This window comes from Pseudomonas flexibilis, assembly GCF_000806415.1.
In the GTDB taxonomy this organism is placed as follows: domain Bacteria; phylum Pseudomonadota; class Gammaproteobacteria; order Pseudomonadales; family Pseudomonadaceae; genus Serpens; species Serpens flexibilis.
The window spans coordinates 226,697-339,213 of the sequence record NZ_JTAK01000006.1 but is presented as its reverse complement, the minus strand read 5'-3'; the positions used below and the strand labels follow the sequence as shown (position 1 = coordinate 339,213).

At 66.2% G+C, this 112,517-nt stretch carries 107 protein-coding genes (2 of these 107 running past the window's edge); 43 read left to right on the top strand and 64 right to left on the bottom strand.

The window, feature by feature from the left end:
• The 4 genes in view from PT85_RS15805 to PT85_RS15790 are tightly spaced (at most 44 nt apart) and all read left to right on the top strand, a layout consistent with a single transcriptional unit that may run on beyond the window.
• Nucleotides 1-713, top strand: partial view of a sensor domain-containing diguanylate cyclase gene (locus PT85_RS15805; protein ID WP_027590987.1) — the 3' end only. 1,141 nt of this gene lie to the left of the window's left edge; only the last 713 of its 1,854 coding nucleotides appear in the window; the start codon falls outside the window, past its left edge; its stop codon occupies nt 711-713.
• A 44-nt stretch (nt 714-757) separates the two neighbouring features.
• Complete coding sequence (locus PT85_RS15800; RefSeq protein WP_027590986.1) at nt 758-1,831, top strand: HlyD family secretion protein; 1,074 nt, start codon at nt 758-760, stop codon at nt 1,829-1,831.
• Entirely contained in the window at nt 1,828-4,554 is a 2,727-nt protein-coding gene (rbbA, locus tag PT85_RS15795) for a ribosome-associated ATPase/putative transporter RbbA (protein WP_039560934.1), read from the top strand. The genes PT85_RS15800 and rbbA overlap by 4 nt, the downstream gene beginning before the upstream one ends.
• 1 nt (nt 4,555) lies before the next feature.
• A complete protein-coding gene (locus PT85_RS15790) occupies nt 4,556-5,677 on the top strand; it encodes an ABC-2 transporter permease (protein ID WP_027590984.1) in 1,122 nt (373 codons plus the stop codon).
• Between the two features lie 132 nt (nt 5,678-5,809).
• Here the strand turns inward: PT85_RS15790 and PT85_RS15785 are convergent, their stop codons facing one another.
• The 5 genes from PT85_RS15785 to trxA form a co-directional block, all read right to left on the bottom strand.
• Nucleotides 5,810-6,187: a flagellar basal body-associated FliL family protein gene (locus PT85_RS15785; RefSeq protein WP_234702719.1), complete on the bottom strand. Its 378-nt coding sequence runs from the start codon at nt 6,185-6,187 to the stop codon at nt 5,810-5,812.
• A gap of 252 nt (nt 6,188-6,439) precedes the next feature.
• Nucleotides 6,440-7,411 carry a CDP-6-deoxy-delta-3,4-glucoseen reductase gene (locus PT85_RS15780; RefSeq protein ID WP_027590982.1) on the bottom strand — a complete coding sequence of 324 codons (972 nt, stop codon included), beginning with the start codon at nt 7,409-7,411 and terminating at the stop codon, nt 6,440-6,442.
• A gap of 91 nt (nt 7,412-7,502) precedes the next feature.
• Nucleotides 7,503-8,969, bottom strand: a complete 1,467-nt coding sequence (ubiD, locus tag PT85_RS15775; protein ID WP_027590981.1) for a 4-hydroxy-3-polyprenylbenzoate decarboxylase — start codon at nt 8,967-8,969, stop codon at nt 7,503-7,505.
• 122 nt (nt 8,970-9,091) lie between these two features.
• Entirely contained in the window at nt 9,092-10,351 is a 1,260-nt protein-coding gene (gene rho, locus PT85_RS15770) for a transcription termination factor Rho (RefSeq protein ID WP_027590980.1), read from the bottom strand.
• Nucleotides 10,352-10,585: 234 nt separating this feature from the next.
• Nucleotides 10,586-10,912, bottom strand: a complete 327-nt coding sequence (trxA, locus tag PT85_RS15765) for a thioredoxin TrxA (RefSeq protein ID WP_027590979.1) — start codon at nt 10,910-10,912, stop codon at nt 10,586-10,588.
• A 339-nt stretch (nt 10,913-11,251) separates the two neighbouring features.
• Between trxA and ppx the strand changes: the two genes are divergently transcribed.
• Nucleotides 11,252-12,751, top strand: coding sequence for an exopolyphosphatase (gene ppx / locus PT85_RS15760; RefSeq protein ID WP_039607177.1), 1,500 nt, complete (start codon nt 11,252-11,254; stop codon nt 12,749-12,751).
• A gap of 27 nt (nt 12,752-12,778) precedes the next feature.
• Here the strand turns inward: ppx and PT85_RS15755 are convergent, their stop codons facing one another.
• From PT85_RS15755 to hemB, 3 genes are all read right to left on the bottom strand, one after another.
• On the bottom strand, nt 12,779-13,780 hold the full coding sequence (locus PT85_RS15755) for a TRAP transporter substrate-binding protein (protein WP_052237723.1): 1,002 nt from the start codon (nt 13,778-13,780) through the stop codon (nt 12,779-12,781).
• Nucleotides 13,781-14,015: 235 nt separating this feature from the next.
• On the bottom strand, nt 14,016-16,202 hold the full coding sequence (gene ppk1, locus PT85_RS15750; RefSeq protein ID WP_051587469.1) for a polyphosphate kinase 1: 2,187 nt from the start codon (nt 16,200-16,202) through the stop codon (nt 14,016-14,018).
• A 29-nt stretch (nt 16,203-16,231) separates the two neighbouring features.
• Nucleotides 16,232-17,248, bottom strand: coding sequence for a porphobilinogen synthase (hemB, locus tag PT85_RS15745; protein ID WP_039560099.1), 1,017 nt, complete (start codon nt 17,246-17,248; stop codon nt 16,232-16,234).
• A 293-nt stretch (nt 17,249-17,541) separates the two neighbouring features.
• Between hemB and elbB the strand changes: the two genes are divergently transcribed.
• From elbB to PT85_RS15730, 3 genes are all read left to right on the top strand, one after another.
• Nucleotides 17,542-18,201, top strand: a complete 660-nt coding sequence (elbB, locus tag PT85_RS15740) for an isoprenoid biosynthesis glyoxalase ElbB (protein ID WP_039607176.1) — start codon at nt 17,542-17,544, stop codon at nt 18,199-18,201.
• A 104-nt stretch (nt 18,202-18,305) separates the two neighbouring features.
• Nucleotides 18,306-18,767, top strand: a complete 462-nt coding sequence (locus PT85_RS15735) for a thioesterase family protein (RefSeq protein ID WP_027590973.1) — start codon at nt 18,306-18,308, stop codon at nt 18,765-18,767.
• A gap of 165 nt (nt 18,768-18,932) precedes the next feature.
• The gene (locus PT85_RS15730) at nt 18,933-19,514 is read left to right on the top strand and encodes an RBBP9/YdeN family alpha/beta hydrolase (protein WP_039607175.1); all 582 of its coding nucleotides are present in this window, start codon (nt 18,933-18,935) and stop codon (nt 19,512-19,514) included.
• A gap of 6 nt (nt 19,515-19,520) precedes the next feature.
• On the opposite strand, the gene PT85_RS15725 is transcribed toward PT85_RS15730, so the two are convergent.
• From PT85_RS15725 to PT85_RS15705, 5 genes are read right to left on the bottom strand one after another with little or no spacing between them, the layout of a single operon-like run.
• Nucleotides 19,521-19,973 carry a YaiI/YqxD family protein gene (locus tag PT85_RS15725; protein WP_027590971.1) on the bottom strand — a complete coding sequence of 151 codons (453 nt, stop codon included), beginning with the start codon at nt 19,971-19,973 and terminating at the stop codon, nt 19,521-19,523.
• Nucleotide 19,974: 1 nt separating this feature from the next.
• On the bottom strand, nt 19,975-20,607 hold the full coding sequence (locus PT85_RS15720; RefSeq protein ID WP_039560101.1) for a LysE family transporter: 633 nt from the start codon (nt 20,605-20,607) through the stop codon (nt 19,975-19,977).
• Between the two features lie 28 nt (nt 20,608-20,635).
• Complete coding sequence (locus PT85_RS15715; RefSeq protein WP_039607174.1) at nt 20,636-21,394, bottom strand: TerC family protein; 759 nt, start codon at nt 21,392-21,394, stop codon at nt 20,636-20,638.
• Nucleotides 21,395-21,400: 6 nt separating this feature from the next.
• Complete coding sequence (locus tag PT85_RS15710; protein ID WP_027590968.1) at nt 21,401-21,976, bottom strand: mechanosensitive ion channel family protein; 576 nt, start codon at nt 21,974-21,976, stop codon at nt 21,401-21,403.
• On the bottom strand, nt 21,973-23,880 hold the full coding sequence (locus PT85_RS15705) for an ATP-binding cassette domain-containing protein (RefSeq protein ID WP_039607173.1): 1,908 nt from the start codon (nt 23,878-23,880) through the stop codon (nt 21,973-21,975). Before PT85_RS15705 ends, PT85_RS15710 begins: the two co-directional genes overlap by 4 nt.
• A 47-nt stretch (nt 23,881-23,927) precedes the next feature.
• Here PT85_RS15705 and PT85_RS15700 point away from each other — a divergent pair, with 47 nt between their 5' ends.
• Entirely contained in the window at nt 23,928-24,386 is a 459-nt protein-coding gene (locus PT85_RS15700) for a TIGR02444 family protein (RefSeq protein WP_039607172.1), read from the top strand.
• Between the two features lie 3 nt (nt 24,387-24,389).
• On the opposite strand, the gene PT85_RS15695 is transcribed toward PT85_RS15700, so the two are convergent.
• The 9 genes from PT85_RS15695 to PT85_RS15655 form a co-directional block, all read right to left on the bottom strand.
• Complete coding sequence (locus tag PT85_RS15695) at nt 24,390-24,902, bottom strand: AlgP family protein (protein ID WP_039607233.1); 513 nt, start codon at nt 24,900-24,902, stop codon at nt 24,390-24,392.
• Nucleotides 24,903-25,010: 108 nt separating this feature from the next.
• Nucleotides 25,011-25,493: an Rsd/AlgQ family anti-sigma factor gene (locus tag PT85_RS15690; RefSeq protein ID WP_039607171.1), complete on the bottom strand. Its 483-nt coding sequence runs from the start codon at nt 25,491-25,493 to the stop codon at nt 25,011-25,013.
• A 195-nt stretch (nt 25,494-25,688) separates the two neighbouring features.
• Nucleotides 25,689-26,180, bottom strand: a complete 492-nt coding sequence (locus tag PT85_RS15685; protein WP_027589265.1) for a disulfide bond formation protein B — start codon at nt 26,178-26,180, stop codon at nt 25,689-25,691.
• A 55-nt stretch (nt 26,181-26,235) separates the two neighbouring features.
• Entirely contained in the window at nt 26,236-27,435 is a 1,200-nt protein-coding gene (locus PT85_RS15680) for a heme biosynthesis protein HemY (protein WP_039607170.1), read from the bottom strand.
• Nucleotides 27,432-28,490 (bottom strand): uroporphyrinogen-III C-methyltransferase, encoded by a 1,059-nt coding sequence (locus PT85_RS15675; RefSeq protein ID WP_082013088.1) that lies wholly within the window; start codon nt 28,488-28,490, stop codon nt 27,432-27,434. Before PT85_RS15675 ends, PT85_RS15680 begins: the two co-directional genes overlap by 4 nt.
• A gap of 72 nt (nt 28,491-28,562) precedes the next feature.
• Complete coding sequence (locus PT85_RS15670; protein ID WP_027589263.1) at nt 28,563-29,333, bottom strand: uroporphyrinogen-III synthase; 771 nt, start codon at nt 29,331-29,333, stop codon at nt 28,563-28,565.
• Nucleotides 29,330-30,268 (bottom strand): hydroxymethylbilane synthase, encoded by a 939-nt coding sequence (gene hemC / locus PT85_RS15665; protein ID WP_039607168.1) that lies wholly within the window; start codon nt 30,266-30,268, stop codon nt 29,330-29,332. Before hemC ends, PT85_RS15670 begins: the two co-directional genes overlap by 4 nt.
• A gap of 90 nt (nt 30,269-30,358) precedes the next feature.
• Nucleotides 30,359-31,102 (bottom strand): LytR/AlgR family response regulator transcription factor, encoded by a 744-nt coding sequence (locus PT85_RS15660; protein WP_039607167.1) that lies wholly within the window; start codon nt 31,100-31,102, stop codon nt 30,359-30,361.
• Nucleotides 31,099-32,160 (bottom strand): sensor histidine kinase, encoded by a 1,062-nt coding sequence (locus tag PT85_RS15655; protein WP_027589260.1) that lies wholly within the window; start codon nt 32,158-32,160, stop codon nt 31,099-31,101. Before PT85_RS15655 ends, PT85_RS15660 begins: the two co-directional genes overlap by 4 nt.
• A gap of 197 nt (nt 32,161-32,357) precedes the next feature.
• On the opposite strand from PT85_RS15655, the gene argH reads away from it, so the two are divergent.
• Together argH and PT85_RS15645 are read left to right on the top strand one after the other, a co-directional pair.
• A complete protein-coding gene (gene argH / locus PT85_RS15650; protein ID WP_039607166.1) occupies nt 32,358-33,752 on the top strand; it encodes an argininosuccinate lyase in 1,395 nt (464 codons plus the stop codon).
• Between the two features lie 39 nt (nt 33,753-33,791).
• Nucleotides 33,792-34,913 (top strand): NnrS family protein, encoded by a 1,122-nt coding sequence (locus tag PT85_RS15645; protein ID WP_039607165.1) that lies wholly within the window; start codon nt 33,792-33,794, stop codon nt 34,911-34,913.
• Nucleotides 34,914-35,068: 155 nt separating this feature from the next.
• Here PT85_RS15645 and PT85_RS15640 read toward each other — a convergent pair whose 3' ends face one another.
• From PT85_RS15640 to PT85_RS15610, 7 genes are all read right to left on the bottom strand, one after another.
• The gene (locus PT85_RS15640; protein ID WP_027589257.1) at nt 35,069-35,941 is read right to left on the bottom strand and encodes an ABC transporter permease subunit; all 873 of its coding nucleotides are present in this window, start codon (nt 35,939-35,941) and stop codon (nt 35,069-35,071) included.
• The gene (locus PT85_RS15635; RefSeq protein WP_162172912.1) at nt 35,938-36,819 is read right to left on the bottom strand and encodes an ABC transporter permease subunit; all 882 of its coding nucleotides are present in this window, start codon (nt 36,817-36,819) and stop codon (nt 35,938-35,940) included. Before PT85_RS15635 ends, PT85_RS15640 begins: the two co-directional genes overlap by 4 nt.
• A gap of 23 nt (nt 36,820-36,842) precedes the next feature.
• On the bottom strand, nt 36,843-37,994 hold the full coding sequence (locus tag PT85_RS15630) for an ABC transporter ATP-binding protein (protein WP_027589255.1): 1,152 nt from the start codon (nt 37,992-37,994) through the stop codon (nt 36,843-36,845).
• Between the two features lie 245 nt (nt 37,995-38,239).
• Nucleotides 38,240-39,337, bottom strand: coding sequence for a polyamine ABC transporter substrate-binding protein (locus PT85_RS15625; protein ID WP_051587319.1), 1,098 nt, complete (start codon nt 39,335-39,337; stop codon nt 38,240-38,242).
• A gap of 178 nt (nt 39,338-39,515) precedes the next feature.
• Nucleotides 39,516-40,613, bottom strand: a complete 1,098-nt coding sequence (locus PT85_RS15620; protein ID WP_027589253.1) for a polyamine ABC transporter substrate-binding protein — start codon at nt 40,611-40,613, stop codon at nt 39,516-39,518.
• Nucleotides 40,614-40,765: 152 nt separating this feature from the next.
• Nucleotides 40,766-42,124 carry an aspartate aminotransferase family protein gene (locus tag PT85_RS15615; RefSeq protein ID WP_037008451.1) on the bottom strand — a complete coding sequence of 453 codons (1,359 nt, stop codon included), beginning with the start codon at nt 42,122-42,124 and terminating at the stop codon, nt 40,766-40,768.
• 44 nt (nt 42,125-42,168) lie between these two features.
• On the bottom strand, nt 42,169-43,527 hold the full coding sequence (locus PT85_RS15610; protein WP_027589251.1) for a glutamine synthetase family protein: 1,359 nt from the start codon (nt 43,525-43,527) through the stop codon (nt 42,169-42,171).
• Nucleotides 43,528-44,022: 495 nt separating this feature from the next.
• Between PT85_RS15610 and PT85_RS15605 the strand changes: the two genes are divergently transcribed.
• The 4 genes from PT85_RS15605 to aguA all read left to right on the top strand — a co-directional run bounded on the left by PT85_RS15605 (nt 44,023) and on the right by aguA (nt 48,311).
• Complete coding sequence (locus PT85_RS15605) at nt 44,023-45,399, top strand: glutamine synthetase family protein (RefSeq protein WP_027589250.1); 1,377 nt, start codon at nt 44,023-44,025, stop codon at nt 45,397-45,399.
• 130 nt (nt 45,400-45,529) lie between these two features.
• The gene (locus PT85_RS15600) at nt 45,530-46,171 is read left to right on the top strand and encodes a TetR/AcrR family transcriptional regulator (protein WP_027589249.1); all 642 of its coding nucleotides are present in this window, start codon (nt 45,530-45,532) and stop codon (nt 46,169-46,171) included.
• Nucleotides 46,172-46,324: 153 nt separating this feature from the next.
• Nucleotides 46,325-47,203, top strand: a complete 879-nt coding sequence (gene aguB / locus PT85_RS15595; protein ID WP_027589248.1) for an N-carbamoylputrescine amidase — start codon at nt 46,325-46,327, stop codon at nt 47,201-47,203.
• 1 nt (nt 47,204) lies between these two features.
• Nucleotides 47,205-48,311, top strand: a complete 1,107-nt coding sequence (aguA, locus tag PT85_RS15590; RefSeq protein WP_039607164.1) for an agmatine deiminase — start codon at nt 47,205-47,207, stop codon at nt 48,309-48,311.
• A gap of 95 nt (nt 48,312-48,406) precedes the next feature.
• Here aguA and PT85_RS15585 read toward each other — a convergent pair whose 3' ends face one another.
• The 10 genes from PT85_RS15585 to PT85_RS15540 all read right to left on the bottom strand — a co-directional run bounded on the left by PT85_RS15585 (nt 48,407) and on the right by PT85_RS15540 (nt 57,588).
• The gene (locus tag PT85_RS15585) at nt 48,407-48,820 is read right to left on the bottom strand and encodes an SMI1/KNR4 family protein (RefSeq protein WP_027589246.1); all 414 of its coding nucleotides are present in this window, start codon (nt 48,818-48,820) and stop codon (nt 48,407-48,409) included.
• Between the two features lie 100 nt (nt 48,821-48,920).
• Nucleotides 48,921-49,802 carry a Tim44 domain-containing protein gene (locus PT85_RS15580; RefSeq protein ID WP_039607163.1) on the bottom strand — a complete coding sequence of 294 codons (882 nt, stop codon included), beginning with the start codon at nt 49,800-49,802 and terminating at the stop codon, nt 48,921-48,923.
• Nucleotides 49,803-49,896: 94 nt separating this feature from the next.
• Nucleotides 49,897-50,466 (bottom strand): TetR/AcrR family transcriptional regulator, encoded by a 570-nt coding sequence (locus tag PT85_RS15575; protein WP_027589667.1) that lies wholly within the window; start codon nt 50,464-50,466, stop codon nt 49,897-49,899.
• A 190-nt stretch (nt 50,467-50,656) separates the two neighbouring features.
• Complete coding sequence (fliJ, locus tag PT85_RS15570) at nt 50,657-51,082, bottom strand: flagellar export protein FliJ (RefSeq protein WP_027589666.1); 426 nt, start codon at nt 51,080-51,082, stop codon at nt 50,657-50,659.
• Nucleotides 51,079-52,410, bottom strand: a complete 1,332-nt coding sequence (gene fliI / locus PT85_RS15565; RefSeq protein WP_037008587.1) for a flagellar protein export ATPase FliI — start codon at nt 52,408-52,410, stop codon at nt 51,079-51,081. The genes fliJ and fliI overlap by 4 nt, the downstream gene beginning before the upstream one ends.
• Nucleotides 52,411-52,416: 6 nt before the next feature.
• Nucleotides 52,417-53,121, bottom strand: a complete 705-nt coding sequence (gene fliH / locus PT85_RS15560; protein WP_027589664.1) for a flagellar assembly protein FliH — start codon at nt 53,119-53,121, stop codon at nt 52,417-52,419.
• Nucleotides 53,122-53,132: 11 nt separating this feature from the next.
• Nucleotides 53,133-54,188, bottom strand: a complete 1,056-nt coding sequence (locus tag PT85_RS15555; protein ID WP_027589663.1) for a FliG C-terminal domain-containing protein — start codon at nt 54,186-54,188, stop codon at nt 53,133-53,135.
• A complete protein-coding gene (gene fliF / locus PT85_RS15550) occupies nt 54,185-55,840 on the bottom strand; it encodes a flagellar basal-body MS-ring/collar protein FliF (protein ID WP_027589662.1) in 1,656 nt (551 codons plus the stop codon). Before fliF ends, PT85_RS15555 begins: the two co-directional genes overlap by 4 nt.
• 19 nt (nt 55,841-55,859) lie before the next feature.
• Nucleotides 55,860-56,192 (bottom strand): flagellar hook-basal body complex protein FliE, encoded by a 333-nt coding sequence (locus PT85_RS15545; RefSeq protein WP_027589661.1) that lies wholly within the window; start codon nt 56,190-56,192, stop codon nt 55,860-55,862.
• Between the two features lie 16 nt (nt 56,193-56,208).
• Nucleotides 56,209-57,588: a sigma-54 interaction domain-containing protein gene (locus PT85_RS15540; RefSeq protein WP_081798225.1), complete on the bottom strand. Its 1,380-nt coding sequence runs from the start codon at nt 57,586-57,588 to the stop codon at nt 56,209-56,211.
• A gap of 415 nt (nt 57,589-58,003) precedes the next feature.
• On the opposite strand from PT85_RS15540, the gene PT85_RS15535 reads away from it, so the two are divergent.
• Genes PT85_RS15535 through PT85_RS15500 form a run of 8 tightly spaced genes read left to right on the top strand, consistent with a single transcriptional unit; the run spans nt 58,004 to nt 66,151 of the window.
• Entirely contained in the window at nt 58,004-58,837 is an 834-nt protein-coding gene (locus tag PT85_RS15535) for a FliM/FliN family flagellar motor C-terminal domain-containing protein (RefSeq protein ID WP_027589660.1), read from the top strand.
• Nucleotides 58,834-59,214, top strand: a complete 381-nt coding sequence (gene fliN, locus PT85_RS15530) for a flagellar motor switch protein FliN (protein WP_039560117.1) — start codon at nt 58,834-58,836, stop codon at nt 59,212-59,214. Before PT85_RS15535 ends, fliN begins: the two co-directional genes overlap by 4 nt.
• Nucleotides 59,214-59,975 (top strand): flagellar type III secretion system pore protein FliP, encoded by a 762-nt coding sequence (gene fliP, locus PT85_RS15525; RefSeq protein WP_407681108.1) that lies wholly within the window; start codon nt 59,214-59,216, stop codon nt 59,973-59,975. Before fliN ends, fliP begins: the two co-directional genes overlap by 1 nt.
• Before the next feature lie 10 nt (nt 59,976-59,985).
• Nucleotides 59,986-60,258 carry a flagellar biosynthetic protein FliQ gene (locus PT85_RS15520; RefSeq protein WP_027589657.1) on the top strand — a complete coding sequence of 91 codons (273 nt, stop codon included), beginning with the start codon at nt 59,986-59,988 and terminating at the stop codon, nt 60,256-60,258.
• A gap of 3 nt (nt 60,259-60,261) precedes the next feature.
• On the top strand, nt 60,262-61,062 hold the full coding sequence (fliR, locus tag PT85_RS15515) for a flagellar biosynthetic protein FliR (protein WP_027589656.1): 801 nt from the start codon (nt 60,262-60,264) through the stop codon (nt 61,060-61,062).
• A complete protein-coding gene (gene flhB, locus PT85_RS15510) occupies nt 61,055-62,197 on the top strand; it encodes a flagellar biosynthesis protein FlhB (RefSeq protein WP_039607162.1) in 1,143 nt (380 codons plus the stop codon). Before fliR ends, flhB begins: the two co-directional genes overlap by 8 nt.
• A complete protein-coding gene (locus PT85_RS15505) occupies nt 62,194-64,290 on the top strand; it encodes a flagellar biosynthesis protein FlhA (RefSeq protein ID WP_039560120.1) in 2,097 nt (698 codons plus the stop codon). Before flhB ends, PT85_RS15505 begins: the two co-directional genes overlap by 4 nt.
• A gap of 49 nt (nt 64,291-64,339) precedes the next feature.
• Complete coding sequence (locus PT85_RS15500) at nt 64,340-66,151, top strand: hypothetical protein (RefSeq protein ID WP_039607161.1); 1,812 nt, start codon at nt 64,340-64,342, stop codon at nt 66,149-66,151.
• A gap of 20 nt (nt 66,152-66,171) precedes the next feature.
• Here the strand turns inward: PT85_RS15500 and PT85_RS15495 are convergent, their stop codons facing one another.
• Nucleotides 66,172-66,537 (bottom strand): PilZ domain-containing protein, encoded by a 366-nt coding sequence (locus tag PT85_RS15495; RefSeq protein ID WP_052237722.1) that lies wholly within the window; start codon nt 66,535-66,537, stop codon nt 66,172-66,174.
• Nucleotides 66,538-66,678: 141 nt separating this feature from the next.
• On the opposite strand from PT85_RS15495, the gene rep reads away from it, so the two are divergent.
• Nucleotides 66,679-68,688 (top strand): DNA helicase Rep, encoded by a 2,010-nt coding sequence (rep, locus tag PT85_RS15490; protein WP_027589652.1) that lies wholly within the window; start codon nt 66,679-66,681, stop codon nt 68,686-68,688.
• Entirely contained in the window at nt 68,685-69,311 is a 627-nt protein-coding gene (locus PT85_RS15485) for a class I SAM-dependent DNA methyltransferase (protein ID WP_039607160.1), read from the top strand. The genes rep and PT85_RS15485 overlap by 4 nt, the downstream gene beginning before the upstream one ends.
• Nucleotides 69,312-69,396: 85 nt before the next feature.
• Here PT85_RS15485 and PT85_RS15480 read toward each other — a convergent pair whose 3' ends face one another.
• The gene (locus PT85_RS15480) at nt 69,397-70,665 is read right to left on the bottom strand and encodes an MFS transporter (RefSeq protein ID WP_052237721.1); all 1,269 of its coding nucleotides are present in this window, start codon (nt 70,663-70,665) and stop codon (nt 69,397-69,399) included.
• A gap of 365 nt (nt 70,666-71,030) precedes the next feature.
• Here PT85_RS15480 and trhP point away from each other — a divergent pair, with 365 nt between their 5' ends.
• Nucleotides 71,031-72,389 carry a prephenate-dependent tRNA uridine(34) hydroxylase TrhP gene (gene trhP, locus PT85_RS15475; RefSeq protein ID WP_039560123.1) on the top strand — a complete coding sequence of 453 codons (1,359 nt, stop codon included), beginning with the start codon at nt 71,031-71,033 and terminating at the stop codon, nt 72,387-72,389.
• Between the two features lie 185 nt (nt 72,390-72,574).
• On the opposite strand, the gene rnk is transcribed toward trhP, so the two are convergent.
• Together rnk and cyaY are read right to left on the bottom strand one after the other, a co-directional pair.
• Entirely contained in the window at nt 72,575-72,982 is a 408-nt protein-coding gene (rnk, locus tag PT85_RS15470; RefSeq protein ID WP_027589649.1) for a nucleoside diphosphate kinase regulator, read from the bottom strand.
• 206 nt (nt 72,983-73,188) lie between these two features.
• A complete protein-coding gene (gene cyaY / locus PT85_RS15465; RefSeq protein WP_039607159.1) occupies nt 73,189-73,521 on the bottom strand; it encodes an iron donor protein CyaY in 333 nt (110 codons plus the stop codon).
• A gap of 132 nt (nt 73,522-73,653) precedes the next feature.
• Here cyaY and lptM point away from each other — a divergent pair, with 132 nt between their 5' ends.
• The 10 genes from lptM to PT85_RS15415 all read left to right on the top strand — a co-directional run bounded on the left by lptM (nt 73,654) and on the right by PT85_RS15415 (nt 82,282).
• Nucleotides 73,654-73,788 carry an LPS translocon maturation chaperone LptM gene (gene lptM, locus PT85_RS15460; RefSeq protein WP_027589647.1) on the top strand — a complete coding sequence of 45 codons (135 nt, stop codon included), beginning with the start codon at nt 73,654-73,656 and terminating at the stop codon, nt 73,786-73,788.
• A gap of 44 nt (nt 73,789-73,832) precedes the next feature.
• Nucleotides 73,833-75,080: a diaminopimelate decarboxylase gene (gene lysA, locus PT85_RS15455; RefSeq protein ID WP_039607158.1), complete on the top strand. Its 1,248-nt coding sequence runs from the start codon at nt 73,833-73,835 to the stop codon at nt 75,078-75,080.
• A gap of 9 nt (nt 75,081-75,089) precedes the next feature.
• The gene (dapF, locus tag PT85_RS15450; protein ID WP_039560125.1) at nt 75,090-75,920 is read left to right on the top strand and encodes a diaminopimelate epimerase; all 831 of its coding nucleotides are present in this window, start codon (nt 75,090-75,092) and stop codon (nt 75,918-75,920) included.
• Nucleotides 75,917-76,603: a DUF484 family protein gene (locus PT85_RS15445; protein WP_039560126.1), complete on the top strand. Its 687-nt coding sequence runs from the start codon at nt 75,917-75,919 to the stop codon at nt 76,601-76,603. Before dapF ends, PT85_RS15445 begins: the two co-directional genes overlap by 4 nt.
• A gap of 91 nt (nt 76,604-76,694) precedes the next feature.
• Complete coding sequence (gene xerC, locus PT85_RS15440; protein ID WP_039560127.1) at nt 76,695-77,594, top strand: tyrosine recombinase XerC; 900 nt, start codon at nt 76,695-76,697, stop codon at nt 77,592-77,594.
• Nucleotides 77,591-78,292 carry an HAD family hydrolase gene (locus PT85_RS15435; protein ID WP_039560128.1) on the top strand — a complete coding sequence of 234 codons (702 nt, stop codon included), beginning with the start codon at nt 77,591-77,593 and terminating at the stop codon, nt 78,290-78,292. The genes xerC and PT85_RS15435 overlap by 4 nt, the downstream gene beginning before the upstream one ends.
• A 196-nt stretch (nt 78,293-78,488) precedes the next feature.
• The gene (locus PT85_RS15430; protein ID WP_027589641.1) at nt 78,489-79,436 is read left to right on the top strand and encodes a response regulator; all 948 of its coding nucleotides are present in this window, start codon (nt 78,489-78,491) and stop codon (nt 79,434-79,436) included.
• Between the two features lie 183 nt (nt 79,437-79,619).
• On the top strand, nt 79,620-80,519 hold the full coding sequence (locus PT85_RS15425; protein ID WP_039607157.1) for a peptidoglycan DD-metalloendopeptidase family protein: 900 nt from the start codon (nt 79,620-79,622) through the stop codon (nt 80,517-80,519).
• Between the two features lie 182 nt (nt 80,520-80,701).
• On the top strand, nt 80,702-81,544 hold the full coding sequence (locus tag PT85_RS15420; protein ID WP_039560130.1) for a flagellin N-terminal helical domain-containing protein: 843 nt from the start codon (nt 80,702-80,704) through the stop codon (nt 81,542-81,544).
• Between the two features lie 231 nt (nt 81,545-81,775).
• A complete protein-coding gene (locus PT85_RS15415) occupies nt 81,776-82,282 on the top strand; it encodes a winged helix-turn-helix domain-containing protein (protein WP_052237720.1) in 507 nt (168 codons plus the stop codon).
• A gap of 213 nt (nt 82,283-82,495) precedes the next feature.
• Here PT85_RS15415 and PT85_RS15410 read toward each other — a convergent pair whose 3' ends face one another.
• From PT85_RS15410 to uvrD, 12 genes are all read right to left on the bottom strand, one after another.
• Nucleotides 82,496-83,392 carry an OmpA family protein gene (locus PT85_RS15410; RefSeq protein ID WP_039607156.1) on the bottom strand — a complete coding sequence of 299 codons (897 nt, stop codon included), beginning with the start codon at nt 83,390-83,392 and terminating at the stop codon, nt 82,496-82,498.
• Complete coding sequence (motA, locus tag PT85_RS15405; RefSeq protein WP_027589637.1) at nt 83,389-84,261, bottom strand: flagellar motor stator protein MotA; 873 nt, start codon at nt 84,259-84,261, stop codon at nt 83,389-83,391. The genes PT85_RS15410 and motA overlap by 4 nt, the downstream gene beginning before the upstream one ends.
• A 15-nt stretch (nt 84,262-84,276) precedes the next feature.
• Entirely contained in the window at nt 84,277-85,008 is a 732-nt protein-coding gene (locus tag PT85_RS15400) for a FliA/WhiG family RNA polymerase sigma factor (protein ID WP_039607155.1), read from the bottom strand.
• A 2-nt stretch (nt 85,009-85,010) separates the two neighbouring features.
• Entirely contained in the window at nt 85,011-85,481 is a 471-nt protein-coding gene (locus PT85_RS15395; RefSeq protein ID WP_039560133.1) for a flagellar basal body-associated FliL family protein, read from the bottom strand.
• Nucleotides 85,482-85,511: 30 nt separating this feature from the next.
• Entirely contained in the window at nt 85,512-86,615 is a 1,104-nt protein-coding gene (locus PT85_RS17845) for a flagellar hook-length control protein FliK (protein WP_082013086.1), read from the bottom strand.
• Nucleotides 86,594-86,902: a hypothetical protein gene (locus PT85_RS15385; RefSeq protein WP_027589634.1), complete on the bottom strand. Its 309-nt coding sequence runs from the start codon at nt 86,900-86,902 to the stop codon at nt 86,594-86,596. The genes PT85_RS17845 and PT85_RS15385 overlap by 22 nt, the downstream gene beginning before the upstream one ends.
• Entirely contained in the window at nt 86,886-87,275 is a 390-nt protein-coding gene (gene fliS, locus PT85_RS15380) for a flagellar export chaperone FliS (RefSeq protein ID WP_027589633.1), read from the bottom strand. The genes PT85_RS15385 and fliS overlap by 17 nt, the downstream gene beginning before the upstream one ends.
• 12 nt (nt 87,276-87,287) lie before the next feature.
• Nucleotides 87,288-88,661 (bottom strand): flagellar filament capping protein FliD, encoded by a 1,374-nt coding sequence (gene fliD, locus PT85_RS15375; RefSeq protein WP_039607154.1) that lies wholly within the window; start codon nt 88,659-88,661, stop codon nt 87,288-87,290.
• Between the two features lie 287 nt (nt 88,662-88,948).
• Nucleotides 88,949-89,392 (bottom strand): flagellar protein FlgN, encoded by a 444-nt coding sequence (gene flgN / locus PT85_RS15370; RefSeq protein WP_039607153.1) that lies wholly within the window; start codon nt 89,390-89,392, stop codon nt 88,949-88,951.
• The gene (gene flgM, locus PT85_RS15365; RefSeq protein WP_039560137.1) at nt 89,389-89,664 is read right to left on the bottom strand and encodes a flagellar biosynthesis anti-sigma factor FlgM; all 276 of its coding nucleotides are present in this window, start codon (nt 89,662-89,664) and stop codon (nt 89,389-89,391) included. Before flgM ends, flgN begins: the two co-directional genes overlap by 4 nt.
• Before the next feature lie 224 nt (nt 89,665-89,888).
• Entirely contained in the window at nt 89,889-90,986 is a 1,098-nt protein-coding gene (locus PT85_RS15360) for a TRAP transporter substrate-binding protein (protein WP_039560138.1), read from the bottom strand.
• Nucleotides 90,987-91,235: 249 nt separating this feature from the next.
• Nucleotides 91,236-93,416: a DNA helicase II gene (uvrD, locus tag PT85_RS15355; protein ID WP_039607152.1), complete on the bottom strand. Its 2,181-nt coding sequence runs from the start codon at nt 93,414-93,416 to the stop codon at nt 91,236-91,238.
• A 185-nt stretch (nt 93,417-93,601) separates the two neighbouring features.
• Here uvrD and PT85_RS15350 point away from each other — a divergent pair, with 185 nt between their 5' ends.
• Together PT85_RS15350 and PT85_RS15345 are read left to right on the top strand one after the other, a co-directional pair.
• Nucleotides 93,602-96,487 (top strand): putative bifunctional diguanylate cyclase/phosphodiesterase, encoded by a 2,886-nt coding sequence (locus PT85_RS15350; RefSeq protein ID WP_039607151.1) that lies wholly within the window; start codon nt 93,602-93,604, stop codon nt 96,485-96,487.
• An 82-nt stretch (nt 96,488-96,569) separates the two neighbouring features.
• Nucleotides 96,570-97,214: a hypothetical protein gene (locus PT85_RS15345; RefSeq protein ID WP_027590998.1), complete on the top strand. Its 645-nt coding sequence runs from the start codon at nt 96,570-96,572 to the stop codon at nt 97,212-97,214.
• Nucleotides 97,215-97,217: 3 nt separating this feature from the next.
• Here the strand turns inward: PT85_RS15345 and PT85_RS15340 are convergent, their stop codons facing one another.
• The 7 genes from PT85_RS15340 to PT85_RS15310 form a co-directional block, all read right to left on the bottom strand.
• Nucleotides 97,218-98,330: a cytochrome-c peroxidase gene (locus PT85_RS15340; RefSeq protein WP_039607150.1), complete on the bottom strand. Its 1,113-nt coding sequence runs from the start codon at nt 98,328-98,330 to the stop codon at nt 97,218-97,220.
• 76 nt (nt 98,331-98,406) lie between these two features.
• On the bottom strand, nt 98,407-101,226 hold the full coding sequence (locus PT85_RS15335; protein ID WP_175444382.1) for a TonB-dependent receptor plug domain-containing protein: 2,820 nt from the start codon (nt 101,224-101,226) through the stop codon (nt 98,407-98,409).
• A 256-nt stretch (nt 101,227-101,482) separates the two neighbouring features.
• Nucleotides 101,483-101,968, bottom strand: coding sequence for a sigma-70 family RNA polymerase sigma factor (locus PT85_RS15330; RefSeq protein WP_139182088.1), 486 nt, complete (start codon nt 101,966-101,968; stop codon nt 101,483-101,485).
• Nucleotides 101,969-102,003: 35 nt separating this feature from the next.
• Nucleotides 102,004-104,799 (bottom strand): class I adenylate cyclase, encoded by a 2,796-nt coding sequence (locus PT85_RS15325; RefSeq protein ID WP_065365797.1) that lies wholly within the window; start codon nt 104,797-104,799, stop codon nt 102,004-102,006.
• 61 nt (nt 104,800-104,860) lie between these two features.
• Nucleotides 104,861-105,103 (bottom strand): TIGR02647 family protein, encoded by a 243-nt coding sequence (locus PT85_RS15320; RefSeq protein WP_027591002.1) that lies wholly within the window; start codon nt 105,101-105,103, stop codon nt 104,861-104,863.
• A 28-nt stretch (nt 105,104-105,131) separates the two neighbouring features.
• The gene (locus PT85_RS15315) at nt 105,132-105,410 is read right to left on the bottom strand and encodes a hypothetical protein (RefSeq protein ID WP_027591003.1); all 279 of its coding nucleotides are present in this window, start codon (nt 105,408-105,410) and stop codon (nt 105,132-105,134) included.
• A 69-nt stretch (nt 105,411-105,479) separates the two neighbouring features.
• Nucleotides 105,480-106,043 (bottom strand): DUF6436 domain-containing protein, encoded by a 564-nt coding sequence (locus tag PT85_RS15310; protein ID WP_039607148.1) that lies wholly within the window; start codon nt 106,041-106,043, stop codon nt 105,480-105,482.
• Nucleotides 106,044-106,127: 84 nt separating this feature from the next.
• On the opposite strand from PT85_RS15310, the gene PT85_RS15305 reads away from it, so the two are divergent.
• Entirely contained in the window at nt 106,128-107,060 is a 933-nt protein-coding gene (locus tag PT85_RS15305; RefSeq protein WP_027591005.1) for a phospholipase BipL, read from the top strand.
• A gap of 7 nt (nt 107,061-107,067) precedes the next feature.
• Here PT85_RS15305 and PT85_RS15300 read toward each other — a convergent pair whose 3' ends face one another.
• Entirely contained in the window at nt 107,068-107,796 is a 729-nt protein-coding gene (locus PT85_RS15300) for a DUF2059 domain-containing protein (RefSeq protein WP_039607147.1), read from the bottom strand.
• A gap of 136 nt (nt 107,797-107,932) precedes the next feature.
• Here PT85_RS15300 and PT85_RS15295 point away from each other — a divergent pair, with 136 nt between their 5' ends.
• Both PT85_RS15295 and PT85_RS15290 read left to right on the top strand, forming a co-directional pair.
• The gene (locus tag PT85_RS15295) at nt 107,933-108,520 is read left to right on the top strand and encodes a 2OG-Fe(II) oxygenase (protein WP_234702716.1); all 588 of its coding nucleotides are present in this window, start codon (nt 107,933-107,935) and stop codon (nt 108,518-108,520) included.
• 5 nt (nt 108,521-108,525) lie between these two features.
• On the top strand, nt 108,526-109,017 hold the full coding sequence (locus PT85_RS15290; protein WP_039607146.1) for a DUF523 domain-containing protein: 492 nt from the start codon (nt 108,526-108,528) through the stop codon (nt 109,015-109,017).
• 153 nt (nt 109,018-109,170) lie between these two features.
• Here PT85_RS15290 and serA read toward each other — a convergent pair whose 3' ends face one another.
• On the bottom strand, nt 109,171-110,400 hold the full coding sequence (gene serA / locus PT85_RS15285) for a phosphoglycerate dehydrogenase (protein WP_027588761.1): 1,230 nt from the start codon (nt 110,398-110,400) through the stop codon (nt 109,171-109,173).
• 201 nt (nt 110,401-110,601) lie between these two features.
• On the opposite strand from serA, the gene PT85_RS15280 reads away from it, so the two are divergent.
• Nucleotides 110,602-111,993, top strand: coding sequence for an FAD-binding oxidoreductase (locus PT85_RS15280; protein WP_039607227.1), 1,392 nt, complete (start codon nt 110,602-110,604; stop codon nt 111,991-111,993).
• 33 nt (nt 111,994-112,026) lie between these two features.
• On the top strand, nt 112,027-112,517 hold the 5' portion of the coding sequence (locus PT85_RS15275; RefSeq protein WP_039562831.1) for a fumarylacetoacetate hydrolase family protein. It continues 175 nt past the right edge of the window; the window shows 491 of its 666 coding nt (coding positions 1-491); the start codon lies at nt 112,027-112,029; its stop codon lies off the right edge, out of view.

Sequence of the window (112,517 nt, the reverse complement as noted above, 5' to 3'; positions counted from 1 at the left end):
AGGGCTCGCCACGCCTGCTGCAGCGCGAGCTGCGCTGCCAGGACGGCACCCTGCAGCCGGCGGAGATCAGTACCCAGCTGGTGGAACGCGCGGGCCGTGAATTTCTTATCGGCGTGTCGCGCGACAACACCGAACGGTTGCGCATGGAGGCACGCCTGCAGCGGCTTTCCCAGCAGGACGGACTGACCGGCCTGCACAACCGGCGCTTCTTCGACCAGCAACTGCAGGCCGAATGGCGACGCCTGCGCCGGCTCGGCACGCCTCTGTCGCTGCTGCTGGTGGATATCGACCACTTCAAGCGCTACAACGACAGCCTCGGCCACCTGGCGGGGGACGACGCCCTGCGGCGCGTCGGTCGACTGCTGCACGAATGCCTGCAGCGCGAGGGAGACGTGGCCTGCCGCTACGGTGGCGAGGAGTTCGCCATCATCCTCGCCAACACCCGCCTGGAGGGTGCCGAGCACCTGGCCGCGCGCATCCACGAGCGCCTCGCGGAACTGGCCCTGCCGCATCCGGAGAGCCCACTCGGGCGCCTGACCCTGAGCATCGGTATCGCCACTTCCGACCTGGAATGCCAGGACAGTCCGCAACGCCTGATCGCCCACTGCGACCAGGCGCTGTACCGCGCCAAGCACGGCGGTCGCAACCGCAGCTGTGTCTGGTCGCGGCTTGATGGTCATCAACACTCCACGCCCCCGCTGTCGGCAGAATAAACTCCTTCCTTTGCAGCGGGCCTCCCTACGGTAAGGAGCGGATCATGACCAAGAGCACACGCTGGATCACCCGTGTGGGCATCCCCCTCGCCATCATCGCCGGCCTTGCCGGCCTGGCCTGGTACGAGCTTCGCCCCAGCGGCCTGGGTGACGGCTTCGCCTCGGGCAATGGCCGCATCGAGGCCACCGAGGTCGACGTCGCCACCAAACTCGGCGGCCGGGTAGCGGCCATCGATGTGGAGGAAGGCGACTTCGTGGACGCCGGCCAGGTGCTGGCGCGCATGGATACCCAGGTACTCGAAGCCCAGCTGGCCCAGGCGCGCGCCCAACTGCGCCAGGCCGAGAATGCCATCCACACCGCACGCGCCCAGGTGGCCCTGCGCGAAAGCGAGAAGAGCACCGCCGAGGCCGTGGTTCGCCAGCGCCAGGCAGAACTCGCCGCCGCACAGAAGCGCCACGCGCGCAGTCAGACACTGGTAAAGAGCAACGCCGTGCCGCGCCAGCAGCTGGACGACGATCTGGCCGCCCTGCAGAGCGCCCAGGCCGCGCTGGCTGCCTCGCGCTCCCAGGTCAGTTCCGCCGAGGCCGGCATCGCCGCCGCCCAGTCGCAGGTCATCGAGGCGCAATCCGCGGTGGAGGCGGCACAGGCCAGTGTCACCCGCCTGCAGGTGGACATCGACGACAGCCAGCTCAAGGCGCCGCGCGCCGGCCGGGTGCAGTACCGTATCAGCCAGCCGGGCGAGGTGCTCGGTGCCGGCGGCAAGCTGCTCAATCTGGTCGATCTGTCCGACGTCTACATGACCTTCTTCCTGCCCGAGCGCCAGGCCGGGCGCGTGGCGCTGGGCGCCGAGGCGCGTCTGGTGGTCGACGCGGCCCCCGAGTACGTGATTCCGGCGCGCATCACCTACGTGGCCAGCGTCGCCCAGTTCACGCCCAAGACCGTGGAGACCACCAGCGAGCGGGAGAAGATGATGTTTCGCGTCAAGGCGCGCATCGACCCCGACCTGCTGCGCAAGCACCTGGCCCACGTAAAGACCGGCGTGCCGGGCATGGCCTACCTGCGGCTTGATCCGGCGGCCGAGTGGCCGGCGCACCTGGCGATCAAGGTTCCGCAATGAGCGCCGCGGGCGAGCCGGTCGCGCGGCTCCAGGGGGTCGGCCTGCGCTACGGCAAGACCCGCGCGCTGGCCGACATCGACCTGGAGCTGCCCGCGCAGCGCATGGTCGGCCTGATCGGCCCGGACGGCGTCGGCAAGTCCAGCCTGCTGGCGCTGGTCGCCGGCGCCCGCAGGATCCAGGACGGCCGCGTCGCGGCGCTAGGCGGCGACATGGCCGATCCGCGCCACCGCCGGCGTGTCTGCCCGCACATCGCCTACATGCCCCAGGGGCTGGGCAAGAACCTTTATCCGACGCTCTCGGTGGTGGAGAACCTCGACTTCTTCGGCCGCCTGTTCGGCCAGCGCCAGGCCGAGCGCGAACGACGCATCGACGAGCTGCTGCGCAGCACCGGCCTATCAGCGTTCCGTGAACGCCCGGCCGGCAAGCTCTCCGGTGGCATGAAGCAGAAGCTCGGCCTGTGCTGCGCGCTGATCCACGACCCGGACCTGCTGATCCTCGACGAGCCGACCACCGGTGTCGATCCACTGTCGCGCAACCAGTTCTGGGAGCTGATCGCGCGCATCCGCGCCGAACGCCCGCAGATGAGCGTGCTGGTGGCCACCGCCTACATGGAGGAGGCCGAACGCTTCGACTGGCTGGTGGCCATGGATGCCGGCCGGGTGCTGGCCGCCGGCACGCCCGCCGAGCTGCGCCAGCAGAGCGCGAGCAGCAGCCTGGAGGAAGCGTTCATCGCCCTGTTGCCGGAGGAAAAACGCCGGGAACACCGCCAGCTGGTGATTCCGCCACGCCCCTCTGGCGAGACGGACATTGCCATCGAGGCACACGGCCTGACCATGCGTTTCGGCGACTTCGTGGCGGTTCGCGACGTAAACCTGCGCATCCCCCGCGGCGAAATCTTTGGCTTCCTCGGCTCGAACGGCTGCGGCAAGTCCACCACCATGAAAATGCTCACCGGCCTGCTGCCGGCCAGCGAGGGGGAGGCCTTCCTGTTCGGCCAGCCGGTCGATCCCCACGACCTGCAGACCCGACGACGGGTCGGCTACATGTCGCAGGCCTTTTCGCTGTACCGCGAGCTGACCGTCGAGCAGAACCTCGACCTGCATGCCCGGCTGTTCCAGATGCCCGAAGAACGCATCGCGCCACGCATCGCTGAACTGGCCGAGCGCTTCGACCTGCGCCCGGTGATGGACCAGCTGCCCGAGCGCCTGCCGCTCGGCCTGCGCCAGCGCCTGTCGCTGGCCGTGGCGGTGATCCACGAGCCGGAGCTGCTGATCCTCGACGAGCCCACCTCGGGCGTCGATCCGGTGGCCCGCGACGGCTTCTGGCAGTTGATGATCGACCTGTCGCGGCGCGACGGCGTGACTATCTTCATCTCCACCCATTTCATGAACGAGGCGCAGCGCTGCGATCGCATCTCGCTGATGCACGCCGGCGTGGTGCTGGACAGCGGCACGCCGCAGGAGCTGATGGAACGGCGCGGGCTGCCCAGTCTGGAAGCCACCTTCATCGCCTACCTGGAGGAGGCGGCCGGCGCCGACACGCCCGCTCCGAAGACGCCCGCCACCTCGGTCGCCGCGCCGCTGGCCCGGCAGCCGCGCCAGCGCTTCAGCCTGCTGCGCCTGTTCAGCTACGCGCGCCGCGAGTCCCTGGAGCTGCGTCGCGACCCGATCCGCGGCAGCATGGCGCTGCTCGGCAGCCTGCTGCTGCTGTTCATCATCGGCTACGGCATCAGCCTGGATGTCGAGGACCTGTCGTTCGCGGTGCTCGACCACGACCAGACCACCACCAGCCAGGCCTACAGCCTGAACCTGTCCGGCTCGCGCTACTTCCTCGAGAAACCGCCCCTGCGCGATCACGCCGACCTCGACCGGCGCCTGCGCAGCGGCGAGATCAGCCTGGCGGTGGAAATCCCCCCCGGCTTCGGCCGTGAGCTCAAGCGCGGCGCCAGTCCGGCCATCGCCGCCTGGGTGGACGGGGCCATGCCGACCCGCGCCGACACCATCAAGGGCTACGTGCAGGGCATCCATAACGACTACCTGCAGAATCTGGCCCGCGCGGCCGGCCAGTCCACCGCGCTGCCAGCCTCGCTGGAGGTCCGCTACCGCTACAACCCGGACGTGGAAAGCCTCAAGGCCATGGTGCCGGCGGTGATTCCGCTGCTGCTGATGCTCATCCCGGCCATGCTCACCGCCCTGGGCGTGGTGCGCGAAAAGGAGCTGGGCTCGATCATCAACCTGTACGTCACGCCGGTGACCCGCCTGGAATTCCTGCTCGGCAAGCAGTTGCCGTACCTGGCACTCGGCCTGCTGAATTTCGTCCTGCTGGTCGTGGCGGCAATCATCCTGTTCGATGTACCGCTCAAGGGCAGCCCGCTGACCCTGCTGCTTGGCGCCGTGCTCTACCTGGGCTGCGCCACCGCGCTGGGGCTGCTGATGTCCACCTTCACCCGCAGCCAGATTGCCGCGGTGTTCGGCACCGCCATCGCCACGCTGATCCCCGCCATCCAGTTCTCCGGGCTGATCTACCCGGTTTCCTCGCTGGAAGGCTTCGGGGCCGTGGTCGGCCAGCTGTATCCCACCTCGCATTTCCTGGTCATCAGCCGCGGGGTGTTCTCCAAGGCGCTGGGCTTCGGCGACCTGGGTAGCTACCTGCTGCCGCTGGCCATCACGATTCCCGTCCTGCTGGCGCTGTGCACCAGCCTGTTGAAGAAGCAGGAGGCCTGAGATGCGTCGCAGCAACGTGCTGAACCTGGGCATCAAGGAGCTGCGCAGCCTGTATCGCGACGTGGCGCTGCTGTTGCTGATCGCCTGGGCCTTCACCCTGGGGGTCTACACCGCCGCCAGCAGCATGCCGGAAAGCCTGCACCATGCCAGCCTGGCAGTGGTCGACGAGGACCGCTCACCGCTGTCGATGCGCATCATCAACGCCTTCCAGCCGCCGTTCTTCCTGCCGCCGCAGTTGATCGACCTCAACCAGATGGACCGTGGCATGGATGCCGGCGACTACACCTTCACCCTGAACATCCCGCCGAACTTCCAGCGCGACCTGCTGGCCGGACGCCAGCCGACGGCGCAGCTGAATGTGGACGCCACCCAGGTGAGCCAGGCATTCACCGGCGCCGGCTACATCCAGAGCATCGCCGCCAGCGAGATTGCCGAGTTCCTGCAGCGCCACCGGGGCGGCAGCAACCAGGCCGTGGAGCTGGAGATGCGCGTGGCCTTCAACCCCAACCTGACCCGTTCCTGGTTCGGCTCGGTGATGGAAGTGATCAACCAGATCACCATGCTGTCGATCATCCTCACCGGGGCGGCACTGATCCGCGAACGCGAACACGGCACCGTCGAGCACCTGCTGGTGATGCCGGTGACGCCGCTGGAGATCATGCTCGGCAAGGTCTGGTCGATGGGCCTGGTGGTACTCGGCGCGACCGCGCTGTCTCTGGTGGTGGTGGTGCAGGGCTGGCTGCAGGTGCCTATCGAGGGTTCGCTGTGGCTGTTCCTGTTCGGCGCCGCTCTGCACCTGTTCGCCACCACCTCGATGGGCATCTTCTTCGGTACGGTGGCGCGCTCGATGCCGCAGCTCGGCCTGCTGATCATCCTGGTGCTGATGCCGCTGCAGATTCTCTCCGGCGGCACCACGCCACGCGAAAGCATGCCGGAGGTGGTGCAGTACATCATGCTGGTGGCGCCGACCACCCACTTCGTCAGCCTGGCCCAGGCAATCCTCTACCGCGGCGCCGGGCTGGCCATCGTCTGGCCGCAGCTGCTGGCCATCCTGGGCATCGGTGCGCTGTTCTTCTTCGGCGCGCTAGCGCGCTTTCGCAAGACGCTGGCGCAGATGGCCTGACGCTGGAAGCTGCGGGCGCGGACTTGTCCGCGAGCTTTTCCGACGGCCAGCCAGACTGCAAGCCTTACCAGGGAGCTCGCGAATGAATTCGCTCCCACAGGGAGGGATTTCAGCCTGTCACCACCGTGCAAATTAGGGCTGGGCGATCAGGTTGGTGAACAGCAGGTCCTCGACCAGCGGGTAGCCTTCTTCGTACTCGATGACGGCGCGGATGCGTTCCAGCGCCTTCTGGCGCAGCTGCTCCTTGGCTTCCAGGCTGTCCATGCCGCCCGTGGGCACGGCGGCGAACAGCATGATCAGCTCGTTACGGATCAGAGCCTGGTGGTGCTCCAGGCGCGCCTGCGCAAAGGTGCCGGTGACCCGCAGGGCCACGTCGGCCTTGTAGAAGCGCGGGCGCGGGCCATCCCCGTAGTTGCCGACCAGCGACGGGCGCAGCTCGACATACAGAACCTTGCTGGGATCGTATTCCTTGGCAGCCTGCACCGGAGCGGCAAACAGACCCAGCAGCATCAGCGCGGCGATAAGCGATTTCACAAGCAAACTCCTCTGGCGTTGACGGCTTGCCTAGCTATTAGCGTGCCAGCTCGTGGCGCGTGGCATTCCGCGAGGCTTCGCCGGGCTGGCCCGGCGGCGGCGGCTGCCCGCGTCAATTTTCGGACGGCGTCCAGGACTCCGCAGGGTGGGTCGCCTTATCGACCCACCCTGCGGGCCGCCAGGCGCGCCGCGCCGGCGCGATGGCGGACAAGAAAAGCGTTACGGCCCTCAGGCCGGACGCGGCGCATAGGCGAAGACATCAGCATGCATCTGCTGCGGCGCCATGCCGGCCTCCACCAGCGCATCCAGGGTGGCGTAGACCATCGCCGGCGAGCCGCTGGCATAGACGTGCAGTCCGGACAGGCTGGGGAAGTCCGCCCGCACGGCCTCGTGCAACAGCCCGCAGCGCCCTTCCCAGCCGCACAGGTCGCTGACCACCCGGTGCAAGATCAGGTTGGGCGTGCGCTGCCACTCGTCCCACTGCGGCAGCGCATAGAAGTCCTCGGGACTGCGCACCCCCCAATAGAGGTGCAGCGGATGGGCAAAGCCGGAGGCACGGCAGTGCTCGATCAGGCCGCACATCTGCGCCAGGCCGGTGCCAGCGGCGATCAGCAGCAGCGGACCCTCCGGCAGGCGTTCCAGGCAGGCATCGCCGAACGGCAGCTGGACCCGTGCTACCCCGCTGCGTTCGATGAACGCCAGCAGCGCACGCGGCTGCTCGTCGCGCGCCAGGATGTGCAGTTCCAGCTCGCGGCCCTGGTGCGGCGCGGACGCCAGCGAATAGGCCGACCAATCGCCATCCTCGCGCTGCAGCATCACATACTGCCCGGCGTGGTAGCGTGGCGGCTTGCCAGCCGGCGCGCGCAGGCGCAGGCGGTACACGTCGCCACCCAGCGGCTCGCAGGCGATCAGCTGGCAACTCATCTCGCGCACCGGCAGGGTGCCCGGCGCCAGCAGCAGCGGCCACAGCAGTTCGCAGTCCGCCAGCGGCACCGCCACACAGGGCAGGACCTCGCCGGCGGTCAGCTCGGCGTCGCGCTGGCGCACCCGGCCGCGCAGCAGCGTGGCGGCGCAGATGTGGCAATTGCCGTTGCGGCAGCTCTGAGGGCATTCCAGGCCCAGGCGCCGGGCGGCATCCAGGATGCACTCGCCAGGCTGAACCTCCAGCACCACACCGGAGGGTTGGACAGTCACGTTCAAGGCAGTTTCTCGCAGGGAAATACGACCGGGGCCACGGACGTTGCCGGCCGCGACACCGATTCAGGTTGTGCTATGGCGGCTCTGCGTCCGCTCAGTCGATGCCCAGACTCGCCCAGAGTTCGTCGACGCGCCGCACGACAGCCTCATCGCGGGTGATGACGCGGCCCCATTCTCGACTGGTCTCGCCCGGCCACTTGTGGGTGGCATCCAGGCCCATCTTCGAGCCCAGGCCAGAAATCGGCGAGGCAAAGTCCAGGTAGTCGATGGGTGTGTTATCGATCATCACCGTGTCGCGCTTGGGGTCCATGCGCGTGGTGATGGCCCAGATCACATCGTTCCAGTCGCGGGCGTTGATGTCGTCGTCGGTGACGATGACGAACTTGGTGTACATGAACTGGCGCAGGAAACTCCACACGCCGAGCATCACCCGCTTGGCATGCCCCGGGTACTGCTTCTTCATGGTCACCACCGCCATGCGGTAGGAGCAGCCTTCCGGCGGCAGGTAGAAGTCGGTTATCTCCGGGAACTGCTTCTGCAGGATCGGCACGAACACTTCGTTGAGCGCCACGCCGAGGATCGCCGGCTCGTCCGGCGGACGACCGGTATAGGTGCTGTGGTAGATCGGATCCTTGCGGTGGGTGATGCGCTCGACGGTAAACACCGGGAAGCGATCCACCTCGTTGTAGTAGCCGGTGTGATCGCCATAGGGGCCTTCGTCGGCCATCTCTCCCGGGTAGATATGCCCTTCGAGGATGATCTCGGCGCCGGCCGGCACCTGCAGCTCGCTGCCCAGGCACTTGACCAGCTCGGTGCGCGAACCGCGCAGCAGGCCGGCGAAGGCGTATTCGGAGAGAGTATCCGGCACCGGTGTCACCGCGCCGAGAATGGTCGCCGGGTCGGCGCCCAGCGCCACGGCCACCGGGTACGGGCGATCCGGATACTTCTCGCACCACTCGCGGTAATCCAGCGCGCCGCCGCGATGGCTCAGCCAGCGCATGATCACCTTGTTGCGGCCGATCACCTGCTGGCGGTAGATACCGAGGTTCTGGCGTTCCTTGTTCGGCCCCTTGGTGATGGTCAGGCCCCAGGTGATCAGCGGCGCGGCATCGCCCGGCCAGCAGTGCTGGATGGGCAGGCGGGACAGGTCGACGTCGTCACCTTCCAGGATCACTTCCTGGCAGGCGGCGTCCTTGCGCACCTTGGGCGCCATGCTGATGACCTTCTTGAGCAGCGGCAGTTTGCCCAGCGCGTCCTTGAAACCCTTCGGCGGCTCGGGCTCCTTGAGGTAGGCGAGCAGCTTGCCGATCTCGCGCAGTTCCGACACCGCCTCGGCGCCCATGCCCAGCGCCACGCGACCGGGAGTGCCGAACAGGTTGCCAAGCACCGGCATGTCGAAGCCGGCGGGCTTTTCGAACAGCAGCGCCGGGCCACCCTTGCGCAGGGTGCGGTCGCAGATCTCGGTCATTTCCAGAACGGGCGACACCGGCGTCTGAATGCGTTTCAGCTCGCCGCGCTGTTCCAGGGCAGTGATGAAGTCGCGCAGATCGCGATACTGCATGCTTGGGCCTCGCTGGGGGCGGGTCGGGGGCCGCAGTGTACCGTTGGCCGCCGTGTTACAAAACCGCTGAAAAAGCAAAAGGCCGGGACAAGCCCGGCCTTTTGGCTACCTGGACCGAACGCTTACTTGCGCTTCATGGACATGAAGAATTCGTCGTTGGTCTTGGTGTCTTTCAGCTTGTCGAGCAGGAACTCGATGGCGGCGATCTCGTCCATCGGGTGCAGCAGCTTGCGCAGGATCCAGATGCGCTGCAGCTCGTCATCGGCGGTCAGCAGCTCCTCGCGGCGGGTACCGGAGCGGTTGATGTTGATCGCCGGGAACACGCGCTTCTCGGCGATGCGGCGCTCCAGCTGCAGCTCCAGGTTGCCGGTGCCCTTGAACTCTTCGTAGATGACTTCATCCATCTTCGAGCCGGTTTCCACCAGGGCGGTGGCCAGGATGGTCAGGCTGCCGCCTTCCTCGATGTTACGGGCGGCGCCGAAGAAGCGCTTGGGCTTCTCCAGGGCATGGGCGTCGACACCACCGGTCAGCACCTTGCCGGAGCTGGGGATCACGGTGTTGTAGGCGCGCGCCAGGCGGGTGATGGAGTCGAGCAGGATGACCACATCCTTCTTGTGCTCGACCAGGCGCTTGGCCTTCTCGATGACCATTTCGGCAACCTGCACGTGGCGGGTCGGCGGTTCGTCGAAGGTGGAGGCGACCACTTCGCCGCGCACGGTGCGCTGCATCTCGGTCACTTCTTCCGGGCGCTCGTCGATCAGCAGGACGATCAGGTAGCACTCGGGATTGTTGCGGGTGATGTTGGCCGCGATGTTCTGCAGCATGATGGTCTTGCCCGCCTTGGGCGGGGCGACGATCAGACCGCGCTGACCCTTGCCGATCGGGGCGCAGAGGTCGATGACGCGGCCGGTGAGATCCTCGGTGGAACCGTTGCCGGCTTCCATCTTCAGGCGCTGGTTGGGGAACAGCGGGGTGAGGTTCTCGAACAGGATCTTGTTCTTGGCGTTTTCCGGGCGGTCGAAGTTGATCGAATCGACCTTGAGCAGCGCGAAGTAGCGCTCGCCTTCCTTGGGAGGACGGATCTTGCCGACGATGGTGTCGCCCGTGCGCAGGTTGAAGCGACGGATCTGGCTGGGCGAGACATAGATGTCGTCGGGGCCGGCCAGGTAGGACGAGTCGGCCGAGCGCAGGAAGCCGAAGCCGTCCTGGAGGATTTCCAGCACGCCGTCACCGGAGATTTCCTCGCCACTTTTGGCGTGTTTCTTCAGCAGCGCGAAGATCACGTCCTGCTTGCGCGAACGGGCCATGTTCTCGATGCCCATCTGTTCGGCCATGTCGAGCAGTTCGGCGATCGGCTTTTGCTTGAGTTCGGTCAGATTCATAGGAATGACGAAGTTGTATGCGGTAGGGATGGGACAAGCATCGAGCTTGTGAGCCGCGTCGGAGAAGGCGACCAGAAATCGCGTGCAGATACGAATGCTAAATGCGTCGACGACGGCTTGCGGGGAGCTGCGAAAGAAACAGCGGTGCCGAATCTACCATCGGCCAAGGACAGGCGTCCAGCCCGTAAAGCAAAAAGCCCCGCCGAACGGCGGGGCTTTTTCATCACGCGTCGCTTACAGGTTGGCGTCCAGGAAGGCAGCCAGCTGCGACTTGGACAGGGCGCCCACCTTGGTGGCCTCGACGTTGCCGTTCTTGAACAGCATCAGCGTCGGGATACCGCGCACGCCGTACTTCGGCGGGGTTTCCTGGTTGTCGTCGATGTTCAGCTTGCAGACCTTCAGCTTGCCCTGGTAGGTCTGGGCGATCTCGTCCAGAACCGGCGCGATCATCTTGCACGGACCGCACCACTCGGCCCAGTAGTCAACCAGCACAGGGCCGTCCGCCTGGAGCACGTCCTGCTCGAAGCTGGCATCGCTGACGTTGGTGATGAACTCACTCATGGAAGTCTCCGTGATCGGACAAGGCAAAAGTGGGCCGTATGATAGCCTTCCCCGGCCACATCTGGAAGGCGACGGCGATTGACTCTGACTATGGGGCATGGCGGCCTCGCCAATCTCTGCGCACGGGACGAACGCCCCACACCCCCGCGACCGGATGCCGCAGGCACGCCAGGCGGCCACCGGCCCGCCGAATCGGCGTGCCGCAACGCGGAGCCCTCTCGCAACCCGTCGCCGTGGCCGGCGCGCTCAACGGGCCGCGGCGGCCATCGCCAACACTCGATGTTGGCTCTGCCATGATCACATGGCAGGATTGCCCGGCTTTTTTCCGAGACTACCGTTATGTCCAACGTCCAAGAGCAGTTCCCCCTGATCGCCGCCATCGATCTGGGGTCGAACAGCTTCCATATGGTGCTGGCCCGTGTCGACCAGGGCGAAATCCGCATCCTCGAGCGCCTGGGCGAAAAGGTCCAGCTGGCCGCCGGCCTCGATGAACGCCGCCACCTCACCGAGGAAGCCATGCAGCGCGGCCTCGACTGCCTGGCCCGTTTCGCCCAGCTGATCCATGGCCTGCCGCAGGGCGCGGTGCGCATCGTCGGCACCAATGCCCTGCGCGTGGCGCGCAACCGCAACCTGTTCATCCGGCGCGCCGAAGCGCTGCTCGGACACCCCGTGGAAGTGGTGGCCGGCATCGAAGAGGCGCGCCTGATCTACCTTGGCGTGTCGCACACCTTCCCCGACATGAACGGCAACCGCCTGGTCGCCGATATCGGTGGCGGCAGCACGGAATTCGTCATCGGCCAGCGCTTCGAGCCGCTGACCCAGGAAAGCCTGCAAATGGGCTGCGTCAGCTTTACCAAGCAGTTCTTCGCAGACGGCCGGATCAGCACGGCCCGTTACGCCGAGGCCTATACCGCCGCACGCCTTGAGCTGATGAGCATCGAAACCGGCCTGCGTCGGCACGGCTGGCAGGAAGCGGTGGGCGCCTCCGGCACCATCCGCGCCATCGGCCAGGTCATCCAGGCCGCACAACGCGGCAACGGCGAGGTGAATGCCGAAGGCCTGGACTGGCTCAAGCGGCGCCTGCTCAAGCTGGACAGCGTCGAGCAGATCGATTTCGAAGGGCTCAAGCCGGACCGCCGCCCCATCTTCCCGGCCGGCCTGGCCATTCTCGAAGCCATCTTCGACGCCCTGGGCCTGCAGCACATGACCCACTCCGAAGGCGCCTTGCGTGAAGGCGTGCTCTACGACCTGATCGGCCGCCACAGCCACGAGGATGTGCGCGAGCGCACCCTGTCGGCGCTCATGGAGCGCTACCACGTGGACCAGGAGCAGGCCGAGCGGGTGAAGACCAAGGCGCTATCAGCCCTGGAGCAGGTGGCGGGCGCCTGGAAGCTCGATCAGGACTGGCATCGCGAGCTGCTGGGCTGGGCGGCCCGGGTGCATGAGGTCGGCCTGGACATCGCTCATTACCACTACCACAAGCATGGCGCCTACCTGATCGAGCACTCGGACCTGGCCGGCTTCTCGCGGCAGGACCAGTTGCACCTGGCGCTGCTGGTGCGCGGTCACCGCCGCAACATTCCGCTGGACAAGTTCCAGGAAGCCGATGGCGACACCGATACCCTGGTGCGCCTGTGCATCCTGCTGCGCTTCGCCATCCTCTTCCACCACATCCGTGGCACCCAGGAAATGCCCCGGGTGCGCCTGGAGGCGGGCGAACGCCATCTGGACCTGCACTTCCCCGAGGGCTGGCTGGCCGCCAACCCGCTGACCCGCGCGGACTTCGCCCAAGAAGCCGACTGGCTCAAGCGCATCGAGTACCGCCTGAGCGTGCACTGAAGCCGAGCCGGGGCCTGCCCCGGCCGCTCAGCGATTGCGGTTGACGGCCAGCGCGGCGCGGATCACATCGGCGCCGATCTCGTCCTCGTAGAGTTTCCAGACCGGCAGCATCGCCTCGCGCCAGGCCGCGCGCTGCTCCGCGCTCAGGGTGATCAGCTTGGTTTGGCCGCTGGCGACGATCCGCGCGCGGTCACGCGCGTTCAGCGCCTCGGCCTCGGCATTCACCACCTGGGTGACTTCCTCGACGATGCCGTCCAGTTCGACGCGGATCGCATAGGGCAAGCCGTTCCAGAACTGGGTGTTGGTGATCAGCATGTAGTGCAGCACGCCGTGGTTACTCTCCACGATGTGCGACTGCACGGTGTGCACCTTCTGGCTGACGATGTTCGACCAGGGGTTTTCCGCGCCTTGCACCTGGCCGCTTTCCAGAGCCTGGTACATGGCCCCGAAGGCCAGGCGCACCGGCTGCGCGCCCAGCGCCTCGAACTGGCTCTGCAGCACCGCCGAATTCTGGATTCGGAAGCTGACACCACGAGCATCGGCCGGCAGCAGCAGCGGACGGTCGGCCGACAGCTGCTTGAGTCCGTTGCTCCAGTAGGCCAGCCCGCTGATGCCATGCCCGACCATGGAACGCAGCAGTTCGCGACTCTTTTCGCGCCGACCGAAACGCTTCACCGCCTCGGCATCGTCGAAGAGGAACGGCAGGTCAAAGAGCTGCAGCTTCTTGGTGTAGCGATCGAACTTGGAGAGCGAGGGGGCCAGCAGCTCGACCTTGCCATCGAGCAGCGCCTGCATCTCGTCCCCGTCGCCGTACAGCGTGGAGTTGGGGTAGACCTCGACCTTCACCTTGCCCGGCAGGCGCTGTTCGGCGAGCTGCTTGAACAGCAACGCGCCCTTGCCTTTCGGGGTGTCGTCGGCGACCACGTGAGCGAAACGGATGAGGATGGGCTCGCCATCCTGGGCGCTGGCCGGCAGGGCCAGAAACAGCCCCAGCAGCAGGCAATGGAGCGGTGGAACGATACGGTGCATGGATAAAGGCACTTGTTCAGCGCAGCCGACAAAGACCTTCCCCTGTCCGCAGCCACGATGAATGAGGGGATCGACCCGCTCCACAGCTACCCTGCCCGAAGCCTTGCCGATCGCGACCGTTGCCCGCGGGATCGCCGCGCGCAACGGGGCGAGAGTGTTCGGCAACCGCCGCGATCAAACCATCGACCACATCACAAAATGCGGCAACGGTTTGACGTCATGGCTCCGGCGCCGATCAGAGCACGGGCAGCTGCGGGCTGGCCAGGCGCTCCAGCAGTTGGATCTGGCTGTTGCGCGGGTGGGCATTGCCGCTGGGTGTGTTGCGCACGTAGCGACCATCCGGCTGCAGGATCCAGCTGCCGGTGTTGTCCGCCAGGTAGGTTTCCAGCTCCTTCTTGACCCGCAGCTTGAGCTTCTTGCCTTCCACCGGGAAGCAGGTCTCCACGCGGCGGTCCAGGTTGCGCTCCATCCAGTCGGCACTGGCCAGGAACAGCTGCTCCTCGCCGCCGGCCAGGAAGTAGTACACCCGGCTGTGCTCCAGGAAGCGGCCGATGATCGAACGCACCTGGATGTTGTGCGACACCCCGGGAATGCCCGGGCGCAGGCAGCACATGCCACGCACGATCAGGTCGATCCTAACGCCGGCCTGGCTGGCCTTGTACAGCGCCTTGATCATCTTCGGATCGGTCAGCGAGTTGACCTTGATGATGATGTGCGCCGGCTTGCCCTCGCTGGCCGTCTGGGTCTCGCGGGCGATCAGGTCGAGGAGGGTCTTCTTCAAGGTGAAGGGCGCATGCAGCAGCTTCTTCATGCGCTGGGTCTTGCCCATGCCGATCAGCTGGCTGAACAGCTTGGAGACGTCCTCGCCGAGCGCCGCGTCGGCGGTCAACAGGCTGTAGTCGGTGTACAGGCGCGCGTTGCCGGCGTGGTAGTTGCCGGTGCCCAGGTGGGCGTAGCGCACCAGTTCGCCGTTCTCGCGGCGCATGATCAGCATCATCTTGGCGTGCGTCTTGAAGCCCACCACGCCGTAGATGACCACCGCGCCGGCCTGCTGCAGGCGACCGGCCAAGTGCAGATTGGACTCCTCGTCGAAGCGCGCGCGCAGCTCGATCACCGCGGTGACTTCCTTGCCGTTGCGCGCCGCTTCCACCAGCGCGTCGACGATCTCCGAGTTGGCACCGCTGCGGTACAGCGTCTGCTTGATGGCCAGCACATGGGGGTCCTTGGCCGCCTGGCGCAGCAGATCGACCACCGGCGTGAACGACTCGTAGGGGTGCAGCAGCAGGATGTCCTGCTTGGCCACCACGTTGAAGATGTTCTCGGCGTTCTGCAGCGCCTTGGGAATGCTCGGCGTGAACGGCGTGTACTGCAGCTCCGGATGGCCGTCCAGGCCGGTGATGCTGAACAGCCGGGTCAGGTTGACCGGTCCGTTGACCTTGTACAGCTCGCCCTCGCCCAGGTTGAACTGGCGCAGCAGGTAATTGGACAGATGTGCCGGGCAGTTGTCAGCCACTTCCAGGCGCACCGCGTCGCCGTAGCGGCGCGACAGCAGCTCACCGCGCAATGCACGGGCCAGGTCCTCGACGTCCTCGTCCAGCGCCAGATCGGCGTTGCGGGTCAGACGGAACTGGTAGCAGCCCTTGACGCTCATGCCGTGGAACAGGTCGTCGGCATGGGCGTGGATCATCGAGGACAGGAACACGAAGTTGTCGCCTGCGCCGCCAACCTCCTCGGGAATGCGGATCAGCCGCGGCAGCAGGCGCGGCGCGGGCAGGATGGCCAGGCCGGAGTCGCGGCCGAAGGCGTCCACGCCTTCCAGCTCGACGATGAAGTTGAGGCTCTTGTTGACCAGCAGCGGGAACGGATGGGTCGGGTCCAGGCCGATCGGCGTCATGATCGGCGCGATTTCCTCGCGGAAGTAGCGACGCACCCAGGCCTTGATCTTGGTGTTCCACTGCCGGCGGCGGATAAAGCGGATCTGCTGCTTGGCCAGCTCGGGCAGCAGCACGTCATGCAGGATCGAGTACTGGCGGGTGACCTGCTCGTGCACCACCTCGCCGATGCGCGCCAGCGCCTGGTGGGGCTGCAGGCCATCGGCACCGGCCTGCTCGCGGGCGAAGTTGACCTGCTTCTTCAGGCCGGCGACGCGGATCTCGAAGAACTCATCCAGGTTGCTGGAGAAGATCAGCAGGAACTTGAGACGCTCCAACAGCGGGTAGGACTCGTCCAGCGCCATGTCCAGCACGCGGATGTTGAACTGCAGCTGGGACAGCTCGCGGTGGATGTACAGGCTGGTGTCGTCCAGGTTGGTCACCGTCGCCACGGGCGGCTCGGGTGCTACCGGCAGCGCGTCGACCTGCGGCGCCTCGACCCCGTCAACACGCTCCGGGGTTGTACTGTCGATAGAAACGTCGGTGTTCATCTCGGTTCCCTGCTGATCGGCTGGGGGGCTTATTGCCCCTGTTGTTTCAACAATTGCGCGGCACGCACCGCGAAGTAGGTGAGGATGCCATCGGCCCCGGCACGCTTGAATCCGACCAAGGATTCGAGAATGACCGCCTCGCTCAGCCAGCCGTTCTGGATGGCTGCCATGTGCATGGCGTACTCGCCGCTGACCTGGTAGGCGAAGGTCGGCACCTTGAAGGTCTCCTTCACACGCCAGACGATGTCCAGGTAAGGCTGGCCGGGCTTCACCATCACCATGTCGGCACCCTCTGCAAGGTCGGCGGCCACTTCGTGCAGCGCCTCGTCACCGTTGGCCGGGTCCATCTGGTAGGTGTTCTTGCTGCCCTTGCCCAGGTTGGCGGCCGAACCCACCGCGTCGCGGAACGGGCCGTAGTAGGCGCTGGCGTACTTGGCTGAGTAGGCGAGGATGCGCACGTTGACGTGGCCGGCCACTTCCAGCGCTTCGCGGATGGCCTGGATGCGGCCGTCCATCATGTCCGACGGTGCCACCACCTGCGCACCGGCCTCGGCATGGGACAGCGCCTGGCGCACCAGGGCATCGACGGTCACGTCGTTCTGAACGTAGCCTTCTTCATCCAGGATGCCGTCCTGGCCGTGGGTGGTGAACGGGTCCAGCGCCACGTCGGTGATCACCCCCAGTTCCGGGAAGCGCGCGCGCAGGGCGCGGGTGGCGCGCTGCGCGATGCCGTCCGGGTTCCAGGCTTCGGCGGCGTCCAGGGACTTCTTCTCGGTCGGGGTGACCGGGAACAGCGCCAGCGCCGGAATGCCCAGCTCAACCCAGGTTTCGGCCTCCTTGAGCAGCAGGTCGATGGACAGGCGCTCCACGCCGGGCATGGAGGGCACTGCCTCACGACGGTTCTCGCCGTCGAGAACGAACACCGGCAGGATCAGATCGTCCACGCTCAGCCGATTCTCGCGCACCAGGCGACGGGAAAACTCGTCCTTGCGGTTGCGGCGCAGGCGGGTGGCGGGGAACAGGCGATCGGCGGGGGTGTAGCTCACGGCGGGTACTCCAGGCGCCCCATGGGCGCGTGTGTGAAGAGTTAGCGGCATCATCATGACCGTTTGATGACAGCCCGCACGGCGCCCACAGGCGGGCGCGACGAGCGGCCATTGTCGGCCAGCCGAGGCTCTGCGTCGAGCCATGCGCTGGCGACGTCCGGCATGCAACAGCGGCAACCGCCGGCACTCCAAGCAGGAACTCGCCCACCCGGCAATCACGCAGTAGGATGACGGCATCCGCCGCCTCTACGACACAGCGGTTGCACATCCAGGAACCGATACAGGAGAACAGCATGCACAAGAAAGTCGCCGTCATTCTTTCCGGCTGTGGTGTCTACGACGGAGCGGAAATCTACGAGAGCGTGCTCACGCTGTTGCGCCTGGACCAGCGTGGCGCCCAGGTCCAGTGCTTCGCGCCGAATGTCGAGCAGATGCACGTGATCGACCATTACCGGGGCGAAGAAATGAATGGCAAACGCAACGTACTGGTCGAGGCGGCGCGTATCGCGCGCGGCAACATCAAGGACCTGCGCGAAGCGCGGGTCGAGGACTTCGATGCGCTGATCCTGCCGGGCGGCTTCGGTGTGGCCAAGAACCTCAGCGATTTCGCGGTCAGCGGCGCTAACTGCAGCGTGCAACCCGACGTGCTGGCCTTCACCCAGGCCTTCGCGCAGGCGGGCAAGCCGATCGGCCTGATCTGCATCGCCCCCGCGCTGGCGGCGAAGATCTTCGGTGCCGGTGTGCAGTGCACCATCGGCAACGACGCCGACACCGCCGCAGCCATGGAAAAGATGGGCGCGCACCATCAGGAGTGCCCGGTGGAGGACATCGTGATCGATCGGCGCCACAAGTTGGTCACCACCCCGGCCTACATGCTGGCCAAGTCCATCAGCGAGGCCGCCACCGGCATCAACAAGCTGGTCGACGAGGTGCTGATCCTTGCCGAGGGCTGACCACAGGTCATAGCGGACAAACTGCCGGCTCGCTGCGCCAGCCCACTGGCCAGCGATGCCGCTTTCCGGCGAGCCTGCGCACTCCGCCTTCCGGAGCGCCGTCGATGCATCCATCCTCCAACGACGAGCTGTACGCGGCCATCGGCCAGTTCTTCACCCGCATCCCCTTCAACCAGCAGTTGGGCATCGAGATCGACAGCCTGTCCCGCCAGCAGGTGCTGATGCGCATGCCGATGCGCGCCGAGCTGGTTGGCAACTTCGTGCAGGGCATCCTGCATGGCGGCGCGATCGCCACGCTGCTGGACGTGGCCGGCGGGGCCATGGCGCTGATTGGCGCCTGCGAACGGCTGAACGAGCTGCCGGTGGCCGAACGCATGGCCCGGCTGGCGCGACTGGGCACCATCGACCTGCGCATCGACTACCTGCGCCCCGGACGCGGCATGTCCTTCATCGCCAGCGCGGTGCCACTGCGCGAGGGCAACAAGGTGGCAGTGGTGCGCAGCGAACTGCATAACCAGGACGGTGTGCTGATCGCGGTGGGCACCGGGACTTATCTGTGCGGGTAAGCCACCGCTTCACGGGCAGCGCGCCTCTCGGCGCGCACGGTGGCTCGGTAAAGCGCGAGCCACCCTACGAAGATCCTTAAAAGGCATAAGAAAATAATCTTTTATTCCTTCTTATCCGAAACAGAGCTCCCTACACTGGCGCCCGAAATCGTCAGGAGGCGCGCCATGTCCCTTTCCACTCCCCACTACCTGATCGTTCCCGGCTGGCAGGGGTCGCCGGCCGAGCATTGGCAGAGCCACTGGCAGCGCGTGCTGCCCAACAGCGCCCGGGTGGAACAGGATGACTGGATGCAGCCGCGTCAGGCTGCCTGGGTGCGCCGCCTGGAAGAGGCCATCGCGCGGGCGCCCGGCCCGGTGATCCTGATCGGCCACAGCCTGGGCTGTGTGACCATCGCCCACTGGGCAACCCAGGCATCACCTGCTCTGCTGGAGCGAGTCCGTGGCGCGCTGCTGGTGGCGCCGGCGGATGTGGAGCGCGCCGAATGCCCGCAGCCGCTGCGCAACTTTGCGCCGCTGCCGCGCCAGCCGCTGCCCTTCCCCAGCCTGCTGGTCGCCTCCGACAACGACCCGGCGGCCAGCGCCTCGAGTGCCCTGCAACTGGCCGCCGACTGGTACGCCGAGGCTACGCTGCTCAGCGGCGTCGGCCATATCAATGTGAAGTCGGGACACTGTCGCTGGGAACAGGGCTTCGCATGGCTGTACCGCCTGCAGCAACGGATCGACGAGCATGCCCGACGCTACGCCTGAGCCGACTCAGCCTCGGGACAGGCGCGTCACCAGGCGATCCAGCGCGTTGGCGAAGGCCTGGCGATCACGCTCGGCATAGGCCGCCTGACCACCGCCCATCTGCCCCTGATCGCGCAGATCGCTGAACAGGTTGCGCAGCGCCAGGCGCTCGCCCATGTTGCGCTCGTCGAACTCGCGGCCGCGCGGGTCGAGGGCGACGACGCCCTTCTTCACCAGCCGGTCGGCCAGCGGAATGTCGCTGCAGATCACCAGATCGCCCGGCTCGGCGTGTTCGACCAGGTAATCGTCGGCGGCATCCGGCCCGCTGGGCACCACGATCAGGCGTACGCAGGCAAAGGCCGGTTTGGTCTGCGCCTGGCCGGCCACCAGGCTGACCTGCAGGCTGCGCTTGAGGGCGAACTTCACCACCAGGTCCCGCGCCGGACGGGGGCAGGCGTCGGCGTCGATCCAGATGCGCATGTCAGGCCGGCGCCCGGCGCACGGTGGCCAGCAAGGCGGCGGCCGCCATGAACAGCGCGCCAAAGGTGCGGTTGAGCAGCCGCTGCTGGCGAGGCGAACGCAGCAGGCGCAGTACCCGGGCCGCCAGCCCGGTGTAGCCGGCCATCACCACCAGGTCCACGGCGATCATGGTGGCGGCGATGATCAGGTACTGGGATAGCAGCGGTTGACGCGGATCGAGGAACTGGGGAATCACCGCGAGGATGAAGACGATCGCCTTGGGGTTGCTGGCGTTGACCAGAAAGCCGCGCAGCACCAGGGTCAGCGGTCGGCCCAGCGGACGCGCCGTGTCGCTGGCGGCCAGCTCGCCCACCGGCGCGACCCACTGCTTCCAGCCCAGGTACAGCAGGTAGGCGACACCGAACCACTTGATTAGCCCGAAGGCCAGCTCCGAGGCCGCCAGCACCGCGCCGAGTCCTGCGGCAACGATGGCGATCTGCAGGGCCAGCGCCAGCTGCAGTCCGAGCACGTTCCAGTAGCCCCGCCAGAACCCGTAGCGCAGGCCGCAGGACATCGAGGCGATAGCGCCAGCACCGGGCGACAGACTGATCACCCAGCAGGCGGCGAAGAAGGCGAACCAGGTTTCCCAGGCCATGGCAGTGTCCCCGGCGGGTCAGGCGGACTCAGTCCGGCTGGCCCTTGTTGAGTTTCAGCGGATCACGCAGCTTGCGGCTCATGGCGCGGCGCATGCGGATGTTGAGCGCCTCGACGCCCAGCGAGAAGGCCATGGCGAAGTACACATAGCCCTTGGGTACGTGCACGTCAAAGGCCTCGGCCACCAACAGGGTGCCGACCACGATCAGGAACGACAGGGCAAGGATCTTCAGGGTCGGGTGCTTGTCGATGAACTCGCTGATGGTGCCGGCGGCCAGCATCATTACTATTACGGCGATGACGATGGCGGCGACCATCACCGGCACGTTCTCCACCAAGCCCACAGCGGTGATCACCGAGTCCAGGGAGAAGATGATGTCGATCACCGCGATCTGCAGAATGATGCTCATGAAGCCGGCCCTGGCGGCGCCGGCACCCTCATGGGATTCCTCTTCGCCCTCGACGCTGTGCCAGATCTCCAGGGTGCTCTTGAACAGCAGGAACAGGCCGCCGAAGAACAGGATCAGGTCTCGACCGGAAATGCCCTCACCCCAGACAGTGAACAGGTCGTTGGTCAGGCGCATCACCCAGGCAATCGACAGCAGCAGCAGGATGCGCGTACCCATGGCCAGCGCCAGGCCGAAGAAACGTGCCTTGGCCTGCTGGTGCCTGGGCAGGCGCGACACCAGGATGGATATGAAGATGATGTTGTCGATGCCCAGGACGATTTCCAGGGCGGTAAGAGTCAGGAAAGCTACCCAGATTTCCGGGGTGGTCAGCCATTCCATAGGGGATCAGATCTCGCGCTTGAGGGTAGAAAGTTCGGTGCCCCGCCAGCGGCGCACGACCTTCTGGAAGAACAGCGAATTGGGAATCTGCAGCAGGCAGCCCTGACTGCCCTCGCTGACATCCTCGAGGGTGGTGTAGAGCAGATTGATGTCCACCACTCGGCCCTTGACCCCGGGCTTGTCGGCGCTTTCCACCACTTCCAGCTGATCACCGATGCGAAACGGGCTGGCGGTGAAGATCAGCAGGGCGCAGAACAGGTTGGAGAGCACGCTCCAGGCGGCGAAGAAGGCCACCGCCGCCACGGCGGCGAAACCGGTCAGCGCGGTCCACAGCACGGTGGCCGACACGCCCAGGCGCTCCAGCACCATCAGCAGGGCGCTGCCCATGATCAGCCAGCTGAGCAGGCCGCGCAGCGGCATCAGCAATTCCATCGGCAGGCGGTAGCGCTCGCCGACGCGCACGATGAAGCGCCGCAGCAGGCGCTGCAGCGCCCAGGCGACGAACAGGATCAGGACAATCTGCAAGCCGGGCACCAGGATGCCGAACCACTCCTGAGCCCACAACGGCAACCATTCCTTCATTGACTGCTCTCCAGTTCCGCCTGCAGGGCCTCGAGGGTCTCCAGGCAGGCCAGCCAGGCTTCTTCCAGTTGCGCCTCGCGTGCCTTGAGGGTGCTTTGCTCGGCCAGTAGCTGCTTGAGCTCGTCCTTGCGGACTGCTTCATACACCTGCGGGTCGGCCAGTCGGGCTTCGATCGCCGCCAGTTTTTCCTGCACCTCGCCGAGCTGCCTTTCCAGCTTGTCGGCCTCGCGCTTGTGTGGCGCCAGCTGCTGGCGCAGGGCGGCGGCGGCCTGGCGCTGGGCGCGCTTGTCGGTACGCTCGCCGACCGGCTCGGCGCTGGCCGGCTGCTGGCGGGCGCGGAAATCCACCAGCCAGCGGGCGTAGTCGTCGAGATCGCCGTCGAACTCCTGGACACGGCCCTCGGCCACCAGCAGGAACTGGTCGGTGGTGCTCTTGAGCAGATGGCGGTCGTGGGAGACCACCAGCACGGCGCCTTCGAATTCCTGCAGGGCCATGGTCAGCGCCAGGCGCATTTCCAGGTCCAGGTGGTTGGTGGGTTCGTCGAGCAGCAGCAGGTTGGGGCGCTGCCAGGCAATCAGCGCCAGGGCCAGGCGGGCCTTTTCGCCTCCAGAGAAGTTGACCACCGGCTCGTCGCAACGGTCACCGCGGAAGTCGAAGCCGCCGAGGAAATCGCGCAGCGTCTGCTCGCGTTCGTCGCGGGCGATGCGCTGCAGGTGCAGCAGCGGGCTGGCCTTGGAGTCCAGGGCATCCAGCTGGTGCTGGGCGAAGTAGCCCACCGCCAGGTTCTCGCCACGCTGCAGGCGGCCGCCCAGCGGCTGCAGTTCGCCGGCCAGGGTCTTGATCAGCGTCGACTTGCCGGCGCCGTTGGGACCGAGCAGACCGATGCGCGCGCCCGGCACCAGCTGCAGCTTGACCTTGTCGAGCACCGCGCGCTCGCCGTAGCCAAGGCGTCCCTCGGCCAGGTCCAGCAGCGGGCTGGATACCTTCAATGCCTCGCGGAAGCTGAAATCGAACGGCGAATCCACATGCGCCGGGGCCAGTTCCTCCAGACGCTCCAGCGCCTTGAGACGACTCTGCGCCTGGCGGGCCTTGGATGCCTTGGCCTTGAAGCGGCGGATGAAGTCTTCCATGTGCGCGCGCTGCGCCTGCTGCTTGTCGTAGGCCTGCTGCTGCTGGGCCAGACGCTCGGCACGGGCGCGCTCGAAGGCGGAATAGCCGCCCCGGTACTGGGTGAGCTTCTGCTGTTCGACGTGGATGATCTGTTCCACCACTGCATCCAGAAAATCGCGGTCGTGGGAAATCAGCAGCAGGGTGCCCGGGTAGCTCTTCAGCCAGCCTTCCAGCCAGAGGATCGCATCGAGGTCCAGGTGGTTGGTGGGCTCGTCGAGCAGCAGCAGGTCGGACGGGCACATCAGCGCCTGCGCCAGGTTGAGGCGCATGCGCCAGCCACCGGAGAAGTCGCCGACCCGGCGCTCCATCTGCGCCGGCTCGAAGCCCAGGCCGGCCAGCAGCTTGCGCGCCCGGGCGTCGGCGCTGTAGCCGTCGGCGGTGTCCAGCTCGGTGTGCAGGCGTGCCTGGGCCGTTCCGTCGTGGGCCGCCTCGGCGGCGGCCAGTTCACGCTGGATGCGGCGCAGCTCGACGTCGCCGTCGAGCACGTAGTCCACCGCCAGGCGGTCGAGGTCGTCGATCTCCTGGCGCATATGGGCGATGCGCCAGCTGGCCGGGATATGACATTCGCCGCCATCGGCGCCCAGTTCGCCACGCAGCAGGGCGAACAGGCTGGACTTGCCGGCGCCATTGGCCCCGACCAGGCCGGCTTTCTGACCGGGATGCAGGGTGAGGTCGGCCTCGCTCAGCAGACGCTGCGGGCCACGCTGTAGGGTAAGCTTTTCGAGTCGAATCATAAGGCGGCGCAGTTTATCAGTTTCCTGCGTCGGCGAACGGGGGGCCGATGAGCAAAGCGCTGTGGGATTTTGCCGTGCAGCTGTATGCCCAGCCGGGCGTCGAGACGGCTTGCCTGCGTCTGCAGGACGAGCACGAGGAGGATGTCTGCCTGTTGCTGTGCGCCGTCTGGCTGGGCTGGCGCGGCGTGATCTGCACACCGGCGCGCTGTCAGCAGTTGCGCGAGGTCGCCGCCGACTGGCAGCACGAAGTGGTCGCCCCGCTGCGCGCCCTGCGCCGGCGCTGGAAGGTCGCGGCCAGCCAGGATGCCGGGCTGGCCGCGCTGCGCCAACGACTGGCCGAACTCGAACAGGATGCCGAACGCGAACTGTTGCGCCGCCTGGAAGCCTGCTGCGCCGAGTGGCCCACCCAGGCGTCGGGCGAGCCCCTGACATGGCTCACCCGCCTGGCCAGCCCGACCACCTGCGCGGCCGAGCTGACTCGTCTGGCGGTGGCCGCCGGGCGCTGACGCTTACTGAGGTGCCGCTGCCGCCTTGGGCTTGGCCGCGCGCGCCGGCGCTTTCTTCACGGGTGCCTTTTCTGCGGGCTTGACTGCCCGCGGCGCCTTGGCCTTGGGAGCCTCCTGACGCGCGGCGAGGGCCTGGGCAGCGTCCTCACCGGCCTTGCCGACCTGCTGGGCCATGCGCAGGCTGTCCTGGATGTCAGCCTTGAGCTGGACCAGGTAGTTGCGGGTGTCGCGATCGCTGGCCTTCAGCGCGTCCAGCAGCAGCTCGAGCTTCTCGATGCGCGCACGCGCCTTGGCCTGCGCTCCGGCCTTGCCCGCAGCAGCGGCCTTCTCCAGCGCCTGGCGGGCCGCTTCGAGCTTTTCCTGAGCCTTGGCGCGTTGCCGGTCAAGCTTCAGCAACAGCTTCTCGGCATCGGCCTGGGCCAGGATGCAGGCCTCCTCCAGGTGCGCGAGCAGACTCTGCGACAGTTCCTGCAGCAGGTGCAGGGGGGTTTGCACGGTGTTCTTCTTGGCGGCCATGACGCTCTCCTGGCGATGAATGCGCCCATACTAGCCGCCCGTCGGAGCCGGGCATAGGCGCTCACGCCGGCATTGCAGAACGGGTTGACCGGCAGCAATGAAACCCGGTCACTGATGGCCAGCGACTGCCTGTGCCTTCTGGCGATGCGCGTTGTGCAGCACCTCGATCAGGCAGTCCTCCAGCTCGAAGCGTTCGCAGAACAACCGACCGAGCTGCTGCAACTCGCCGGCCAACGCCGGATCACTGGCGCAGCGCCCGGCCGGACAGCGGTCGTTGAATGCCACGACTTGCGCGGTGATTGCTTCGATGCGGGGCTGGATCTGGCTGGCCACTTCCAGGCCACGCTGGTCGTTGAATTCGCGCGCCTCGATGAGCAGCTGCTCGTAGACGCCGAAGTGCCAGGCCGACACGTAATCGAGCATGATCTGGCACAGCCCCCTGAGCGCCTCGGCGCCCTGCGCTCCGGGCTCGACACCCTTGCCGAGACCAACGAGCTCGGTGACCAGATCCTGTCGTTCGCGCAACCAGCGATCGATCAGCTCATGAACCCCACCCCAGCGTTCCTGGGCATTTCGGCATCGTTCCAGCATGTCGACCTCGTATAACTCATGGCGGCATCAGGACGCGCACCGGCTTCGGTGCCCGTGTGCGGGCCACTGTAGGCTTGAGGACGATCGCCTTTCAAGGCGCGGGCGGGGAAATATTCATACGCGCGTTTTCCCGCCAGGCCGCGTGCGCCGTGGCTTGGCGGGTGCTTGACGCGAAAGGGAACGCGGGATAGCCGATCAACGGCGACGCAGCAGCAGATACAGGGAGAACAGGATCATGCCAATGAAGGCCAGCAGACTCCATTCGGGAATGCTGATGCCGAACAGGGTCCAGGTGACCTTGGCGCAATCGGCGCTGCCGTGCAGCATCAGGCTGATGACTTCCTGAAACGGCAGGGCTTCGAGCATGTAGTCGAGGCTGGGCAGGCAGGCCGGCAACTCATCGGCCGGCACCTGCTGCAGCCAGATCTGCCGCCCGGCCACCCCGGCTCCCGCGCCTGCCATCAGCAGCGCCAGCGCGGCATACACTCGCTGGCCGGTGCGCGCCGGCCCGTGTATGGCGGCGACCAGGCAGACCAGACCGAAACCGATGACTGCCAGACGCTGCAGGATACACAGCGGGCACGGCTCCAGGCCGACGCCATGTTCCAGATAAAGCGCCCCCAGCATGATCAGGACAGTGCCGAGGAAGGCGACGAGGAACAGCGTGCGGGAACTGACGTGGAGCATGGTGACACCGGTGGGCTGTGAGGGTCGCTACGGTAGAGGAACCCACCGGGGCTTTTCAAGCATGACGTGCGTCGGTGTCCAGCATTCCCAGCCCCTCCTGAAACAGCTGGTTGCTGCGCTCGCCCTCGCCCAGGCGCGCCAGCAATCGGGCCAGCTCGGCACAAGTCCTCGGATCGCGCTGCAGCGCCAGGCTGGCGTCGTAATAGTCCCGCGCCTTGCCCCACAGCTGATGGCGAATGCTGATTCGCGCCAGGGCGCGCAGCAGCACGGGATCGTCAGGGTGCTCCTTCAGCCACTGTTCGGCTTCCTGCAACTGCTGGCCGCTGTCCGCCCCGCGCAGACGGCCGTAGAGTTCCACCAGGGCCGGCTGGTACTGCCTGCGCAACGCCTTGCGCACCAGGGCCTCGGCCTCGGCCTCGGCGCCGGCACGGCCAAGCTGCTCGGCATACAGGCCCAGCAGGTGCGAATCGTGCTGCAGGCTGCTGCTGAGCAGCGGCCAGGTGTCACGCAGGGCCTGCGCCTCGCCACCGCGACCGACCTCACTCAGGCGCGCCGCCCAGGCCTCGCGCTCCAGTTCGCGCAACTCGGCTTCCTCGATCACCTTGTGTTTGCGCAGCTCCGGGAGCAGGCCGAGCAACGCGGCCGGCTTGGCCTGGCGGCGCTGCACAGCAAGCAATCGGCGCAGGGCTTCCGGCTGGTGCGGATGGCGCTCGAGCATGGCGGTCAGGGTTTCCTCGGCCCCTTCCAGGTTGCCGCGCTGCTCCTGCAGCTCGGCATGCGTCAGGGCGATGACCAGTTCCGCATGGGGCTGGCGGTTCAGGGCCTGCTCCAGCAGGGCGTCGCTTTCCTCGTAGTCACCCAGATGCTGCGCGGCCCGCGCGGCGGCCAGGTAATAGGGCAAGGGATGCGGGTCCTGTTCGGCAGCCAGGCGCAGGTGCTGCAGCGCCGGCCGCCAGCGGCCTTCGGCAAGCTCCAGCAGGCCGCGCTCACTGGCCTTGTGGCCGCGCCGCTGGCGGTGGCGCCGCGACCAGGGGTTGAGCAGCGCGCCCGAAACACCCAGCAGACGCAGCGCTCGGCGCGCCAGCCAGACCAGCAGCCACAACGCCAGCAGCAGGGCCAGGAACATCCACAGGCTGGATTCGTAGCGCATCCCTCGGTAGGCGATCAGCACGTAGCCGCTGCCCTGGGCGATGGCCAGGCCCAGCAGGCTGGCGCCGGCCACCAGCACGGCGAGCAGCAGCACGGCGCGGATCATGGCGCCTCCTCCGTCGCGGGCTGTTCCTCGCCGCGCGCCTGCTGGCGCTGACGCAGGTAGGCCTGCAGGCTCTGCAGGGCCGGTCGCAGGTCGGGCGTGTCGACGCTCACCGGCTGCTCGGCCAACTCGGCGAGGCGCTGACGCAGGCTGCGTGCGGCGGGGTTGGCGGTATCGAAATAACCGGTGAGCACGTCGCTGGCTTGCTGCAGCGCGGCGCCGTAGACCTGCGGCTGACCGTTCAGCGCGGCCCATTGCGCCTGCTCCAGGGCCAGGCTCAGGGCCAGGCGCACCTGCGCGAGGCTTTGCCCGGCCAACAGCGGCCGCAGTTCCTGCTCGGCGTTCAGCTCGATGCGCAGGTAGGGGGACAGTTTGCGCCAGATGTACTCCCAGACCCGCTCCTCGGACGCATGCTGCGGCGCTTCCCGGGCGGGCTGACTGAACTGCGGCGGCTGGTGCAGCAGACGCTCGCCCTGCTCGCGCAGGGCGGCCAGCTGCAGGAACAGTCCGCTGCGGTCCGGCTGCGGCAGGGCACGCAAGGCCTCCAGGGCCTTGATCATCTCGCCGCGCGCGGCGAAGCCCAGCGGATCGTCCTGCGCACGCAGGATGTCATCGGCGACCTGCACCAGGGCAATGGCGCTGGGCACATCCTGCAGGGCGGACAGGCGCAGGATGGCCAGGCGCAGCAGGTGCTCGGCCTCGGCCAGCCGCCAGTCCTCACGGCTGGCGCCGAGCAGGCGGGTGAGGCTCTGCGCCAGGTGCTGCTGATCGCCCTGCAGGGTCTGCAGCAGTTGGCGCTGTTCGGCCAGTTGCTCTTGGCTGGGCAACTGCTCAAGACGCTGGCGCACATCACTCTCGGTAGCCGCCAGCTGTTGTTCGCTTTCGGTACGGGCCGTCTGCCATTCCTGTTGCAGCTGGCGCTGCTCGGCCAGTTGCGCCTGCGCCTGGAGCTGCAGTTGCTGCCCCTGCCAGAAGCTCCAACCGCCCATTCCGGCAGCCGCCAGGGCGATCAGCAGGGCGGCGATCGCCAGCAGCAGGGCAGTACGGCCGGCAGCCATGCGGGGTTCGTTCTGCTCGGAGGGAGCCGGAAGAGCGGGGCTTTGCGCGTCGGTTTCGCTCACGTGTACGTCCTATCCATGTGGGGCCCGGTGGGCCTGCAATGCCTGAAGCAGCGCCGCGACACTGGCGCCACGGCAATCCACCACCTGCTCGGCGCCCGCGGCGCGGGCCAGCTCGGCAACTCGCGGGCTGGGCACGAACAAGGGTAGCCGAGCCAGTTCCGGCCAGGCCTCGCCGGCCAGCTGGCGCAAGTGTTCGAAGCCCTGGCCGCTGCTGATCACCAGGCCATTGAGCCGCTCAGCGGCGACGCGTCGGGACAGCTCGCCGCAAGCATAGTTGGGCAGGTGGCGCCGGTAGAGTGGCAAATAGTCCACCGCCACACCTTGGCCGCGCAGATGGTCGGCGAGCAATTCCCGGCCAGTATCACCGCGCATGATCAGCACCCGGGGGTTGGGCACCTTCAGGGCGTCGCTGAACGCTGGCAGTTCCAGCAGCGCCTCGCTGTCATCACCCCCCTCAGGCCAGCTGACGTCCAGGCCGTAGTCGGCCAGCAGCTGGCCGGTGGCCGCGCCCACGCTGAACCAGTGCTGGTTGATCGGTGGCTGCGGCCAGTAGCGATCGACGCGCTCAAGGCCCAGGCGTGCCGCCGGCTTGCTGACCACGATCACCGCACAGTAGCGGTCCAGCTCCAGCAGCAGGCTGCGCTGCTCGGGGGTTTCCGGCAGCGGCTGGATGTCCAGCAGGGGCAGGCAGCTGCCGTGAATGCCCTGCTCGGCCAGCTGCGCCGCCAGTGCGGCGCACTCCTCGGCGGGGCGCGTCAGCAGCAGGCGCCAGGCGCTCACGGATGGCCGGCCTCGCCGTAGACTTCGGCCAGGATGGCGGCAGCGCCCTGCTTCAGCAGGGCATCGGCCACCTGCACACCCAGCGCCTCGGCATCCTGGCGCGGTGCGCGGGCCTCGGCGCGCAGCAGACGGCCGCCGTCCGGCTGGCCGACCAGGCCGCGCAGCCACAGGTCGTTGCCTTCCAGCATGGCGTAGCAGGCGATCGGCACCTGGCAGCCGCCGTTCAGGTGCTTGTTGAGTGCACGCTCGGCAATGACCCGGTCGGCAGTATCGGCGTGGTGCAGCGGCGCCAGCAGCGCATGCACCTCACTGTCGGCGCTGCGGCATTCGATGCCCACCGCGCCCTGGCCACCGGCCGGCAGGCTGTCTTCGGCACTGATGAAGGAGCGGATGCGTTCCTGGAAGCCGAGGCGGATCAGGCCGGCGGCGGCCAGGATGATGGCGTCGTACTCGCCGGCGTCCAGCTTGGCCAGGCGGGTGTTCACGTTGCCGCGCAGGAACTGGATCTTCAGGTCCGGGCGGCGGGCCAGCAGTTGGGCCTGGCGGCGCAGGCTGGAAGTGCCGACGATGCTGCCGGCGGGCAGCGCATCCTGGGAGTCGAAGGTGTTGGAAACGAAGGCGTCGCGCGGGTCTTCGCGCTCGCAGATGCAGAACAGGCCCAGGCCCTCGGGAAACTCCATGGGCACGTCCTTCATGGAGTGCACGGCGATGTCCGCCTCGTTCTCCAGCAGGGCGGTTTCCAGTTCCTTGACGAACAGGCCCTTGCCGCCGATCTTGGCCAGCGGCGCGTCCAGCAGCTTGTCGCCGCGACTGACCATCGGAACCAGGCTGACCTGCAGGCCGGGATGCGCCTGCTCCAGGCGCGCCTTGACGTATTCGGCCTGCCACAGGGCCAGGGCACTCTTGCGGGTGGCAATGCGGATTTCGCGGGACATGGGCAATTCCAGAACGAGAACTGCCGGCATGATAACAGGCCGCGGCCGGAGGCTGGACCGGCGCGGATCAAGGAAAGCGCCCGGCCGGCCCTACAGGTTGCTCATCAGTTTGCGCACGCCGGCGACATGACGGCGGCTCACGGTCAGCGCCTGATCATCCAGGCCCTTGAGGTACAGCTGGAAATGCCCCAGCGGTGTGCGCTGCAGGCGCTCGATGCGTTCGCGGGACACCAGCGCATTGCGATGGATGCGCACGAAGCGGTCACCGAACTCGTCCTCCAGCGCCTTGAGCGGCTCGTCCAGCAGCACCTCGCCGCCGCTGTGGCGCAGCGTCACGTACTTGTGATCGGCGATGAAGTAGAGCACCTGTTCCAGCGGAATCAGCTCGATGCCCTTGCGCGTGCGGGCGCTGATATGGGTGCGGGGTTCACCTCCGCCGGCTTGCGGCCGGGTCAGGGCGGCCAGCTGCATGCGATTGGGGCGCTGCGCCTTGTGCAGCGCCTCGGCCAGGTCCTCGCGGCGCACGGGCTTGACGACATAGCCGACCGCGCTGACCTGGAAAGCCTCCAGGGCGAATTCGTCGTGGGCGGTACAGAAGATGACCGCAGGCGGCGCTTCCTTTTCGCACAGGCGGGCAGCGACCTGCAGGCCATCCAGGCCGGGCATGCGAATATCCAGCAGCACCACGTCGGGCTTGAGGCTGTCGATCAGGGCCAGGGCTTCCTCGCCATTGGCGGCCGCGGCATCCAGCGCGCGATAACCTTCGATTTCTCCGAGCAGGCGTTGCAGACGTTCACGGGCGAGCGGTTCGTCATCGACGATCAAGACGTTCATATGGCTCTGGCTTCCTGCGTGAGACTGAAACAAGGATAGCGTAGACAGGTAAAGTGCCGTCCGTTACGGCGCTCCACGCTCAGACTCGCGTCAGGACCAAAAAGTGCCGTCAGTCGGCCACGGATGTTCGCCAACCCCTGCTGGGTGCCGCGCGATGCCGGCACCTCCCGCTCCGCCAGCGGGTTGCTGACCTGCAGCTCGAAGCGCCCCGCGCGCCATTGCGCCTCGATGCGCACCAGGCCGCCCTCGATACGCGGGGCCACCCCATGGATCAGCGCGTTCTCCACCAATGGCTGCAGGGTCAGCGGCGGAATCGGCAGATCATCCGGCACCCCATCGACGCACCACTCCACCTGCAGGCGTTCGCCGAACCGGTAGTGCTCGATGGCCAGGTAACGACGCGTCAGCGTCACCTCCTCTCGCCAGTTGACCAGGCTGCCGGGGCTGGCCAGGCTGGCGCGGAACAGGTCGGCCAGGTCCAGCACCGCCTGTTCGGCCCTGGCCGGATCGCTCACCACCAGGCTGGCGATGCTGTTCAGGCTATTGAACAGGAAATGCGGACGAATGCGCGCCTGCAGGGCCTCGATGCGTGCCTGCAGCTCGGCGCGCTGTTGCAGGCGCCACTGGCTCTGCAGGTAGAAGTAGCGCAATAGCAGGGTGCTCATGATCAGGCTGATCAGCGCATGACGCAGGTAAAGCGCCGGCTCCCCGCTGGGCGGGCCGCCCAGCTCGTACTGCTCTGCAACCGCGGTGCAGGCCAGGGTCAGCAGCACCACCACCAGGCAGCACCCCAGACCGGCGATCAGCGGCCGGCAACGTGCCAGCCAGGGGCGCAGCCGACACAGCACGGCGGCCGAGAGCAGCACGATCCACTGCACGAACAGCGAGACCAGGGCCAGGCGCACCCAGTCAAAGCCGACGGTCATCGGTTCGGCCAGTACCAGCACCAGCACCAGCAGCTCGGCCAGCAACACGAGGGTGAGCAGCGCCTCCGGCTCGCAGAGCGCGGGCACGAAGAAATCGTCGAGCGGGGCAGGTTTCGGGGTTAACAGGCGCATGGCGCTCATGTTGCCCGGGCGCCGCGTTGGCACAGCGATCTGGCGCACCGAATCGAGGGACGCTCCGGGCGTTCCGTGACCGGCTCATCAGCCACCGGCGGCAGCGGCGCGCCGGCAGACCCTGCTATCATGCGCCATCCTTTGCGGGAGGCCGCCGGCGCGGCCCCCTGACCGTTGCGAACAGCCGAGAGCCTTCCATGAGTGTCGAGAAAACCAACCAGTCCTGGGGCGGCCGCTTCAGCGAGCCCGTCGATGCATTCGTCGCCCGTTTCACCGCCTCCGTCGACTTCGACAAGCGCCTGTACCGCCACGACATCATGGGCTCGATCGCCCACGCCACCATGCTGGAACAGGCCGGCGTGCTGACCGCGAGCGAGCGCGACGCGATCATCGACGGCCTGAAGCAGATCCAGGGCGAGATCGAGGCCGGCCAGTTCGACTGGCGCGTCGACCTGGAAGACGTGCACATGAACATCGAGGCACGCCTGACCGACCGTATCGGTATCACCGGCAAGAAGCTGCACACCGGCCGTTCGCGCAACGACCAGGTGGCCACCGACATCCGCCTGTGGCTGCGCGACGAGATCGACACCATCCTCGGCGAGATCACCCGCCTGCAGCAGGGCCTGCTGGAACAGGCCGAGCAGCACGCCGAGGTGATCATGCCCGGCTTCACCCACCTGCAGACCGCCCAGCCGGTGACCTTCGGCCACCACCTGCTGGCCTGGTTCGAGATGCTCAGCCGCGACTACGAGCGCCTGGTGGATTGCCGCACGCGCGTCAACCGCATGCCGCTGGGTTCGGCGGCGCTGGCCGGCACCACCTACCCGATCCAGCGCGAGATCACCTGCCAGCTGCTGGGCTTCGAGGCCATCGGCGGCAACTCGCTGGACGGCGTCTCCGATCGCGACTTCGCCATCGAATTCTGCGCCGCCGCCTCGCTGGCCATGATGCACCTGTCGCGCTTCTCCGAAGAGCTGGTGCTCTGGACCTCCGCCCAGTTCCAGTTCATCGAGCTGCCGGATCGCTTCTGCACCGGTTCGTCGATCATGCCGCAGAAGAAGAACCCGGACGTGCCCGAGCTGGTGCGCGGCAAGTCGGGCCGGGTGTTCGGTGCGCTGACCGGTCTGCTGACCCTGATGAAGGGCCAGCCGCTGGCCTACAACAAGGACAACCAGGAAGACAAGGAGCCGCTGTTCGACGCCGCCGATACCCTGCGCGACTCGCTGCGCGCCTTCGCCGACATGGTGCCGGCCATCAAGCCGCGCGTGGCGGTGATGCGCGAGGCGGCCCGCCGCGGCTTCTCCACCGCCACCGACCTGGCCGACTACCTGGTGCGCAAGGGCCTGCCGTTCCGCGATTGCCACGAGATCGTCGGCCATGCGGTGAAGTACGGCGTGCAGACCGGCAAGGACCTGGCCGAGATGAGCCTGGACGAGCTGCGCCAGTTCAGCGACCAGATCGGCGACGACGTGTTCGCCGTGCTGACCCTGGAAGGCTCGGTGAACGCCCGCAACCACATCGGCGGCACCGCGCCCGCGCAGGTGCGCGCCGCCGTGCAGCGCGGCCGCGAGCTGCTGGCCACACGCTGATCGGCCCCGGCGGACGGCGCCAAGCCGTCCGCCCCCACCATGACCGATCGCGCCGACCGCAAGCCCCGCCAGCCGTTCGCCAACGCCTGGTTCTTTGCCGTCGCCGCGCTGTATGCGGCCCTGATCCTGCCCTGGTCGGTGCTCGGCCTGCTCGGCCTGCTACCCACCCCACCCGGGTTGGCCACGCCCTACGGCCACGCCCATGAAATGCTGTTTGGCTTCGCCCTGGCGGTGGTCGCCGGCTACCTGCTCGGCCCGCAACCACAACGGGTGACGCTGGCACTGCTGGCCGGCTGGGCCCTGGCGCGGCTGGGCTGGCTGTTCTGGCCCGCTGGCTGGCTGTCGATGCTGGGCGCCGCACCGTTCGCGGCCGGGCTGGCCTGGAAGGTGGTGCCGCGCTTCGTCGGCGCGGCGAAGAAGTGGCGCAACCAGTCCGTCGCGCCATTGGTCATCGCCCTTGGCCTGGCCAGCGTGCTGGGCACTCTCGACCCGCGCCTGTCGATCAGCCCGCACCTGGCCCAGGGTGCCCTGCTGGTGCTGGCCACCCTGCTGTTCTTCATGGGCGGGCGCATCATCGCCCCGGCGCTGGCCGGTCATGCGCAAAGCCAAGGCTGGAACCTGCAGGCGCGGGTGCAACCGCACCTGGAAGGGTCCGGGCTGGTGCTGCTGGGAATCGCACTGCTGGCCCTGCTGGTCTCGCTTGAGTCCGTGGGTGGCGCTCTAACGCTGGCCGCCGGCGCGCTGACAGGCATACGGCTGCTGCGCTGGCAGCCCTGGCGGCATCTGCGCCGCGCCGACCTCGCCGTGCTGCTGCTCGGCTATGCCTGGCTGGCGCTCGGTCTGCTGCTATTCGGTACCGCACTGCTGTTCGACGTGCTGCCATTGACCGTCGCCCTGCACGGCATCACGGTCGGCGCACTCGGCACCCTGACCCTGGCGGTCATGGCGCGCACGCGCCTGCTCTATCGCTTGCGCGATGCCAACGCCGTCCCCTGGATCCACCCCGCCGCCGGGCTGCTCAGCCTGGCCGCCCTGGCACGCATCCTGCCCGTACCGCTGGGAGCCGATCCGTACCCCTGGCTGCTCATGTCCGCCGCCTGCTGGTCGCTGGCGTTTCTGCTGCTGGCGGCGCTGCTCTGGCGGACCCGGGGCGCCCCGTAGGGAATCGCGCTTCACCGATCCACCAAGCGCGCCGCGAGGGCGCCGTTCCGGCGCAATGGCGGCCAGGAAGTCGCTGTCCGCCCTACGGTGGTTTTTCAGGTTGTGCTTTTGTGCATGAAAAAGGGGGCAGACTTTTCAGGTCTGCCCCCTCGTTCTCAAGCCACTTCCGGCTGCGGGCGCGGATCGCGCTCGGGGCGCGTTTCGTCCAGCAGTTGCTGGATGGAACGACGCCTGCGGTCCTCGGCCCGGCGGGTGAAGTACCAGGCCAGGAAGGTGAACAGCGAAATGACCAGCAGGATCAGGCTGGCGATGGCGTTGATGTCCGGCTTCACCCCCAGGCGCACGGCGGAGAAGATCTCCATCGGCAGGGTGGTGGCGCCCGGGCCGGAGACGAAGCTGGCCAGCACCAGGTCATCCAGCGACAGCGCGAAGGCCAGCATGCCGCCGGCCACCAGCGAGGGCGCGATCATCGGAATGGTGATCAGGAAGAACACCTTCCAGGGCTTGGCGCCCAGGTCCATGGCCGCTTCCTCGATGGACAGGTCCAGCTCGCGCAGGCGCGACATCACCACCACCGCCACATAGGCGGAGCTGAAGGTGGTGTGGGCGATCCAGATGGTGGTCATGCCGCGCTCGGCCGGCCAGCCGATCAACTGGGCCATGGCCACGAACAGCAGCAGCAGCGACAGACCGGTGATCACCTCGGGCATCACCAGCGGCGCGGTGACCATGCCACCGAACAGTGTGCGACCCCGGAAACGCGGGATACGCGTCAGCACGAAGGCCGCCAGGGTGCCCAGCGCCACGGCGGCAATGGCCGTGTAGAGGGCGATCTCCAGCGAACGCATCACCGCGCCCATCAGTTGGCGGTTGTCCAGCAGACTGGCGTACCAGCGCACCGACCAGCCGCCCCACACCGTCACCAGCCGCGAGTCGTTGAACGAGTAGATGACCAGGATGACCATCGGCAGGTAGATGAACGCCAACCCGACCCACAGCATCAGGTTGGAGAAGCTCCAGCGCTTCATGGCTTGTCCTCCAGTTCCTTGGCCTGGTTGCGGTTGAACAGGATGATCGGGACCAGCAGGATGGCCAGCATGACCACCGCCAGCGATGCCGCCACCGGCCAGTCACGGTTGTTGAAGAATTCCTGCCAGAGCACCTTGCCGATCATCAGCGTCTCGGGGCCACCGAGCAGCTCGGGGATGACGAACTCGCCCACCACCGGGATGAACACCAGCATGCAGCCGGCGACGATGCCGCTCTTGGACAGCGGCACGGTGATCTTCCAGAAGGTGGCGATGCGCCCGGCCCCCAGGTCAGCCGCGGCCTCCAGCAGGCTCAGGTCGTGCTTGACCAGGTTGGCGTACAGCGGCAGCACCATGAACGGCAGGTACGAGTAGACGATGCCGATGTACACCGCCAGGTTGGTGTTGAGGATCTGCAGCGGCTCGTCGATCAGCCCGATGCCCATCAGCACGCTGTTGAGCAAGCCGTTGTTGCTGAGGATGCCCATCCAGGCGTAGACGCGGATCAGGATCGCGGTCCAGGTCGGCATCATGATCAGCATCAGCAGGATGGTCTGCGCCTGCTTGTCGGCGCGGGCGATGGCGTAGGCCATCGGGTAGCCGATCAGCAGGCACAGCAGGGTGCTGACCAGGGCGATCTTCAGCGAGCTCAGGTAGGCCAGCAGGTACAGCTCGTCCTCGCTGAGGAACACGTAGTTGCCCAGGTTGAGCAGGATCTGCAGCTGGTTCTCCGCCCACACGAAGATTTCCGTGTACGGCGGGATGGCCACCTCGGCCTCGGCGAAACTGATCTTCAGCACGATGACGAAGGGCAGCAGGAAGAACAGCAGCAGCCAGAAGAACGGGATGCCGATGACGACATGCCGTCCCGTGGGCAGGAAGCGCTTCAGCATCGCCAGGCTCATGACTGCAGCACCACGCCGCTGTCGTCGATCCAGTGCAGGTACACCGGGTCGTTCCAGGTGGGTCGCTTCACGTGCCGTTCGCTGTTGGCCAGGAACGCTTGCACCAGCATCCCGGACGCCAGGCGGATGTAGTAGGTGGAGTGACCGCCCAGGTAGGCGATGTCATGCACGGTGCCCTGCACCCAGTTGTAATCCGGGTGCTCGACCTCCGGCATGCTGGTGCTGATCAGCAGCTTTTCCGGGCGCAGCGCATAAGTGACGCGCTTGTCCTCGGCACGGGTGCTGATGCCGTGGCCGACATAGATCGGCCGCTCCAGCTGCGGGCAGGCGATGATCGCGTGGTCTTCCAGGTCCTCGATCAGCTCGCCCTCGAACAGATTGACGTTGCCGATGAACTCGCAGACCAGGCGGCTGGCCGGCGTCTCGTAGATGTCCATCGGGCTGCCCACCTGGGCGATCCAGCCCTGGTGCATGATGGCGATGCGCTCGGCCATGGTCATGGCCTCTTCCTGGTCGTGGGTGACGATCAGGCAGGTCACGCCGACGCGCTCGAGAATGGCCACCAGCTCCAGTTGCATCTGCGAGCGCAGCTTCTTGTCCAGCGCGCCCATGGGCTCGTCGAGCAGCAGCAGCTTCGGGCGCTTGGCCAGCGAACGGGCCAGGGCCACGCGCTGGCGCTGGCCGCCGGACAGCTGGTGCGGCTTGCGCTTGGCGTACTGGCTCATCTGCACCAGGCGCAGCATTTCCGCCACGCGCTCGGCGATCTCCTCCTTGGGTAGACCGTCCTGCTTGAGGCCGAAGGCGATGTTCTGCTCCACGCTCATGTGCGGGAACAGCGCGTAGGACTGGAACATCATGTTGATCGGCCGCTCGTACGGCGGCAGATCGGTGATGTCCTGGCCGTCCAGGTAGATGCGCCCCTCGGTGGGTCGTTCGAACCCGGCGAGCATGCGCAGCAGGGTCGACTTGCCGGAGCCCGAGCCACCGAGCAGGGCGAAGATCTCGCCGCGACGGATGGTCAGGGACACGTCATCGACCGCCACGGTCTCGTCGAACTTCTTGGTGACACGGTCGATCCTGACCAGAATTTCCTTGGCTTGCTGATCGCCGCTGAGGGCTTTCTTGAAGGCGCTCGAGGCCACCGCCATATATGCACACTCCCCCGACATTACCTGGTGGCGCCAGGTCGGATGTTAAGTTTCGATGCGGAACGCCGGCAGCATTGCATTCCGCGCCCAGACAACCAGTACCACGTTAAAAGGCCGGAAGCCTCGCGGTCCGTTTCGGCTGCTTCGCAACGCCGATAGGCCCCGAGAGCACCCCCGGTCAAAGGGGCGCAATTGAACCATCGAGCAGCGTCCAGGGCCAGCGCTGGACGCGCCTTTTTACGGCTTTATTTTCCGCTCTTTACCTTCGCCCAGCTGCGTGTCATCAAACGCTGCACAGTCGGCGGCAATTCGGCCGAAATGTACAATTTTTCCAACACTTCCGGCGGCGGATAGATGGCCTCGTCGGCCAGCACCTCGGGGTCCATCAGCTCCTGCGCAGCCAGGTTGGGATTGGCATAGCCGACGTAGTCGCTGACCCCGGCGATGACCTCGGGATCCAGCAGGTAGTTGATAAACGCGTGGGCCTGCTCGACGTTCTTCGCGTCGCTCGGGATGGCCAACATGTCGAACCACAGGTTGGCGCCTTCCTTGGGAATCACATAGCCGATCTCGATGCCCTTGCCGGCTTCCTCGGCGCGGTCGGCGGCCTGGAACACGTCACCGGAGTACCCCACGGCCATGCAGATGTTGCCGTTGGCGAGGTCCGAGATGTACTTGGAGGAGTGGAAGTAGGTCACGTAGGGACGCACCTCCAGCAGCCGGGCTTCGGCACGTGCAAAGTCATCGGGATTCTGGCTGTTGGGGTCCAACCCCAGGTAATTGAGCATCGCCGGCAGCATCTCGTCCCCGGAATCGAGGAAGGCGACACCACAGCTGGAGAGTTTCTTGATGTTCTCCACTTCGAAGACCAGCGCCCAGGAATCGACCTCGACATCCTCGCCAAGGGCGGCCGTAACCTTCTCGACGTTGTAGCCCAATCCGTTGGTGCCCCACAGGTAGGGCACGGCGTACTGGTTGCCGGGGTCGTTCACCTCCAGCTGGCGCAGCAGCGCGGGGTCCAGGTTGTTCCAGTTGGACAACTGGTCGCGGTCGAGCTTGCGGAAGGCGCCAGCCTTGATCTGCCGGGCGAGGAAGTGATTGCTGGGCACCACCACGTCATAGCCGGAGCGACCGGCCAGCAGCTTGCCTTCAAGGGTTTCGTTGGAATCGAAGACGTCGTAGACCGCACGGATGCCGGTGGCCTTCTGGAAATTCTCCAGGGTGTCTTCGCCGATGTAGTCCGACCAGTTGTAGACGTGGACCGTGGACTGGGCCTGGGCCTGGGCCGTGCCGGTCAGAGCCAGGACGGTGCAGGCGGCAAGCAGGGCACTGCGATGGGGCATGGTGAAGTCCTCATGCGCGGGCCGCGAGAGGCGGCAAGAATGATGAAACGGCGACCGGCGGTCGCTCTCCTGTGCCCCTGAAATGCAGCGCGGGGCGGACGGTCACGCTCCTGGCCTTATGGCCATGTCGGTGTGGGCAGGGAAAAACGGCCGGCTGCCGAAGCAGCCGGCCGATGAATCAACGGCCGGACTTGATCTTGGTCCAGCTGCGGGTCATGGCGCGCTGCACCTTGGCATCCAGGTCGGGGAAGGCGTACAGCTTGGCCATCACCTCTTCCGGCGGGTAGATACCCGGGTCATTGCGGATCGCCTCGTCCAGCAGCGGGGTAGCCGCCTTGTTGCCGTTGGGGAACTGCACGTAATCGGTGATTTCCGCCATGATTTCCGGCTTGAGCAGGAAGTTCAGGAACACGTGGGCGTTCTCGACGTTCTTGGCATCGGCAGGAATGGCCAGCATGTCGAAGAAGGAGCCGGCGCCTTCCTTCGGAATCTGATAGTGAATGTTGACGCCGTTGGCGGCCTCTTCAGCGCGCGACTTGGACTGGTAGAGGTCGCCGGAGTAGCCGACCGCCACGCAGATGTTGCCGTTGGCGAGGTCCGAGATGTACTTGGAGGAGTGGAAGTAGGCCACGTGCGGACGAATCTTCAGGAACAGGTCCTCGGCCTTCTTCAGATCGGCACTGCTCTCGCTGACGGGCGACAGGCCCAGGTAGTTCAGCGCCGCCGGCAGCATCTCGGTGGGCGAATCGAGGAAGGACACGCCGCAGCTCTTCAGCTTTTCGATGTTCTCGGTCTTGAACACCAGGTCCCAGGAATCCACCGGGGCGCCGTCACCCAGCACGGCCTTGACCTTGTCCACGTTGTAGGCGTAGCCGATGGTGCCCCACATGTAGGGGAAGGAGTACTGGTTGCCCGGGTCGCTGGTTTCCAGGGACTTGAGCAGGTTCTTGTCGAGGTTCTCCCAGTTGGGCAGCTTGCTCCGGTCCAGCTTCTGGAACACGCCGGCCTTGATCTGCTTGGCCAGGAACGGGTTGGACGGCACCACGACGTCGTAGCCCGAGCCACCGGAGAGCAGCTTGGCTTCCAGCACTTCGTTGCTGTCGAACACGTCGTACACCACCTTGATGCCGGTTTCCTTCTGGAATTTGTCCAGGGTGTCCGGAGCGATGTAGTCCGACCAGTTGTAGACGTGCAGCACTTTTTCCTGGGCCTGAGCCAGACCGGCCACGGCCGCGGTCAGGGATAGCGCGAGAAAGGTCTTGCCGAAGAGTTTCATGCCTTCACTGCTCCGATTGTTTTTTGAGTACTCAGATGGCGTGGCTGGCGAGCTGCCGCGACACACCCTGGTGAGCCTGGCCTACGCACGCGCGAAGTCTGGCAAGGAGCCCGTGTCGATACAACTGGCTGCTCGGCCGATTCGAGCCTTTTTTACCGGCCCTGCACCTCCTTGAGAGTCAGGTCCAGACAGGTGAAGGCCTTTTCGAGCAACTCATCGATCTGCGCCGGGCTGATCACCAGCGGCGGCGCGATGATCATGGTGTCCCCCACCGCGCGCATCACCAGGCCGTTCTGGAAACAGTGCTCACGACAGCGCATGCCGATTTCCAGTCCCCGATAACGCTCGCGGGTCTCCTTGTTCTTCACCAGCTCGATGGCAGCCACCATGCCGACGCCACGTGCCTCCCCCACCAGCGGGTGGGCGGCCAGCTCACGCCAACGTCTTTGCAAATAGGGTGCCGTTTGCGCCTTGACCCGCGCCACGATGCCTTCGTCACGCAGGATGCGCAGGTTGGCCAGCGCTACCGCCGCCGCCACCGGGTGGCCGGAATAGGTGAAGCCGTGGGCGAATTCGCCGCCGCGGTTGAGCACCTCGACCACCTTGTCGCGCACTACTACGCCGCCCATGGGGATGTAGCCGGAGGTCAGGCCCTTGGCGATCGGCATCAGGTCCGGCCGCAGGTCGTAGTACTGGCTGCCGAACCATTCGCCGGTACGGCCGAAGCCGCAGATCACCTCATCGGCGATGAACAGGATGTCGTGGCGCGCGAGGATCTCGCGAATGCGCGGCCAGTAGCTGTCCGGCGGCACGATCACCCCGCCGGCGCCCTGGATCGGCTCGGCGATGAAAGCGGCGACCTTGTCGGCGCCAAGCTGGCGGATCTTCTCCTCCAGTTGGTCGGCCACGCGGACGCCGAATTCCTCGGGGCTCAGTGCGCCGCCTTCGCCATACCAGTAAGGCTGGTCAATGTGCTCGATCCCCGGGATCGGCAAACCGCCCTGTGCGTGCATGCCCTTCATGCCGCCCAGGCTCGCGCCCGCCATGGTCGAGCCGTGATAGCCGTTCCAGCGACCGATGATCACCTGCTTCTCGGGCTGGCCCTGGACTGCCCAGTAATGGCGCACCATGCGCACCACGGTGTCGTTGGCCTCGGAGCCCGAGCCGGTGAAGAACACATGGTTCATGCCCGCCGGCGCCAGCGCGGCGATTTCCTGGGCGAGCTCCAGGGCCGGCGGGTGCGCGGTCTGGAAGAACAGGTTGTAGTAGGGCAGTTCGCGCATCTGCCGGGCGGCCGCCTCGACCAGCTCCTCGCGGCCGTAGCCGACGTTGACGCACCAGAGCCCGGCCATGCCATCGAGGATCTTGTGGCCCTCGCTGTCCCACAGGTACACGCCCTCGGCGCGGGTCACGATGCGCGCGCCCTTGCGGTTGAGCGCCTGGAAGTCGGTAAAGGGCGCCAGGTGGTGGTCGCGGCTCAGGGCCTGCCAGTGTTCGGTCTGTTTGCTCATCGTGTCGACACCTTTCTCCAGGCCCCGCGCCGCAGCATCGCGACCTATACCGAAAAGAGCAGGAATTCACGCTCCCAGGAGCTGATCACCCGCTTGTAGTTCTCGTTTTCCGCCCGCTTGACCGCCACGTAGGCGGCGATGAATTTCTTGCCCAGGTACTTCTCCAGGGCCTTGCAGTTTTCCAGGCGCTCCAAGGCATCCTCGATAGTCAGCGGCAGGCGCAGGTTGCGCCGCTCATAGCCGCGCCCCTGCACCGGCTGGGTGGGCCGCAGGCCTTCGACCATGCCGATGTAACCACACAGCAGGCTGGCGGCGATCGCCAAGTACGGGTTGGCATCCGCACCGGGCAGACGGTTCTCGATGCGCCGGTTCTGCGGCGAGGATTCCGGCACGCGCAGGCCGACGGTACGGTTCTCCTCGCCCCATTCCACGTTCACCGGCGCCGAGGTATCCGGCAGGAAACGGCGGAACGAATTGACGTTGGGGGCGAACAGCGGCAGCAGCTCGGGGATGTACTTCTGCAGGCCGCCGATGTAACTGAGGAACAACTCGCTTGGGGAGCCATCCTCGTTGGAGAAGATGTTCCTGCCGCTTTGCGCGTCGCGCACACTCTGGTGCAGGTGCATGGCGCTGCCCGGCTGATCGGTGATCGGCTTGGCCATGAACGTGGCGGCCACGTCGTGCTTGAGCGCCGCCTCGCGCATGGTGCGCTTGAACACCATGATCTGGTCGGCCAGGTGCAGGGCCTCGCCATGCCGGAAGTTGATCTCCATCTGCGCCGGCCCTTCCTCGTGGATCAGCGTATCCAGGTCCAGGCGCTGAGCCTCACACCAGTCGTACATGTCCTCGAACAGCGGATCGAACTCGTTGGCGGCATCGATGGAGAACGACTGGCGCCCCGTTTCGGGGCGTCCCGAGCGGCCGACCGGCGCCTGCAGCGGGTAATCGGGGTCGTCGCTACGCTTGGTCAGGTAGAACTCCATTTCCGGCGCGACGATGGGCATCCAGCCGTGGTCGGCGTACATCTTCAGTACTTTCTTGAGCAGGTTGCGCGGCGACAGCTCGATGGGGTTGCCCATCTTGTCGAAGGTGTCGTGGATGACCATGGCGGTGGGCTCGATGGCCCACGGCACCAGGAACATGGCGTTGGGGTCCGGACGGCAATACATGTCGATGTCCGCCGGGTCGAGCAACTCGTAATAGATGTCGTCTTCCACGTAATCGCCGGTGACCGTCTGCAGCAGCACGCTCTCCGGCAGGCGCATGCCTTTCTCGGCGATGAACTTGTTGGTCGGCGCGATCTTGCCCCGGGCGATGCCGGTCAGGTCGCTGATCAGGCATTCCACTTCGGTGATCTTGTGTTCTTTCAGCCAGTCGGTGAGCTGATCGAGGTCGGTACTCATAAAGGCCTCAGGTTTTGCCGAGCCGAAATTGCCGGTTCAGCGGTGACGCGGCCAGACGCCTGACTGGCGAGCCGCGCGCGGGTCGTGGGGGGTTGCGAAATTGAAAGGCGGGCCGGCACGGGTAACCATGGCCCCGGGATGAGCAGCGCCGGAATCAGACGGAAGCAGGCACCCCGGTGCCGGTGGCAGGGGTTGGCGACGCTCAGTGGCTGGCAGGGCATGGGACACATCCGTATCCGCGTTCGGTTTGCTACCGAGCTTAGCGCTGTTCATTTTTTTACACAACTTCCGCCCCGCACGGCGTCAATACAGGCTGAAACCCACGAGCCATGGGCTCTGGAGGGATCTGACGCGACCACCCGGCGTGCCCCGAAAATGGCCTTCGCGCACCCTCGCGGGGCGTTTTTTCCGGCTATTGACAGGCCCGAGGGTTTGGGATTGACTCACAACCAGGCCACAGACTGATTGAAATTTTTAACAATAAAGGTACGGATCATGTCGCCCCCTCCGCGTGTCGCTCACCCCAGCGAGGCGAGCGTCTTTCTCGAAGCGCATCCGGACGTCCAGTTCGTCGATCTGCTCATCGCCGACATGAACGGGGTGGTGCGGGGCAAGCGCATCGAGCGCAACAGCCTCACCAAGGTCTACGAGAAAGGCATCAATCTTCCCGCATCGCTGTTCGCGCTCGACATCAATGGCAGCACGGTGGAAAGCACCGGCCTGGGCCTCGACATCGGCGACGCCGACCGGGTGTGCCTGCCGATCGCCGGCACCCTCAGCTACGAACCCTGGCAGAAGCGCCCCACCGCCCAGCTGCTGATGACCATGCACGAACTGGATGGCACGCCCTTCTTTGCCGATCCGCGTGAAGTGCTGCGCCAGGTGATCGACCGCTTCGATGAGCTGGGCCTGACGGTCTGCGCCGCCTTCGAGCTGGAGTTCTACCTGATCGACCAGGAGAACGTGAATGGCCGTCCGCAGCCGCCGCGTTCGCCGATTTCCGGCAAGCGTCCGCATTCCACGCAGGTGTACCTGATCGATGACCTCGACGAGTACGCTGACTGCCTGCAGGACATCCTCGAGGGCGCCAAGGTGCAGGGCATCCCCGCCGATGCCATCGTCAAGGAAAGTGCGCCGGCGCAGTTCGAGGTCAACCTGCACCACGTGGCCGACCCGCTGAAGGCCTGCGATTACGCGGTACTGCTCAAGCGGCTGGTCAAGAACATCGCCTACGACCACGAGATGGACACCACCTTTATGGCCAAGCCCTATCCGGGCCAGGCCGGCAATGGGCTGCACGTGCACATCTCGTTGCTCGACCGCGACGGCAACAACATCTTCGCCAGTGAGGATCCCCAGCAGAACGCCGCATTGCGCCACGCAATCGGCGGTGTGCTGGAGACCCTGCCGGCCTCCATGGCCTTCCTCTGCCCGAACGTGAACTCCTACCGCCGCTTCGGCGCCCAGTTCTACGTGCCCAATGCCCCCAGCTGGGGCCTGGACAACCGCACCGTGGCGCTGCGCGTGCCCACCGGCAGCCCCGAGGCGGTGCGCCTGGAACATCGGGTGGCCGGCGCCGACGCCAACCCCTATCTGCTCATGGCGGCCCTGCTGGCGGGCGTGCATCACGGCCTGACCCAGCAGATCGAGCCGGGCGAACCCATCGAGGGCAACTCCTACGAGCAGCTCGAGCCCAGCCTGCCGAACAACCTGCGCGACGCGCTACGCGCGCTGGACGACAGCGAAATCCTCGCGCGCTACATCAGCCCCGACTACATCGACATCTTCGTCGCCTGCAAGGAAAGCGAACTGGAGGAATTCGAGCACTCCATCTCCGACCTGGAGTACAACTGGTACCTGCATACCGTCTGAGGCCGCCGGGCAATGCGACACGCATCGCACCATGCCCCGGTCGCTTCCCCGACAATTCGCCCCCGTCGAGCCAGTGACCGGCGGGGCGATACCCTGCCAGCACTCGAATACCCAGTTACAGAGCCTTTACATGTCGTGCCCCCCGCTTCCCCGCAAGCCCCGCGCCAGCAGCCAGACGCGCATCAATGCCATCCATGCCGCAGCCCGCGCCCTGCTCGCCGAGGGGGGCGTTGCCGAGCTAAGCATCTACGCGGTGGCCGAACGCGCCGGCATTCCGCCCTCGTCGGTCTATCACTTCTTCCCAAACGTGCCGCTGTTGTTGCAGTCGCTGGCCACCCAAGTGCATGCCGCCTTTCGCGAGGTGCTCACCCTTCCCGTGGACCACGCCACGCTGCGCAGCTGGCATGACCTGGCGGCACAGCTCGAACAGCGCATGGTGGATATCTACGCCGCGGATGCGGCGGCCCGCCAGCTGATCCTCGCCCAGCACGGCCTGAGCGAAGTGACCCAGGCCGACCAGCAGCATGACCTGGAACTGGGCCGGCTGCTGCGTGCCCTGTTTGAGCGCCATTTCGTGCTGCCGGCGCTGCCGGAGGAGATCGACATCTTCGCGCTGGCCATCGAGCTGGCCGACCGGGTCTACGCCAGCTCGGTCCAGTTGCACGGACAGATCACGTCCCGCTGGCGGGAGGAAGGCCTGCGGGTGGTCATCGCCTACCTGGGTCTCTACCTGCCGCCCTGGCTGAGCAAGCGGAGCGCCCCAGGCGCATAGATCGATATTTATCGGTTAATTTCTGCCGATTAGTCGCCCATGACAGGCGGACGGCCTTCTTTTACCGATATTTATCGGCTATATATCCCTGCCATCCATACCGGCCCTTCATGGGCCATGCTTAGCCTGTCTCCGGATTGCGAGGTTTCCGCCATGTCCCGCATCGTCACTGTCGCCGCCACCCAGATGGCCTGTTCCTGGGATCGCGACGCCAACATCGCCAATGCCGAGCGTCTCGTGCGCCAGGCCGCCGCGCAGGGCGCGCAGATCATCCTGATTCAGGAACTGTTCGAAACGCCGTACTTCTGCCAGAAGCCGAACCCCGATTACCTGCTGCTGGCCACCGAAGCCGAACAGAACCCCGCCATTGCCCACTTCAGCAAGCTGGCCGCCGAGTTGCAGGTGGTGCTGCCGATCAGCTTCTTCGAGCGGGCCGGCCGGGCCCGATTCAACAGCATCGCCATCCTCGACGCCGACGGGCGGAACCTGGGTATCTACCGCAAGAGCCACATCCCGGACGGCCCCGGTTACCACGAGAAGTACTACTTCAACCCCGGCGATACCGGCTTCAAGGTGTGGAACACCCGCTATGCGAAGATCGGCGTAGGCATCTGCTGGGACCAGTGGTTCCCGGAATGCGCGCGCAGCATGGCGCTGCAGGGCGCCGAGCTGCTGTTCTACCCGACCGCCATTGGCAGCGAACCCCACGACGCCACCATCAGCTCGCGCGACCACTGGCAGCGCGTGCAGCAGGGCCATGCCGGCGCCAACCTGATGCCGCTGATCGCCAGCAACCGCATCGGCCGCGAGGAGCAGGACGGCTACGACATCACCTTCTACGGCTCCTCATTCATCGCCGATCAGTTCGGCGCCAAGCTGCAGGAACTGAACGAAACCGAAGAGGGCATCCTGGTGCAACGCTTCGATCTGGATGAGCTGGAGAAGATCCGCAGCGCCTGGGGCGTGTTCCGTGATCGCCGGCCGAACCTGTACGGCGCGCTGAAGACCCTCGACGGCAGCCTGGAGTCCTGACATGGCGCTGACTACTCCACGGGCCGACGGCTTCCGCATGCCGGCGGAATGGGAGCCGCACAGCCAGACCTGGATGCTCTGGCCGGAACGACCGGACAACTGGCGCCTGGGCGGTAAGCCGGCACAAGCCGCCTTCAGCGCCGTGGCCCAGGCCATTGCCCGCTTCGAGCCGGTGAGCATCGGTGTCAGCGAAGCCCAGTACGAGAACGCCAGCGCCCGCCTGGGTGATCAGCCGAACATCCGTCTGGTGGAAATGAGCAGCGACGACGCCTGGATGCGCGACACCGGTCCCACCTTCGTCATCGACGCCACCGGCGAGGTACGCGGCGTGGACTGGGACTTCAACGCCTGGGGCGGTTTCAACGGCGGCCTGTACTGGCCGTGGAGCCGGGACAGCCAGGTGGCCGGCAAGGTGCTGGGCATCGAGCGCTGCGCCCGCTATGCCACGCCCGGTTTCGTGCTGGAAGGCGGCGCCATCCATGTGGACGGCGAAGGCACCCTGCTGACCACCGAGGAATGCCTGCTCAACCCGAACCGCAATCCGCATCTGAACCGCATGCAGATCGAAGCCGTGTTGCGCGATTACCTGGCGGTGGAAACGATCATCTGGCTGCCGCAAGGCCTGTTCAATGACGAAACCGACGGCCATGTGGATAACTTCTGCTGCTTCGTGCGCCCGGGCGAGGTGCTGCTGGCCTGGACGGACGACCCGGCCGACCCCAACCATGCCCGCTGCCGCGCGGCGCTGCAGGTACTGGAACGCAGCCGCGATTCCCGTGGGCGCCAGCTTACGGTCCACCGCATGCCGATCCCAGGCCCGTTGTACGCGACCGAGGAGGAGTGCGCCGGCGTCGACCGTGCGGTCGGCAGCCAGCCCCGCGATCCATCGATCCGCCTGGCCGGCTCCTATGTGAACTTCCTGATCGTGAATGGCGGCATCATCGCGCCCTCGTTCGACGACCCGCACGACGCCGAGGCCGAGCAGCTACTGCGACGACTGTTCCCGGAGCATCGGGTGGTGATGGTGCCGGGCCGCGAGATCCTGCTCGGCGGCGGCAACATCCACTGCATCACCCAGCAGCAGCCGGCTCCGCAACGGGCCGGCTGACTGGGGGAATCCCACCCGACGCAGGGCGGTCAGCGCTTTTCTGGCCGCCAGCGGGTCGAGGCAGGGCATGCGGGCGGACAGCGCTGCTTTTCGGCTTACGCCCCACCCTCCAACCAGACATCGCGCACCCAGTGCCACACCGACTCCCAGGTCTCGTCGTCCAGCTCGCCGGTGTCCTCGCGCCACAGGAACACCTCGCCCTCCGGGTCGACTGCGTAGTAATCGCGCCCGTCCTGGCACAGAGGCACCAGATAGCGCGGCACGCCGGCATCCCAGGCGTTGGCGGCCACTTCCGGCAGGTAGGTGTGCGACTGCGGATCGCTGGCGGTCACCGGCTCCAGACGGCCGTAGACCACATCGCTGACCTTGAGCAGGAACTCGCGCAGCTCGTAGGGCAGGTGGATGAGAATCTGCTCCTGGATCTCCACCAGGGTCTCCTCGTCCGGCAGCTCCAGCGGCACCGGCACCGGCTCGTTGAGTTCACGCAACTGATCGATGACATCTTCCATCGATGGGACTCCTCTGGGTAATGCGCGCTTTATAGCGCGCCCGAATGCCGCACAAAAGAAAAACCCGGGACTAGCCCGGGTCTTCCTACTGCCCAATCGATCACGCGTTCTGGCGGATACCTGCCAGCAACCAGGGCTGGTTCTCGCCCTGCTCGCGCTCCATGCGCCAGCTCTCGCTGAAGGCTTCGCCCTGATCGAAGCGCGAGGTCTTGCTCACGCCGCTGAAGGTCAGGGTGGCCACGGTCTTGTCCGGGTTGTCATCCACGCCGTCGAGCACCACGCTCAGGTTGTCGATGTAAGTGGACTGGAAGCCATCGCCCAGCGACCCGCGCTCCTGGGTCAGGAAGGCGAGCATCTGCGGGGTGACGAACTCGGCGATCTTGTCCATCTCGGCCGCGTCCCAGTGCTGCTGCAGCGCCAGGAAGTGGGTGCGCGCCTGCTCGATGAAGCGCTGCTCGTTGAACCAGGCCGGCGCATTGATCACCGGCGCGGCGGCGCCCGCGCCGATCGACTGACCGAAGATATTGGTGCCCGCAGCCTCGCTCGGCACATCGCGCTGCATCACCGGCGGCGCACCGGCGGTGGCGTACTGCTGTTGCTGGGGCATGCTGGCCAGCGCCTTGCGGCGACGCGCGGCAATCAGCTTGAAGATCACGAAGGCGATCAGGCCAAAGATCAGCATGTCCATGATCTGCAGGCCTTCGAAGCCGTCACCCATGAACATGGCCGCCAGCAGGCCACCGGCGGCGATGCCGGCCAGCGGGCCGAGCCACTTGGACGCGCCGCTGGCAGCGGGCGCCGCGGCGCCCGGACGCGCAGCCGGCGCCTGCGCCTGATTCTGCTGGGCGGGAGCGGCCTGGCGGGTCTGGTGGGACGGCGCGGAGCCGAAGCTCTTCTTGTTACCCAGACGTGCCGCGTCGGCATCCAGGGTAAAGGTCAGGCCCAGGCAGAAAGCCAGGGCGATACTGAGAAAACGCTGCATCAGGGATGTCCCTATTGATTGATTCACGCGCGTCATCTTGCCCAGTGGCCAGGGTGATTGCCAGCGCAGAATGTTTCTGGCTGCGACAGCCCGATCAATGCAGCAGGTAGCGCAGCGGGGCGCTTTCGAAGCGACGGCGAAGGTAGCGTCGGGTCTGGGCCAGGTCGGGATCGGGACGGCGCAGCCAGCGGCAGAAGGTGCGCAGGAACAGGCCACTGAGCAGGCATTCCTGGCCGATACGGTTCAGCCACGCACCCCGCAGTCGAGCACCGGCGCGCCACCACTGCACCACCCGGCTCAGGCTGTGCAGGCCCCCCAGTTGCAGGTGCAGATGCCCCGGCTCCAGCTTGTAGAGCAGCATCTGGCCTGCCAGCGCATGATGCGGCTCAAGCGCTCGCAACCAGGCCACCAGCAGCTCCTCGAGGCGCTCGGCGGGCAACAGGGCTGCCAGGTCCTCGTCGCGGGCACGTTCCAGCATCGCCTGTTCGGCGCGGGCGAACCAGGCGTCGACCAGGGCGTCCTTGTCGGGGTAATGGCGTGCGATGGCGTCCAGGCCGATGCCCAGCGCATCAGCCACTTCGTACAGCTGCAGGCGTTCCCAGCCGCGCGCTTCGGCAAGCGACAGGGCGGTGTCAAGAATCAGCGCGGCGCTCGTGTCGGACATGGCGATCACCTCGCCGGCAAGTATGGTCGGCCAAGCGCGAGCGACAGCGCAGCGCGACGGGTGGCCGGTAGCCGCTTTCGTGGGCCACGGCTTTGGTGGGAGCGGACTTGTCCGCGAGCTCTTTCGTGCAGGCCGCACCCAACAGCTCGCGAATGAATTCGCTCCTGCCGGGCGCCGTACCAGCCTGCCGCTAGGTCCCGGTACCGCGCCACCAGGACTGACTGGCCATCGCGTCCTGGATCTTCTGCTCCTGGCGCACCAGTTCGCGGTTCCACTCGTCGGACTTGGCGTCGATGAACTGCTCCAGCGCCTTTTCGCTGCGCATGGCGCGCAGCAGGTCGTTCTGCAGGCGTTCCAGGTGCTCCTCGGCGGTCGCCAGCTCACGCCGCTGCAGGTCGATCATCTTGTACAGGTTGGTCTTGTACTGCTGCTGGTTGAGGCGGTGCAGTCCGGTCTCCGCGCCGCCGACATACTCGCTCAGGCGGCCCAGGCCGCTGATGTTGTTGCGATAGCGCTGGCACAGGTTGCGCTGGTACTGCACGCGACCGAGCATCTGGCGCACGCGCATCTGGCGGATGGCGGCCAGCTTGCCGAGGGTATTCAGCTGGTCCTTCATCCGCGACTCCCCAGCAGCTGCTGCAGCGTGCGCACGCTGAAGTCGAGGTCGGCATCCTGGCCGGTTTCCTGGCGCAGGAAGCGCTCGATGGCGGGCGCCAGCTGCACGGCGCGATCGGTCTTCGCATCGGCGCCGGGGGTGTAACCGCCCAGCGGGATCAGCTCGCGGATCTTTTCGTAGGTGCTGTACAGCTCCTTGAGCTGACGCGCGGCGTTGCGGTGTTCGGGAGCGGACACCTGGGCCATGCAGCGGCTCACCGAGGCGCCGATGTCGATGGCCGGGTAGTGGCCGACCTCGGCCAGCTTGCGCGACAGCACGATGTGGCCATCGAGGATGGCACGGGCACAGTCGACAATCGGGTCCTGGTGGTCATCGCCCTCGGCCAGCACCGTGTACAGCGCACTGAGGCTGCCCGTTGGACTGGCGCCGTTGCCGGCGCTTTCCACCAGCTCCGGCAGCATGCCGAACACCGACGGCGGATAGCCCTTGGTGGCCGGCGGCTCGCCCAGCGCCAGGGCGATCTCGCGCTGGGCCATGGCGTAGCGGGTCAGGGAATCCATCAGCAGCAGCACGTCCTGGCCGCGGTCGCGGAAATAGGCGGCGATGCTATGGCACAGATCAGCGGCCTTCAGGCGCATCAGCGGCGACTCGTTGGCCGGCGCCACCACCACCACCGCCTTGCGCAGGCCTTCCGGGCCGAGGGAGTGCAGGATGAATTCCTGCACCTCGCGGCCGCGCTCGCCAATCAGTCCGACCACCACCACATCGGCCTTGGTCTGCCGGGTGATCATGCCCAGCAGTACGCTCTTGCCCACGCCGCTGCCGGCGAACAGGCCGACCCGCTGGCCCTTGCCGAGGGTGAGCATGGCATTGATGGCGCGCACGCCGACGTCCAGCGGCTCTTCCACCGGGCGCCGGCGCAGCGGGTTGACCGGCGGCGGCAGCGGCGGCAGCAGGTCGTGGCCGGTCAGCTTGCCCTGCTCGTCCAGGGGCTCGCCGAGGCCGTTGACCACCCGGCCAAGCCAGGAATCGTCAATGCGCAGGCGCGCTTCCTCGCGGATCGGGAAGATGCGCGCGCCGGTGGCCAGGCCCAGCGGCTTCTTGAACGGCATCAGGTAGGTGATTTCGCGGTTGAAGCCCACCACCTGGGCTTCCAGCAGGCTGCCGTCGGTCTGCTCCACGTAGCAGCGCTGGCCGGTCGGCTGGTGACAGCCGAGCCCTTCCAGGATCAGCCCGGAGACCCGCACCAGGCGTCCGCTGACCTTGGCCAACTGAACGCTGTCGAGGGATTTCAGGGCCTCGTCGAGGGCGTCACTGTCCAGCAGCATGGCCGATCAGTCCTCGACCTTGAGGTGCCCGGCCAGGGTGTCCATGCAGGCGTCCAGGCGCTGCTGGCAGCCGATGTCGGCTTCCGCCTCGGAGGTAACCACGCGGCATTCGCCATGGGCCAGACGGTCGTCGGGCACCAGCTTCCAGCGCCGCGCGCGTTCCGGGTCGATGTCGCGAATACGTGCGCATTCCTCTGGATTGAGGTGGATCTGCACGTCCTCGTGATTGCCGGGCAGGGTATTGAGCACTTCCTCGGCCAGGGTCAACAACTGCGCCGGATTCAGCGTCAGCTCGACGCGGATCACCTGCTTGGCCACCTTGGCGACCATTTCCAGCAGTTGCTCGCGGCGGCCGCGCTCGTATTCGCTGACCGCCACGCGGAAGGATTCCATCATGCGGTCCAGCGGCGCGCAGGCCTGCTCGAACTGGCGCCGCCCCTGCAGCCGGCCGTCTTCCAGGCCCTTGGCCAGACCCTCCTCCAGGCCACGCTGGTAGCCTTCGGCGCGGCCGACTTCGACGCCCTCGTCGCGGCCTTCCTGGAAACCGCGTTCCTGGCCTTCCTGATAACCCTCGGCCAGCGCGCGCTGCAGCGCGGCCGGATCGGCCGTCAGCGCGTCCTGGCCGTCGCCGGCCGCCACGCCACGATGGCGCGGCGGAAAGCGGTAGACACGCCAACCACGGGCGTCGCCCCGAATCACTCGTACCGTCATGCGCTCACCTGTCACTCGACCGTCTGTTCACGGAACAGCTGGATCTGCAATTCGCCGTCGGCCGCCATTTCGCGGACGATGGACATGATGTCCTTGCGCACCTGCTCGACCCGGCTGATCGGCACCGGGCCCTGGCGGCGCTTGATGGTTTCCATCTGCTGCGCCTGACGGCGCGGCATGGCCCCGAGCACGGCCTTGACCAGCTCGGGCTCGGCGCCCTTGAGGGCCACCACCCACTCTTCCAGCGGCACGGCTTCCAGCAGGGTCTGCAGCACTTCCTGGCTCTGGCGGGCAAGGATGAAGAAGTCGTACATCTGGTCTTCGATCTTGTCGACCAGCGATTCGTCGTGCCCGCGCAGCAGTTCGAACATCTGCATGCGGTCGCCCTTGAAGCGGTTCATGATGTCCGCCACCTGCTTCAGGCCGCGCACCTGCGAGCCCTGGGTGGACAGCACGCTGAGGCTGCGCTCGATCAGCTGCTCCAACTCGGCAATCACGTCGCCGCTGATCTCGTTGAGGTTGGCGATGCGATAGAGCAGGTCGTCCTGCTGCTCGACCGGCAGGGATTCCAGCACCTCGGTGGCCTGTCCCGGCGGCAGGAAGGCGATGAACACCGCCTGCATCTGGGCGTGCTCGCTGGCGATCAGCGTGGCCAGCTGGCGGGGGTCGAGCCATTCCAGCTTGGACATCTTGGCGCGAATTTCCTCGCCGTAGATGCTGTCCAGCAGGGTGCGGGTGATCTCCCCGCCCAGGGCCTTGGCCAGCATGTCGTCCAGGTAGTTGCGGCTGGCGCCCTTGATGCTGCTCTGCTCCTTGTAGTCCTCGAAGAAGCGGCCGATCACGTCGGTGACCTGGCTCAGCTTGATGTTGGACAGGCGCGCCATGGCCTGGCTGACGGCGATGATTTCCTCGCGGGAGAAGTGCTTGAGCACGCCGGCGGCGGCCTCCTTGTCCATGCTGAGCATGAGGATGGCGGCCTGCTCGACCGGGCTGGGCAGGCTGTTCGTGGTGACTACCCGGCTCGTCGGCTCGCTCGGGGTGGTGCTGTCGCTGGTTTGCGTACTCATGCTTTCTTCTCGTTACGGCCGATCCAGTGCTTGAGCACTTCGGAGACCCGCTCGGGCTCGTGCAGGGCAAGCATCTGCAGGTGTTCGATCTGGTGCTCGAGGCCCGAGCCGGGCGCCGGCAGGCGGATCTCGGCCAGCGGGTTGAGCTCGCTGAAGATCTTCGGCAGGGCGGGAGCCGGTGCCTCGGGCGCAGCGGGCGCCAGCAGGTGCGAATCGTCGCTGACCAGCGCGGCCTGGGCGCTGGCAGCCTGTGCCGCGGCGGCCTCGGCTTCGGCGTCGTCCTTGCGCGGGCTGAGGGCGCGGATCGCCGGACGCACGCCGAACAGCAGGATCAGCAGGCTGACCAGTCCGGCCAGGCCCAGCTTGCCCCACTCCAGCACCTTGTCGTCCTGCCACCAGGCCAGCTCCGGCTCCACGATCGACAGGGGCGCGAAGGGCAGGGTGCTCAGGGCCAGCAGGTCGCCACGCTCGGCGTTGAAGCCTGCGGCGGTACGCACCATGGTTTCCAGCTGGGTCAGCGTCTCGGCCGGCCAGCCGCCCTCGGGCGCCACGTCGGCATTGATCACCACCGCCACGCTCTGCTGGCGCAGGCGGAAGGCCGGGTGCTTGATGTGGGTAATGGTCTGGTCGTAGTCGTGGCGGCGGTTGCTTTCCAGGCGCGTGGAGGTGGCCGCACGGTTCTCGGCATCGCCTTCGGCGTTCGGCGCGTTGGCGATCGGCCGGTTGGTCAGCGAGCCGGGCACGCCCAGGGCCAACTGGTCTAGGGTGCGCTCGTCACGGGTCACCTCGCTGCGCAGGCGCGGCGTATCACCGTACACCTGCTGGGTTTCCTCGCGCTGGCTGAAGTCGATGTCAGCGGCGACGCTGACCCGGTAGTTGCCCAGGCCCAGCACCGGTGCCAGCACCTGCTCGATGTTGCTGGCAACCTTCTTCTGATACTCCTCGTTGGCCTTCCACTGCTGGGTTGGCCCGGTGCCGCCCGCCGCCAGGGCGCGGGTCAGCAGCACGCCGTACTGGTCGACAACGTGCACGTCTTCGGGCTTGAGGTTGGGCAGGCTGCCGGCCACCAGGTTGGCGATGGCGGTGACCTGGTCGGGCTCCATGCTGTAGCCGGGGTCCAGTTGCACCATCACCGAGGCCTTGGCCGGGGCGCGCTTGCCGACCACGAAGGAGTGGCTCTCCTCCTGGGCCAGGTGCACGCGGGCCGAGTTCACGCCGCGCAGGGTCATGATGGTCTGTGCCAGCTCGCCTTCCAGGCTGCGCTTGAAGCGCACGTTCTGCACGAACTGACTGGTGCCCAGTGGCTCTTCCTTGTCGAACAGCTCGTAACCGGCCGGGCGGCTGACCTTGATGCCCTTGGAGGCCATCAGCATGCGCGCGCGGGCCAGGTCCGACTCGGCGACCAGCACCTGGCCGTTCACTGGATGCACCCGGTAACGCACGCCCTCGGCGTCCAGCACCTGCATGACGTCGGAAACCTGATAGGTCTCGCCGCTGCCATACAGGGGCCGCAGCGTTTCGCTGTCGCGCCAGAGGTAGAAGACCACCAGCATCGCCAGGATCGCGGCCACCGCGGCCAGGCTGGCCAGGAACCAGCGGGGGTCGAGCTTCAAGCCCCGCTCGTGGAATTTGTTCAGTAGGTTCTGCAGCACGGGTCGGCTCTCGTGACGCTTACAGCGGCGTCTTCAGGATCTCGTCGAAGGCGGTGGACAGTTTGTTGCGTACCTGCAGCAGGGCGGAGAAGGACACGCTGGCCTTCTGGCTGTCGACCATGGCGCCCACCAGGTCGTCGCTTTCGCCCATCTCCACGGCACGCTGGGCGGCACTGGCACGGTGCTGATCGGCGTCCACCGCGCGAATCAGTTGCTCGAAGGACACACCGAAACTGCCCGGCTGAGCCTCCTCCGAACGCAGCGCCTCGCGCACCGCGCCGCCCTGGGCGACGCTGGTGAACTGCTGCATGCGCGTGAGCATGTCCATGCGCACCTGTGTGATTGAATCCATGCCCGTCTCCCGCCGGTCAAATGTTGATCTGCATGCCCTGCTCGCGCATGGCATTGAGGCGATAACGCAAGGCGCGCGGGGTCATGCCGAGGCTTTGCGCCGCCTTGGCCTTGTGCCCGTCGAAACGCCGAATGGTGTCCAGCACATGTTGGTATTCGGCCAGTTTGCCGCTGGCTTTAAGCGCGGCCCGCCCGCCGGTACCTTCGAGCGGCGCGCTGGCGAGGCTCGCTGCGGCCGGCTCGGCGACCGCCAGGCCGAGGTCGACCGGCTGGATGAACAGGCCGTTGCGCAGCACCAGCGCGCGTTGCAGGGTGTTTTCCAGCTCGCGCACGTTGCCCGGCCAGGCGTGGTGCAGCAGCGCCTGGCAGGCGCTTTCGGTCAGCAACTGATCGGGGTCTTCGTGGGGGGCGCAACGCTGAATGAAGCTGCGCGCCAGCGGCAGGATGTCCTCGCGGCGCTCGCGCAGCGGCGGAATGTGCAGCGGCAGGACGTCGAGGCGGTAGAGCAGGTCTTCGCGGAAGCGCCCCTGGGCCACTTCCTCGCGCAGGTCGCGGTTGGTGGCGGCGATGATGCGCACATCCAGCTCAATGTCGCGTCGACCACCCAGTCGCTCCACCCGGCGTTCCTGCAGCACGCGCAGCAGCTTGGCCTGCAGGCCGAGCGGCAGCTCGCCGATCTCGTCGAGCAGCAGGGTGCCGCCATTGGCCAGCTCGAACTTGCCCGCCTGGCTGCTGACCGCACCGGTGAAGGCACCGCGCTCATGACCGAACAGCAGGGATTCAAGCATCGCCTCGGGGATCGCCGCACAGTTGACCGCCACGAAGGGCGCCCCGGAGGTCGCACCGAAGCTGTGGATGTAGCGGGCCATGAGCTCCTTGCCGGTGCCGGTTTCGCCCGTGATCAGTACCGGCATGCGGGTCAGCGCGACACGCTGGGCCATGGCCAGCAGGCGCCGGCCGGCGGCCGACTGGCTGACGAAGCCCTCGCGCGCCAGCCCGGCCTGGGCATGGCGCTGCAGCAGGGCGGTGACTTGGGTGGCGCTGAACGGCGCCAGCAGGTAGTCGATGCAGCCCAGTTCGAGCAGGCGCGCCGCCACGGCCTGGTCGGCGTACTCGACGATGGGCACCACATGCAGGCGCTGGCAGCTCACCAGCGGCAGCAGGCGCACTTCGAGGGCGGCGATATCCAGGTCGCGAACGAACAGGAAGAGGATGTCCAGCCGTGCCTGATGTGCAACGGCCGGCGCCGGAAGCTCGGCGAAATGCTCGACGGCGCAGCCGGCGGCCTGCAACTGCTGCAGCAGCAATGCATAGCTGTGATTGTCCCGACTGCCGACCACGCCGATCACCGGCGAAGTTATTTCAGCGGCTGCTGGTCGCTCATTGAAGTTATGCATATACCAATCCAGGGAAGTCACGTTTCAGGAACGTACAACGACTACCTTCTTTCCCGCGCAATAAGACCAACGGCCAAACTGGGATTGCCGCGGCGGCAGGTTTTGCACATCTATTCGTACGGGTCGTGGCTGCAATTTACGCAGCGAGTGTGGCACGCTAGCAGCCAGTTGCCACTGTGCCCAGTACCGGACGCGATTAATACCCTCAGCCGCCATCAAAATCAATGAAACGGGGGCTTTTGATCTTTTTTGATTTAAGGTTTCGCCACCCCTGCCGATAGGGTTGCGGAATGGGGTAGGCGCGCCTGGCGAGACGGCGCGGCCAGCGGCTCGGCGACTCGCGCCGAGACCCGAATCCGATGGACAGCATGACCCGACCACGGATCGCTTACTTATATTCAGGATGTTCCACACCATGACTGGCAACCCGAAAGTGCTCCATGATGTGCCGGCGGACAAATTGCTCCGCCTCAAGCCGCACAAGCTGGGCCGGCATTACCACAAGGTGCCGATTTTCATTAAGGAAAGTTCCAGCAAACATCCGCGCATCATTGCCGATTATTTCCTGCGCAACTTTCGCATCACCCTGGAATTGATCCAGGTCAACGTACACGAGGAATATCCGCACGAGCCCGCGCTGCGTTTGAACAGCCCGCTGGGCCGCATCGGCTTTTCCATCGACCGCGCCCTGCTGGCGGAAATTCTCGAAAGCTATTACGGCGGTACTTCGCTGGCCGGCGAGCTGCCGCCGCCGAACACTTCCGAACAGCGCCTGGGCGAGCGCCTGGGCCGGGAAGTGGCCGATCTGTTCGGGCGCATGCTGCTGGGCGGCAAGTCCATCGGCAGGCTGGAGCGCTACGAGAACGCCTACGAGGAAGTGCACTGGGAGTACGTCGCGGAGTTCCGTTACCAGGCGCCGAGCGGCCTGCAGGGATCGCTGTTCCTGTTCCTCGATCCCGACGTGGTCGACGAGCTGACCAGCCAGGTGAACGATCGACCCGCGCCGCGCCAGGACTGCGATCCCGTCGCACAGATCAAGCAGCTACCGCTGCACCTGGACTGTGTGCTCGCCTCGCTGCAGATGAGCCTGGCCGACGTGCTGGCGCTGCGCCCCGGCGACATTCTGATGACCCGCTTGCGCGAGCCGGTCGAGGTCTGCGTCAACCAGCATCCGCTGTTCCGCGGCAGCATCTTCGAGGAAAGCGGCAGCCTGTTTCTAACCTCTCTGGAAAGTGTGAAGAACCCATGACCGGACACCTGTCGAACAGCGACCTGGACACCCTGATCAGCGACGCCGACCTGAGCCTCAACGATCCCGAGCCGCTTGCCAGCCTCCCCGAGCCCGCCGAGCCGCAGCAGCGCCTGCCCCAGCAGGACCTGAGCTTCTTCGGCAAGATCCCCGTGCATGTCACCCTGGAGGTCGGTTCCAGCGAAGTCACCCTGCAGGACCTGATGTCCGTGGACGTGCACAGCGTCATCGCCCTCGACAAGCTGGCCGGCGAGCCGCTGGACGTGAAGGTCAATGGCGCACCCTTCGCCAAGGCCGAGGTGGTGGTGCTCAACGGCAACTACGGGCTGCGTATCGTCGAACTCAACAGCAACGGTCTGTCCGGTCTGAAGCCATGATGGCGCGCCTGCTGGCCGTGGCCGGCATTCTGGTCGTCACGCTGCTGCTGCCGTTTCCGGCATTCGCCCAGGAAGCCGGCGGCGGCGAGATCACCCTGTTCAACCTGAACGACACGGCAAACGGCCAGACGCTCAGCGTCAAGCTGCAGATCCTGGTGCTGATGACCCTGCTGGGTCTAGTGCCGGCGATGCTGATGCTGATGACCTGCTTCACGCGCTTCATCATCGTGTTGGCCATCCTGCGCCAGGCCATGGGCCTGCAGTCCAGCCCGCCCAACAACGTGCTGGTCGGCATCGCCCTGGCGCTGACCCTGCTGGTGATGCGCCCGGTCTGGCAGGAGATCCACACCCAGGCCTACGAGCCGTTCCAGAACGACCAGATCACGTTCGAGCAGGGCCTGTCCCAGGCCAAGCAGAGCATCAGCCGCTTCATGCTGGCGCAGACCAACGAGACGGCGCTGGCCACCATTCTCGACCTGGCCGGCGAAGAGCGCCCCGCCGACATCACTACCCTGGACTTCACCCTGCTGCTGCCAGCGTTCGTGCTCAGCGAGCTGAAGACGGCCTTCCAGCTCGGCTTCATGATCTTCGTGCCATTCCTGGTCATCGACCTGGTGGTGGCGAGCGTGCTGATGGCCATGGGCATGATGATGCTCTCGCCGATGATGATCTCGCTGCCCTTCAAGCTGATGGTCTTCGTGCTGGTGGATGGCTGGACGCTGCTGGTCGGCACCCTGACGTCCAGCCTGCAGCCCCTCTAGAGGTAGTGCCGTGCTCACTCCGGAAATCGCCGTCGACCTGATCAGCCACGCCGTGCAGATCACCGCCCTGATCGTGTGCGTGCTGGTGATTCCGAGTCTGATCGGCGGCCTGCTGGTGGCAATCTTCCAGGCCGCCACGCAGATCAACGAGCAGATGCTCAGCTTCCTGCCACGCCTGCTGATCACTCTGGCCATGCTGGTGGTCGGCGGTCACTGGATCCTCGGCACGCTGATGGACCTGTTCATCCAGACCTTCCGCCAGGCAGGCGGGCTGGTCGGCTGAGGCATGAATTCCGGGCAGGCACTTTTCGAGGCCAGCCAGTGGCTGCTGGCCCTGCAGCTGTTCTGGTGGCCGTTCGTGCGCATCATGGCGGCGCTGAGCATCGCACCGCTGTTCGCCCAGCGCTCGCTGCCGGTGCGCGCCCGCCTGTTGCTGGCCCTGGTACTGACCGTCGCGCTGCTACCGACCCTGCCGCCCGCGCCGGAAATCGACGTGCTGTCGCCGGCCGGCGCGCTGGCCACCATCGAGCAGATCCTCTTCGGCCTGCTGCTGGGCCTGATGCTGCAGCTGGCCTTCGCCGTATTCACCATCACTGGCGAGCTCATCTCGACGCAGATGGGCATGGGCATGGCGCGCTACAACGACCCGGTGAACGGCGTGTCTTCCACGTCGATCGTCTACCAGGTGTTCTTCATCCTGCTGATGCTGGTGTTCGTGGCGCTGGACGGCCATCTGCTGGTGGTCAGCATCCTGCACAAGAGCTTCACCCTCTGGCCGGTGGGCAGCGGGCTGCACTACTTCGGCTTCCAGGCCTTCGTGCACGCCATGGCCTGGGTGCTGGCCGCCGCACTGCTGATCGCCCTGCCGGCGGTGTTCTGCCTATTCCTGGTGCAGTTCTGCTTCGGCCTGCTGAACCGCATCTCGCCGGCCATGAACCTGTTTTCCCTGGGCTTCCCGCTGGCCATCCTGGTCGGCCTGCTGTGTCTGAAGCTGCTGGTGCCGCACCTGCCGGAAAACTACCTGAACCTCAGCCGCCAGCTGCTGGACAACCTGGCCATCCTGCTGCCGGGAGGCCTCGATGGCTGAGAACCAGTCCAGTCAGGAAAAAACAGAACAGGCGACACCCCAGAAGCTGCAGAAGGCCAGGGAGGACGGGCAGGTCACCCGGTCGCGCGACCTGGCCACCATGGTCTCGCTGCTGGCCACCCTGCTGCTGCTGCGCATCTTCTTCGACTACATGCTCGACGGCTTCGACCAGATTTTCACCGGCTCGTACATCAACTTCGCGCGCAGCGAGCTGACCCCCAATGACGTGACCCAGGTGCTGCTCAACGGCATCCTGACCTTCATCCTGATCCTGCTGCCGCTGTTGATCGCGCCGCTGGTGGTGATTCCGTTCGGGCTGATCCCCAGCGGATGGATGTTTGCCAGCAAGAACTTCCATCCCAAGCTGAGCAAGCTCAACCCGCTGACCGGCCTCAAGCGCATCGCCTCGATGCAGAACCTCACCGACTTCCTCAAGTCCTTCCTCAAGGTGCTGATCCTGATCGCCATGGGCTGGATCCAGATGGTCTATACCCTGCCGCGCCTGATCGCCCTGCAGAAGTCCGATCTGGCCACGGCCCTGGGCAGCGCCTTTTCCCTGACCTTCGACATGCTGATCATGATGATGGCGGTGTTCGTGGTGTTCGCCGCCATCGACGTCCCCCTGCAGCGCTTCCTGTTCATGAAGAAGATGCGCATGACCAAGCAGGAGGTGAAGGAGGAGTACAAGAACCGCGAGGGCAAGCCGGAGGTGAAGGCCCGCATCAAGCGCCTGCAGCGCCAGCTGGCCCAGCGCCAGATCAGCAAGGTGCTCAAGGATGCGGACGTGGTGATCACCAACCCGCTGCATTACGCCGTCGCGCTGAAGTACGACCTCAAGAAGGCCCAGGCCCCCTATGTGCTGGCCAAGGGGCATGACGAAACCGCCCAGTTCATTCGCGAGAAGGCCATGGACCTCGCTATCGAGGTGGTGCCCATCCCGCCCCTGGCCCGTGCCGTGTACTTCACCACCCAGGTCAACCAGCAGATTCCGACCGCCCTGTATCAGGCGGTGGCCCACGTACTGACTTACGTCCTGCAGCTCAAGGCCTACCGGCGCGGCACCCGTCGCGCCGCCCCGGTGCTGCCCAAGGAACTGCCCATTCCCTCTTCACTTGCCAACCGAGCGTCAACATGAGCCCAATGCAGCAATTTTCCGCCACCTTGCGCAACGGCAAGATCGGCATCCCCGTGGTGGTGCTGTCCATCCTGGCGATGATCATCCTGCCGCTGCCGCCGCTGGTGCTGGACATTCTGTTCACCTTCAACATCGGCATGTCGATCCTGGTGCTGCTGGTCTGCGTCTCGACCCGCACGCCGCTGGACTTCTCGCTGCTGCCGACGGTGATCCTGGTCACCACACTGCTGCGCCTGACGCTCAACGTGGCCTCCACGCGCATCGTGCTGCTGGAAGGCCATAACGGCACCGACGCCGCGGGCAAGGTGATCGAAGCCTTCGGCGAGGTGGTGATCGGCGGCAACTTCATCGTCGGCATCATCGTCTTCGTGATTCTCACCATCGTGAACTTCCTGGTGATCACCAAGGGTGGCGAGCGCATCGCCGAGGTGACCGCGCGCTTCACCCTGGACGCCCTGCCCGGCAAGCAGATGGCCATCGACGCCGACCTCAACGCCGGCCTGATCAACGCCGACGAGGCGCGCCAGCGCCGCGCCGCCGTGGCCAAGGAATCCGACTTCTACGGGGCCATGGACGGTGCCGCCAAGTTCGTGCGCGGCGACGCCATCGCCGGCATCCTGATCCTGCTGATCAACCTGATCGGCGGCTTCGCCATCGGCATGCTGGTGCACGACCTGTCGGCCGGCGACGCCTGGCGCCTGTACGCGCTGCTGAGCATCGGTGACGGCCTGGCCGCGCAGATTCCGGCGCTGCTGCTGTCCACCGCCGCGGCGATCATCATCACCCGCACCAACGAGTCGGCGGAAATCACCGGCCTGGTGCGCAAGCAGATGCTCGCCCAGCCGTCGACGCTCTACACCGTGGCCGGGGTGATCGCCGTCATCGCCCTGGTGCCGGGCATGCCGCATCTGGCCTTCATGAGCTTCGCGGCGCTGATCGCCTTCGTGGCCTGGCGCACCGCCAAGTTCGCCCCGGTGGAGGAGGCCGAAAGCCTGGAAAAGGTCGCTGCCCTGAGCCGCGACCTGCGCCAGGACAAGCCGCAGCCACTGGCCTGGGAAGACATCCCGCTGGTCGAGCGGCTGTCGGTATCGCTGGGCTACAAGCTGGTCGGCCTGGTCAACGACGCCGGTGGCTCGCCGCTGCCGCTGCGCATTCGCGGGGTGCGCCAGACGCTCTCCGAGCAGCTCGGCTTTCTGCTGCCGGAAGTGCACATTCGCGACAGCCTGCGCCTGAAGGCCTCGCAGTACGCCATCTACATCAACGGCGAGCGCATCGACGGCGCCGAACTGTACCCGGACCGCCTGATGGCCATTCCCTCGGCCAAGCTGTACGGCGAGATCGACGGCATCCTCGGCACCGACCCGGCCTACCGCATGCAGGTGGTGTGGATCGACCCGGCGCTCAAGAGCAAGGCGCTCAACCTCGGCTATCAGGTGATCGACTGCTCCAGCGTGGTAGCGACCCACCTGAACAAGATCATCCGCGAGAACCTGGCGGAAATCTTCAAGCACGATGACGTCGATCACCTGATGCAGCGCCTGACCGTCCTGGCCCCCAAGCTGGCGGAAAGTCTCAAGACCGCGCTCAGCTACACCCAGCAGCACCGCGTATACCGTCAGCTGCTGCAGGAAGAAGTGCCGCTGCGTGACATCGTGACCATCGCCACTACCCTGCTGGAAGGCAGCGAAAGCACCAAGGACCCGATCCTGCTGGCCTCCGACGTGCGCTTCGCCCTGCGCCGCACGCTGGTCAACGCCATCGCCGGCGAACGCAGCGAGCTGGGCGTGTTCGTGCTGGAAAATGCGCTGGAGAACACTCTGATGGGCGCCCTGGGCATCGCCCAGCAACAGGGCACCGTCAGCCTGGACAACATTCCGGTCGACCCCGCGCTGCTCAACCAGCTGCAGACCAGCATGCCGGTGGTCAAGGAACGCCTGCGCAAGGACGGCCACCCGCCGATCCTGGTGGTCATGCCGCAACTGCGCCCGCTGCTCGCCCGCTACGCACGGGTGTTCAGCCCCGGGCTGCACGTGCTGTCGCAGAACGAGATCCCCGAGAAGGTGGCGATCAATATCGTCGGAACGCTGGGCTGAGCCTGCGGGGCGCCAGTTGGCGCCCCGCGCCGCTCTGAAAGGAAAGATCATGTACATCCGTCTCGTCATTTCCGCCCTGGCACTCGCCCTGGCACTGCCGGCGCACGCGGCGCCCGTGGCCCTGGTCCGGGACTACACCTACCGGGCCAGCGAGAACGACTCGAAAGTCAGCGCACGCAAAGCAGCGCTGCAACAGCTGCAGGCCCTGGCCATCGAGGAGGTCGGCGTGCAGGTGCAGGCGTCGCTGGACAGTACCGAGCGCCTGGATGGCGAAACCTTCTCCCGCACCGTACAGAACAACATCCAGTCCTTCGCCCAGGCGCTGACCCGCACGCGGATCCTGGAAGAACAGTGGGACGGCGAGCACTTCTTCCTCAAGGCGGAGATCGAAGTCGACCCCGACGGCCTGGGCAAGCAGCTGCGGGGACTGCAGAAGGGCACCAGCACCGACCCCTGCGCCGCCAAGGCGGCCGAATATCAAACCCTGGGCAAGAAACTCCCCGGCGCGCAGCGCACCGCTGAACTGCTGGCGCTGTCCCTTTCCGTCCCCTTCGACTACGACTGCCATCGCTGGCAGTACGATCTGGCGCCCGCGCTGATCCGCGGCCAGCATCCGCTGCCGGGTTACCGAGACTACCTGTTCGCCCAGTCGAAGAGCGTCCGCCCCGAGGAAACCGAGCTGGTGCTGCCCCTGGCGATCGACGCCGCGCTGCGCCAGAGCGAGCTTTCCGCAACGGAGTGGCAGCAGGTTGTCGAGGGGCTGGCACGGGTCCGGCCGACTTACCTGCCACGCAGTCTCGCGCCACTGTCCAACCACACCCGAAGCCAGAAGGCCGATGCCCGCCCGGCGCCGGGCCACCGGCAACCGGCCGAGCGGCTGGCGGAGCAGATCGAGCAGTTGCTCAGCCTGGCCGGCGCTGGGAGGCTCGCCACTCCGCCAATGTCACGGGGTGAGCTGGCCCACGAGCTGTACCGGATCATCCGGCACAACCAGCCCCTGCTGGCCGCCGAGCTGCTGGCCCGGGAAGCGCCAACCATCAGCCGGCCCGACCTGCTGCTCAAAAATGTCGCGGAGGCGTTCCTGCGCAGCACCCCGCTGGAGCCCGAGGGAGGTCATGGGAAGGCGCTCGATCGCCTGCTGACCCGCCTCGACCACGACTGGCAAGGGCTGCAGCGCCAGCCGCTGCAGGACGTCCACCAGTTGCTTCGCTCACTGGACGCGCGCAACGAAGCCGGGACGCAGCAGATCATCGACCGGCACCGCACGTTGTTTGCCAATACGCTGACAACCTACCCGCACGTCGACGCCCTGACGCGCGACAGGCTGTTCATTCGCTATCAGTTACCAGGCTCGACGGCCTGCACGCCTGCCGAGTGCGCGCGCCAGCTGTTCAGCGACGAAGGGGCCTTCGAGGCCAGCGTGCTGCTGCTGGCACACGGTGCACAGGCCGGCAGCCAGCAGGCAGAGGTGGTGCGCAAGCTGGAGCGACTGAGGGTGCAGCGCACCGGCTATCGGCGCATCGAGACGAAGGCCAACCTGATCACCTTCCTGACCCGCCATGGTCGCGCCGACGCGCAGACCGTCGCCCTGATGATCCAGTTGCTGGGCGATCTGGATGACGGTGATTTCCCCCGGCAGAGTCGCCAGGCACTGGTGGCCTTCTACCCGGGCAGCCTCGATGCGCTCCTGCAGGCCTTTCCCTCACAGGAGCGCCTGGTGCAGCAACGCATACTGGAGGTGCTGGGCGAGATGCCCGCCGACGCCCGTATCCAGGCGTTCCTGCGTGGACTGGCGGGAGAAACGCCGCACCTGCGCTTCGCCATCGAGGATGCGCTGGCGGCGCAGGTGGGCAAGTCATAGCGCCAGCCGACCGGCGGCGCTCAGACGCGCCGCTTCGGCAGGCTGGTTTCCGACAGCCCCAGGCTGTGGCTGAGGCTTTTCACCAGGTTCTCGAATGCCCGCGAAGGCTCCAGCACCCGCAGGCCCTGCTCGTAGCCACGGCGAAAATTCTTTCGCGTCCACTGGCAGATCACCGTGAGCGGGATCTGCTGCTCGGGCGTCAGGTCGTTCTTGGGCACCTCCAGCACGATCTCGTACTGCTCCCCGGCAGTGAACGTCTCCTCGCCAATCAGGCGCAACCCACCCAGCGAAACGTCGGCAGCGTAGCCCAGCGATACATTGCGGGCAGAATCACGCACATCGATTCGCATCCCTTTGATGAACGGAAAGCGGCTGAACTTACGCATTTCTTCGGCTCGTCTCGATCCTGAAAAAACCATAATGGCATTACGCCCTGCCGGGTAGTCTAAGCCGTTCCGCCGCCCGGACCAATCCGTCTCTGCCCACCCCTGTTAGAATCGGCCGCTTTCGGTTCCAGGGCGCGATCCATGTCACGACTCAACCCCCGACAGCAGGAAGCGGTGCATTACATCGGCGGGCCGATGCTGGTGCTGGCCGGCGCCGGCTCCGGCAAGACCAGCGTGATCACCCGCAAGATCGCCTACCTGATCCAGCAATGCGGTATTCGCGCCCAGTACATCGTGGCGGTGACCTTCACCAACAAAGCCGCCCGCGAGATGAAGGCGCGCGTCGCCACCCTGCTCAAGCCCGGCGAGGGCAAGGGCCTGACGGTGTCGACCTTCCACAACCTGGGCCTGAACATCATCCGCAAGGAATACCTGAAGCTGGGCTACAAGCCGGGCTTCTCGATCTTCGACGAGGGCGACATCAAGGCGCTGCTCGGCGACATCATGCAGAAGGAGTATTCCGGCGACGATGGTGTCGACGAGATCAAGAGCTACATCGGCGCCTGGAAGAACGACCTGATCCTGCCCGAGGAGGCGCTGGCCACTGCCCGCAACCCGCGGGAGCAGACCGCGGCCATCGTCTACATGCACTATCAGCGCACGCTCAAGGCGTACAACGCGGTGGACTTCGACGACCTGATCCTGCTGCCGGTGAAGCTGTTCCAGGACCATCCCGAGGTGCTGGAGAAATGGCGCAACCGCGTGCGCTACATGCTGGTGGACGAGTACCAGGACACCAACGCCAGCCAGTACCTGCTGGTCAAGCTGCTTGTGCAGGAGCGCGCGCACTTCACCGTGGTGGGCGACGACGACCAGTCGATCTACGCCTGGCGCGGCGCGCGCCCGGAGAACCTCATGCAGCTCAAGGAGGATTTCCCGTCGCTGCAGGTGGTGATGCTCGAGCAGAACTACCGCTCCACCAGCCGCATCCTCAAGTGCGCCAACGTGCTGATCGCCAACAACCCGCACGTGTTCCAGAAGCAGCTGTGGTCGGAGATGGGTCATGGCGATCCGATCCGCGTGATCCGCTGCAAGAACGAGGAGGCCGAGGCCGAGCGCATCGCCTTGGAGATCTTCACCCTGCACCTGCGCACCCAGCGGCCGTACAGCGATTTCGCCATCCTCTATCGGGGCAACTTCCAGGCCAAGCTGATGGAGCTCAAGCTGCAGCACCACCAGATTCCCTACCGACTGTCCGGCGGCACCAGTTTCTTCGCCCGCCAGGAAGTGAAGGACCTGATGAGCTACTTCCGCCTGCTGGTCAACCCGGACGATGACAACGCCTTCCTGCGCGTGATCAACGTGCCGCGCCGGGAGATCGGCTCGACCACCCTGGAAAAACTCGGCAACTACGCCACCGAACGGGGCATCTCCATGTACGCCGCCTGCGAGGAGATCGGCCTGGGCGAACGCCTGGACAGCCGCTACACCGAGCGCCTGAGCCGCTTCAAGCGCTACATGGACAAGCTGCGCCAGCAGTGCGCCGAGGACGATCCGATCGAGGCGCTGCGCGGCATGGTCATGGACATCGACTACGAAGGCTGGATTCGCGGCAACAGCTCCAGCGACAAGGCCGCCGACTACCGCATGGGCAACGTCTGGTTTCTGATCGACGCGTTGAAGAACACGCTGGAGAAGGACGAGGACGGTGAGATGACCATCGAGGAGGCCATCGGCAAGCTGGTGCTGCGCGACATGCTGGAGCGCCAGCAGGAAGAGGAAGAGGGCGCCGACGGCGTGCAGATGATGACCCTGCATGCCTCCAAGGGCCTGGAGTTCCCCTACGTGTTCATCATGGGCATGGAGGAGGAGCTGCTGCCGCACCGTTCGAGCATCGAGGCCGACACCATCGAGGAGGAACGCCGCCTGGCCTACGTGGGCATCACCCGCGCCCGGCAGAACCTGGCGATGACCTTCGCCGCCAAGCGCAAGCAGTACGGCGAGATCATCGACTGCCTGCCCAGCCGCTTCCTCGACGAACTGCCCCAGGAAGACCTGGAGTGGGAAGGCCTGGAGGAAGCGCCCAAGGAAGTGAAGGCCGCACGGGGCAACGACGCGCTGGCCGGCATCCGTGCCATGCTGAAGCGATGAACGACGCCAGCCGCCGCACCCTCGCCCACTACCAGCGCAACGCCCAGGCCTTCGAGGCCGGCACCCGCGACCACGATGTCAGCCAGAACATCCAGGCGCTGCTGCGCCACCTGCCGGCGCGACCGGGGCTGGCGATCCTCGATTTCGGCTGCGGCCCGGGCCGTGATCTGCTCACCTTCAAGGCCTTGGGCCACCTGCCGATCGGCCTGGACGGCTGCGCCGCGTTTGTCGACCTGGCCCGCCAGGCCAGCGGCTGCGAGATCTGGCAGAAGGATTTCCTGGCCCTCGATCTGCCCGCCGAACGCTTCGATGGCATCTTCGCCAATGCATCGCTGTTTCACATCCCCGGCGCCGAGCTGCCCCGCGTGCTTACGGAACTGCGTGACAGCCTGAAGCCCGGCGGTGTGCTGTTCAGCTCCAATCCACGCGGGCACAACGAGGAAGGCTGGCAGGGCGAGCGCTACGGCGTCTGGCACGACTGGCCGCACTGGCGAACGCTGTTGACGTCCGCCGGCTTCGAGGAACTGGAGCATTACTACCGCCCCACCGGCCTGCCCCGCGACCAGCAGCCCTGGCTGGCCAGCGTGTGGCGCAAGGCGGAGCGCGGGGAATCACATTTGTAGGCACGACTTCAGTCGCGCGCTTCTGCCGGTACCGAAAGCGTCGCGGCTGAAGCCGCTCCTACAAAAAACAGGTCCCAGCCATCAGTCACGTAGGGTGGACAACGCTTTCCTTGTCCACCAGGCCCCCACGCAAAGGCCCTCGGGCCGTCAGTACCACCCCTAGCGCCATCACCCCCAGCCCGCCGGCCAGCAGAAACAGCCCCGGATAGCCAAGCAGTTTGGCCAGCACGCCGCTGAACGCACCCACGATGCCGCCGAGCAGCAACTGCACCGAAGCCTGCAGGGTGAAGTCGGCGCCTTCGTGCTCTGCGCGGCACTGACGCATCATCGCGGCAAACAGCACCACGGTGGACAGTCCATCGGCGAACTGCTCGAACAGCGCCACGGCGTACACCGACGCCACCTCGGCCTGACCGATCAGCAAGGCCATGCCGGCGATCCCGATGGCCTGCAGCAGACCACCGAGCAGCAAGGCACGCAGGACGCCGATTCGGCCGTACAGCCAGCCCCCCGCCAGCGCGCCGCCGATGCCGAGCAGGCTGCTGAGAAGGGTGAGCTGCCCGAGCGCTGCCGCGCCCCAGCCCTGGTCGACCAGCATCGGCTTGATCATCGGCGAACCCAGCGCATCGCCGAGCTTGAAGCTGAGCAGCACCAGCAGCCACAGCCCCATGCCCGGCAGCACCAGCAGGCCGCGGTAGTGACGCCAGGGCAGGGTCACACCGGCCGGCTCGGCGCACTCGGCGTGGAACGGCAGCACGCGACGCTCGGGAAAGCGCAGCAGCGGGATCAGCAGCAGCAGCACCAGCAGGCCCAGAGCGAGCAGCGTCCAGCGCCAGCCCAGATCATCAGCCACCAGCAGCAGGCCGCTGCCGCCGGCCAGCATGCCGACCTTGTAGCCACCCACCTGCAGGCTGTTGCCCAGGCCGCGCCAGCGCTCCGGCAGCAGGCGCACGGTCAGCCCGTCGGTCGCCACGTCCTGGGTGGCCGCCGCCAGGTTGATCAGCAGCAGCAGGCCGAGCAGCAGCGGCAGCCAGGGGCCGAACAGCTGCGCCTGGGGCAGCCAGGCCAGCACGATGAGCAGTAACGCCACGCCGGCCTGCAGGGGCAGGATCCAGCCGCGCCGATGGCCGAGCGGCGAGCCGCCCAGGCGGTCGATCCACGGCGCCCACAGCACCTTGAGCAACCAGGGTAGCGCCAGCAGCTTGAGCAGACTGATCAGCGCCAGGTCGACACCCTGCTGGCGCAACAGCACCGGCAGGGCGTGGGCCATCAGCCCGGAGGGCAGGCCCTGGGCGACGTACAGCGCGGCGAGCAGGGTCAGGCTGGCGGGCAGGGGATGGGCGAGGGGCTGCATGGACACGGTATCGACGGGAACAGACGCCGAACATACCGGCAAACACCGCCAGTCGGAATGGCGGGATGGTCACACCTCTAGGAGCGAATTCATTCCCGAGCTTTTGGGGGCCCGCCTAGGGGGGACCGCCGAGGTGCGCCCACCTAAGGTCGCCCGGCCAGAGGTGGACCACGAAGCGCGCCGGCTCAGCATGGCACGAACCCGTGGCAGCGACCTGTCCGCGAACCTCTACCCGCAACCTGCACGGCCCAGCCAGCTCCGCACCCAGCCCGACTCGCCTCAGGTCGCCGACCGAATGCCCCGGTACGCCACTCGGAAAAGCGGGTAAAATGCCGGCCCTCCACGTTTACCCGAGCCGTCGCCCGATGTCCCAGACCTTCCGCCCCGAGCTGCTGTCCCCCGCCGGGACGCTCAAGTCCATGCGCTACGCCTTCGCCTACGGCGCCGATGCGGTGTATGCGGGTCAGCCGCGCTACAGCCTGCGGGTACGCAACAACGAGTTCGACCACGCCAACCTGGCGCTGGGCATCGCCGAGGCCCATGCCCAGGGCAAGCAGTTCTATGTGGTGGTCAACATCGCGCCGCACAACGCCAAGCTGAAGACCTTCATCAAGGATCTGGAGCCGGTGGTGGCGATGGGGCCGGACGCACTGATCATGTCCGACCCGGGGCTGATCATGCTGGTGCGCGAGCACTTCCCGCATATGCATGTGCACCTGTCGGTGCAGGCCAACGCGGTGAACTGGGCCAGCGTGGAGTTCTGGCGCCGCCAGGGGCTGACCCGCGCGATCCTGTCCCGCGAGCTGTCGCTGGAGGAGATCGGCGAGATCCGCGAGCAGGTGCCCGGCATGGAGCTGGAGGTATTCGTGCATGGCGCGCTATGCATGGCCTATTCGGGCCGTTGCCTGCTGTCGGGCTACATCAACAAGCGCGACCCCAATCAGGGCAGCTGCACCAACGCCTGCCGCTGGGAGTACAAGACCCACGAGGCCAAGGAAAACGAGCTGGGCGAGGTGGTGCACCAGTACGAACCGATCGCCGTGCAGCCGGCAAATGCGACCCTGGGGGTCGGCGCACCGACCGATGAGGTGTTCCTGCTCGAGGACGTGACCCGCCCCGGCGAGTTCATGGAGGCCACCGAGGACGAACACGGCACCTACATCATGAACTCCAAGGACCTGCGCGCCGTGCAGCACATCGAGCGCCTGGTGAAGATGGGCGTGCACTCGCTGAAGATCGAGGGCCGCACCAAGAGCCACTACTACGTGGCGCGCACCGCACAGGTGTACCGCCAGGCCATCGACGACGCGGTCGCCGGCCGGCCGTTCGACAAGTCGCTGATGGATACCCTGGAGTCACTGGCGCACCGCGGCTACACGGAAGGCTTCCTGCGCCGTCACGTGCATGACGAATACCAGAACTACGAGCGCGGCTTCTCGCTGTCCGAGCGCCAGCAGTTCGTCGGCGAGCTGACCGGCGAGCGCCGGAACGGCCTGGCCGAGGTGAAGGTGAAGAACCGTTTCGCCCTCGGTGACCGGCTGGAACTGATGACTCCGCAGGGCAACCTGAACTTCACCCTCGAGGCCCTGGAAGATGCCCAGGGCCAGCGCCGCGACGTGGCGCCGGGCGATGGCCACACCCTGTACCTGCCGGTACCGGAAAGCGTCGACCTGCAGTACGCCCTGCTGATGCGTGACCTGCAGGGCGGCAGCACGCGGGGCTGAACGATGATGTGGGGCCTGCACGAAGAGCGCGCGGACAAGTCCACGCCCAGGAAAAACGGCCCCGGCTAAGGGTCGGTGGGAGCGAATTCATTCGCGAGCTTCTGGGCGTGGCCTGCACGAAAGGCTCGCGGACAAGTCCGCTCCCAACAGCAGAGAGGTCGGCCCTGCGGGAGCGAACGACTTACCTACAACTGATAGTCGCCCGCCGCTTCCGGCTGGTACTCGACTTCCAGCAGGGTCAGCGTGAGGGTCTTGCCGCCGGGCGCCGGCCACTCGATCTTCTGACCGGTGGTCAGGCCGAGCAACGCGGTGCCCACTGGCGCCAGCACCGACACGGTGCCTTCCTTGCCGGCGTTCTGCGGGTAGACCAGGGTCAGGTGATAGTCCTTGCCAGTGCTCTCCTCGCGGCAATGCACGCGGGAATTCATGGTCACCACCCCCGCCGGCACCTCATCGTGGCCGACCACCGTGGCGCGCGACAGCTCCGCCTCCAGCGCCTCGGCGGCCGGGGTGTAATCCTCCAGACTGTCCAGCAGCTTTTCCAGACGCTGCATATCGAGGCGAGTGACGGTAATCGAGGGTGTGCTGCTCATGGCCTGCTGCTGACTCCTTGGTTGTTCGATTGCAAAACACGGAAAAGCAAAAACCCCGCCGAAGCGGCAGTGTGAGCGAGCAAGCGAAGATAAGGCCGGATCGGCCGATGCGTCGTATGCGCAGTGTCACACAGCCTGGAAGGCGGGGTTTTTTTGCGTACCGGACTGAACCTACCATAGCCGGGCAAATAAGCAAGAGGACCGGGTTACAGGGCGTCGAAGCCCAGCGCCTCGCCCGCCTGCTGGCTAACCACGCGGCTCAGCAACTCGCCCAGCCGCTCGCCACTGGTGTCGCAGATCCAGCGCTCGCTGATCTGGTCGTAGTCGAAATGGAAACCACCGGAGCGGGCCGCCACCCAGAGCTGGCGCAGCGGCTCCTGGCGACTGAGGATCAGCTGGCTGCCGTTCTCGAAGCGCACGGTGAGCACACCGTTGCTGTTTTCCAGGTCGACGTCCAGGCCACTGTCGTCGAAAACATCCTCGACATCCTGCTGCAGGCTGTCGACCAGATCGTGGAAACGGGCTTCACTCAGCGTCATGGCACTCTCCTCAAATACCGGCAAGGATGGCGAGTGCCCCGCGCGCCGGCAAGTCCCGGAGCGGCGCATAGGCAAGCTGCCGGGGGGCCGGTATACTCCGGCGCAATCACCGCTTTTACAAGGATTTTCGCCATGAAGCGCCTGTTGCCATCGCTCCTGGTGCTCTTCGTGTTCAGCGTGGGTCTCAGTGGCTGCGGTCAGAAGGGTCCCCTGTACCACCCGGACGAGCCAAACGCCGGGCATAGCAAGGACCGGTTCGAATTCTAGAGCCCGGAGCCCGGCACGCGGGCCCGGTCAGCCCAGGAGGCTGCATGCAACCCTTCAACTACCGCGACAACGTACTGTTCGCGGAAGGCGTGGCTCTGCCCGCCATCGCCGAGCGCTTCGGCACCCCCACCTATGTCTATTCCCGCGCCCACATCGAGGCCCAGTATCGCGCCTACGCCGATGCGCTGGTCGGAATGCCGCATCTGGTGTGCTTCGCCGTCAAGGCCAACTCCAACCTGGGCGTGCTGAACGTGCTGGCGCGCCTGGGCGCCGGCTTCGATATCGTCTCGCGCGGTGAACTGGAGCGCGTGCTGGCCGCCGGCGGCGAGCCGGGCAAAATCGTGTTCTCCGGGGTCGGCAAGAGCCGCGAGGATATGCGCCGCGCCCTGGACGTAGGCGTGCACTGCTTCAACGTCGAATCCGCCGAAGAACTCGAACGCCTGCAGGACGTGGCCGCCAGCCTGGGCAAGCGCGCGCCGATCTCCCTGCGCGTGAATCCGGACGTCGACGCCGGCACCCACCCGTACATATCCACCGGTCTCAAGGAAAACAAGTTCGGCATCGACATCGCCAAAGCCGAGGCCGTCTACGCTCGCGCCGCCGAGCTGCCGAACCTGGAAATCATCGGCGTGGACTGCCACATCGGCTCCCAGCTGACCAGCCTGTCGCCGTTCCTGGATGCGCTGGATCGCCTGCTGGTGCTGATCGACCGCCTGGCCGAACGCGGCATCCGCATTCGCCACCTGGACCTGGGCGGTGGCCTGGGCGTCCAGTATCGCGACGAGCAGCCGCCGCTGGCCGGGGACTACATCGCCGCGGTGCGCGAGCGCATCGCCGGCCGCGACCTGGCCCTGGTCTTCGAGCCGGGCCGCTCCATCGTCGCCAACGCCGGCGTGCTGCTGACCCGGGTGGAATTCCTCAAGCGCACCGACCACAAGAACTTCGCCATCATCGACGCGGCGATGAACGACCTGATCCGCCCGGCCCTGTACCAGGCCTGGATGGACATCGTACCGGTCGAGAAGCGTGACGCGCAGCCGCAACCCTGGGACATCGTCGGACCGATCTGCGAGACCGGCGACTTCCTCGGCAAGGACCGCGAGCTGGCCCTGGCCGAAGGCGACTTGCTGGCCGTGCGCTCCGCTGGTGCCTACGGTTTCGTGATGAGTTCGAACTACAACACCCGCGGCCGCGCCGCCGAGGTGCTGGTGGATGGCGAACAGGTCCATGAAGTGCGCCGCCGTGAAACCCTGACCGAGCTGTTCGCCGGCGAAAGCCTGCTGCCCAACTGAGGTCATCGCATGCTGCTGCGCTTCACCAAGATGCATGGCCTGGGCAACGACTTCATGGTCCTCGACCTGGTCAGCCAGCACGCGCACATCCAGCCCAAGCACGCCAAGGCGTGGGGCGACCGGCATACCGGCATCGGTTTCGACCAGCTGCTGATCGTCGAGCCGCCCAGCGACCCGGACGTGGATTTCCGCTACCGGATCTTCAACGCCGACGGCTCGGAGGTGGAGCAGTGCGGCAATGGCGCCCGCTGCTTCGCCCGTTTCGTGCTGGACAAGCGCCTGACCAGCAAGCGGCGCATCCGCGTGGAAACCAAGAGCGGCATCATCGAGCTGCGCGTGCGCTCCGATGGCCAGATCAGCGTCGACATGGGCGCGCCGCGCCTGGCGCCGGCGCAGATTCCTTTCCAGGCCGAGGCCGAGGCGCTGAGCTACCGCGTCGAGGTCGACGGCCGTGAAGTGGAGCTGGCCGCGGTTTCCATGGGCAATCCGCATGCCGTGCTGCGGGTCGACAATGTCGACACCGCTCCGGTGCATGCGCTGGGTCCGAAGCTGGAGCACCACCCGCGCTTTCCGCAGCGGGTGAATGTCGGTTTCCTGCAGGTCGTAGACCGTCACCAGGCGCGCCTGCGCGTCTGGGAGCGCGGTGCCGGGGAAACCCAGGCCTGCGGCACGGGCGCCTGCGCCGCTGCTGTCGCAGCCATTCGCCAGGGCTGGATGGAGTCGCCCGTGCAACTCGAACTGCCCGGCGGACGTCTGAGCATCGAATGGGCCGGCCCCGGCCGCCCGGTGATCATGACCGGCCCCGCCGTGCGTGTTTACGAAGGACAGATCCGCCTATGACCGAACAGCTCCCGACCCTCGATGCCGACGCCGTGGCCCAGTACCTGCGCCAGCATCCCGAGTTCTTCGTCGACTTCGAGGAGCTGATCCCCGAGCTGCGCATTCCCCACCAGCCCGGCCAGGCGGTGTCGCTGGTCGAGCGCCAGGTCCGGCTGCTGCGCGAGCGCAACATCGAGCTGCGCCAGCGGTTGAACCAGCTGATGGACGTGGCGCGCGACAACGACCGCCTGTTCGACAAGAGCAAGCGACTGGTGCTCGCCCTGCTGGACGCCGGCAGCCTCGAGGACCTGGTCAGCGCCGTGGAAGACAGCCTGCGCCACGACTTCCAGGTACCGTTCGTCAGCCTGGTGTTGTTTCGCGACACGCCGTGCGACGTCGGCCGGGTGATACCGCTGGGCGAAGCCCAACAGGCCATTGGCGGCCTGCTCAGTGCCGGCCGTGCCATCAGCGGTGCGCTGCGTCCGGCCGAACTGAGGTTCCTGTTCGCCGAGGACAGCGAGCAGATCGGCTCCGCCGCGGTAATCGGCCTGGGCAACCAGGGCCAACTGGGTGTCCTGGCCATCGGCAGCCCCGACCCGCAGCACTACAAGAGCTCGCTGGGCACCCTGTTCCTCGGCTATATCGCCGAAGTGCTGGCCCGCGTGCTGCCACGCTGCGCCTCGCCGCTGCGCCAGGTGCGCTGACCCGCACCGTGGGAGCGAATTCATTCGCGAGCTCTTTGATGCGGCCTGCAAGAAGAGCTCGCGGACCAGTCCGCTCCCACCGGTGACGCCCATGCAAACCGACCTCGACACCTACCTCGAACAGCTGCGCAGCGAGCGCCAGCTGTCGGCGCATACCTTGGACGGCTACCGCCGTGACCTCGGCAAGGTGCTCGCCTGGTGTGCGCAACAGGGAATTGCGGACTGGGCTTCGCTGACGCCGCAGCAATTGCGTCTGCTGCTGGCCGAGCTGCACGGCCAGGGCCTGTCCGGACGCAGCCTGGCCCGACTCCTGTCGGCCGTGCGCGGCCTTTACCGCTACCTGCTGCGCGAAGGGCGCTGCCGCCATGACCCGGCGGTCGGCCTGTCGCCCCCCAAGGGCGAACGTCGCCTGCCGCGCACGCTGGATACCGACCGCGCCATGCAACTGCTGGACGCAACAGTGGGCGACGACGCCGTCGCCCGTCGCGACCACGCCATGCTCGAACTGCTGTATTCCTCCGGCCTGCGCCTGGGTGAGCTGGTCGGCCTGGAACTTGCCGACCTGGATCTGGACGCCGGCCTGGTGCGCGTCACCGGCAAGGGCAACAAGACCCGTGTGCTGCCGGTCGGCCGGCAGGCCCGCGAAGCGCTGCGCGTGTGGCTGCGTGAGCGAGCGCAGCTGGCGCCACAGGACAATGCGCTGTTCATCGGCGTGCGCGGTGCACGCATCCACCCGCGCGTGGTTCGCCAGCAGATGCGCCAGGCCGGTGTCCGGACGCTTGGCCAGCACCTGCATCCGCACATGCTGCGCCACAGCTTCGCCAGCCACCTGCTGGAATCGTCCCAGGATCTGCGCGCCGTGCAGGAGCTGCTCGGCCACGCCGACATCGGCACCACGCAGATCTATACCCATCTGGATTTCCAGCACCTGGCCAAGGTCTACGACAGCAGTCATCCCCGCGCCAGGCGCCGCAGCAGTGACAAGCCATGAGCATTCAACTGATCACCTTCGATCTTGACGACACCCTGTGGGAAGTCGCCCCGGTGCTGGAAAGCGCCGAGACCGCGCTGCGCGAGTGGCTGCTCGGCGCCGCACCGCGCATCGGCGAAGCGGAGGTCGAGCAGCTGTGGCACATCCGGTCCGAACTGGTCGCCGCCGAGCCACCGCTCAAGCACCGCATCAGCGAGCTGCGCCGCCGCGTACTGCTGCGCGCCCTGCGCAATGCAGGCTATGAGGACGAGGAAGCCCGCGAGCTGGCCGAGCAGGCCTTCCAGGTGTTCCTGGCCGCGCGGCACCGGGTCAGCCTCTTCCCTGACGTTCACTCGACCCTTGAAGTGTTGGCCAACCGTTACCGGCTGGCCGTGCTGACCAACGGCAACGCGGATGTGCGCCGCCTGGGCCTGGCCGATTATTTCCAGTTCGCCCTGTGTGCCGAGGAGCTTGGCGTGGGCAAACCCGACCCGCTACCGTTTCGCGAGGCGCTGCGTCGCGCCGGGGTGGCGCCCGGCGAGGCGGTACACGTGGGTGATCATCCACTGGACGATATCCAGGGCGCCCGGGCCGCCGGCCTGCGCGCCATCTGGTACAACCCGCGCGGCCTCGCCTGGCAGGGCGAGGCCGCGCCCGACGCGCAGATCAGCCGTCTCGATCAACTGCCGCAGCTGCTCGCCCATTGGTCGGCGATTTGACATGAGCCCACCTGTCCGCCAGCCATCCGGCGCGAACGCCTAAAGCGAACGGGCAGTCTGCCGATACGCTGAAACCAGCGGGGCGCACGCTTATCGTGCAAAGCGCCAGGCCATGCCTCCAGCCTTCCGTCGACAGTCATGGCGTTTGGCTATTAGAGGGCGCTATGCTTGCCCCCACGAGTTGAAGGAAGGGCCGATGAGCAGAGTCAGTGTTCTCATAGTGGATGATGCCGCGTTCATCCGCGATCTGGTTAAGAAGGGTCTGCGCGTCCATTTCCCGGGAATTCGCGTCGAAGAAGCCGCCAACGGGCGCAAGGCGCAGCAATTTCTCAGCCGCAACAGCGTCGACCTGATTCTCTGCGACTGGGAAATGCCGGAGATGTCCGGCCTCGACCTGCTCAACTGGTGCCGCAGCGAAGAGGGGCTCAAGAAAACCCCGTTCATCATGGTCACCAGCCGTGGCGACAAGAGCAATGTGGTTCAGGCCGTACAGGCTGGGGTCAGCGACTACATCGGCAAGCCCTTCACCAGCGAGCAACTGCTTTCCAAGGTCAAGAAGGCCCTGCAAAGCACTGGCCGTCTCGATGATCTGCACTCCCAGGCCGCGCCCAGCTTTACCAGCACCCTCGCCAATGACTCCGTCAGCACGCTGACCGCGGGACGCGCGGCAGCATCCTCTGCGCCTGCCGCCAGCACGATCGCGGTGGAGCCTGCTGTCGAGGCTCCCCCCATGGCAGCCGCCCCTGCGGACCCCGCACCCAGGCCGAAACCGGCCCCCAGGGCAGCCGAGCCCGCCAAACCCGCCAATAACCGCTCGCGTGGCCAGCTGCGGTTGTCCGGCGGCACGCTGCCCTGCCTGATCAAGGCCCTCAGCCTCAAGGATGCCTCGCTGCTGATCAACCGCGCTGGACTGGTGCCACAGGTTCTGGAAAGCGCCGTGCTGGACCTGCAGCACGGCGAGGACAACGACGTGGCCCGTCTGAACGGCTACGTGCACGCCATTGCCGCCGCCGAGCCCAAGCCTACCAGCGAGTGGCTGCAACTCATCGTGCGCTTCGTGGACAGCGATCCACAGAAGCTCGAGTACCTGTCCCGGCAGATCGCCCGCGGAACCGCCCAGCGGCATTTCGTGCCGGGCGGCTGAGGCGTCTGCCCGCGGACAAGTCTGCTCCCACAGGTGCGCGCAGGCCGCGCTTCGCGGGAGCGGACTTGTCCGCGACGGCGCTCCGTAAAGCCGAGCCCTTCACAGCCTTACACCCTGCCTGTCGCCATCGGACAGCGGCCTCGCTAGTCTCTCGGCTCGCCCCCCTTGCACCCTGCCGATGCCATGCCGCTTCGCCTGTTCGTCATCGCCGCCGCTCTGCTAGGCACCGCCGCCCAGGCCAGCAGCCTGACGGTCTATAAGTACACCGACGCCGCCGGCGTGGTCACCTACAGTGACCGCGCCGTTCCCGGCGCGGCCGTGCTGCGGCTGAACAACGAGGCCGAGGAGCGGCTGGAGTCGCGGGTCCATCTGGACATCAGCCGTCACGCAGCCGGCGAAACCCTGCGGGTGCACAACGAGCTGTATGCGCCGGTGCAGATCGAGCTCAGCCTGGAAGACGTCGACAACGCCGTTGGCGTACCGGACCAGCCCATTCGCTGGATCCTGCCGCCACGCAGCCATATCCGCCTGCTCACCCTGGCGCCCCGTGATCCCGCCCGGCCGCCGAGCTATACCCCGCGCCTGCGCCATGTGCTGGGCGATCCACGCCTGCTGCCAACCCAGAGCCGCTACCCGCTGCCCTGGCTGGGCGGACCGTTTCGCCTGTCACAGGGGCCGAACGGTCGCTACAGCCACTTCACCCCCAAGGGCCGCCATGCGGTGGACATCGCCATGCCCGTCGGCACGCCGATCCTGACCGCCCGTGCCGGCGTGGTGGTCAGCCTGGAGAACCATCAGAGCGGCCGGGCCGGCAACCCGTCCGGCAACTACGTCCGCATCCTCCATGACGACGGCACCATGGGCGTCTACCTGCACCTGCAACAGGGCTCGGTTCGTGTACGCGAGGGCCAGCGGGTCGCCCAGGGCCAACCCATCGCCCGCTCCGGCAATACCGGCAACAGCACCGGCCCGCACCTGCACTTCGTCATCCAGCGCAACGTCGGCATGGCGCTGGAATCCATTCCGTTCGCCTTCACCCAGCCAGTGGATCGGCTGCCGAATTTTGCCATGGGTGGGGAATAAGCCGACCGGGAGCGAATTGTCCGCGAGCCCCTACAGGTGAAGTGCGCGGCGCCACCGTGATAGCCATCTGCAATTATTTTCAAAAAACATTTAAGCCTCCTCGCGAAAGCGTCGCCTTGAGGGATTAGCAGGCAATCGAAGCCAGCTTTCCAAAAGACAGATTTCTTTGAAGGAGGCCCAACATGGCCATCTCGATTCATACCAACTACGCCGCTCTGCTGACCCAAACCAACATGGCCAAGTCCAACTCTGCTCTGGGTGTAAGCCAGCAGCGTCTGGGTACTGGCTTCCGTGTCAACAGCGCCGCTGACGACGCCGCTGGCCTGCAGATCGCCACTCGCCTGAACGCCCAGGGCCGCGGCCAGGCCGTTGCCCAGCGCAACGCCCAGGACGGCATTTCCCTGCTGCAAACCGCTGAAGGCGCGCTGAACGAGTTCACCAACATCGTGCTGCGCATGAAGGACCTGGCCACCCAGGCCGCCAACGGCACCAACAGCGCCTCCGACCTGACCGCGCTGGATGCCGAGTACGCCGAGCTGAATGCCGAGCTGACCAACATCATCGACAACACCAGCTACGGCGCAACCAACAACCTGTTCGGCGCCAGTGGCAAGCTGGCCGCAGCAGTGGAACTGCAGATCGGTTCCTCCAGCGCTGAAACCCTCAGCGTGGATGTGTCCGCCGAGCTGACCGCTATCGACACCGCCTTGACTGCTGTCTCCGGCAGCATCGCCAGTGGCGGCGCTACCGCCCGTACCATGATCGGTGAGCTGGACACCCTGCTGACCGAGGTTGGTGCTGCGCGTGGCGCCATGGGTGCGAACATCAACCGCCTGAACCACACCATCAACAACCTGGCCAACATGGCCGACAACACCAACACTGCCATGGGCCGCATCATGGACACCGACTTCGCCGCCGAGTCGACCAAGATGACCAAGCAGAACATGCTGATGCAGTCCAGCGTCGCCATGCTGAAGCAAACCAGCCAGATGGGCGGCCTGGCCCTGTCCCTGCTGGGCTAAGCGCCACCGTCATACCGGACCCGCTGCAGAGGGTTCGGTACTGGCAAAAAAACCCCGCTTCGGCGGGGTTTTTTATTGGTCGGCGATTTGTGACCCGCTTCGCAGAAGCCGCCTTTCGTCACCCGGCCACAGGGGACTGGCAACCGCCCGGAACGAACCTTGCAAAAAGTCACTCACCGACGCAGTTCACGGTTTTTTTGACGCCTCCATCACTGACAGTCCTTCATTGCCATGATCCCTCAAAGCCAATCGACTCGCGAAGTCATCCGCCTGCGTACCGGCCAGGGTGACTGCCGTCTCCTTTTCCAGGCGCGCCAATACCAATTGCGTCCTCAGGGGAGCGACCAACGCATTGAACTGGGTTACGCGGGCAGCCGCGTGCTGGAACGCCTGCTGCGCAGCCCGGGCGAGGTGGTCAGCCGCGAGGAGTTGCTCGAGTACGGCTGGACTGACCGTGTGGTCAGCCAGGGCAGCCTGAACCAGCAGATCTATGTGCTGCGGCAGCTTCTCGGCGACGAGAAGGGGCGGAATATCATCCAGACCCTGCCGCGTCGTGGCTATCTGTTCAATCCGGAGTTCATCGAACCGGAGACAGGGGAGGAGGCGCTATCAGCGCCGAACGTGTCATCTTCTGCCACGCTGGTCAGGAGCAGGCGCCGTACGCTGCCGAACTGGGTGAAACTGGGCGGCCTGCTGGCCCTGACGCCCCTGCTGGCCACGTGCGCGGAGCACCTGTAGGGCGGTCGGCGTTTTTTGGGTCGCCCGAGGGCGCCGCATAACGGTGGACAAACAAAGCGTTGTCCACCCTACAACCTGAGCCGCGTGCGGCCGAACCCAGACGCTCGCGAGTGAAGTCGCTCCTACGGAGAGAGCATGCGTGGCTGCCGCTTCGGGTGATTTCCAGCCGGCGGTAGGGGTAAGCCAACCGCCGGCCGGAACAGCGTCGATCTCTTATGTACCGGACGGCGTGAGCTGGCGATTCAACCGTGCTTGCGGATAGCTCTCGCCGAACAGCTCGCGGTACAGCACCTCGGCCCGCTCGGTCAGCAACAGCAGCTCGATGCGGCGGTTGATCCCATCGGTGGGCTCCAGCGGATTAAGCGGCATCACATCGGCCAGGGCGGTGACCTGCAGGATGCGCTCGCCCGGCAGGCCGGACTGCACCAGGACATTGCGGGCCACCAGGGCGCGGTCGCCGGACAGGTTCCAGTTGTTGTACAGCGCGCTGCGCCGGTACTGGGTGGCGTCGGTGTGGCCGCTGATGATGATGCGATTTTCCACCTTGGAAAGAACCTCTGCCAGGTTGCCCAGCAAGGTCTTGAAGTGTGGATTCAGCTTGGCGCTGCCGCGCTCGAACATGTAGCGCTGTTCGTCATCCTTGATCAGGATGCGCAGCCCCTGCGGCACCACCGCCACCTCCAGGTTGGTCAGCGCGTCCAGCTTGCCGGACAGTACGTCAATCAGCTCGGCCAGCTGCTCCAGCTCCTGACGGGTGCGGTAGATCTTGCTGGGAATCGGCTCCTCGGTGGCTTCGTCGGCCTTTTTCGGCTCGGGCTGCGGCTCCGGCTGCGAGGGCCTGGCTTCCAGCTCCACCGGTGCATCGAAACCGTCGAAGATGTTGATCATGCCTTCCATCAGGGGGTTGCTGACCGGGTCTTCGGCGGTGATCGGCGCGGAGGATTTGCTGGGGTTGATGATCCACAGCACCATGAACAAAGCCATCATCGCCAGGGTGAAGTCGGCGAAGGCGACCTTCCAGGCACCGCTGTGGGCTTCGCCGTGGCCTTTCTTGCTGCGCCGCCTGACGACAATTTCCTTCTCGCCCTCCCGCTTCTTTTTCAGGCTCATGCCGCGTCCCGCTCTTCTTCATAGCGGTTGACCCAGGCTTCCAGCTGGCTGAAGGCGGGCTTGACGTCCTGCTCGATCAGCTTGCGGCCGGCGTCCACCGACAACAGGGTGGGCTTGCCAGCGACGTGGGCGACCAGGGTGGTACGCACGCATTCCAGCGCCGAGATCTCGGTGCGAATGCGCTGGGTCATGGCGTTGGCCAGCGGCTGCATCACGCAGTAGCAGAAGAAGATGCCGAGGAACGTACCAACCAGCGCGGCGGCCACGTGCGCACCCACTTCGGCCACCGAGCCGCCGATGTTGCCCATCGTGATGATGATGCCCATGATCGCCGCGAGAATACCGAAGCCGGGCATCGCCTCGGCCACCTGGTTGAGCGAGCGGGACGGCAGCAGCAGGGCTTCCTCCATGGCCTCCAGTTCCTGCTCGAGGAAGCCTTCCAGTTCGTGAGCGCTGATCTTGCCCATGGCCATCAGGCGGAAGTTGTCGGCGATGAAGGCCATCAGGTTGGGCTCGGCGATGATCATCGGGTACTTGCCGAACACGCTGCTCTGCTCGGGCGCCTCGATGTGTTCGTCGAGCACCTTAAGACCGCCGATCTCGACCATTTCCAGCAGTTCGTAGAGGAGCATCAGCAACTGGCGCTGGAACTCTTCGCCACGGCGCTTGTAGACGACCACGCCCTTGGCCTGCTTGGCCATTTCGATCAGCACTTCCTTGGGATTGCCGACCACCAGGCTGCCGAGTGCGGCACCCACGATGATCAGCATTTCCGCCGGCTGCCAGAGCATCGCCAGTTCGCCGTTGGCCAGTGCGTAGCCACCGAGAACACAGGCAACGATGATGAGGGATCCAAGTATCTTCTGCATGACGGGCTCGACTGGTTAGGGCTTGTTAGGCTCGTTCAACAAGGCGCAGGCGCGCTGGATGGCCTGCTTGATCAGCTGGCAGATGCGTGCGTCGCTGAGTTCCAGAACCAGCGCGATCTCCTTGAGGGAGAGCTCGTGCTGGTAGTACAGGGTGAGGACCAGTTGCTCGCGCTCCGGCAGCAGACCCAATACCTGGGCCAGCAGACGCTCGCGCTGCACCTGCTCCTCGAATCCGTTATCGCCGAAGCGACTTTCCTGGCCAGCCTGCAGCAGGCCATCGAGGCTTTCGATGGCTTCGCAGGACAGGTCAACCAGATAGTTCTGGTAGGCCTCCTCGCTCAAACCGGTATGGGCAATGACTTCCTCGTCGGTGGGCTCGCGGCCCAGCCGGCGGGTCAGCTCGCGCACGGCATCGCGCAGCTTGTGGGTCTGCTGGCGCACCGGCCGCGGCCGCCAGTCCTGGCGGCGCAGTTCGTCGAGGATGGCACCTCGCACCCGCAGGCTGGCGAAGCGCGCAAAGCCCTCATCCGGCTCGCCATAGCGACGCAGGCTGTCGAGCAGCCCCAACAGGCCAATCTGCTCCATGTCTTCGCGATCCAGTGCCGAGCTGGCCTGCAGCGACAGCTGACTGACAATGCGCTTGACCAGCGGCAGATAGCGCAACAGCCAGCGCTGCTCTTCCTGCGGCGCGAGCATCGGTGAGGGCTCGTGACGAAGGACGGGTTCGGCAGCGCAGGAGGCGTTCATGGCTACTGGGCCAGCAACTTGTTGACCAGGAGGTGTTCGAAGGACACCCGCAGGTTACGTTCGACAATGTCCTGACGGAGCGCCTCTTCGAGCAGTAGCTGCAGCTCCGCGATGCTCAGACTGCGCACCACCTCGTAACGCATGCCGGACAAGCGTGCGACGACCGAATTGCGCACCACCGGCGCGAACTGCTGGAGCTCCTTCTTGTCGATCTTGGCGCTGACCTGTACAGCCAGGTCGATCACCATATAGTGCTCGCGCTGGTTGCCCCGCAGGTTTACGTAGATCTTTTCCACGTTCAGAAACTGGAATTTGGAAAGGTCTACCGGATCAGGACGTACTGCGCCATTCGTCTCTCCCGCCGCAGCAAAGAAATCAGCGATGGGTTTCTTCCAGAAGAAATTCACGGCGGTGCCGCCAACGACCAGCAGGATATTCAGCACCAGGAGCGAGACGACAACGCGGGACGACATATTCTTTCTCTTGCAATGGAACGGAAGGCATCAAACCGTGGCCAGCACGTCGCGAGGCGCTGCGTGCGAACTGGCATCGCCGCTGTCCTGCAGCGGATTGCCACGCACCAGCGCCTCACCGGAACCTCCCTGGTTCTGGCGCGACTGTTGCCCCGAGTGACCTTCGCCACCCACCTGCACGCTAACCTGCACGAACTGTTGGTTGAGCAGTTCGTGGCGCAGCCGGTCACTGGTTTGCTGCAGCAATCTCAGGGTATCGGCCTGGGCCGCGCTGATTTGAATGCTAATTCGTCCGGATTCCTGGCTGACCTGGATCTCCAGACTGCCCAGCTCCGGCGGGTCGAGACGAATGGTGGCCACCTGCTGGTTCTGCTGGACCTGCAGTTGGACGCTATTGCGCAAGGCCTGCATCATCTGTTCGCCTCGCTGCGCGTCGTTGCCCTCGAGCCGGAGCAGGCGTTCGGAGGCTGCGCCAGCCGGTGCACCGGCGCCCGGTACGGGTGCTGCGTCAGCAGGCGCACGCACTGCGGCTGCCGAATGCAGTGATTCCAGCGGACCTGCGCCTTCGCTGCTACCCAGGACCATGAATGACTCAGCTCGCAGTGCGACCGGGCCCGGCCCGTCGGCAAGCTGTTGCGCCGGCATCGACTGCGCCGGCAGGGACTGCGCATTCCGCAGCGCGGCGTCAGCCGGGGCCTGCGGCGGCACAGCGGTCTGGAGTCCCGGCAGCGTTTCAGGCACCCGCGCTGCCTGAGCCGACGTCTTGCTCACGGATGCCTGGGGTACCTGCTGTGCGTGTACCTGCTGTTGCTGCTGAGCGGACAGCAGGCCGAGCAACGCCTCGGCGTGCTCGGGGCCCTGTTCGACTGGAGCGGGGATTGCGGGAGTTGGGGCCTGGGCGGCGGCATCGCCTTCGGCGGACTCGCTCCCCTGCAGACCGGGCAGGGTGGCGAGCAGCGCCTGAAGCTCTGCATCGAACGGCAGGGTCTCGGGATTCGGGCTACCGTGCTCACTGGCCGACGGTGCGAGTTGCGGCGTTGCGGCCGCGGCACCCTGTTGCAGCAGGGGATTCCCCGCCAGCGGCTGGGCGTTGCCGAGTTGAGTGGCTGTATTCACCGCAGGCTCTCCACCCATGCGTAGGCACTTGGGCCGTCCGCGGGCTGTTCGGAATGGTTCATCAGAATGCGCAGGCGCTGACACTCGTCCTGGCAGCGCTGCAGCGCCAGGCCGTGGATCTGCTGAACATCTCGGCAGGCGTCCAGCACCTCCTTCGAGAGGGGCTGGTGGCGGCGCAGGTCGATCAGCAGCTCGCGAAGTGCCGAATCGACCGCCTTGAGATCGTCCCAGGCCTCTCGGTGCAGCACCTGTTCGAAGCGCACACGCAGGTCGAGCAAGCGTTGCAGGTCATCGGCGGGCGTCACGCACGCCCTCCCAGCCTTCGCGCAGTTCGCGCAACAAACCGACAACTTCGTCGACGCCTTCCAGGGACAGGGTTACGCTGACATCGGTCAACCGGTAGATCATGTAGTCATACAGGCGCGCCAGGCCGGTCACCACGTCGCCACCGCTGTCGAAATCCAGCGCACTGGACAGACCGTTGAGAATGTTCACGCATTTCTCGACGGAACGGCCTTTCTCCAGATAACGCTTCGCCTCGATATGGCCACGCATACGCTCCAGTTCGTCGAGCAGGCCGTCGAACAGCACCAGAACCAGATCGTAGGGCGAGGCCGCTGCGACCCGGGATTCCAGGTCGACCATGCGGTAGCTGTCGTAGGTGTCTTCTTGGTACATGGCGATTCCGTATCAGGTGAAGTACAGACCGGAGGTCTGTTCCATCTGGCTCATGATGGTGACCAGGTTGGTGTACTGCTTCAGGTAGCGCTGGTAGAGGTTGTCGTACTGGGTATCGACGCGCTCGCGCTCCTTCTCGACCCGCTTGAGCGAGTCGGCGATGCTGTCCTTGCGGTTCTTGAGGATGCCGTTGACGCTGCTGGTGTACTTGGCCAGGCCGGTTTCACGGTCCAGCAGGCCGCCGAGGATGCCTTTGTCGGTGCCACCGTCGCCTTTGAACAGGGCGTCCAGAGCCCCGGGATTACTGCTGAGGGTCTTCTCCAGGCGGGCGCTGTCCAGGGTCAATGTGCCTTCGCGGGTATTACTGATGCCCAGGGAAACCAGCGAAACCTGCTGCCCGTCGACGGTCACACCCTTGCGGATCATGTTGTCGATCATGCCCTTGATCGACCGTACCGTGCCGTCGCCGGCCAACGCGCCACGCTTGGCGTCTTCCGAGCCGCTGGCGGTGAGCTTCTTCAGCTCGCCGGCCAGGGCGTTATAGGCATCGACGAACTCCTGAACCTTGGCCTTGGTGCCGTCGTTGTCCTGGGCGATGTCGATGGACAGGGGTGCTTCGCCGCTTGCGTGGGCCTTGCTGAAGGTCAGGCTGACACCATCAATGATGTTGTCGTAGGTATTGGAGCTGTTGGTCAGCGCAATACCGCTCGCTTCGTCGGCACCCAGGTAGACAATCGCGTCCTGGGCTGCAGAGAGCTGCTTGGAGCCCAGCGAGGCGGCGGTCGTGGCTTCGTCGGCGCCGTCCAGGCTAAGCGAGATCTTCTGCGCCACCCCGGTTTTTTCGCTGGTCAGCACCAGGTTGGTTACACCACCACTACGCACCAGCGTGGCACTGACACCAAGCTTGTTGGTCTTGGCCTGGGCATTGATATCTGCCGCCAGCTTGCTGAGATCCAGGGTGCCGTCGGTCTGGTAGGCAGCATCGGCGAGATCAACCGTAAATCCGGTGGCCTCGGCGTTGCCAGGCTGGCCAATTTGCAGGCTGCCACTCGCCGGCAGGCTTTGCAGGGCAACCTGATCCTTGCTGGCCAGCTGCTTGACGAAGAACTGGTAGCTGCCAGCCTGCGCCTTGGAGGTCACATCCGCCGTGGCATAACCCTCGCTGCTCAGCGTGGCCTTGTTCTGCAGGATCGAACCGCTGACGCTGTTCAGGCTGCTCAGCTTGGTCTGGAAGGTGCTCAGCGCCGAGCTCAGCGAGTTGAGCGCGGTCTGCTGTGCGGTGTAGTTGGTCTTGTTGCGATCCAGGCGCGTATAGCTGTACTGGGTGTCGTACTGGGCCAGCTGGGTGGCCATGGTATAGGCGTAATTGGAATCGTAAGTCGTCATGTCTGAGCACCTCTGGTTCGTAGGCAGGCAATTACGATGCCAAATTGCCACGTGTGGAATATTCGCGGTTCGCGCGCCAATCCGCAGAAACGGAGTTTCCGCCCGGCCCAGGCGCAGCGCAGGGCGGAAAAAACCTTTCCGGCTTTCCGGTTGCTTCGTCTGCTCCATAAGAGCGACCCGCCGGGACGCGAACTTAAGCGCCAAAAGCCTGACAGGCAGAGGTAGGGGAGCGCGGGATGAGGGCAAGTCACTGGCGGCCAGCAATGCTGCCGGCCACCGTGGATCCGTCAGTAGCCCTGTTGGCCGTAGACGGTGACTTCCTGGCCGGCCCCGGTCAGGAGCTGGCTGAGAATTTCGTTGTGCATGGCCAGTAGCCGGCCATTACGCTCGTTACGCTGGCGGCAGTCGTGGGCGATTTCGCCCAGCCGCTGCCACTGGCGGGTCAGCGCTTCACGCTGGGAAGCAGGGTACGCAGCCAGCAGACGTGCCATGCTCGCGGCATCCATCGACAGGCCGAAGGCGCCGAGAATCTTGCCGCGCCGTGCGTCACGCTCGGCAATGGCGGCCAGCCAGGGGTCCAGGCGCCGGTTGAGGGCCTCGATGGCCAGCCCGTCGTGCGCCAGCAGTCGGTCATGCAGCTCGTCCAGCAGGGGCAGAACCTGGCCGAATGCCTCGAGATCGGCGGCGATGTCGCTTTCGATCACCGCCAGTAGCTTGGCCTTCTGACTCACGCCTGCTGACCACCGTGATAGGCCAGGATGCTGGCGGCCAGCGCCTCGGTGTCGAGGGGAATTTCGCCGCGCTGCAGGGCCTGCTTGATCTCCTGCACTCGCGCCAGATCAACGTCCGGCAGCGCATTCAGGCTTTCCTGCAGAGGTTCAAGACTCATCTGCGGCTCGCCGGCCTGCTGGCGCTCGCGCTTGCCGACCGGCGCCTGGGCGCGCGCGGTTGCGGTTTCCACGGTGCCGAGCTGGACGGGCTTGAGGGACCGACTGATTTCCATGATGCATTCCAGAAAACGGGTTCGCTTGATTAACAGAGGCGACAAAATTACGGCAAACCTTAAATGCTTTTTTGCAGGCCGGATCAAAAAACCGTCGGATGGCGGCCCGCTGGGAAACCTGTAGGAGCGGCTTCAGTCGCGAGCTGCCTGGAAACGACACAAAGGCAGGTGGGCCGGAAACGAAAAGCGGAGCCCGGAGGCTCCGCTTTATCAACCCCAAGCGCTTAGCGCCAGTTGTACAGCTCTTTCTCGGTGATCTGCATGGTTTCACGCATCTTGCTCAGGAAGGCTTCCTGGGAGGCATGGATGCGGGTGTTCAGATCGGACTGGGCAGCCACTTCGTTCAGCACCTGCGCGGAGGTTTCACGCAGCGCAGCCAGAACCGCGTCCGGGAAACGCTTAAGCACGGTGCCCTGCTCCAGCAGGACCGGCAGCGCCTTGGCGTTGTTGAAGGTGTAGTCGTCCATCATGTCCAGTGCGGCGGAGCGGGCGGCCTCGCTGACGATAACCTGCAGGTCGGCCGGCAGCTTCTCGTAGGCGGACTTGTTGACCAGCAGCTCGACCAGCGCCTGGGGCTCCTGCCAGGCCGGGAAGTAGTAGTACTTGGCGGCCTTGTTCAGGCCGAAGGCCAGGTCGTTGTACGGGCTGACCCAGTCGGTGGCGTCGATGGCGCCGGTCTGCAGGGAAGTGAAGATTTCACCACCCGGCAGGTTGACGGTGGTCGCGCCCAGCTTGGCCAGCACTTCGCCGCCCAGGCCCGGCATGCGGATCTTCAGGCCCTTGAGGTCGTCGACGCTGTTGATTTCCTTGTTGAACCAGCCACCCATCTGCATGGTGGTGTTGCCGGCATTGAACGGCTTCACGCCGTGGGGCGCATAGGCTTCATCCCACAGGGCCTGACCTTCGCCCTTGTGGATCCAGGCGTTCATCTCCAGGGTGGAGAAACCGAACGGAATGGAGGTGAAGAACTGCGCGGCCGGCACCTTGCCCTTCCAGTAGTAGGGGGTGCCGTGACCCATCTCGGCGGTACCGCGGGAAACAGCGTCGAACACTTCCAGCGCCGGAACCAGCTCGCCCGCCGCGTAGACCTTCACGCTCAGGCGGCCGTTGCTCATGGTGTTGATGCGCTCGGCCAGGCGCTCGGCCGCGGTACCCAGGCCCGGGTAGTTCTTCGGCCAGGAGGTGACCATCTTCCATTGGAAGGTTTGCGCGGGGGCTGCAGCGGCTTGCTGGGCAGCGGGGGCGGTGTCGTCCTTGCAACCAGCCAGACCCAGCGTAGCAAGCAGGGCAGCGGCGGCGCCGAACAGATGGCGACGATTCATGGTGTCTCCCTTGGAGGTCGGACCCTTGCGGGTTGTTTTTTTTGATGGGGGGTAGCCTGTAGCCAGGCAGCATGGCTTTTTACCATATCTGACGGGCGGAAGCTGAATGCCGCAGCCCGCGCCGTGCTTGTGGGAGCGAATTCATTCGCGCACCTTGCTGTCAGAGGCTGGCCGGCCGCTAAACAGTTCGCGGACGAGTCCGCTCCCACAGGACGACGGCGGCGGGTGGGCAACCCCGCCACCTCGTGACTACAGCGCCTCCAGCTTGGCGTAGCTGAGCATCAGCCACTTGCTGCCCTCGTCGAAATTCACCTGCACCCGCGCCTGGGCCCCGGAGCCCTCGAAGTTGAGAATCACCCCTTCGCCGAACAGCGCGTGGCGGACCCGCTGCCCCAGGCTGAAACCGGTCTGCGGCACCTCGGCGCCGGCGAACAGCGAGGCGTTGCCGGCCGTGGACCCGCCATAGGGCCGGCTGACGCTGTTGGACAGGCGCACCTCCTGAACCAGCCCGGCCGGAATCTCGCGCACGAAGCGCGACACCCGGTTGTAGGTCTCGTTGCCGTACAGCCGGCGTGTCTCGGCGTAGGTCATCACCAGCCGCTGCATGGCCCGGGTCAGGCCGACGTAGGCCAGGCGGCGCTCCTCTTCGAGGCGCCCGGGTTCCTCCAGGCTCATCTTGTGGGGGAACAGCCCTTCTTCCATGCCCACCAGGAACACCAGGGGGAATTCCAGGCCCTTGGCGCTGTGCAGGGTCATCAGCTGCACGCTGTCCTCATCCTCGGCGGCCTGCTGCTCGCCGGCCTCCAGCGAGGCGTGGTCGAGGAACGCCGACAGGTGCGTCTCGCCCTCGGCCAGGTCCTCGTACTCGAAGGCGCGCGCGGCGGACACCAGTTCCTCCAGGTTTTCCACCCGGGTCTGGCCCTTCTCGCCCTTCTCGTCGCGGTGGTAGGCCAGCAAGCCGGAGCGCTCAATGACCTGCTGGGTCATGCTGTGCAAGGGCAGGCCCTCGACGCGCAGCGCCAGTTCGTCGATCAGCTCGACGAAGCCGTTCAATGCGCTGGCGGCGCGGCCGGCGATGGCCTTGACGCCGATGGCCTGGTGGATGGCGCCCCACAGCGACAGTTCATGGGCGCGGGCGAAGTCGCGCAGGGTTTCCAGGGTCTTCTCGCCGATGCCGCGCGCCGGCAGGTTGATCACCCGCTCCAGCGCGGCGTCGTTGTGCCGGGTCTGCAGCAGGCGCAGGTAGGCCATGGCGTTCTTGATCTCGGCGCGCTCGAAGAAGCGCTGGCCGCCATAGATACGGTAGGGGATGCGCTCGCGCAGCAGCGCCTCCTCCAGCACTCGCGACTGGGCGTTGGAGCGGTAGAGGATGGCGATCTCGCGGCGCTTGAGCCCTTCCTTCTGGGCACGCTCGATGCTCTCCACCACGTAACGCGCCTCGTCGTGCTCGTTGTAGGCGGCGTACAGCAACAACGGCTCGCCGTCGCCGCCGTCGGTCCACAGCTCCTTGCCCAGGCGGTCGCTGTTGTTGGCGATCAGCGCGTTGGCGGCCTTGAGGATGGTGCCGGTGGAGCGGTAGTTCTGCTCCAGGCGGATCAACTGCACATCCGGGAAGTCCTGCCCGTAGCGCTGCAGGTTCTCGATCTTGGCGCCGCGCCAGCCGTAGATGGACTGGTCGTCGTCGCCGACCACCATCAGGCTGTCGCCGCCCTGACCGAGCAGGCGCAGCCAGGCGTACTGCACGGCGTTGGTGTCCTGGAACTCGTCGACCAGCAGGTGGCGGAAGCGCTGCTGATAGTGCGCCAGCAGGCCCGGCTGGTCACGCCACAGGTCCAGGGCGCGCAGCAGCAGCTCAGAGAAATCGATCACTCCGGCCCGTGCGCACGCCGCCTCGTAGGCGGCATAGATGGAGCGCATCGTGGTCAGGTACAGGTCGCCACCGGCCTGGATGTGCTGCGGACGGATGCCCTCGTCCTTCTGACCGTTGATGAACCACTGGGCCTGGCGCGCCGGCCACTTGCTGTCGTCCAGGCCCAGCTCGCGGATCACCCGCTTGACCAGGCGCTGCTGGTCGTCGGAGTCGAGGATCTGGAAATTCTCGGCCAGGCCGGCTTCCCGCCAGTGGGCGCGCAACAGGCGATGGGCCAGCCCATGGAAGGTGCCGACCCACATGCCCTGCGGGCTGTGGCCGAGCAGCCGGCCGATGCGCTCGCGCATCTCGTGGGCGGCCTTGTTGGTGAAGGTGACGGCCAGGATCGAGTGCGGCGTGGCGTTTTCCACGCCGATCAGCCAGGCGATGCGGTGCACCAGGACACGGGTCTTGCCCGATCCGGCACCGGCCAGCACCAGTTGGCGACCCAGCGGGGCGGTGACGGCCTGACGCTGGGCGTCGTTGAGGGTATTCAGCAGGGGGGAGAGGTCTTCTAGCATCGCGGCATTCTAGAGGTTGCATGCCGCGAGGGCGAGTGACGGCGCTGTGCGGGCGCGTCCGCTCCCACCAGAACCGCCGGCGGAACTCCACTGCTTGCAAAACGCCACCGGCAGGGCTTGGGCCGGCCGATGGGCTCGGGTATGCTCGCCCAACGCCTGGGCCCCAACTCCACTAAAAAACGCCTATGACCGCATCCCTAGACTCGGCTCTCAGTCTGCCGGTCTCCGCCGCGCAGTCCGTCAAGCAACAGTACGCTTCGCAGATCGCCATCGAGCGGACCCGCCTGCTGTATGAGGGATCGCGGCTGCCGACGCTGTTCATGCTGATCTGTGGCCTGGTCTCGGCCTGGGCACTCTGGCCATTCCTCGCGTCGCCGCTGCTGTTGCTGGGCTGGCTGGGCGCGCTGCTGGTCCTCGGGTTATTGCGCCTGTTGCAGGTACGCGCCTTCGAACGCGCCAGCGCCGAGCGGCAGGCCGATCCCTATTGGATACGCATGTTCGTGTTGGGCGCCGCCGCGTCCGGCGTGACCCTGAGCTTCGCCGCCATCATGCTGGCCCCGGCGGAAAGCTTCCTCGCCCAGGTGCCCCTGTACGGCCTGATCGCCGTCTCGGTGGCCTGCGCCACCATCGCCTATGCCATCAGCCTGCCGGCGCTGCTTAGTTTCATCCTGCCGTGCCTGTTGCCCACCTCGGTGTTTCTGCTGCTGAGCGACAGCGAACTGCTGCATGGCTGGGGCCAGCTCAGCCTGCTGCTGCTGCTCGCGCTGCTGGTGATGGCCTGGCAGGTCAACCGGCTGGTGCAGCGCAGCCTGATGCAGCGCTTCTACAACCAGGCGCTGCTGGAGCGCCAGGAAGAAGCCCAGCGTCACAGCGAGGCACTCAATCACAAGCTGGCCCGCGAGGTTGAACAGCGCCGCCAGGCGGAACGCCAGCTGCGCGCCGCCCACAGCCAGCTTGAGCGACGGGTCGCCGAACGTACCCAGGAACTGGACGAAGCCACATACGCGCTGGGCAAGAGCCAGGCGCGCCTGGCCATGGCCCTGGAAGCCAGCGAACTGGGTCTGTGGGACTGGAACCTGCGGACCGACGAAGTGCATCACTCCAAGCTGCAGGAGTTGTTCGGCCTGGCCCCGACCGGCACCCTCAACATGCGCCGCGACCTGCGCCCACTGCTGCATCCGGACGATCGCCGCCTGCTGCTGCATGCCCTCAGCGCGCACATGCGCGGGCGCACCGACGGTTACGCCGTGGAATACCGGGTGCGTCACGCCGACGGCTACTGGGTGTGGGTGGAGGACCGCGGCCGGGTCATGGAGCGCGACGAGCGCGGCCGCGTGGTGCGCATGCTCGGTACCCGGCGCAACATCACCGCCCGCAAGCGCCGGGAGGAAGAACAGCGCCTCGCCGCCACGGTGTTCGAGACCGCCAGCGAAGGCATTGTCGTGCTGGACCGGCACTACCAGGTGCTGGCGGTGAACCGGGCATTCTGCGTGATGACCGGCTACCGGCGCGAGGAAGCAGTCGGGCGCAACGTCACCCAGCTGGTCAGCTCGCCGGACACCCATCGCCAGTACCGGCAGATCCACGCCCAGTTGCTCGCCCATGGCCGCTGGCAGGGCGAGATGATGGAGACGCGCAAGAATGGCGAGCTGTACCCGCAGTGGCTGCAGATCAACGCGGTGCGCGACCGTAACGGGCGCATCACCCAGATGGTCGGCTTCTTCGCCGACCTCAGCGCCCGCCGCCAGGCCGAGGAACGCCTGCGCTACCTTTCCAACTACGATGCGCTGACCGGCCTGGCCAACCGCATGCTGTTCAAGGAACGCCTGCACGAGGCCGGCCAGCGCTCACGCCAGACCGGACGCAGCCTGGCGCTGCTGCACATCGACCTGGACCGCTTCAAGCTGCTCAACGACAGCCTGGGGCATGAAGTGGCCGACCAGGTGCTGCGCAACATGGGCCGGCGCCTCAGCGAGCAGTTGGCCGAGGCCGATACCCTGGCGCGGCTGGCGGCCGACGAGTTCGTGGTGCTCTTCGACCAGTACAGCAACCTGTCGAGCCTCTCCCGGCTGGCCAGCCAGCTGCTGGCCAAGCTGCGCGCGCCCATGACAGTGGACGGGCACGAGCTGGTCATCAGCGCCTCGATCGGCATCAGCCTGCTGCCCGAAAATGCCCGCGAGGTCTCGGCGCTGATCACCCAGGCCAACATGGCCATGCAGCACGCCAAGCATCTGGGCGGCGACAACTTCCAGTTCTTCACCGACAACCTGCAGGCCTGCACCCTGGAGCGGCTGCAACTGGAGAACCAGCTGCGCAAGGCCATCGACAGCGGCCAGCTGGAGGTCTTCTACCAGCCCAAGCTGGACCTGAGCCTGGACAGCCTGCAGGCCGCCGAGGCCCTGGTGCGCTGGCGTCATCCGCAGCGCGGCCTGGTGTCGCCGGCCGACTTCATCCCCCTGGCCGAGGAGACCGGTCTGATCGGCGCCATCGGCGAATTCGTGCTGCGCCGCGCCGCCAGCCAGGCATGCGAGTGGCGGCAGCAAGGCCTGGGCGACATCCGTGTCTCGGTGAATGTCTCCGTGCACCAGCTGCGCCAGGGCAACCTCACCACCCTGGTCCGCCGGGTGCTCGAAGAGACCGGCCTGCCGGCCCACCTGCTGGAACTGGAGCTGACCGAAAGCCAGCTGCTCGACAACGTCGAGAGCGTGCTGCACACCCTGAACCAGCTGCGCGAACTGGGGGTCAAGCTGGCCATCGATGACTTCGGTACCGGCTATTCCTCGCTCAGCTACCTCAAGCGCCTGCCGGTCGACTACCTGAAGATCGACCGCACCTTCGTGCGCGACCTGACCGAGGACGGCGAGGACGCCGCCATCACCCGGGCGATCATCGCCATGGCCCACAGCCTGGAACTCAAGGTGGTAGCCGAGGGCGTCGAGGAACAGCAGCAGCTGGACTTCCTCAAGTCCCAGGGCTGCGACGAGATCCAGGGTTTCCTGATCAGCCGACCGATCGAAGCGATTCATTTCGCCTCCCTGCTGCGCGAGCAGGAGATGATGGTCGCACCCTGACGCGCACCCATCAAAGGCTGGCTATGCGCGGCCTCGCCGTACTGCTGTCCTCGCCGGCAACGGACATCGCGAGGAACGACGCATGGATACGCGCAAACAACCGGGTCGCGGTCTGCGACTGCTGCTCCGCCTGCAAAACGTGACCCCACTGGTGCTGCAGACTGCCGTGCTGCAGCGCCTCAGCCCCCGGCAGATCGCCCTGATGGCGCCACATACCGAACCCCATCGGTTGCGTGTGCTGATCCAGGCGCTGCCTGTCGAGCTGCTCGCGCAGACCGCCCGCCATCTGGAGCCGCACAGCATCCTCGACACCTGGCTGCACCTGCCGGACAACCTGCACCTGCAGATCGCCAAGGTCCTGTGCCGCAACAGGGACTTCGCCACCGCGGCGCGCTACGCCGAATGCCTGGCGCCACAACAGCTGCGCAACCTGATCCTGGGCCTCAACGATCCGCTGCCGGTATTGCGCATCGGCGCCCGCTTCGGCGACGTGCCGCTGCTGGTGCAGAGCCTGCAGGGCATGTCGAGCAGCTACCTGCGCACCCTGACCGAGGTGTCCATTCCCAACGGCCATCTGCCGCTGTCCGTATCGGTGCTCAGCGGCCTGCCGGCCCGCCGCCAGGCGGACATCTGCCGTCAGCTGAGTCCGGCGGTGCGCAGCGCCCTGGAGCCGGAGCTGCGCCAGCGCAGCGATGAGCTGTGCCGCCTGCTGGCCACGAACGCCTGATGCTCAGAGCGTGTCGAGGAAGCTGCGCAGCGCGCGCAACTCTTCGACATTCAGCCCCAGACGCTGGAAGCGTGCCGAGGTTTTCGGGAACAGCGGGTCGTTGACCTGCTCGCCCTGGGGCTGCGGGCGCGGCATGCCGACGTTGTAAAAATTCAGCACCCCCTGCAGATCAGGGAACAGGCCGTTGTGTATCCACGGCCCTGTCTTGCTGACCAGGCGCAGCGACGGGGTGCGGAAGCGGCCCACATCCTCCACCTTGCCGGTCACCTCATGACGCCCCAGGTCCTGGTACTTGCGCCCGTAGTAGGTCATGCCGGCGTTGTGGAACTGGTGATCGGTCATTTCCGGGCCGAAATGGCAGTTCAGGCAGCGCGCCTGGGTCCGATACAGATGCAGGCCGTGGATCTGCTGATTGCTGAGCTGGTTGTGGCGACCGTTCAAGAAGCGCTCGAAGCGGGTGGCGCGCGCCACCCGCACCAGGGTGCGCTGATAGGTGGCCAGCGCCTGGCCCAGTTGCTCGGCGTCGATGGTCTGCCGGCCGAACACTGCCTGGAAACGCGGGCGGTACGCCGTACTGGCGTTCAGGCGTTCCAGCAATTCCGGCAGCGTGAAGGCCATTTCCAGCGGGTCCTCGATCGGCCTCAGCGCCTGGGCTTCCAGGGTCGACGCGCGTCCGTCCCAGAACAGCGAGGTGGCGAAGCCACTCATCACCACGCTCGGCGAGTTGCGCCGGCCGGCGACGCGGTCGTGGCCGAACGACACCTTGCGCCCGTCGGCGAACGCCAGGTCCGGCTCGTGACAGGAAGCACAGGCGATCTGCCCGGAGCGCGACAGCCTGGGGTCGAAGAACAGGTCTTCGCCCAGCCTGGCCTTCTCCTCCGTATGCGGATTGTTCGCCGGCGCAGGGGCCCGCTCGGGCAGCGGCCCCAGCTCCTTCCAGGCCACGTCCGGGTCCACGTGGGGAGGAGGCCACTGATCCGCAGGCCCGGAATAGACCTGGCGCAGGCAGGCGTATTGCTCGGAAGTGGGTGTGCCGCCGGGTGGGGGCAGCTCGCAGGCCAGGGCGGGCACGGCCAGCAGGCCCGCAGCCAACACCGCGATTCGTGCGATTTTCATGTCTGTCACTCACTACGGGCAGAAACGAACGCGCCCGGCGAGAGCAGTCCCGGCCGGGCGATGGATTGCGCGATGGTCAGAAGCGGTAGCCGACTTCCAGCCAGTACTGGCGGCCTACGTCGTAGCTCGGTGTGGTCGCTACGGCGCTGCTCTGCACGCTGCTCACCACCTGCTCATCCAGCACGTTGAAGACGTCCAGATTGACGAACAACGCCTGCTGCTTGCCGGTGGGAATCTCCCAGCCCAGCCGCAAATCCCAGGTCAGGGCCGCGCCATAGTCGGTTTCTTCCCACACCTCGACCGCCACGCCCTGGTATTCATCCATTACCCCGGACACCTTGCCGATATCCCGGTAGCCGGCGCGGTAGCGGAAGAAGTTGCTGACCGTGAGGTTCCAGCCCGGAATCTCCGTCACGCCACTCAGGCGTGCGGTCCAGGGCCGCGCGTAGTTGCCGGCCGGGCGCTCGGCGTAACGGATGAACTCACCGTCGTAGCGAATGTAGGGATTGTGGTAGTAGTCCTCGTCCAGCTCTTCGCTGTAGTCGGCGTGGTTGCTGGCCACCTCGGTCCAGTCCAGCGCCAATTGCAGGCTGCTTCGGGTGCCGGCGAAACGGATCGGCTGCAGCGGGGTCGCCGTGAAGCTGACCACCTGGGCGTCGCTGCGACCGTCGTTGGTGTAGGTGGTGTAGGTGCGCGAAAGCGCCTCCGTGTCCTGGGAGGGCTGACCGAGGGTTTCGCCCGCAACCTGGATGACCTGATCGCGACCCTTGCGGTTCACGTACTTGAGCCCGTACTCCACCCCGGACCACTGCTGGGTCAGGCCGAGCACCAGCTCGTCGTCGTAGGCGATGTCCAGCTGGTTGAACTTCACCGTGTTGGCGGCCTGGGCGGTCTCGGTCCAGGCATCGTTCAGCGTGTTGCGCTTCAGGGTGCTGCGCAGCATGTTGCGCCCATCCTCCAGTTGCCAGGCAGCGGCGTTGCGACCGTAGTACCGGTTGGCGCCCGCGGTGACCAGCGTCGCGCCGTCGCCCAAGACGTCATAGGTGGCGGCGAAGCGCGGGGCCACGGTGACTTCGTCCATGTAGTCGTCACCGTCGACGCGGATGCCCGGGCGCAAGCTGAGGCGGCCCCACTGGATTTCATCCTGCAGCCACACGCCCCACGAGGTGGTCTGGACCGTGAACTCACCCTGGCGATAGTAGGTGGCGGAGGACAGGTACTGACCCGGCCAGCCCCGGGCGGTGGTGCCCAGGGCGCAGGCCACGGTGTCAGTGACACCCAGCGCATTGGTGCAGGTGCTGGTGGATTTCGCCGTTACGTAGACATGGGTGTCGGTCAGGCGCCGGTAATGGGTGTCCTGGTAGCCCAGCTCCAGGCCGGACTGCACGGCATGACGGGTATCGCCCAGCAGGAACGCGCTCCAGTCGGCATTGACCCGGTACTGCCAGCTGTCCTGCCGCTGCTCGATATCGCCGTAACCACCCTGCAGGCTCATGCGGGTCAGCGGGTTGCTGCCGACGGTGCCCCAATCCTTGCTTTCGGAATAACTCCAGGAGAAGTAGTCGGCGCTGTCGGATTCGCGCGACTGTTCGATCCGCCCCCAGGCCAGCTGCTGCTCCACCTTGGCCAGATCACCGCGCCAGATGGCTTTCAGTCCCGTCTGCAGGCCGCCCAGCTGGGTATCGAAGCCGGAATCCAGGGTGTTGCTGCGAAAGTAGTGGTTCTCCTCCGGGGCATAGGTCAGGCTGGACTCGATCTGCCAGGCATCGCTGGCCTGCCAGACCGCCTTCAGGAAATAGTTGTCGATCTGGCGCTGCTGTTCTTCCTCATGAAATCCCATGTTCTCGACGTGGTGGGCGGAATAGAGGCTGAGCGGGATGATCGAGCGCTTCTGGGTAAAGTTCGCCAGCAGGCCGAAGGTATCGGTGACATGCCCCTCCAGGGTGCCGCGCACGATGGTTTTCTCGAACTTCGGTTGCTCGTCATGCGAGGAGGAGTAACGAAAGCTCTCTTCCTGGCTCTGGGCGATGTGGTACTCGGTCCATTCCGACCGGGTCATCTGGTAGGAGAGCTTGCCGTGCAGCGTCTTGCTCGGCATGCGCGTGGTCGCCTCGACCACCCCGCCGGTGAACTGCCCATAGGCCGCCGGGACGTTGCTGTCGAGCACCTTCACTTCTTCGAGCAGATCGGTGTCCAGCGCCAGGCCCTGGCTGCGGCCGGGCACCGAGTCGAGCAGGCTGGGATTCGAAGCGGCCGGGTCGATGTTGTTGTTGATGTTCATGCCATCGACCACTAAGGCGTTCTGGTAGAACTTCGCCCCGTTGATGCTGATGTTCGCCGGCGCGATTTCCCCTGGCGTCTTACTGCTCAGCTGGGCGTCGTCGAACTGCACGTTGGGATTGAGCTTCAGCAGGCTGGTGATGTCACCGTTGCCGGCAGGCAGACCTTCGATCTGCTGGCGGCCCACCACCTGAGTGCCCATCGGCAGGGTCTGCCGGCCTTGCACCAGCGTGTTGCCCAGCTCCAGCATGCCGGCCTCGCGCTCGGGCGCAACGATGCGTACGCCCTGCGCCTCGACTCGCCAGACCAGCCCGGAGCCGGCCAGTATCTGGTCGAGCGCCTGCACCGCACTCATCCGTCCTTGCACCCGGGGTGCTTGCTTGCCCGCCAGCAGCGGGCTCGGCGCCCCAACTTGCAGGCCGGACTGCTGGCCGAACCCCAGCAGCGCACCGGCCAGATCCTGCGCGGGAATGTCATAGATGCGCAGCGCACTGTGCGCCGCGCTGGGCGGGTTGGCCGCGCCGGCATGCATGACCGGAGCCAGACTGAGCAACGCCAGCAGACCGGAACCGGTCAGCAGGCGGGCCAGTGGCCTTGGCTGGAAAGCGTGAGACATGAATCGTTCCCCATACAGCCGCCCCAAGGTCGGGGCAAAAGAAAATGCGAACGCCTATCATTCGGCTCGCTTGCTGTAATGACGAACGGGGCAGAAAAAATTTCAGACTTGTCCGAGGAAATTTTTCCGAAGGGGGCTCAGCGGATCACCTGGAGGACTGCGCAGATCAAAGCGGGCGCCACATGGCGGTCTGCAAGTTCCACGTTGGGCATGAACGCCAAACCCGGTAGATAGGAGCGCTGCCCCAGCGATTCGCTCACTCATCCAGGCACTCGGCACAGCGGGTGAGTGCTTCGCGCACCAATTGATGAGTCAGGCCCACGGAAATGCCCAGCTGCGTGGCGATCTGGCTGAGCGTCAGGCCCTCGATGCGGTGCAGGTAGAAGGCGTCGCAGGTACGTGGTGGCAGCCGATCCAGCGCCTGTTGCATGGCCCGCAGCTGGTCGGCATACAGCGCGGCGCTGGCCGGGCAGTGCTGGGGCGCGGCCAGTGACGCCAAGTGCTCGTCAGCGTCGTCGACCCGTTGCTCGATCTGCAGGTGCCGGCTGCTGTCGATGGCCAGGTTGCGCACGATACGGTAGAGGTAGCCGGCCGGCTGCTGGCAGGCGGCCTCGCGGTCGAAGCGCAACCAGGCTTCCTGGACGATGTCCTCGGCCTGGGCGGGGCTGCCCAGCAGGCGGGCGGCATACTTGATCAGTGCCTCGCGGTGGGACAGATAAAGTTGCAGGCGGGGGAATGGCACGGCTCGGCGCAACAGCAGGTGCAGGACGAGCGATCCTACCCGTGTTGAGAAGCATTATCAATAAAGCCTTCGACAGCCCGCAGCGCCTGCTCGATGCTTCGCTTGTACTCCAGGTAATGCAGCGTCTGCAGCTGGCCGGCCTCGAATGCCCCACTCAGTTCCAGCTCGGCGACCATCAACGGGCCAACCAGGCTACGCGCACGCAGTTGGGCAACCACCGTCCGGTACAGCCGGTCGCCGAGTTTGCGCTGGTGGAAATCCTCCCAGCCGCAATACAGGGTGAGCTGCTCTTGCTGCTGCGCATCCCGGCTGATGCGGGCATACAGCGGCATCGGCCCCGGCGTGGCCTGCGGTGGCAGGCGACGCACTAGCTCGGTGGCGGTCAGCGGTGCGCCGGGCAGCAACTGGTAATAGCGCACCGGCCCCTGGCCGAGCATCGCCGGGCGATTCTGCGGGCTGCCCGCCACCGTTTCGAGGAAATGCTGCAGCCTTGGCAGCACGGCTTCCGGGCGCCCCGGCAGGGTCTGCTGCCAGAGCGCATTGCACTCATCGAGCAGGTAGACCTGGGTGTCTTCGCCGCTCTGGTAAAAGACCTGCAGGCAACCGGGCTCCGCATGACGCAGCACAAGGCCGAGGCTGTGATCGGTCAGTACCTGGCAATCCAGATGCAGCGGAGGCAGGCTCGGTTGCGCCATGCCCAGGCAGGCGAGCAGGCCGGGCAGCTCGCCCAGCACCTGCTCGCTCACCTCGCCGTCGCGACGCTGCCAGATCCGGTAGTGGCCGGCGATGCGCACCAGCAGTCGCGCCTCGCTCTCGCACAGCACGTCGGCGCATTGCGCGTACAACCCTTCCAGACGCTGGGCCAAGGCCTGCGCACGGTTCTGGGCGAAACACTGGAACTGCACCCGGTGGGCGTGCACACCCTCGCCCAGCAATTCGCACAGACACTCGAACACCGCCTGCGGACCTTCGTAGCGCTGGTGGGTCACCTCGTTCCAACTGGTCAGGGTGATACGGTCGAGGCTCTGCACCAGATTGGCCTGGCTGCCGCCATAGTCCAGCACATCGTTGCGCCCGCCGACCATCTGGGCGCGGGACAGGCCTTGCAGTGGGTCTATCCCCACATTGATCAGCACCAGTACCCGCTCGGCGCGCCGCTTCTCCAGCATCAGGGCATCTGCCACCTCGGCCTGCGGTCCGGGCAGCGTCTGCAGGCAGGCGCGCAGCCCCTGCAGCTCGAAGTCGCGCAGGTGGCTCTGACCAGGGTGCAAGGTCACCCGGCTGGCGCTATCGAGTACGCCGTTGCGCTGCGCCCAGGCCAGCAGGGCAATCAGGTGCCGGCTGCGCTTGAGCGGCACCCGGTCCTGACACTGGCTGGCAGTCAGGCTGCCGTCGTAGAGCGCCCATTGCTCGGGCTCCACGCGGCGCAGGGTCAGGTTGGGCTCGGCCAGGCTATTGGCAATGCCCGGGTTGACGGTATCGATCTTCGCCCCGCTGCGCGCAAACAGCACGCGCAGGCGGCGGGCCAGCACCAGCATGTCGCGCTCGCTCAGTGGGTTGAGCACGTGCTGCTGCTCGGCGAATGCCTTGAGGCTCAGGTAGCTGCGCATCAGCGCGGCGACCAGCAGTCGCAGCTCGCTCTCCACCTGGCGCAGCTTCCAGCGTGGGCGGCTGTCGAGCAGGACGAGGCGGGGCTCGCCCCAGCCCCAGCCCGCACACAGCTGGCGCAGCAGCTGACGCTGCCAGGTGCGCCCGAGGGCAGACGCCGGCCGGCTCAGTTGCCGGTCGACCTTCAGGTACAGGCAGCGACGCACCAGCTCCAGGCGCGCGGCGTCGTCACGCAGATAGTCTTCCAGACGCCGATAGAGTCGGATGTAGGGGTCCAGATCGTCCAGGCCATCCACGCCGGACAGCACGTCGCGTTTGAACTGCAGGGCCAGCGCCTCGCCACCGGGGTGGGCACTGACGTAGGCCTCGTTGAGCAGCAGCTTGAGCACCGACTTGTAGGGCGACTGCATCGCCTTGTAGAGCTGCCACATGCCGGCGCCCAGGTACTCCCGGGCCGGGATGCGTCCCAGGTAGCCGAAATGCAGCTCCTGCTCGGCCGTCAGCACCCCGCACGAACGCAGCGCGGCGACATAGTCCGGGTAGCGCTCCTCCTGCTCGGCGGGCACCAGCCACCAGGTGGGCGTGCGGCCGGCCAGCCACAGCGCCGTGCGAAAGAACTCATCGAGCAGCAGGTAGTGTTGGCTGCTGCCGCAGTCCTCGCCGGTCAGCTCGGCATCACGCCGACCACTGGCGAAGCGCTCCGGGTCAACCAGGAACACGTGCAGCTCGGCGCCCTGGCTGGCCGCCCAGTGTTCCACCGCGCGCGCCTTGCGCCGCAGCAGGTCCAGGGCCGCCTCGTCCAGCGCCGGGTCATGGCACAGCCAGAGGTCCATGTCGCTGCGCTCAGTCTGCGCCAGGGTGCCCAGGCTGCCCATCAGGAACAGCCCATGCAGCGGAGCAACCTGCTGCTGCGGCAGCGCCCAGTAGCGGAACGAGCGAGCCAGCTGGCGCGCCTCGTTCAGCGCGGCTTCGGTGGGTTCGTAGTCGCTCAGGCCCGCTGGCGCGCTGGTCGAGACGTAGCCGGGCAGACCCGGATGATTGACATGAAACAGCAGCGGCAACAGATGCAGGACACGCTGCTGGCGGGTGGACAGCAACTGGTGGGCGCGTTCGAGACGCCCCGCATTCAGTGTCAGAAAACGCTGGCGCAGCAGCTCCAGGCCCCGGCGATCCGGCAACGGACCAGGGACGCCAGGTGGGGCGCTGCAATCGTTCGAGGACATGTGCGAATCGGAGAACGGGCCACCGCCCGGCACAGCCGGCGGTGGCGCCTGTGCGCGCGGATCAGCCTTCCGCGGGGGTCAGGATGGTCAGCAGGGCCTGGGCGTGCTCGGCGGCATCGAGGCCGAGGCTGGTCAGGTAGCCACCGTCGACCTGGGTGAGCAGGCCACGGGCATGCAGACGGGCGGCGGCGCCCAGCAACTGCGGGTCGGCGTCGCTGTGCAGCTTCAGGCCTTCCTGGTGGTTGGCCAGGTTGAAGTGGGTCAGCAGGTGCAACTCGGCAATGCGCTCTGGCGTATAGGACATGGCTGCTTCCTTTGTAGTAGGGCGGGATTCAGTGCTCGGCGGCCTCGTCGGGCAGCTCGGGTAATGCACGCAGCAGGCGCTCGTAACGCTCGCCATCGAAGGGACGGTTGTCGTTCAGCATCACACGCACCTCATCCGCCAGGACGAGGGCCATCATCTGCAGGATTTCCTCACGCTCGTAACCGACCAGGCTCAGCTTGTTATAGACCGCCCGGGTCGCCGGAGGCTCGCCGCCTTCCAGTTGCGCCTCAATGGCCTCGATCAGCGCCTGGCCGGCGTACAGTTCGTCATCCTCGGATGCATGCATGGGAAACCCCCTGTGAAGTGGTTCGCATTCTGCCACGCGGACTGCCGGCTGTCCCCCGTCCTGCGCGATTCAGTCCCGCCAGGCGCAGAAACAGCCACTGGCCAGCGTCTGCGGCGCCAGCACCGGGCGACCGGCGAGCAGCGCATCGAGCACCGGCTCGACGAAACTGTTGGCCGAGGTGCATACCGCACCTTCGCTGTAGGGGCCGAAGTAGGCCAGCCGGCCCAGGCTGTCCCAGACGGCCACCGCCGGGCTGGCTGGCAGGTCCTCGGCGCCCTGCAGCCCGCTCAGCGGCTGCAGCGCGGCCAGCGGCGCCGGCAACTGGCCGCGACTACCGGAACGCTGCACAGCATAGAACTGCACCTGCCCGGCATAGCGTTCGAGCATCTCGGCCAAGTGTTGCTGGTTGCCCACGTTGCACGGGCAGGCCGGATCCCAGAAATGCACCAGGCGCACCGACCCGGGGCCGGCGATGGCGGCGGGCAGTTGCAGGTGCTCGCCGCTGAACAGCGTGGGCGAGGTATCGAAGGGCCGCAGGTAGCGGGCCTGATACCACCAGAAGGCCCAGACCATGGCCACCAGCCATAGGCCGGCGAGCAGGTAGGCGAGCAGGGACTTGCGCGTCAGGGACATGGTACGGCGACCTTGGCTGTGGGGCTTGCCGGGTGCGGCGCCGCGCAGTATACCGGGTCCGCCCTTTCCCGCATTCGGTACGCCATGTCCACTTTCCAGCCCGAACACCTGCTCGCAGCCTTGCCACCGCTGGCGGCGGCCGGCCAGGAGCCCGCGCAGAGCGGCCACTACCGCAGCTTCTACGGGCTCGACGCGGTACGTGCCGGCGTGCGCAGCCGGCTGGGCAGCTTCCGGGCCGGCCCCTATCGCCTGGCGGCGCAGGTCTGGCTGCCCGAGCGGCCGGTGGCCACACTGCTGATGCTGCATGGCTACTACGACCACATGGGGCTGTACGGCAACCTGGTGGACTGGGCGCTGAGCCTGAACTTCGCGGTACTGGCCTGCGACCTGCCCGGGCACGGGCTGTCGAGCGGCAAGCGCGCCAGCATCGACGACTTCGGCGAATACCAGGCGGTGCTGCACGGGCTGTTTGCCGAGGCCGAGGCCCTGCGCCTGCCCCGCCCCTGGCACCTGTGCGGACAGAGTACCGGCGGCGCCATCCTGCTCGATTACCTGCTGCATGGCCGACCACGCCCCGAGCTGGGCGAGACCATCCTGCTCGCCCCGCTGGTACGGCCGCGCGCCTGGAAACGCTCACAGCTCAGCTACCACCTGGTGCGCCCGTTCGTCGACGCGATTCCCCGGCGGTTCAGCGTGAACTCCAGCGACGCCGACTTCATCGACTTCGTGCACCACCGCGACCCGTTGCAGCCGCGCATCCTGCCCACCGCCTGGGTCGGTGCCCTGGCGCGCTGGATCCCGCGCATCGAGGGCGCCCGGCGCAGCGCGCACAGCCCGCTGATCGTGCAGGGTGAGCAGGATGCAACGGTGGAATGGCAGCACAACCTCGACGTGCTGGAGGACAAGTTCAACCAGCCGCGCCGATTGTTATTGCCCGACGCACGGCATCACCTGGTCAACGAGCGCGAGGCGTTGCGTCAGCAGTATTTCGAGTTCCTGACCCGCCAACTGGGCTGAGCCCGCGTCAGTTGCCCACGCGCAGGCTGGCGCGCAGCGCGGCCAGTGCCGCCCGGTAATAGCGCTGCCCCTCGGCCGACTCGGCGAAGCGGGCGAAGCGTTCCAGCTCAGCGTCGTTCAACGGCTGGTAGACCCGCGCCAGTCCCTCCACCAGGCGCGGTTCCATCTGTTGCCGCAAACGGGCGCGCTGACTGTCCAGTACGCCCTGGCTGGCCATGCCCATGGGCAGTCCGGGAATCATCTGGCTGAGGCTGTCGGCGGCCACACCGGCCAGGGCCAGGCTGACCTCCACGCCCGCCTCGCTCGCCGGCAGCGCATCCGCCAGGCGCCGCAGGGTGGCACGCCGCGGCTCGCTCAGCGGCAGCGCCTGCGGCGCCCGGCTCAGGCTGGCCGGACTGCTGGCCTGAACTTCGGCGGCCACCACCTTGCGTCCCAGGGGTGACTCGAAGAAGTCCAGCGCCGGAGCGGGGTCGGTCAGTCGCGTGCGCAGCGTCTCCAGCGCCCGCTCGTCCATTCCCCGGGGCTGAAAACGCTGGTTGCTGTTGGCCACCAGCGTCTGGAAGACACCGGCCGGCAACGTGTCGCGATAGCGCTGCTGGGCCTGGCGCAGCGCGGCATGGAAATGCTCGCGCTGCTGCGGCCACCCGGCGGCCTGGAACAGTCGCACGTGCGGCTCCGCCTCGGCCACGACCGGCAGGCTGAGGAGGGCAAGAAGCAGGCAGATGAACGCGGGCATGAAAACTCCAGGCAGACGCGCGAAAGCGCGCATTTTCAGAAGGAAAATCACGGCTGTCGAGCGCCGCAAAAAGTACTTTTCAGCGCCCCCCCGCGCAGGCATAGAATGCGCGCCTCTGACACCCCTGGGGACTCCCGTGCTGGCGAATATCATCGATGATCTGGTCGCGCGTGGCTGGTCAGTGCAGCCCCACTTCCTTGCGAACTCTCTGACCCTCCAACTGGCCACAGAGTGCCGCGCCCGCCATGCGGCCGGCGAACTGCTGCCCGCCGCAATCGGTCGCGGCGACGGCAAGCTGATAAACGAGTCCATCCGCAGCGACTCGATCCTCTGGCTGGAGCCGGGTCAGTCGGCGGCCTGCGACGAATACCTGGCAGCCATCGATGCGTTACGCCTGACCCTGAATCGCGAGCTGTTCCTCGGTCTGGAGGATCTGGAAAGTCATTTCGCCGTCTATGCGCCGGGCGGCTTCTATCAGCGCCACCTGGACCGCTTCCGCGATGACGACCGGCGCACCGTGACGGTGGTGGTCTACCTGAACGACCCCGACTGGTGCGAGGCCGACGGCGGGCAGCTGCGCATGTACCTGCCCGAGGGCGAGCGCGACATCCTGCCGGAGGGCGGCACGCTGGTCTGCTTCATGTCCGACCGGATTCCGCACGAGGTCCTGCCCGCCCGCCGCCAGCGCCTGGCGCTGACCGGCTGGATTCGCCGGCGGATCTGAACGCCATGGAACGCATCCTGGTCAGCGCCTGCCTGCTCGGTCAGCCCGTGCGCTACGACGGCGGCAGCCATGGCCCGTTCGAGCGCCTGCGCCAGTGGCAGGCGGAAGGCCGGCTGGTCTCGTTGTGCCCGGAAATGGCCGGCGGCCTGCCCACGCCCCGCCCGCCGGCGGAAATCCCCGGCGGCGCCGGTCGCCAGGTGCTGGCCGGCCGTGCACCGGTCATCACCGTGCATGGGCTGGACGTCAGCGATGCCTTTCGCGCTGGCGCCGAGGCCGCGCTGCGCCTGGTGCGCGAGCGGCACATCCGCCTGGCCATCCTCAAGGCGCGCAGCCCGTCCTGCGGCAACCGGCAGAACTACGACGGCAGCTTCAGCGGCACGCTGATCGACGGCGAAGGCGTGACTGCCGCCGCGCTGCGCCAGGCCGGCGTGCAGGTGTTCAACGAGAACGAGCTGGACGCCGCCGCCGAGGCGCTGCGCGATCTGGAGCAGGCGTAGGGACCACCGCCCTGTGGGAGCGAATTCATTTGCGAGCTTTTCGTGCAGGACACACCGAAGCTCGCGGACAAGTCCGCTCCTACAAAAAGAGGGAAAGACCGCAACGAAAAAGGGAGGCCGAAGCCTCCCTTTTTCACCTCCATAAGCCGGCGCTTAGAACAGCACGCGGGCGCGGATGGTGCCTTCCACTTCGTGCAGTTTCTGCAGGGCCAGGTCGGAGTAGGCGGCGTCGACATCGATCACCACGTAGCCCACCGACTCGTTGGTCTGCAGGAACTGGCCGGAGATGTTGATGCCGTTTTCCGCGAACACGCGGTTGATGGCGCTCATCACACCCGGGATGTTCTTGTGGATGTGCAGCAGGCGGTGCTTGCCCGGGTGCGACGGCAGGGCCACTTCCGGGAAGTTCACCGAAGACACCGAGGTGCCGTTGTCGCTGTACTTGACCAGCTTCTCGGCCACTTCCAGGCCGATGTTGGCCTGCGCCTCGGCGGTGGAGCCGCCGATGTGCGGGGTCAGGATCACGCGATCCAGGCCACGCAGCGGGCTCATGAACTCTTCGTTGTTGGAACGCGGCTCGACCGGGAACACGTCGATGGCGGCGCCGATCAGGTGCTCGTCCTTGATGGCCTGGGCCAGCGGCTCGATTTCCACCACGGTGCCGCGCGAGGCGTTGAGCAGGATGGCGCCCTTCTTCATGGCGCGGATTTCCTTCTCGCCGATCATCCACTGGGTGGACGGCAGCTCGGGAACGTGCAGGGAGACGATGTCGGCCAGGCCCAGCAGCTCGTGCAGGCTGCCGACCTGCTGCGCGTTGCCCAGCGGCAGCTTGGTGACCACGTCATAGAAGTAGACCTGCATGCCCAGCGCTTCGGCCAGCACCGAGAGCTGGGTGCCGATCGAGCCGTAGCCGACGATACCCAGCTTCTTGCCGCGGATTTCGAAGGAATTGGCCGCCGACTTGATCCAGCCGCCGCGATGGCACACAGCGTTCTTCTCGGGGATGCCACGCAGCAGCAGGATGGCTTCGGCCAGCACCAGCTCGGCGACGGAACGGGTGTTGGAATAGGGCGCGTTGAACACCGCGATGCCACGCTCGCGGGCGGCGTTCAGGTCGACCTGGTTGGTACCGATGCAGAAGCAACCGACCGCGACCAGCTTCTTCGCGCAGTCGAAGATTTCCTCGGTCAGGTGGGTGCGCGAGCGGATGCCGATGAAGTGTGCATCGGCGATCTTTTCCTTGAGCTCCGCCTCCGGCAGCGAACCGGTGTGGTACTCGATATTGGTGTACCCGGCGGCCTTCAGGGTGTCCACGGCGTTCTGGTGGACACCTTCCAGAAGAAGGAACTTGATCTTGCTCTTGTCGAGGCTGGTCTTGCTCATCTGCGTACCTGTGATCCCGTATGAAATAGGCAGGGGGATGGTCAGCGGGAGTGGCTGGCCGGGCCGGCGCGCGGCCGACCCCGAAATCGGCCGGAGCGCGCGATTAACGGGGGGCGTATGCTAGCATGATCTCCTTTTTCCATGCTCGGTCGCGTCCTGAAGTGTCCTCAGGGTGACCATGAACGTTTCGAGAGTTCCGCCATGCTGCACGCCGCCCTGATCGAAGAACTGAAGGCCCTGGTCGAACCGGGCAAGGTCCTCACCGATGCCGCTTCGCTGGAAGCCTACGGCAAGGACTGGACCAAGCATTTCGCACCCGCGCCCAGCGCCATCGTGTTCCCCAAGAGCATCGAGCAGGTGCAGGCCATCGTGCGCTGGGCCAACCAGCACAAGGTTGCCCTGGTGCCGTCCGGCGGGCGTACCGGCCTGTCCGCCGCGGCGGTGGCCGCCCACGGTGAAGTGGTCGTGTCCTTCGACTACATGAACCAGATCCTCGAGATCAACGAATTCGACCGCACCGCCCGTTGCCAGGCCGGCGTGGTCACCAAACAGCTGCAACTGGCCGCCGAAGAGAAAGGCCTGTACTACCCGGTGGACTTCGCCTCCTCCGGCTCCAGCCAGATCGGTGGCAACATCGGCACCAACGCCGGCGGCATCAAGGTGATCCGCTATGGCATGACCCGCAACTGGGTGGCCGGCCTGAAGGTGGTCACCGGCGCCGGCGACATCCTCGAACTCAACCGCGACCTGATCAAGAACGCCACCGGTTACGACCTGCGCCAGCTGTTCATCGGCGCAGAGGGCACCCTGGGCTTCGTGGTGGAAGCCACCATGCGCCTGGAACGCGCGCCGAAGAACCTCACCGCAATGGTGCTGGGCACCCCGGACTTCGACGCCATCATGCCGGTGCTGCACGCCTTCCAGAGCAAGCTGGACCTGACCGCCTTCGAATTCTTCTCCGACAAGGCGCTGGCCAAGGTGCTGGCGCGCGGCGACGTGCCGGCACCGTTCGACACCCCGTGCCCGTTCTACGCGCTGCTGGAGTTCGAGGCCAGCACCGAGGAGGTAGCCAATGACGCGCTGGCGATCTTCGAGCATTGCGTGGAGCAGGGCTGGGTGCTGGACGGCGTGATGAGCCAGTCCGAGCAGCAGTTGCAGAACCTGTGGAAGCTGCGCGAGTACATCTCCGAGACCATCTCGCACTGGACGCCGTACAAGAACGACATCTCGGTCACCGTCTCCAGGGTGCCGGCGTTCCTCAAGGACATCGACGCCATCGTCGAGGCCAACTACCCGGACTTCGAAGTCGTCTGGTTCGGCCACATCGGCGACGGCAACCTGCACCTGAACATCCTCAAGCCGGACAACATGGGCAAGGACGAATTCTTCGCCAAGTGCGCCACGGTGAACACCTGGGTGTTCGAGACCGTCGCCAAATACAACGGCTCGATCTCCGCCGAGCACGGCGTGGGCATGACCAAGCGCGACTACCTGGGCTACAGCCGCTCCGAGGCCGAGATCGCCTGCATGAAGGCGGTGAAGGCGGTCTTCGACCCGAACGGCATCATGAATCCCGGCAAGATCTTTGCCTGACCAGAACAAGAGACACCCGCTCAGGAGAGCCCCATGAGCTACCAGCATCAGTATGTCGACGGTACCCGCATCCACTACCCGCTGGGCAAGGTGGTGTGCGTGGGCCGCAACTATGCCGAACACGCCGCCGAGCTGAACAACCCGGTGCCCAGCGAACCGCTGCTGTTCATCAAGCCGGGCAGCTGCGCCGTGCCGCTGGAAGGCGGCTTCAAGATCCCACGCAACCGTGGCGCCGTGCACTACGAGGCGGAAATCGCCGTGCTGATCGGCAAGCCGCTGTCGCCCAACCCCGGTGACGAGGAAGTGCTGGACGCCATCTCCGGCTTTGCCCCGGCGCTGGATCTGACACTGCGCGACGTGCAGAGCAAGCTCAAGGAGAAGGGCCTGCCCTGGGAGATCGCCAAATCGTTCGACGGCGCCTGTGTCCTGGCGCCGTTCGTGGCGGCCGACGCGGTGGCCGATCTGACCGACCTGCGCATTCGCCTGAGCCTCAACGGCGAAGTGCGCCAGGACGGCAACAGCGC

Bases quoted from the DNA above. Each gene is read 5' to 3' on its own strand.
- PT85_RS15310 (WP_039607148.1), bottom strand. From the start codon at position 106,043: ATGTCCCTGACGCGCAAGTCCCTGCTCGCCTACCTGCTCGCCGGCCTA.
- rbbA (WP_039560934.1), top strand. From the start codon at position 1,828: ATGAGCGCCGCGGGCGAGCCGGTCGCGCGGCTCCAGGGGGTCGGCCTG.
- flhB (WP_039607162.1), top strand. From the start codon at position 61,055: ATGGCTGAGAACCAGTCCAGTCAGGAAAAAACAGAACAGGCGACACCC.
- fliP (WP_407681108.1), top strand. From the start codon at position 59,214: ATGGCGCGCCTGCTGGCCGTGGCCGGCATTCTGGTCGTCACGCTGCTG.
- PT85_RS15545 (WP_027589661.1), bottom strand. From the start codon at position 56,192: ATGGATTCAATCACACAGGTGCGCATGGACATGCTCACGCGCATGCAG.
- PT85_RS15350 (WP_039607151.1), top strand. From the start codon at position 93,602: ATGACCGCATCCCTAGACTCGGCTCTCAGTCTGCCGGTCTCCGCCGCG.
- PT85_RS15335 (WP_175444382.1), bottom strand. From the start codon at position 101,226: ATGTCTCACGCTTTCCAGCCAAGGCCACTGGCCCGCCTGCTGACCGGT.
- PT85_RS15600 (WP_027589249.1), top strand. From the start codon at position 45,530: ATGTCGTGCCCCCCGCTTCCCCGCAAGCCCCGCGCCAGCAGCCAGACG.
- fliI (WP_037008587.1), bottom strand. From the start codon at position 52,410: ATGCTGCTGGACAGTGACGCCCTCGACGAGGCCCTGAAATCCCTCGAC.
- PT85_RS15720 (WP_039560101.1), bottom strand. From the start codon at position 20,607: ATGGCCTGGGAAACCTGGTTCGCCTTCTTCGCCGCCTGCTGGGTGATC.
- flgM (WP_039560137.1), bottom strand. From the start codon at position 89,664: ATGGAAATCAGTCGGTCCCTCAAGCCCGTCCAGCTCGGCACCGTGGAA.
- xerC (WP_039560127.1), top strand. From the start codon at position 76,695: ATGCAAACCGACCTCGACACCTACCTCGAACAGCTGCGCAGCGAGCGC.
- PT85_RS15725 (WP_027590971.1), bottom strand. From the start codon at position 19,973: ATGCGCATCTGGATCGACGCCGACGCCTGCCCCCGTCCGGCGCGGGAC.
- PT85_RS15645 (WP_039607165.1), top strand. From the start codon at position 33,792: ATGACCGATCGCGCCGACCGCAAGCCCCGCCAGCCGTTCGCCAACGCC.
- PT85_RS15755 (WP_052237723.1), bottom strand. From the start codon at position 13,780: ATGCACCGTATCGTTCCACCGCTCCATTGCCTGCTGCTGGGGCTGTTT.
- PT85_RS15410 (WP_039607156.1), bottom strand. From the start codon at position 83,392: ATGAGCCTGAAAAAGAAGCGGGAGGGCGAGAAGGAAATTGTCGTCAGG.
- PT85_RS15660 (WP_039607167.1), bottom strand. From the start codon at position 31,102: ATGAACGTCTTGATCGTCGATGACGAACCGCTCGCCCGTGAACGTCTG.
- serA (WP_027588761.1), bottom strand. From the start codon at position 110,400: ATGAGCAAGACCAGCCTCGACAAGAGCAAGATCAAGTTCCTTCTTCTG.
- PT85_RS15345 (WP_027590998.1), top strand. From the start codon at position 96,570: ATGGATACGCGCAAACAACCGGGTCGCGGTCTGCGACTGCTGCTCCGC.
- PT85_RS15680 (WP_039607170.1), bottom strand. From the start codon at position 27,435: ATGATCCGCGCCGTGCTGCTGCTCGCCGTGCTGGTGGCCGGCGCCAGC.
- PT85_RS15500 (WP_039607161.1), top strand. From the start codon at position 64,340: ATGTACATCCGTCTCGTCATTTCCGCCCTGGCACTCGCCCTGGCACTG.
- PT85_RS15620 (WP_027589253.1), bottom strand. From the start codon at position 40,613: ATGAAACTCTTCGGCAAGACCTTTCTCGCGCTATCCCTGACCGCGGCC.
- rnk (WP_027589649.1), bottom strand. From the start codon at position 72,982: ATGAGCAGCACACCCTCGATTACCGTCACTCGCCTCGATATGCAGCGT.
- fliD (WP_039607154.1), bottom strand. From the start codon at position 88,661: ATGACGACTTACGATTCCAATTACGCCTATACCATGGCCACCCAGCTG.
- PT85_RS15485 (WP_039607160.1), top strand. From the start codon at position 68,685: ATGAACGACGCCAGCCGCCGCACCCTCGCCCACTACCAGCGCAACGCC.
- trxA (WP_027590979.1), bottom strand. From the start codon at position 10,912: ATGAGTGAGTTCATCACCAACGTCAGCGATGCCAGCTTCGAGCAGGAC.
- PT85_RS15700 (WP_039607172.1), top strand. From the start codon at position 23,928: ATGAGCAAAGCGCTGTGGGATTTTGCCGTGCAGCTGTATGCCCAGCCG.
- PT85_RS15420 (WP_039560130.1), top strand. From the start codon at position 80,702: ATGGCCATCTCGATTCATACCAACTACGCCGCTCTGCTGACCCAAACC.
- PT85_RS15695 (WP_039607233.1), bottom strand. From the start codon at position 24,902: ATGGCCGCCAAGAAGAACACCGTGCAAACCCCCCTGCACCTGCTGCAG.
- PT85_RS15785 (WP_234702719.1), bottom strand. From the start codon at position 6,187: ATGCTGCTGGGTCTGTTTGCCGCTCCGGTGCAGGCTGCCAAGGAATAC.
- PT85_RS15505 (WP_039560120.1), top strand. From the start codon at position 62,194: ATGAGCCCAATGCAGCAATTTTCCGCCACCTTGCGCAACGGCAAGATC.
- PT85_RS15480 (WP_052237721.1), bottom strand. From the start codon at position 70,665: ATGCAGCCCCTCGCCCATCCCCTGCCCGCCAGCCTGACCCTGCTCGCC.
- PT85_RS15495 (WP_052237722.1), bottom strand. From the start codon at position 66,537: ATGCGTAAGTTCAGCCGCTTTCCGTTCATCAAAGGGATGCGAATCGAT.
- PT85_RS15280 (WP_039607227.1), top strand. From the start codon at position 110,602: ATGCTGCACGCCGCCCTGATCGAAGAACTGAAGGCCCTGGTCGAACCG.
- fliN (WP_039560117.1), top strand. From the start codon at position 58,834: ATGACCGGACACCTGTCGAACAGCGACCTGGACACCCTGATCAGCGAC.
- PT85_RS15710 (WP_027590968.1), bottom strand. From the start codon at position 21,976: ATGAAGGAATGGTTGCCGTTGTGGGCTCAGGAGTGGTTCGGCATCCTG.
- PT85_RS15290 (WP_039607146.1), top strand. From the start codon at position 108,526: ATGGAACGCATCCTGGTCAGCGCCTGCCTGCTCGGTCAGCCCGTGCGC.
- argH (WP_039607166.1), top strand. From the start codon at position 32,358: ATGAGTGTCGAGAAAACCAACCAGTCCTGGGGCGGCCGCTTCAGCGAG.
- PT85_RS15300 (WP_039607147.1), bottom strand. From the start codon at position 107,796: ATGCCCGCGTTCATCTGCCTGCTTCTTGCCCTCCTCAGCCTGCCGGTC.
- dapF (WP_039560125.1), top strand. From the start codon at position 75,090: ATGCTGCTGCGCTTCACCAAGATGCATGGCCTGGGCAACGACTTCATG.
- ppx (WP_039607177.1), top strand. From the start codon at position 11,252: ATGTCCAACGTCCAAGAGCAGTTCCCCCTGATCGCCGCCATCGATCTG.
- PT85_RS15575 (WP_027589667.1), bottom strand. From the start codon at position 50,466: ATGTCCGACACGAGCGCCGCGCTGATTCTTGACACCGCCCTGTCGCTT.
- PT85_RS15305 (WP_027591005.1), top strand. From the start codon at position 106,128: ATGTCCACTTTCCAGCCCGAACACCTGCTCGCAGCCTTGCCACCGCTG.
- aguA (WP_039607164.1), top strand. From the start codon at position 47,205: ATGGCGCTGACTACTCCACGGGCCGACGGCTTCCGCATGCCGGCGGAA.
- PT85_RS15625 (WP_051587319.1), bottom strand. From the start codon at position 39,337: ATGCCCCATCGCAGTGCCCTGCTTGCCGCCTGCACCGTCCTGGCTCTG.
- fliR (WP_027589656.1), top strand. From the start codon at position 60,262: ATGAATTCCGGGCAGGCACTTTTCGAGGCCAGCCAGTGGCTGCTGGCC.
- lptM (WP_027589647.1), top strand. From the start codon at position 73,654: ATGAAGCGCCTGTTGCCATCGCTCCTGGTGCTCTTCGTGTTCAGCGTG.
- ppk1 (WP_051587469.1), bottom strand. From the start codon at position 16,202: ATGAACACCGACGTTTCTATCGACAGTACAACCCCGGAGCGTGTTGAC.
- PT85_RS15535 (WP_027589660.1), top strand. From the start codon at position 58,004: ATGACTGGCAACCCGAAAGTGCTCCATGATGTGCCGGCGGACAAATTG.
- PT85_RS15690 (WP_039607171.1), bottom strand. From the start codon at position 25,493: ATGCTGGAACGATGCCGAAATGCCCAGGAACGCTGGGGTGGGGTTCAT.
- PT85_RS15585 (WP_027589246.1), bottom strand. From the start codon at position 48,820: ATGGAAGATGTCATCGATCAGTTGCGTGAACTCAACGAGCCGGTGCCG.
- PT85_RS15655 (WP_027589260.1), bottom strand. From the start codon at position 32,160: ATGCGCCTGTTAACCCCGAAACCTGCCCCGCTCGACGATTTCTTCGTG.
- trhP (WP_039560123.1), top strand. From the start codon at position 71,031: ATGTCCCAGACCTTCCGCCCCGAGCTGCTGTCCCCCGCCGGGACGCTC.
- fliH (WP_027589664.1), bottom strand. From the start codon at position 53,121: ATGACGGTACGAGTGATTCGGGGCGACGCCCGTGGTTGGCGTGTCTAC.
- PT85_RS15735 (WP_027590973.1), top strand. From the start codon at position 18,306: ATGCATCCATCCTCCAACGACGAGCTGTACGCGGCCATCGGCCAGTTC.
- hemC (WP_039607168.1), bottom strand. From the start codon at position 30,268: ATGTCCCGCGAAATCCGCATTGCCACCCGCAAGAGTGCCCTGGCCCTG.
- PT85_RS15580 (WP_039607163.1), bottom strand. From the start codon at position 49,802: ATGCAGCGTTTTCTCAGTATCGCCCTGGCTTTCTGCCTGGGCCTGACC.
- rho (WP_027590980.1), bottom strand. From the start codon at position 10,351: ATGAATCTGACCGAACTCAAGCAAAAGCCGATCGCCGAACTGCTCGAC.
- motA (WP_027589637.1), bottom strand. From the start codon at position 84,261: ATGCAGAAGATACTTGGATCCCTCATCATCGTTGCCTGTGTTCTCGGT.
- PT85_RS15615 (WP_037008451.1), bottom strand. From the start codon at position 42,124: ATGAGCAAACAGACCGAACACTGGCAGGCCCTGAGCCGCGACCACCAC.
- PT85_RS15430 (WP_027589641.1), top strand. From the start codon at position 78,489: ATGAGCAGAGTCAGTGTTCTCATAGTGGATGATGCCGCGTTCATCCGC.
- PT85_RS15630 (WP_027589255.1), bottom strand. From the start codon at position 37,994: ATGGCGGTGGCCTCGAGCGCCTTCAAGAAAGCCCTCAGCGGCGATCAG.
- uvrD (WP_039607152.1), bottom strand. From the start codon at position 93,416: ATGCTAGAAGACCTCTCCCCCCTGCTGAATACCCTCAACGACGCCCAG.
- PT85_RS15320 (WP_027591002.1), bottom strand. From the start codon at position 105,103: ATGTCCTATACGCCAGAGCGCATTGCCGAGTTGCACCTGCTGACCCAC.
- PT85_RS15540 (WP_081798225.1), bottom strand. From the start codon at position 57,588: ATGCATAACTTCAATGAGCGACCAGCAGCCGCTGAAATAACTTCGCCG.
- PT85_RS15610 (WP_027589251.1), bottom strand. From the start codon at position 43,527: ATGAGTACCGACCTCGATCAGCTCACCGACTGGCTGAAAGAACACAAG.
- ubiD (WP_027590981.1), bottom strand. From the start codon at position 8,969: ATGCAGTATCGCGATCTGCGCGACTTCATCACTGCCCTGGAACAGCGC.
- PT85_RS15340 (WP_039607150.1), bottom strand. From the start codon at position 98,330: ATGAAAATCGCACGAATCGCGGTGTTGGCTGCGGGCCTGCTGGCCGTG.
- PT85_RS17845 (WP_082013086.1), bottom strand. From the start codon at position 86,615: ATGGGTGGAGAGCCTGCGGTGAATACAGCCACTCAACTCGGCAACGCC.
- PT85_RS15435 (WP_039560128.1), top strand. From the start codon at position 77,591: ATGAGCATTCAACTGATCACCTTCGATCTTGACGACACCCTGTGGGAA.
- PT85_RS15315 (WP_027591003.1), bottom strand. From the start codon at position 105,410: ATGCATGCATCCGAGGATGACGAACTGTACGCCGGCCAGGCGCTGATC.
- PT85_RS15640 (WP_027589257.1), bottom strand. From the start codon at position 35,941: ATGAAGCGCTGGAGCTTCTCCAACCTGATGCTGTGGGTCGGGTTGGCG.
- elbB (WP_039607176.1), top strand. From the start codon at position 17,542: ATGCACAAGAAAGTCGCCGTCATTCTTTCCGGCTGTGGTGTCTACGAC.
- PT85_RS15360 (WP_039560138.1), bottom strand. From the start codon at position 90,986: ATGAATCGTCGCCATCTGTTCGGCGCCGCCGCTGCCCTGCTTGCTACG.
- lysA (WP_039607158.1), top strand. From the start codon at position 73,833: ATGCAACCCTTCAACTACCGCGACAACGTACTGTTCGCGGAAGGCGTG.
- PT85_RS15445 (WP_039560126.1), top strand. From the start codon at position 75,917: ATGACCGAACAGCTCCCGACCCTCGATGCCGACGCCGTGGCCCAGTAC.
- PT85_RS15395 (WP_039560133.1), bottom strand. From the start codon at position 85,481: ATGTCGTCCCGCGTTGTCGTCTCGCTCCTGGTGCTGAATATCCTGCTG.
- PT85_RS15555 (WP_027589663.1), bottom strand. From the start codon at position 54,188: ATGAGTACGCAAACCAGCGACAGCACCACCCCGAGCGAGCCGACGAGC.
- PT85_RS15800 (WP_027590986.1), top strand. From the start codon at position 758: ATGACCAAGAGCACACGCTGGATCACCCGTGTGGGCATCCCCCTCGCC.
- PT85_RS15730 (WP_039607175.1), top strand. From the start codon at position 18,933: ATGTCCCTTTCCACTCCCCACTACCTGATCGTTCCCGGCTGGCAGGGG.
- rep (WP_027589652.1), top strand. From the start codon at position 66,679: ATGTCACGACTCAACCCCCGACAGCAGGAAGCGGTGCATTACATCGGC.
- PT85_RS15675 (WP_082013088.1), bottom strand. From the start codon at position 28,490: ATGGCTGCCGGCCGTACTGCCCTGCTGCTGGCGATCGCCGCCCTGCTG.
- PT85_RS15605 (WP_027589250.1), top strand. From the start codon at position 44,023: ATGTCGCCCCCTCCGCGTGTCGCTCACCCCAGCGAGGCGAGCGTCTTT.
- PT85_RS15715 (WP_039607174.1), bottom strand. From the start codon at position 21,394: ATGGAATGGCTGACCACCCCGGAAATCTGGGTAGCTTTCCTGACTCTT.
- PT85_RS15425 (WP_039607157.1), top strand. From the start codon at position 79,620: ATGCCGCTTCGCCTGTTCGTCATCGCCGCCGCTCTGCTAGGCACCGCC.
- cyaY (WP_039607159.1), bottom strand. From the start codon at position 73,521: ATGACGCTGAGTGAAGCCCGTTTCCACGATCTGGTCGACAGCCTGCAG.
- aguB (WP_027589248.1), top strand. From the start codon at position 46,325: ATGTCCCGCATCGTCACTGTCGCCGCCACCCAGATGGCCTGTTCCTGG.
- PT85_RS15685 (WP_027589265.1), bottom strand. From the start codon at position 26,180: ATGCTCCACGTCAGTTCCCGCACGCTGTTCCTCGTCGCCTTCCTCGGC.
- fliJ (WP_027589666.1), bottom strand. From the start codon at position 51,082: ATGAAGGACCAGCTGAATACCCTCGGCAAGCTGGCCGCCATCCGCCAG.
- PT85_RS15705 (WP_039607173.1), bottom strand. From the start codon at position 23,880: ATGATTCGACTCGAAAAGCTTACCCTACAGCGTGGCCCGCAGCGTCTG.
- PT85_RS15790 (WP_027590984.1), top strand. From the start codon at position 4,556: ATGCGTCGCAGCAACGTGCTGAACCTGGGCATCAAGGAGCTGCGCAGC.
- PT85_RS15400 (WP_039607155.1), bottom strand. From the start codon at position 85,008: ATGAACGCCTCCTGCGCTGCCGAACCCGTCCTTCGTCACGAGCCCTCA.
- PT85_RS15415 (WP_052237720.1), top strand. From the start codon at position 81,776: ATGATCCCTCAAAGCCAATCGACTCGCGAAGTCATCCGCCTGCGTACC.
- PT85_RS15325 (WP_065365797.1), bottom strand. From the start codon at position 104,799: ATGTCCTCGAACGATTGCAGCGCCCCACCTGGCGTCCCTGGTCCGTTG.
- fliS (WP_027589633.1), bottom strand. From the start codon at position 87,275: ATGTACCAAGAAGACACCTACGACAGCTACCGCATGGTCGACCTGGAA.